Annotated in this window: 104 protein-coding genes and 1 pseudogene (1 of these 105 cut by a window edge); 69 read left to right on the plus strand and 36 right to left on the minus strand. The window is 68.1% G+C overall.

Annotated features, from left to right (window positions below):
* The 4 genes from B0E52_RS03705 to B0E52_RS03725 form a co-directional block, all read left to right on the plus strand.
* Positions 1-1,823: GGDEF domain-containing protein (locus B0E52_RS03705; protein WP_077481915.1), on the plus strand; the 1,823-nt coding region annotated here is incomplete at its 5' end.
* Positions 1,824-2,138: 315 nt separating this feature from the next.
* Positions 2,139-2,396, plus strand: coding sequence for a hypothetical protein (locus B0E52_RS03710; RefSeq protein ID WP_077481917.1), 258 nt, complete (start codon positions 2,139-2,141; stop codon positions 2,394-2,396).
* 47 nt (positions 2,397-2,443) lie between these two features.
* A complete protein-coding gene (locus B0E52_RS03715; RefSeq protein WP_254426694.1) occupies positions 2,444-4,216 on the plus strand; it encodes a diguanylate cyclase in 1,773 nt (590 codons plus the stop codon).
* Between the two features lie 330 nt (positions 4,217-4,546).
* Positions 4,547-6,268, plus strand: a complete 1,722-nt coding sequence (locus B0E52_RS03725; RefSeq protein ID WP_254426695.1) for a GGDEF domain-containing protein — start codon at positions 4,547-4,549, stop codon at positions 6,266-6,268.
* A gap of 15 nt (positions 6,269-6,283) precedes the next feature.
* Here B0E52_RS03725 and B0E52_RS03730 read toward each other — a convergent pair whose 3' ends face one another.
* The 3 genes from B0E52_RS03730 to B0E52_RS03740 all read right to left on the minus strand — a co-directional run bounded on the left by B0E52_RS03730 (position 6,284) and on the right by B0E52_RS03740 (position 9,449).
* Entirely contained in the window at positions 6,284-6,712 is a 429-nt protein-coding gene (locus tag B0E52_RS03730; protein ID WP_077481923.1) for an FKBP-type peptidyl-prolyl cis-trans isomerase, read from the minus strand.
* 86 nt (positions 6,713-6,798) lie between these two features.
* The gene (locus tag B0E52_RS03735; RefSeq protein WP_077481925.1) at positions 6,799-7,491 is read right to left on the minus strand and encodes an SH3 domain-containing protein; all 693 of its coding nucleotides are present in this window, start codon (positions 7,489-7,491) and stop codon (positions 6,799-6,801) included.
* An 89-nt stretch (positions 7,492-7,580) separates the two neighbouring features.
* Positions 7,581-9,449 carry a 3'-5' exonuclease gene (locus B0E52_RS03740; RefSeq protein WP_217316659.1) on the minus strand — a complete coding sequence of 623 codons (1,869 nt, stop codon included), beginning with the start codon at positions 9,447-9,449 and terminating at the stop codon, positions 7,581-7,583.
* A 271-nt stretch (positions 9,450-9,720) separates the two neighbouring features.
* Between B0E52_RS03740 and B0E52_RS03745 the strand changes: the two genes are divergently transcribed.
* From B0E52_RS03745 to B0E52_RS03755, 3 genes are read left to right on the plus strand one after another with little or no spacing between them, the layout of a single operon-like run.
* Positions 9,721-10,800, plus strand: a complete 1,080-nt coding sequence (locus tag B0E52_RS03745; protein WP_077481929.1) for a 3-deoxy-7-phosphoheptulonate synthase — start codon at positions 9,721-9,723, stop codon at positions 10,798-10,800.
* Positions 10,801-10,841: 41 nt separating this feature from the next.
* Positions 10,842-11,117, plus strand: a complete 276-nt coding sequence (locus B0E52_RS03750; protein WP_077482156.1) for a GNAT family N-acetyltransferase — start codon at positions 10,842-10,844, stop codon at positions 11,115-11,117.
* Positions 11,114-11,800 (plus strand): DUF1345 domain-containing protein, encoded by a 687-nt coding sequence (locus B0E52_RS03755; protein ID WP_077481931.1) that lies wholly within the window; start codon positions 11,114-11,116, stop codon positions 11,798-11,800. The genes B0E52_RS03750 and B0E52_RS03755 overlap by 4 nt, the downstream gene beginning before the upstream one ends.
* Positions 11,801-11,976: 176 nt before the next feature.
* Here B0E52_RS03755 and B0E52_RS03760 read toward each other — a convergent pair whose 3' ends face one another.
* Positions 11,977-12,459 carry a YajQ family cyclic di-GMP-binding protein gene (locus tag B0E52_RS03760; protein WP_077481933.1) on the minus strand — a complete coding sequence of 161 codons (483 nt, stop codon included), beginning with the start codon at positions 12,457-12,459 and terminating at the stop codon, positions 11,977-11,979.
* A gap of 134 nt (positions 12,460-12,593) precedes the next feature.
* On the opposite strand from B0E52_RS03760, the gene B0E52_RS03765 reads away from it, so the two are divergent.
* Both B0E52_RS03765 and B0E52_RS03770 read left to right on the plus strand, forming a co-directional pair.
* Positions 12,594-13,772, plus strand: a complete 1,179-nt coding sequence (locus B0E52_RS03765) for an NAD(P)/FAD-dependent oxidoreductase (protein WP_254426696.1) — start codon at positions 12,594-12,596, stop codon at positions 13,770-13,772.
* Positions 13,773-13,829: 57 nt separating this feature from the next.
* Positions 13,830-14,735, plus strand: a complete 906-nt coding sequence (locus tag B0E52_RS03770) for an NAD(P)-dependent oxidoreductase (RefSeq protein ID WP_256363972.1) — start codon at positions 13,830-13,832, stop codon at positions 14,733-14,735.
* On the opposite strand, the gene B0E52_RS03775 is transcribed toward B0E52_RS03770, so the two are convergent.
* Together B0E52_RS03775 and B0E52_RS03780 are read right to left on the minus strand one after the other, a co-directional pair.
* Positions 14,732-15,202, minus strand: a complete 471-nt coding sequence (locus B0E52_RS03775; protein ID WP_077481939.1) for a YaiI/YqxD family protein — start codon at positions 15,200-15,202, stop codon at positions 14,732-14,734. The genes B0E52_RS03770 and B0E52_RS03775 overlap by 4 nt on opposite strands.
* The gene (locus B0E52_RS03780; protein WP_077481941.1) at positions 15,199-16,080 is read right to left on the minus strand and encodes a PhzF family phenazine biosynthesis protein; all 882 of its coding nucleotides are present in this window, start codon (positions 16,078-16,080) and stop codon (positions 15,199-15,201) included. The genes B0E52_RS03775 and B0E52_RS03780 overlap by 4 nt, the downstream gene beginning before the upstream one ends.
* 122 nt (positions 16,081-16,202) lie before the next feature.
* Between B0E52_RS03780 and B0E52_RS03785 the strand changes: the two genes are divergently transcribed.
* The 3 genes from B0E52_RS03785 to B0E52_RS03795 all read left to right on the plus strand — a co-directional run bounded on the left by B0E52_RS03785 (position 16,203) and on the right by B0E52_RS03795 (position 18,368).
* Entirely contained in the window at positions 16,203-16,808 is a 606-nt protein-coding gene (locus B0E52_RS03785) for a rhomboid family intramembrane serine protease (RefSeq protein WP_077481943.1), read from the plus strand.
* Between the two features lie 81 nt (positions 16,809-16,889).
* On the plus strand, positions 16,890-17,258 hold the full coding sequence (locus B0E52_RS03790; protein ID WP_077481945.1) for a hypothetical protein: 369 nt from the start codon (positions 16,890-16,892) through the stop codon (positions 17,256-17,258).
* A gap of 96 nt (positions 17,259-17,354) precedes the next feature.
* The gene (locus B0E52_RS03795; RefSeq protein ID WP_077482158.1) at positions 17,355-18,368 is read left to right on the plus strand and encodes an aminopeptidase; all 1,014 of its coding nucleotides are present in this window, start codon (positions 17,355-17,357) and stop codon (positions 18,366-18,368) included.
* A 62-nt stretch (positions 18,369-18,430) separates the two neighbouring features.
* On the opposite strand, the gene B0E52_RS03800 is transcribed toward B0E52_RS03795, so the two are convergent.
* Positions 18,431-19,252: a cytochrome c gene (locus B0E52_RS03800; protein ID WP_077481947.1), complete on the minus strand. Its 822-nt coding sequence runs from the start codon at positions 19,250-19,252 to the stop codon at positions 18,431-18,433.
* 346 nt (positions 19,253-19,598) lie between these two features.
* On the opposite strand from B0E52_RS03800, the gene pncB reads away from it, so the two are divergent.
* Positions 19,599-20,783, plus strand: a complete 1,185-nt coding sequence (gene pncB / locus B0E52_RS03805; protein WP_077481949.1) for a nicotinate phosphoribosyltransferase — start codon at positions 19,599-19,601, stop codon at positions 20,781-20,783.
* A 1-nt stretch (position 20,784) separates the two neighbouring features.
* Here the strand turns inward: pncB and queG are convergent, their stop codons facing one another.
* A complete protein-coding gene (gene queG, locus B0E52_RS03810; protein WP_077481951.1) occupies positions 20,785-21,849 on the minus strand; it encodes a tRNA epoxyqueuosine(34) reductase QueG in 1,065 nt (354 codons plus the stop codon).
* A 37-nt stretch (positions 21,850-21,886) separates the two neighbouring features.
* Between queG and B0E52_RS03815 the strand changes: the two genes are divergently transcribed.
* From B0E52_RS03815 to B0E52_RS03850, 8 genes are all read left to right on the plus strand, one after another.
* Positions 21,887-22,369: a DUF2946 domain-containing protein gene (locus B0E52_RS03815; protein ID WP_139351573.1), complete on the plus strand. Its 483-nt coding sequence runs from the start codon at positions 21,887-21,889 to the stop codon at positions 22,367-22,369.
* 314 nt (positions 22,370-22,683) lie between these two features.
* Positions 22,684-23,646 (plus strand): transporter, encoded by a 963-nt coding sequence (locus B0E52_RS03820; protein ID WP_254426697.1) that lies wholly within the window; start codon positions 22,684-22,686, stop codon positions 23,644-23,646.
* Positions 23,647-23,653: 7 nt separating this feature from the next.
* Complete coding sequence (locus B0E52_RS03825; protein WP_217316661.1) at positions 23,654-24,184, plus strand: TlpA disulfide reductase family protein; 531 nt, start codon at positions 23,654-23,656, stop codon at positions 24,182-24,184.
* Between the two features lie 72 nt (positions 24,185-24,256).
* On the plus strand, positions 24,257-25,741 hold the full coding sequence (locus B0E52_RS03830; RefSeq protein ID WP_077481955.1) for a bifunctional ADP-dependent NAD(P)H-hydrate dehydratase/NAD(P)H-hydrate epimerase: 1,485 nt from the start codon (positions 24,257-24,259) through the stop codon (positions 25,739-25,741).
* Entirely contained in the window at positions 25,734-26,195 is a 462-nt protein-coding gene (gene tsaE / locus B0E52_RS03835; RefSeq protein WP_077481957.1) for a tRNA (adenosine(37)-N6)-threonylcarbamoyltransferase complex ATPase subunit type 1 TsaE, read from the plus strand. Before B0E52_RS03830 ends, tsaE begins: the two co-directional genes overlap by 8 nt.
* Positions 26,196-26,388: 193 nt before the next feature.
* A complete protein-coding gene (locus tag B0E52_RS03840; protein ID WP_077482163.1) occupies positions 26,389-27,912 on the plus strand; it encodes an N-acetylmuramoyl-L-alanine amidase in 1,524 nt (507 codons plus the stop codon).
* A gap of 47 nt (positions 27,913-27,959) precedes the next feature.
* Positions 27,960-29,795: a DNA mismatch repair endonuclease MutL gene (mutL, locus tag B0E52_RS03845; RefSeq protein ID WP_077481959.1), complete on the plus strand. Its 1,836-nt coding sequence runs from the start codon at positions 27,960-27,962 to the stop codon at positions 29,793-29,795.
* A gap of 248 nt (positions 29,796-30,043) precedes the next feature.
* Positions 30,044-30,961: a DUF1684 domain-containing protein gene (locus B0E52_RS03850; RefSeq protein WP_077481961.1), complete on the plus strand. Its 918-nt coding sequence runs from the start codon at positions 30,044-30,046 to the stop codon at positions 30,959-30,961.
* 162 nt (positions 30,962-31,123) lie between these two features.
* Here B0E52_RS03850 and B0E52_RS03855 read toward each other — a convergent pair whose 3' ends face one another.
* A complete protein-coding gene (locus B0E52_RS03855; RefSeq protein ID WP_077481963.1) occupies positions 31,124-31,906 on the minus strand; it encodes an enoyl-CoA hydratase-related protein in 783 nt (260 codons plus the stop codon).
* A 161-nt stretch (positions 31,907-32,067) separates the two neighbouring features.
* Between B0E52_RS03855 and B0E52_RS03860 the strand changes: the two genes are divergently transcribed.
* From B0E52_RS03860 to B0E52_RS03875, 4 genes and pseudogenes are all read left to right on the plus strand, one after another.
* Positions 32,068-32,808, plus strand: coding sequence for an FKBP-type peptidyl-prolyl cis-trans isomerase (locus tag B0E52_RS03860; RefSeq protein ID WP_077481965.1), 741 nt, complete (start codon positions 32,068-32,070; stop codon positions 32,806-32,808).
* Positions 32,809-32,883: 75 nt separating this feature from the next.
* Positions 32,884-33,674 (plus strand): annotated as a pseudogene (locus B0E52_RS03865) (CoA pyrophosphatase).
* Entirely contained in the window at positions 33,671-34,519 is an 849-nt protein-coding gene (locus B0E52_RS03870; protein WP_077481967.1) for a sulfurtransferase, read from the plus strand. Before B0E52_RS03865 ends, B0E52_RS03870 begins: the two are co-directional and overlap by 4 nt.
* Positions 34,520-34,597: 78 nt before the next feature.
* Entirely contained in the window at positions 34,598-35,086 is a 489-nt protein-coding gene (locus B0E52_RS03875) for a GNAT family N-acetyltransferase (protein WP_077481969.1), read from the plus strand.
* Positions 35,087-35,092: 6 nt separating this feature from the next.
* Here the strand turns inward: B0E52_RS03875 and B0E52_RS03880 are convergent, their stop codons facing one another.
* The 3 genes from B0E52_RS03880 to B0E52_RS03890 all read right to left on the minus strand — a co-directional run bounded on the left by B0E52_RS03880 (position 35,093) and on the right by B0E52_RS03890 (position 38,370).
* Positions 35,093-35,848 (minus strand): enoyl-CoA hydratase/isomerase family protein, encoded by a 756-nt coding sequence (locus tag B0E52_RS03880; protein ID WP_077481971.1) that lies wholly within the window; start codon positions 35,846-35,848, stop codon positions 35,093-35,095.
* Between the two features lie 156 nt (positions 35,849-36,004).
* Positions 36,005-37,477 carry a DUF4139 domain-containing protein gene (locus B0E52_RS03885; RefSeq protein WP_077481973.1) on the minus strand — a complete coding sequence of 491 codons (1,473 nt, stop codon included), beginning with the start codon at positions 37,475-37,477 and terminating at the stop codon, positions 36,005-36,007.
* Positions 37,478-37,593: 116 nt separating this feature from the next.
* Positions 37,594-38,370 (minus strand): IclR family transcriptional regulator, encoded by a 777-nt coding sequence (locus B0E52_RS03890; protein WP_077481975.1) that lies wholly within the window; start codon positions 38,368-38,370, stop codon positions 37,594-37,596.
* A 179-nt stretch (positions 38,371-38,549) separates the two neighbouring features.
* Between B0E52_RS03890 and fucP the strand changes: the two genes are divergently transcribed.
* On the plus strand, positions 38,550-39,854 hold the full coding sequence (gene fucP, locus B0E52_RS03895; protein WP_077481977.1) for an L-fucose:H+ symporter permease: 1,305 nt from the start codon (positions 38,550-38,552) through the stop codon (positions 39,852-39,854).
* Positions 39,854-40,231, plus strand: a complete 378-nt coding sequence (locus B0E52_RS03900) for an L-rhamnose mutarotase (RefSeq protein ID WP_077481979.1) — start codon at positions 39,854-39,856, stop codon at positions 40,229-40,231. The genes fucP and B0E52_RS03900 overlap by 1 nt, the downstream gene beginning before the upstream one ends.
* A 59-nt stretch (positions 40,232-40,290) precedes the next feature.
* Here B0E52_RS03900 and B0E52_RS03905 read toward each other — a convergent pair whose 3' ends face one another.
* Genes B0E52_RS03905 through B0E52_RS03925 form a run of 5 tightly spaced genes read right to left on the minus strand, consistent with a single transcriptional unit; the run spans position 40,291 to position 45,183 of the window.
* Positions 40,291-41,616 carry an L-fuconate dehydratase gene (locus tag B0E52_RS03905; RefSeq protein ID WP_077481981.1) on the minus strand — a complete coding sequence of 442 codons (1,326 nt, stop codon included), beginning with the start codon at positions 41,614-41,616 and terminating at the stop codon, positions 40,291-40,293.
* A complete protein-coding gene (locus B0E52_RS03910) occupies positions 41,613-42,473 on the minus strand; it encodes a fumarylacetoacetate hydrolase family protein (protein WP_077481983.1) in 861 nt (286 codons plus the stop codon). Before B0E52_RS03910 ends, B0E52_RS03905 begins: the two co-directional genes overlap by 4 nt.
* A gap of 25 nt (positions 42,474-42,498) precedes the next feature.
* Positions 42,499-43,245 carry an SDR family oxidoreductase gene (locus B0E52_RS03915; RefSeq protein ID WP_077481985.1) on the minus strand — a complete coding sequence of 249 codons (747 nt, stop codon included), beginning with the start codon at positions 43,243-43,245 and terminating at the stop codon, positions 42,499-42,501.
* A gap of 28 nt (positions 43,246-43,273) precedes the next feature.
* Positions 43,274-44,149: an amidohydrolase family protein gene (locus B0E52_RS03920; protein WP_077481987.1), complete on the minus strand. Its 876-nt coding sequence runs from the start codon at positions 44,147-44,149 to the stop codon at positions 43,274-43,276.
* Positions 44,146-45,183 carry an aldo/keto reductase gene (locus B0E52_RS03925; RefSeq protein WP_077481989.1) on the minus strand — a complete coding sequence of 346 codons (1,038 nt, stop codon included), beginning with the start codon at positions 45,181-45,183 and terminating at the stop codon, positions 44,146-44,148. Before B0E52_RS03925 ends, B0E52_RS03920 begins: the two co-directional genes overlap by 4 nt.
* A gap of 263 nt (positions 45,184-45,446) precedes the next feature.
* Here B0E52_RS03925 and B0E52_RS03930 point away from each other — a divergent pair, with 263 nt between their 5' ends.
* Both B0E52_RS03930 and B0E52_RS03935 read left to right on the plus strand, forming a co-directional pair.
* Positions 45,447-47,702 (plus strand): family 20 glycosylhydrolase, encoded by a 2,256-nt coding sequence (locus B0E52_RS03930; RefSeq protein ID WP_077481992.1) that lies wholly within the window; start codon positions 45,447-45,449, stop codon positions 47,700-47,702.
* A gap of 94 nt (positions 47,703-47,796) precedes the next feature.
* On the plus strand, positions 47,797-48,285 hold the full coding sequence (locus B0E52_RS03935; RefSeq protein WP_077481994.1) for a GNAT family N-acetyltransferase: 489 nt from the start codon (positions 47,797-47,799) through the stop codon (positions 48,283-48,285).
* Positions 48,286-48,288: 3 nt separating this feature from the next.
* On the opposite strand, the gene B0E52_RS03940 is transcribed toward B0E52_RS03935, so the two are convergent.
* Genes B0E52_RS03940 through uvrA form a run of 3 tightly spaced genes read right to left on the minus strand, consistent with a single transcriptional unit; the run spans position 48,289 to position 52,350 of the window.
* Positions 48,289-48,924: an AraC family transcriptional regulator gene (locus B0E52_RS03940; RefSeq protein ID WP_077481996.1), complete on the minus strand. Its 636-nt coding sequence runs from the start codon at positions 48,922-48,924 to the stop codon at positions 48,289-48,291.
* Positions 48,925-48,934: 10 nt separating this feature from the next.
* Positions 48,935-49,429, minus strand: a complete 495-nt coding sequence (locus B0E52_RS03945; protein ID WP_077481998.1) for a thioesterase family protein — start codon at positions 49,427-49,429, stop codon at positions 48,935-48,937.
* A complete protein-coding gene (uvrA, locus tag B0E52_RS03950) occupies positions 49,426-52,350 on the minus strand; it encodes an excinuclease ABC subunit UvrA (protein WP_077482000.1) in 2,925 nt (974 codons plus the stop codon). Before uvrA ends, B0E52_RS03945 begins: the two co-directional genes overlap by 4 nt.
* A gap of 220 nt (positions 52,351-52,570) precedes the next feature.
* On the opposite strand from uvrA, the gene rplU reads away from it, so the two are divergent.
* The 3 genes from rplU (at position 52,571) to cgtA (ending at position 54,444) form a co-directional block, all read left to right on the plus strand.
* Complete coding sequence (gene rplU / locus B0E52_RS03955) at positions 52,571-52,885, plus strand: 50S ribosomal protein L21 (protein ID WP_077482002.1); 315 nt, start codon at positions 52,571-52,573, stop codon at positions 52,883-52,885.
* 19 nt (positions 52,886-52,904) lie between these two features.
* The gene (rpmA, locus tag B0E52_RS03960) at positions 52,905-53,162 is read left to right on the plus strand and encodes a 50S ribosomal protein L27 (protein ID WP_077482004.1); all 258 of its coding nucleotides are present in this window, start codon (positions 52,905-52,907) and stop codon (positions 53,160-53,162) included.
* A gap of 196 nt (positions 53,163-53,358) precedes the next feature.
* A complete protein-coding gene (cgtA, locus tag B0E52_RS03965) occupies positions 53,359-54,444 on the plus strand; it encodes an Obg family GTPase CgtA (protein ID WP_077482006.1) in 1,086 nt (361 codons plus the stop codon).
* Between the two features lie 55 nt (positions 54,445-54,499).
* On the opposite strand, the gene ccsA is transcribed toward cgtA, so the two are convergent.
* Entirely contained in the window at positions 54,500-55,297 is a 798-nt protein-coding gene (gene ccsA, locus B0E52_RS03970; RefSeq protein ID WP_077482008.1) for a cytochrome c biogenesis protein CcsA, read from the minus strand.
* 120 nt (positions 55,298-55,417) lie between these two features.
* Between ccsA and B0E52_RS03975 the strand changes: the two genes are divergently transcribed.
* From B0E52_RS03975 to rplS, 8 genes are all read left to right on the plus strand, one after another.
* Positions 55,418-55,705 carry an autorepressor SdpR family transcription factor gene (locus B0E52_RS03975; RefSeq protein ID WP_077482010.1) on the plus strand — a complete coding sequence of 96 codons (288 nt, stop codon included), beginning with the start codon at positions 55,418-55,420 and terminating at the stop codon, positions 55,703-55,705.
* Positions 55,702-56,346 carry an SdpI family protein gene (locus B0E52_RS03980; protein WP_077482012.1) on the plus strand — a complete coding sequence of 215 codons (645 nt, stop codon included), beginning with the start codon at positions 55,702-55,704 and terminating at the stop codon, positions 56,344-56,346. Before B0E52_RS03975 ends, B0E52_RS03980 begins: the two co-directional genes overlap by 4 nt.
* A gap of 19 nt (positions 56,347-56,365) precedes the next feature.
* Entirely contained in the window at positions 56,366-57,703 is a 1,338-nt protein-coding gene (locus B0E52_RS03985; protein WP_139351577.1) for an alpha/beta fold hydrolase, read from the plus strand.
* A 47-nt stretch (positions 57,704-57,750) separates the two neighbouring features.
* Complete coding sequence (ffh, locus tag B0E52_RS03990; protein WP_077482016.1) at positions 57,751-59,136, plus strand: signal recognition particle protein; 1,386 nt, start codon at positions 57,751-57,753, stop codon at positions 59,134-59,136.
* Positions 59,137-59,400: 264 nt separating this feature from the next.
* Complete coding sequence (gene rpsP, locus B0E52_RS03995) at positions 59,401-59,655, plus strand: 30S ribosomal protein S16 (RefSeq protein WP_077482018.1); 255 nt, start codon at positions 59,401-59,403, stop codon at positions 59,653-59,655.
* A gap of 2 nt (positions 59,656-59,657) precedes the next feature.
* On the plus strand, positions 59,658-60,173 hold the full coding sequence (gene rimM / locus B0E52_RS04000) for a ribosome maturation factor RimM (RefSeq protein WP_077482020.1): 516 nt from the start codon (positions 59,658-59,660) through the stop codon (positions 60,171-60,173).
* Positions 60,174-60,192: 19 nt separating this feature from the next.
* On the plus strand, positions 60,193-60,945 hold the full coding sequence (gene trmD / locus B0E52_RS04005; RefSeq protein ID WP_077482022.1) for a tRNA (guanosine(37)-N1)-methyltransferase TrmD: 753 nt from the start codon (positions 60,193-60,195) through the stop codon (positions 60,943-60,945).
* A gap of 132 nt (positions 60,946-61,077) precedes the next feature.
* On the plus strand, positions 61,078-61,473 hold the full coding sequence (rplS, locus tag B0E52_RS04010; protein WP_077482024.1) for a 50S ribosomal protein L19: 396 nt from the start codon (positions 61,078-61,080) through the stop codon (positions 61,471-61,473).
* A 93-nt stretch (positions 61,474-61,566) separates the two neighbouring features.
* Here the strand turns inward: rplS and B0E52_RS04015 are convergent, their stop codons facing one another.
* Entirely contained in the window at positions 61,567-63,609 is a 2,043-nt protein-coding gene (locus tag B0E52_RS04015; RefSeq protein ID WP_077482026.1) for an EAL domain-containing protein, read from the minus strand.
* A gap of 129 nt (positions 63,610-63,738) precedes the next feature.
* Positions 63,739-64,761, minus strand: a complete 1,023-nt coding sequence (gene epmB, locus B0E52_RS04020) for an EF-P beta-lysylation protein EpmB (protein ID WP_077482028.1) — start codon at positions 64,759-64,761, stop codon at positions 63,739-63,741.
* A gap of 111 nt (positions 64,762-64,872) precedes the next feature.
* Here epmB and efp point away from each other — a divergent pair, with 111 nt between their 5' ends.
* From efp to B0E52_RS04060, 8 genes are all read left to right on the plus strand, one after another.
* On the plus strand, positions 64,873-65,442 hold the full coding sequence (efp, locus tag B0E52_RS04025; protein WP_077482030.1) for an elongation factor P: 570 nt from the start codon (positions 64,873-64,875) through the stop codon (positions 65,440-65,442).
* Between the two features lie 282 nt (positions 65,443-65,724).
* A complete protein-coding gene (locus B0E52_RS04030; RefSeq protein WP_077482032.1) occupies positions 65,725-67,056 on the plus strand; it encodes a TRZ/ATZ family hydrolase in 1,332 nt (443 codons plus the stop codon).
* 139 nt (positions 67,057-67,195) lie between these two features.
* On the plus strand, positions 67,196-67,450 hold the full coding sequence (locus B0E52_RS04035; protein ID WP_077482034.1) for a YciI family protein: 255 nt from the start codon (positions 67,196-67,198) through the stop codon (positions 67,448-67,450).
* 158 nt (positions 67,451-67,608) lie between these two features.
* Positions 67,609-68,313, plus strand: a complete 705-nt coding sequence (ubiG, locus tag B0E52_RS04040) for a bifunctional 2-polyprenyl-6-hydroxyphenol methylase/3-demethylubiquinol 3-O-methyltransferase UbiG (RefSeq protein ID WP_077482164.1) — start codon at positions 67,609-67,611, stop codon at positions 68,311-68,313.
* Complete coding sequence (locus tag B0E52_RS04045; RefSeq protein ID WP_077482036.1) at positions 68,310-68,984, plus strand: HAD-IA family hydrolase; 675 nt, start codon at positions 68,310-68,312, stop codon at positions 68,982-68,984. Before ubiG ends, B0E52_RS04045 begins: the two co-directional genes overlap by 4 nt.
* The gene (locus B0E52_RS04050; RefSeq protein ID WP_077482038.1) at positions 68,981-69,832 is read left to right on the plus strand and encodes a squalene/phytoene synthase family protein; all 852 of its coding nucleotides are present in this window, start codon (positions 68,981-68,983) and stop codon (positions 69,830-69,832) included. Before B0E52_RS04045 ends, B0E52_RS04050 begins: the two co-directional genes overlap by 4 nt.
* 110 nt (positions 69,833-69,942) lie before the next feature.
* Complete coding sequence (gene folE2, locus B0E52_RS04055) at positions 69,943-70,884, plus strand: GTP cyclohydrolase FolE2 (protein WP_077482040.1); 942 nt, start codon at positions 69,943-69,945, stop codon at positions 70,882-70,884.
* Between the two features lie 78 nt (positions 70,885-70,962).
* Positions 70,963-71,568: a DUF1294 domain-containing protein gene (locus tag B0E52_RS04060; RefSeq protein WP_077482042.1), complete on the plus strand. Its 606-nt coding sequence runs from the start codon at positions 70,963-70,965 to the stop codon at positions 71,566-71,568.
* Between the two features lie 39 nt (positions 71,569-71,607).
* On the opposite strand, the gene yidD is transcribed toward B0E52_RS04060, so the two are convergent.
* On the minus strand, positions 71,608-71,871 hold the full coding sequence (gene yidD, locus B0E52_RS04065; protein WP_077482165.1) for a membrane protein insertion efficiency factor YidD: 264 nt from the start codon (positions 71,869-71,871) through the stop codon (positions 71,608-71,610).
* Between the two features lie 124 nt (positions 71,872-71,995).
* Between yidD and dksA the strand changes: the two genes are divergently transcribed.
* Positions 71,996-73,159 carry an RNA polymerase-binding protein DksA gene (gene dksA, locus B0E52_RS04070; RefSeq protein ID WP_174575537.1) on the plus strand — a complete coding sequence of 388 codons (1,164 nt, stop codon included), beginning with the start codon at positions 71,996-71,998 and terminating at the stop codon, positions 73,157-73,159.
* A 171-nt stretch (positions 73,160-73,330) separates the two neighbouring features.
* Here dksA and B0E52_RS04075 read toward each other — a convergent pair whose 3' ends face one another.
* On the minus strand, positions 73,331-73,777 hold the full coding sequence (locus B0E52_RS04075; protein ID WP_077482046.1) for a SufE family protein: 447 nt from the start codon (positions 73,775-73,777) through the stop codon (positions 73,331-73,333).
* 45 nt (positions 73,778-73,822) lie between these two features.
* On the minus strand, positions 73,823-75,196 hold the full coding sequence (cysS, locus tag B0E52_RS04080; RefSeq protein ID WP_077482048.1) for a cysteine--tRNA ligase: 1,374 nt from the start codon (positions 75,194-75,196) through the stop codon (positions 73,823-73,825).
* Positions 75,197-75,373: 177 nt separating this feature from the next.
* Between cysS and B0E52_RS04085 the strand changes: the two genes are divergently transcribed.
* The 13 genes from B0E52_RS04085 to B0E52_RS04145 all read left to right on the plus strand — a co-directional run bounded on the left by B0E52_RS04085 (position 75,374) and on the right by B0E52_RS04145 (position 88,157).
* On the plus strand, positions 75,374-75,925 hold the full coding sequence (locus B0E52_RS04085; protein ID WP_077482050.1) for a glycine zipper 2TM domain-containing protein: 552 nt from the start codon (positions 75,374-75,376) through the stop codon (positions 75,923-75,925).
* Positions 75,926-76,359: 434 nt separating this feature from the next.
* A complete protein-coding gene (locus B0E52_RS04090) occupies positions 76,360-77,367 on the plus strand; it encodes an N-acetylornithine carbamoyltransferase (RefSeq protein WP_077482052.1) in 1,008 nt (335 codons plus the stop codon).
* Positions 77,368-77,374: 7 nt separating this feature from the next.
* Positions 77,375-77,998: an FMN-binding negative transcriptional regulator gene (locus tag B0E52_RS04095; RefSeq protein ID WP_077482054.1), complete on the plus strand. Its 624-nt coding sequence runs from the start codon at positions 77,375-77,377 to the stop codon at positions 77,996-77,998.
* Complete coding sequence (locus tag B0E52_RS04100) at positions 77,995-78,468, plus strand: OsmC family protein (RefSeq protein WP_077482056.1); 474 nt, start codon at positions 77,995-77,997, stop codon at positions 78,466-78,468. Before B0E52_RS04095 ends, B0E52_RS04100 begins: the two co-directional genes overlap by 4 nt.
* Positions 78,469-78,496: 28 nt before the next feature.
* The gene (locus tag B0E52_RS04105; RefSeq protein WP_077482058.1) at positions 78,497-79,687 is read left to right on the plus strand and encodes an argininosuccinate synthase; all 1,191 of its coding nucleotides are present in this window, start codon (positions 78,497-78,499) and stop codon (positions 79,685-79,687) included.
* Position 79,688: 1 nt separating this feature from the next.
* Positions 79,689-80,195 (plus strand): DinB family protein, encoded by a 507-nt coding sequence (locus B0E52_RS04110; protein WP_077482060.1) that lies wholly within the window; start codon positions 79,689-79,691, stop codon positions 80,193-80,195.
* Complete coding sequence (locus tag B0E52_RS04115; RefSeq protein ID WP_077482062.1) at positions 80,192-80,632, plus strand: GNAT family N-acetyltransferase; 441 nt, start codon at positions 80,192-80,194, stop codon at positions 80,630-80,632. Before B0E52_RS04110 ends, B0E52_RS04115 begins: the two co-directional genes overlap by 4 nt.
* Positions 80,629-81,858: an acetylornithine deacetylase gene (locus B0E52_RS04120; protein ID WP_077482064.1), complete on the plus strand. Its 1,230-nt coding sequence runs from the start codon at positions 80,629-80,631 to the stop codon at positions 81,856-81,858. The genes B0E52_RS04115 and B0E52_RS04120 overlap by 4 nt, the downstream gene beginning before the upstream one ends.
* Positions 81,859-81,872: 14 nt before the next feature.
* Positions 81,873-83,198, plus strand: a complete 1,326-nt coding sequence (locus B0E52_RS04125; protein ID WP_139351578.1) for an acetylglutamate kinase — start codon at positions 81,873-81,875, stop codon at positions 83,196-83,198.
* 138 nt (positions 83,199-83,336) lie between these two features.
* A complete protein-coding gene (argC, locus tag B0E52_RS04130; protein WP_077482068.1) occupies positions 83,337-84,293 on the plus strand; it encodes an N-acetyl-gamma-glutamyl-phosphate reductase in 957 nt (318 codons plus the stop codon).
* Between the two features lie 116 nt (positions 84,294-84,409).
* Positions 84,410-85,705, plus strand: a complete 1,296-nt coding sequence (locus B0E52_RS04135) for an argininosuccinate lyase (protein ID WP_077482166.1) — start codon at positions 84,410-84,412, stop codon at positions 85,703-85,705.
* A 14-nt stretch (positions 85,706-85,719) separates the two neighbouring features.
* Positions 85,720-86,892 (plus strand): glutamate 5-kinase, encoded by a 1,173-nt coding sequence (proB, locus tag B0E52_RS04140; protein WP_077482070.1) that lies wholly within the window; start codon positions 85,720-85,722, stop codon positions 86,890-86,892.
* A complete protein-coding gene (locus B0E52_RS04145; RefSeq protein ID WP_077482072.1) occupies positions 86,889-88,157 on the plus strand; it encodes a glutamate-5-semialdehyde dehydrogenase in 1,269 nt (422 codons plus the stop codon). The genes proB and B0E52_RS04145 overlap by 4 nt, the downstream gene beginning before the upstream one ends.
* Before the next feature lie 36 nt (positions 88,158-88,193).
* Here B0E52_RS04145 and ggt read toward each other — a convergent pair whose 3' ends face one another.
* From ggt to B0E52_RS04160, 3 genes are all read right to left on the minus strand, one after another.
* Entirely contained in the window at positions 88,194-90,017 is a 1,824-nt protein-coding gene (gene ggt, locus B0E52_RS04150; RefSeq protein WP_077482074.1) for a gamma-glutamyltransferase, read from the minus strand.
* A 170-nt stretch (positions 90,018-90,187) separates the two neighbouring features.
* Positions 90,188-91,783 carry a tetratricopeptide repeat-containing sulfotransferase family protein gene (locus B0E52_RS04155; RefSeq protein ID WP_077482076.1) on the minus strand — a complete coding sequence of 532 codons (1,596 nt, stop codon included), beginning with the start codon at positions 91,781-91,783 and terminating at the stop codon, positions 90,188-90,190.
* A gap of 136 nt (positions 91,784-91,919) precedes the next feature.
* A complete protein-coding gene (locus tag B0E52_RS04160) occupies positions 91,920-95,030 on the minus strand; it encodes a TonB-dependent receptor (protein ID WP_139351579.1) in 3,111 nt (1,036 codons plus the stop codon).
* Positions 95,031-95,516: 486 nt separating this feature from the next.
* On the opposite strand from B0E52_RS04160, the gene B0E52_RS04165 reads away from it, so the two are divergent.
* Positions 95,517-97,406 carry a M61 family metallopeptidase gene (locus B0E52_RS04165; protein WP_077482080.1) on the plus strand — a complete coding sequence of 630 codons (1,890 nt, stop codon included), beginning with the start codon at positions 95,517-95,519 and terminating at the stop codon, positions 97,404-97,406.
* Between the two features lie 616 nt (positions 97,407-98,022).
* Here B0E52_RS04165 and gltS read toward each other — a convergent pair.
* Both gltS and dgcN read right to left on the minus strand, forming a co-directional pair.
* Complete coding sequence (gene gltS / locus B0E52_RS04170) at positions 98,023-99,225, minus strand: sodium/glutamate symporter (RefSeq protein WP_077482082.1); 1,203 nt, start codon at positions 99,223-99,225, stop codon at positions 98,023-98,025.
* 363 nt (positions 99,226-99,588) lie between these two features.
* A complete protein-coding gene (gene dgcN / locus B0E52_RS04175) occupies positions 99,589-100,629 on the minus strand; it encodes an N-acetyltransferase DgcN (protein WP_077482084.1) in 1,041 nt (346 codons plus the stop codon).
* Between the two features lie 205 nt (positions 100,630-100,834).
* Between dgcN and B0E52_RS04180 the strand changes: the two genes are divergently transcribed.
* Together B0E52_RS04180 and B0E52_RS04185 are read left to right on the plus strand one after the other, a co-directional pair.
* On the plus strand, positions 100,835-101,740 hold the full coding sequence (locus tag B0E52_RS04180; RefSeq protein ID WP_077482086.1) for a LysR substrate-binding domain-containing protein: 906 nt from the start codon (positions 100,835-100,837) through the stop codon (positions 101,738-101,740).
* A 112-nt stretch (positions 101,741-101,852) separates the two neighbouring features.
* Complete coding sequence (locus B0E52_RS04185) at positions 101,853-102,263, plus strand: hemerythrin domain-containing protein (RefSeq protein WP_077482088.1); 411 nt, start codon at positions 101,853-101,855, stop codon at positions 102,261-102,263.
* A gap of 76 nt (positions 102,264-102,339) precedes the next feature.
* On the opposite strand, the gene B0E52_RS04190 is transcribed toward B0E52_RS04185, so the two are convergent.
* Positions 102,340-102,828 (minus strand): VOC family protein, encoded by a 489-nt coding sequence (locus B0E52_RS04190; RefSeq protein ID WP_217316662.1) that lies wholly within the window; start codon positions 102,826-102,828, stop codon positions 102,340-102,342.
* Here B0E52_RS04190 and B0E52_RS04195 point away from each other — a divergent pair.
* Entirely contained in the window at positions 102,827-103,297 is a 471-nt protein-coding gene (locus B0E52_RS04195) for an Lrp/AsnC family transcriptional regulator (protein ID WP_077482092.1), read from the plus strand. The genes B0E52_RS04190 and B0E52_RS04195 overlap by 2 nt on opposite strands.
* Before the next feature lie 202 nt (positions 103,298-103,499).
* Here the strand turns inward: B0E52_RS04195 and kynU are convergent, their stop codons facing one another.
* The 3 genes from kynU to B0E52_RS04210 form a co-directional block, all read right to left on the minus strand.
* Positions 103,500-104,774 (minus strand): kynureninase, encoded by a 1,275-nt coding sequence (gene kynU, locus B0E52_RS04200; RefSeq protein ID WP_077482094.1) that lies wholly within the window; start codon positions 104,772-104,774, stop codon positions 103,500-103,502.
* Between the two features lie 79 nt (positions 104,775-104,853).
* On the minus strand, positions 104,854-105,375 hold the full coding sequence (locus tag B0E52_RS04205; RefSeq protein ID WP_077482096.1) for a hypothetical protein: 522 nt from the start codon (positions 105,373-105,375) through the stop codon (positions 104,854-104,856).
* A gap of 10 nt (positions 105,376-105,385) precedes the next feature.
* Entirely contained in the window at positions 105,386-106,408 is a 1,023-nt protein-coding gene (locus B0E52_RS04210) for an amidohydrolase family protein (RefSeq protein ID WP_077482098.1), read from the minus strand.
* A gap of 191 nt (positions 106,409-106,599) precedes the next feature.
* On the opposite strand from B0E52_RS04210, the gene B0E52_RS04215 reads away from it, so the two are divergent.
* A complete protein-coding gene (locus B0E52_RS04215; protein ID WP_168174120.1) occupies positions 106,600-109,389 on the plus strand; it encodes a serine/threonine-protein kinase in 2,790 nt (929 codons plus the stop codon).
* The gene (locus B0E52_RS04220; RefSeq protein ID WP_077482102.1) at positions 109,386-109,946 is read left to right on the plus strand and encodes an ECF-type sigma factor; all 561 of its coding nucleotides are present in this window, start codon (positions 109,386-109,388) and stop codon (positions 109,944-109,946) included. Before B0E52_RS04215 ends, B0E52_RS04220 begins: the two co-directional genes overlap by 4 nt.
* On the opposite strand, the gene B0E52_RS04225 is transcribed toward B0E52_RS04220, so the two are convergent.
* The gene (locus B0E52_RS04225) at positions 109,947-111,995 is read right to left on the minus strand and encodes an FUSC family protein (protein ID WP_077482104.1); all 2,049 of its coding nucleotides are present in this window, start codon (positions 111,993-111,995) and stop codon (positions 109,947-109,949) included.
* A gap of 105 nt (positions 111,996-112,100) precedes the next feature.
* Here B0E52_RS04225 and B0E52_RS04230 point away from each other — a divergent pair, with 105 nt between their 5' ends.
* Positions 112,101-112,357, plus strand: the 5' end (the start) of a protein-coding gene (locus B0E52_RS04230) for a DinB family protein (RefSeq protein WP_343124492.1). It continues 286 nt past the right edge of the window; the window shows 257 of its 543 coding nt (coding positions 1-257); it begins with the start codon at positions 112,101-112,103; the stop codon falls past the right edge of the window.

Genomic DNA, 112,357 nt, shown 5'->3' on the forward strand with positions numbered 1-112,357 from the left:
CTTTCGCCCCCCCCCGCCAAGCGGAGTCGCTCGCGCCGAAGGTGATGGGAGTAGTCGTGCCTTGCTGGTCATCCCGCTCGAAGCGATATATCGCCTGGGGGGCCATGGCTTGTTGCCTCGGCTGGCATGCCAGCCATGCCGCCATGCCTCATGTCGACTTGGGTGCCATGCTCGAGCAGGCCGAGGCGCTGACAACCTCGGATCATGCGCGATCCCTGCAGTTATTGGCACGACTCAACCTGGAAGCTGCCCGGCTGACGCAGGATCAGCGATGGCACCTGCGTTATTTGGACGCATGGGAGGCCATGTACGAAAGCGATTACCCGAAGTCGGGGGCGATGTTTGAGGACATCATCCGGCATGCCGGCAATCCGGTCTGGGTGGATCGTGCTTCCGCCATGCTGCTGTGGCAGCTGGTACTCACCCGGCATTACCCCGAGGCGTTTGAACTGGCCAATCGTCTTGCAGCGCGCCTGCCGCAGGCCACGGATGCCAAGGCTCGCCGCGCGATACTGTTGAACCTCTCGCAATCGATGGCCGTGGCCGGCCAGATTGACCTGGCAGTGAAGTACGCGCAAATGGCGCTGGCCATGGCTTCTTCGGGCAAGGAATCATGCTATGCCGCGGCCAGTCTGGTCGTGGCGCTTTCCAGCGGGCATCGGCTCATGCTCGACAGTCCGGAGCTGCAACAGGCCATACGGGCCTGTGCGGTGGCCAAGCTGCCGGTATTCAGTACCGACTTGCAGCTCACCGTTGTCCGCTTGCACCTGCAGGCGGGGCAGCAGCGCAAGGCGCTTGCGCTGCTCGACCGCATGGCACCTGCAATCGAGGCCGACGGCTACACGCCCAACAAACTGCAGGCCTTGGTGCTTCGGGCGCAGGCGCTGGCTGCTATCGGAGACGCCGCCGCCGCCCGGAAGGCATCCTTGGCGGTTGTTGCCATGCAGTCAACGGGCGATTGGCCGAGAGATGCCTACGAGGTGCTTTACCACGTCGAGAAAAAGCAGGGTCACGCCGCTGCCGCACTCGACGACTACGAGAAATTCGCTGCGCTGGACAAGGCCCATCTCGATGATGCCAATGTGCGTGCGATGGCCTACGAGACGGTGCAGCAGCATGTGCTGGTGCAGAAGCTGGAGACGGAGAAGCTGGACCAGCAGAACGCGGCGCTGCGCATGCAGCAGAAACTGGACGCCAAGGCAGCCGAGACCAATCGGCTGTACCTTGCCCTGCTGCTGATGGCACTGGTCTTTGCTGGGCTCTGGATGTTCCGGATCAAGCGCTCGCAACTGCGCTTCAAGAAGCTGTCCCACCTCGATGGCCTGACCACGGTGTTCAACCGCCAGCATTTCATGGGCGAGGTGGAGCGCACGCTGCGCCTGCTGGAGAAGCGCGCCGAGATGGCTTGCCTGGTCTTCATCGACCTGGACCACTTCAAGCGCATCAACGACACCCACGGCCACGCCATGGGCGACGAGGTGCTGCGCCAGGTGGTGGTGGCCGGCAAGCAGCAGCTGCGCCCGGCCGACCTGTTCGGCCGGCTGGGCGGTGAGGAGTTCGGCATCCTGCTGGTGGGCTGCTCGCACGAGCAGGGCATGGCCATCGCCGATCGCATCCGCCGCGCGGTCGAGGCGACGACGGTGGAGTGCGAGGGCAACGTCATCACGGTGTCCACCAGCGTGGGCCTGGCCTGCACCGGCGTGTGTGGTTACGATTTGCGGCGCCTGTGCCGGGAGGCCGACGCCGCGCTGTACCGCGCCAAGCGCGGTGGGCGGAATCGCGTGGTGGCCGATACCGGCAGCGGGGATTTCGCCGAAGCTTGAGGCGCGGCGGACATCCGTCACAGGACCTTGCGCGAGCTGGTCGAGGCGTCGGTGACCGCCGAGGAAACCGTGGTGCTGCCGCCAACCGGGCCCCTGAAGCCCAATCCCGTCTTCAAGGGACGGCTGGATGCGCTGGACAAGGCCGGTGTACGGGACAAAAGGCAAACTGATAGCATCGCCCGAGGTGACGGCCGCGAGGGGAGCGTCATGGCGGCGTGTCGATCCGCTTGCAGAGGAAAGCGCCGAGGCTGATCCACACGGCATGCCGCAAGACATGCCATCAAGTTGTTACACAACAACCATATAGGGGGGCACATGTCGGACACGATTGAACTGCTGGATGCCATTGGTCGCGATGCGTCACTTCGTCACGCATCGGCCGAGGAGCTTGCAGGCGTGCTGGAACAGGTACAGGCGAGCACGTCTCTCAAGGCGGCTGTGGCAGCGGGCGACGTCGCCGGGCTGATTCGGGAACTCGGAGGCAAGCCTTCGGATCCGCCTCCCAACCAAATATGCCCGCCTGCGGAAGAAGACGAAGAACAGGAAGAGGAAGGGACGGAGCCGCGAGCTTAGGTGCCCGGTTGTTTTGACGGGTTGCATCAGCCATAGGCATCAGCAACGTGCGCCGATTGTCGAGTCGCATCTGGCCATGGTCAGCATTGCTGATCGTGGCTTTCTGCGTGCTTGTGCAGCCGGCGTTCGCCTCGACCATCGCAGACCCTGGCCGATTCCTCGATCAGGCCGAGAATCTGCGCACGAGCGACCATCCGCGCTTCGTGCAGATGCTCGCGCAAATTCATCGCGAAGGGCCGCAGCTAACACCGGCAGAGCAATGGCACCTGCGCTATCTCGACGCATGGGAAACCATGTACGAGGGGAATTACACCAAGTCGGCGACCCAGCTTCGCGAGGTTATCGACCATTCCGGTGTGCCGGTTCTGGCGACCAAAGCGTCCGCGTTGCTCTTGAGCAATCTGAGCATCAATCGGCATTACAAAGAGGCGTTTGAACTGGCCAACAGGCTGACCAGGGAGCTGCCCGAGGTCAGGGATGCGGAGGCCCGCTTCACGCTGTTGTACTTCCTGTCGATGACGATGACTTCTGCCGGCCAGACGGATCTCGCCATCCAATATGCGCGCATGATGGAGAGTGCCCTTCCGGCGGGCGAGACGCTGTGCAAACCGCTGCATCTGCAGGTCGATGCACTCGAATACGGCAAGCGGTTGAATTCGGCTAGCCACGAATTGCAAGATGCCATCGCCGCTTGTGTAGCTGCCCGGCAGCCAGTCTTGATTAATTCCCTGCAGCTTATTCAAGCTCATGTCTACCTGAGAGATGGGCAGCCAAGGGCAGCACTGGCACTGCTGGGCCGGATTGCGCATGACATCCAGCACAGCGGCTATCAACCCCACATGCTGTGGTGGCAGATGAACAGGGCAATGGCCTACGCCAAGCTGGGCAATGACAGTGAGGCCAAAAAGGCTGCTCTTGCCGTGCTGGCCATGAGCCGCCCCGGCGACAAGAATGGCGCATTGCGGGATACCTACAAGGTCCTCTACCAGATCGAGAAGAATCAGGGCCACGCCGCCGCGGCGCTTGATTACTACGAGAAATACGCCGCGCTGGACAAGGCCAATCTCGACGACGTCAGCGCACGCGCGATGGCTTACGAGACGGTGCAGCAGCATGTGTTGGTGCAGAAGCTGGAGACGGAGCAGCTGAACCAGCAGAATGCGGCGCTGCGCATGCAGCAGAAGTTGGACGCCAAGGCAGCCGAGACCAATCGGCTGTACCTTGCCCTGCTGCTGATGGCACTGGTCTTTGCTGGGCTCTGGATGTTCCGGATCAAGCGCTCGCAGCTGCGTTTCAAGAAGCTGTCCCATCTCGATGGCCTGACCACGGTGTTCAACCGCCAGCATTTCATGGGCGAGGTAGAGCGCACGCTGCACCTGCTGGAGAAGCGCGCCGGCACGGCTTGCCTGGTCTTCATCGACCTGGACCACTTCAAGCGCATCAACGACACCCACGGCCACGCCATGGGCGACGAGGTGCTGCGCCAGGTGGTGGTGGCTGGCAGGCAGCAGCTGCGCCCGGCCGACCTGTTCGGCCGGCTGGGGGGCGAGGAGTTCGGCATCCTGCTGGTGGGCTGCTCGCACGAGCAGGGGATGGCCATCGCCGACCGCATCCGCTGCGCGATCGAGGCGACAACGGTGGAGTGCGAGGGCGCCGCCATCGCGATCTCCACCAGCGTAGGTCTGGCCTGCACCGGCGCACATGGTTACGACCTGCGGCGCCTGTGCCGCGAGGCGGACTCCGCGCTGTACCGCGCCAAGCGCGGTGGGCGCAATCGGGTGGAAGCGGGCGCCGAAGACAGCATGCCCATCGCGATCTGAGCGGCGCGGTCGCGTGGCGGCTGCTGCGTACACGCTTGCCTGCCGCCGGCGTTATGATCGCGAAAACGGGGGGCGTCATGGAAACGATGGAATCGCCGGAAGCAGTCGACACCACTGCGTTGCAGCGCAGCGCTCCGGGCGGCGGTATGGCGGGCGTGCCGATGCCGCCCGACTTGGTGCAGCGACTCGTGGACGGCGACGCCCAGCCGGTCGGCGATCCCCGGAGTCCGGGTCAGGGCGCCCCGGCCCTCCGGCATTAATCCGGACGGCATGTACTCGCGATGGGGCAGCTTGCGGTCATGGCTCGCTTGGGCGGGCTTGGCAGGTTGCGTGTTCTGGCAGGCCGGGCTTGCCGTCGACGCCGTCGCCGATCCCTCCGCTCTGCTCAAGCAGACCTGGCCGTTGCCGGTGACGGATCATCCGCGGTTCGTCCGCCAGCTGGCCCAGCTCAATCGGGTGGTGTCCCGGCTGGCGCCGGACGAACAATGGCAGCTGCGTTATCTGGACGCGTGGGAGACCATGTACGAAGGCGAATACGCCAAGTCGGAGGCGCAGTTTCGCGACATCATCCAGCACTCCGGCGATCCGCGCGTAGCCGATCGTGCCTCTGCCTTGCTGCTGAGCCAGTACGGGATCACCCGGCGCTACACGGAGGCATTCGAGCTGGCCAATCGCCTTGCGGCGCGTTTGCCGCAGATCACGAATGCCAAGGTCCGCTTCATGGTGACGCTGAACCTGTCGCAGTCGCTGGGCCTGGCCGGCCAAACTGATTTGGCCATCCACTATGCGCGTATCGCGATGGATGCCGTCCCGGCCGGAGAGAGTCCGTGTTATCCCGTTGCCAGTCTGGTCGTGGCACTCGAGACCGGCCATCGGCTCAAGTCCGACAGCCCGGAGTTGCGGCAGGCGCTGGCGGCGTGCCCGGCGGCCAAGGAGCCGGTTTACAACGCCGACCTGATGCTCACGCTCGCCGACCGGTACGTGCACGAGGGCCAGCCACACAGGGCACTTGCACTGCTCGATCGGATCGCACCCAGCGTCGAAGCCAACGACTATGCCCCGAACAGGCTGTCGGCCCTGGTGAGCAGGGCGCAGGCGCTGGCCGCTCTGGGCGACGACGATGCTGCCCGGAAGGCAGCCCTCGCCGTGGTCGCCGCGGGAAAATCGGGTGGTATCGACGCCTGGCTCAAAGACACCTACAAGGTGCTTTACCGCATCGAGAGTCGGCAGGGCCACGCCGCCGCCGCGCTCGATGACTACAAGAAGTACGCCGCGCTGGACAAGGCCTACCTCGACGACGTCAGCGCGCGCGCGATGGCCTACCAGACGGTGCAGCAACACCTGCTGGCGCAGAGGCTCGAGACGGAAAAGCTGGGGCGGCAGAACGCGCTGTTGCGCGTGCGGCAGACGCTGGACGCCAAAAAGGCGGAAGCCAACCATTTGTACCTGGCGCTGCTGCTGATGGTGCTGGCTTTCGCCGTGTTGTGGATGTTCCGGCTCAAGCGCTCGCAGCTGCGTTTCAAGATGCTGTCTCACCTCGACGGCCTGACCGCGGTGTTCAACCGCCAGCATTTCATGGGCGAGGTGGAGCGCACGCTGCGCCTGCTGGAGCGGCGCGCGGGCGCGGCCTGCATGGTCTTCATCGACTTGGACCACTTCAAGCACATCAATGATACCTTCGGCCATGCCATGGGCGACGAGGTCTTGCGGCACATCGTCGCCGTCTGCCGGCAGCACTTGCGTGCCGTCGACCTGTTCGGTCGCCTCGGCGGCGAGGAGTTCGGCATCCTGCTGGTCGAGTGCTCGAGCGGGCAGGGCGTGGCGATCGCCGAACGCATCCGGCTCGCCATCGAAATGGCCACGGTGGAAAGCGACGGCGTGGCCGTCGGAGTATCCACCAGCGTGGGCCTGGCCTTTACCGACAGTTCCGGCTACGACCTGCAGTGCCTGTGCAAGCAAGCGGATGCCGCGCTGTACCGTGCCAAGCGAGGCGGGCGCAACTGCGTGGTGGTCGATGATGAGGGCGATGCCGACCGCCTTGCGGCGGTTTGACGTGCGCTCCTACGCTCAGTGCACCCCGACCAGCTCCACGTCGAACACCAGCGCGGCGTTCGGCGGCACGGCGTCGCCGGCGCCGCGGCCGCCGTAGGCCAGCTGCGCAGGGATGATGAGGGTGCGCTTGCCGCCCACATGCATGCCGCGGATGCCCCGGTCCCAGCCCTGGATGACTTCGCCCGCGCCCAGCGTGAAGCGGATCGGCTCGCCGTTCTCCAGCGAGCTGTCGAATTCCTTGCCGTGGTGGTCCGCCGCGTTCGCGTCGTACAGCCAGCCGGTGTAGTTCACCTGCACCACGTCGCCGTCGTTTGCCACCGCGCCGCTGCCGACCACGCGGTCGATCTTCTGCAACTGGGTGACGTCGTCGGCGGCCAATGCCGGCGATGCGACGACGAAAGCGCCGAGCAGGATGGCGGCGAACGCGGCAGTCAGACGGCGCATGCGAGGGATTCCCGGCAACGAGGTGCCGCGCAGTCTAGCGCAGCCCGGAGCGGTCGCGGGGCGAGCGATCCGGGCTGCCGTGCAGCTCAGTGATCCTGGTGGTCGTCCTTGTTCCTGTTGTCCTTGGGGACGGGCTTGCCGTGTGCGGGCGCCGGCTTGCCGGTGCCCGGGCGAGCGGTGGGCGCGCGGGATGGCATGGCCGGCCGCGACGCGGGCGGCGGTGCCATCTGCGGGCGTTGCGGCATGGGCTGCGGCTGTCGGTCCGGCAGCGGGCGTGCCGGCCGTTGCGGCATGTTGCCCTGTGGCGGCGCCGGGCGATTCGGCAGGTTGCCGTGCCGCGGCGGCATCGGACGACGCACCGGCGGCGGTGGCGGCCGGCGCGGCATGGGGCGTGCGTACCAGCGGGTGCGTTCGCGGTAGAACGGGCGGTTGCGGTAGTAGCTGTCCCAGTAGTTGCCGATCACGAAAGTGACGATGGGGATGCCGATCTGCACGCCGTACTGCGGCACCAGCACGTATTGGTTGTTGTAGTCGTACTGGATGAAGTTGCCGGCGACCCAGCCGCGCTCGCCCTGGAAGATCACGTCGCACCATTCCCAGCCGCTGGTGCAGCCCTGGATGCTCAGCGGCGCGCCGGCGGGGAGCGTGTCGATGAGCGGGTAGCCGCTGTCCGGGCCGGCGCGCAGGTTGACGTTGCCGGTGGTGTAGCCGTCCGCGGCCAGTGCGAGTGCGGGCAGGGCGAGCAGCGGGAGCGCGGCGAGCCAGGCGATGCGTTTCATCGAACTTCTCCCGTGGTCGAGGTGTGGCACTTCGTCGCAAGCCTGCGCCCGGCCGGATGAACGCCGCGAGACGGACAGGGCGTGGTGTTTCAGCCCGACGGCGCCAGCTGCGCCTGCACCTCGTTGATCGAGTCGCGGATGCTCTTGGAGAACATCGAGTCGAGGTGGTGGATCAGCACCAGCCGCTCGGTGGCGCGGGTCATCGCCACGTAGAGCAGGCGCGCCTCGTCGACATCGCGCTGGTTTTCGCGCGGCAGCGAGCCGAGGCCGGGGATGATCACGAACGGGAATTCCAGGCCCTTGCAGGAGTGCATGGTGAGCAGCTTCACGCTGTCCTTGACCACGAACAGCGCCTGCTTGCCGTTCTCGTCGGCGAGGCTGGAGGGAATGGCGAGGCGCTCCAGCGCATCGTGCAGCTTCTCGCCCTCCCAGCCGGCGCGGTAGATCACCGCCATCTCGCCCCAGGGGCGGCCGTGGGCGTGCTCGTCGCGCAGCTGGGCAATCAGCGCATCGAGCTGGGCGGCGGCGGTATCGGTGCGGATCAGCTCGGGCAGCGGGCCGCGCCGGCCGGCGCTTTCGGGGGCGATCAGCGGCACGCCGTCATCGTCGTCGCTGCGCGCGGCGAGCAGTTCACCGGCGAAGTTGCGCGCCACCGCGAGGATCTCCAGCGTGTTGCGGTAGTTGAGCTTGAGGATGGTGGTGCGGCCCTGCGCCTGCACGCCCAGGCTCTTCCAGCTGAGCTTGCGACGGCCGGCCTTGCCGTAGATGTTCTGCGCGTCGTCGTACAGCACCAGCAGCGAATTGGTGGCCGGGTCGATCATCTGCACGATCAGCTTGTACCAGTCCGGCTCGAAGTCATGGCCCTCGTCGACCAGCACCGCGCCGTACTGGAAGCGCGGAATCTGCTCCCTGTCCACGCCTTCCATCACCCGCTCCACCATCGCCTCGAAGAAGTGCTCGCCCTTGGGCGGCAGCGCCACGTGGTAGCTGGTGAGCATGCGGTGGCACCAGCGGTGGAAGTTGTAGACCTGCACCTTGTCTGCCAGGCCGCGTTCGCCGATCAGCTGCTCCAGCCGCGCCGCCAGCGTCTTGTTGTAGCAGAGCACCAGGATCGGCCGGCTCAGCGACTGCGCCAGCTGCATCGCGCGGAAGCCCAGGATCATGGTCTTGCCGGAACCGGCCACGCCGTGGATGACGCGGTGCTCGTCGCCCAGCGAGCGCGCCAGCTGCTCCTGCTGGGCGTCCATCACCTTCACCAGGTCGGGGATCTCCAGCGCACGGGCGTCCTGGCCTTCGGCGGCGAACAGGCCGAACTGGCCGCTGCCCGGCTCCACCCGGATCTCGGGGAACAAGTGCCAGCGCACACGGTCGATCTGCGGCAACGTGAGCGCCACCGGAAACACCTGCGGGAACATCGCCCACAGGCGTTCCTGGAAGGCCTCGCTGTCCACCGTCTCGAAAAGTTCGTCGCGGCAGATCGCCAGGTGCGCGGGGATCACTGCGTCCAGCCCGCCTTCCTCGAACTGCTTGCGCGTGATGTTGGCCAGCACCGCACCCCAGGCCCAGGGCATCACCAGCTTGCCGGCGTGGCGATGGCCTTCGGGGTAGCGCAGCGCCGGATCGTGCTCCAACACCACGCCGATTTCCAGCGCATAGGCGCGTGCCTGCAGCAGCGGGTTCGTCTCCTTCGCCAGGCCGCGCTCGGTGACCAGGGTGAATTGGGTCTTGTCGGCGTGGCGGATGGTGTCGGTCTTCCAGTCCTTCACTTCCAGCACCAGCAGGCCGCGGCGCGGGTGGAACACCACGAAGTCGGGGCGGCGCTGCTTGAGGCCGATCGGCACGTCGTACCAGAGCAGGTAGTCGTTTTCGAGCTTCTGTTCCAGCCGTTCGGACACGCGCTTCTCGCCGCCGGTCATCCGTGGCAGGCAGCTGTTGCGGGTGGGTATGAGCGTGGCCAATGGCGTCCCCCGGTTGGTTCGCGGGAAGTTAGCGGAACCGGTGGATATGCGCAAAAGGACTTTGCGCGCGCCGAAAGCCTGTGCTATCACTGGCCTCCCATGACCCACACCGCCCGCCAGTATTTTTGGTTTTATGGCTATCCGAAGCCGCTGGCGGAGGCATGGGTGCGATCGTCCTGAAGTCCTGACACCCCATTCCGAAAGCCGCCAGCAGCACAGGCGGCTTTTTTCATGGCCGCCGCTGGCACCCCACCCGAGGAAAGCCGCCGCCATGTCCCAGTCCGCCACCGACGATCTGCGCATTCGCACGATCACCCCGCTCGCCACGCCCGCCGAGGTGATGGACGAGTGCCCCGCCACGCCCGCCGCGCTTGCCACCGTGGGCAAGGCGCGCGCGGTGCTGCACCGCATCCTCGACGGTGGCGACGACCGCCTCGCGGTGGTGATCGGCCCGTGCTCCATCCACGACCCGCGCGCCGCGCTGGAGTACGCGCAGCGGCTCGCGGCGCAGCGCGAGCGCCTGGGCGGCGAGCTGGAGATCGTGATGCGGGTGTACTTCGAGAAGCCGCGCACCACGGTGGGCTGGAAGGGGCTGATCAACGACCCGGACCTGGACGGCAGCTTCCACATCCGCAAGGGTTTGCGCGTGGCGCGCCAGCTGCTGTGCGACATCAACGCGCTGGGCGTGCCGGCGGGCAGCGAGTTCCTCGACATCATCTCGCCGCAATACCTCGCCGACCTGGTGGCCTGGGGCGCGATCGGTGCGCGCACCACCGAGAGCCAGGTGCATCGCGAGCTGGCCTCGGGGCTGTCCTGTCCGGTGGGTTTCAAGAACGGCACCGACGGCAACGTGAAGCTGGCAGTGGACGCCGTGCAGGCGGCCGCGCATCCGCATCACTTCCTCGCGGTGACCAAGCAGGGCCAAGCGGCGATCGCCGCCACCAGCGGCAATCGCGATTGCCACGTGATCCTGCGCGGCGGCAAGGTGCCGAACTACGACGCGGCCAGCGTCGAGGCCGCCTGCAGCGCGATCGCCAAGGCCGGCCTGCCGGCGCGGGTGATGATCGACGCCAGCCATGCGAACAGCGGCAAGAACCCGGAGAACCAGCCGCGCGTGATCGCCGACATCGCCGCCCAGCTCGAGGCGGGCGAATCGCGCATCGTTGGTGCGATGGTGGAGAGCCATCTGGTCGCCGGTCGCCAGGACCTGGTGGAAGGCCGTCCGCTGACCTACGGCCAGAGCGTCACGGATGGCTGCATCGGCTGGGACGACTCGGTGCGCGTGCTGGAGCGACTGGCTGCCGCGGTGCGTCGGCACCGCGAGCTGGCGGGGGACGAGATGGCGGCCTGACGGCGGCGGTATGCTTGGCGGCATCGTCCGTGGAGATCGCCATGCAGCTCGACATCCAGCACAACCGCGCTGCGCAGCGTTTCGAGGTGGAGGTGGAAGGCGCGCACTGCGTGCTCGACTACACGCTCGCGGAAGGCGGCATGGCGATCACCCATACCGAGGTGCCGCCGCCGGCCGGCGGTCGCGGCGTGGCTGGCGAACTGGTGCGCTCGGCGCTGGATTTCGCGCGCGCGAAAGGCTGGAAGGTGGCGCCGCTCTGCTCGTATGCCGGGGCCTGGATGGCACGGCATCCCGACTACGCGGACCTGCGCGCATGAGCGGCGAGGCATCCGGCACCAACGGCGCGTCGAAGCCGCCGCGCTGGCGGCCGTTCCGCTACGTGACGGCGCGGCCGCGGCTCAGCGCCTCGTTCGTGATCTTCGTGATCGCCGGCGCCGTGCTGATCGCGCTGGGCCTGCGCGTGGCCACCGCGATCCTGCTGGGCTTCGACCTGGCCGCGGTGATCTACCTGCTGGCGCTGGCGCGGCTGTTCAACCGGTCCACGCCTACGCACATGCGCCGGCAGGCGAAGGCGCAGGACACCGGGCGCTGGGGCATCCTGTGGAGCGGGGTGGTGTTGTCCGGCGTGGTGCTGGTGGCACTGGGTACCGAACTGCACGCGGCCAAGGGCGGTGGCCTTCCGGCGCTGGGCGTGGGCGCGCTCAGCGTGGTGCTGAGCTGGCTGTTCCTCAACATCATGTTCGCGCTGCACTACGCGCACGGTTTCTACGGCGATTTCGGCGAGAAGCACGCCGGGCTGGAGTTCCCCGACACGCCCAAGCCCGACTACTGGGACTTCGCCTATTTCGCCATCGTGATCGGCATGACCTTCCAGGTCTCCGACGTGCAGATCAGCAGTCGCTACCTGCGCCGCGTGGCGCTGCTGCACAGCGTGATCGCGTTCTTCTTCAACGTGTTCATCATCGCGATCACGGTGAACATCGTGGCGGGGATGGGGTAGGGCCATGGATGGCCCGTGCGCCAGCCAAGCGCATGCGCTTGGCTGGCGGAGCCGAGTCCGGCTGCGCCGGACTCGGCGAGTCGGGAAAGTGCAGGAAGCACTTTCCCGACCATCAGCAAGGCTTCGGCTTGAATGCTCCGGCCTGCTATCGCAGCGAGGGTGCTGCAGGAACTTCCTCAATCGCGGAAATTGTCGAACTGCAGCGGCAGTTCCACCTCGGCCTTGCGCAGCACCGCCATCGCGGCCTGCAGGTCGTCGCGCTTCTTGCCGGTCACGCGCAGCTTGTCGCCGTTGATCTGCGCCTCGACCTTGAGCTTGGCCTCCTTCAGCGTGGCCACCAGCTTTTTCGCGACCGGCTGCTCGATGCCCTGCTTCACGGTGATCTTCTGGCGCGCGCCGGCGAGGTTGGTCTCCACCTCGCCGATGTCCAGCGCGCGCACGTCGATCTTCCGCGAGATCAGCCTGGCGCGCAGGATGTCCAGCATCTGCTGCAGCTGGAAATCGCTGGGTGCGCTCTGGGTGATCACGAAGTCGTCCAGCGCGTATTTCGCGTCCTGACCCTTGAAGTCGAAGCGGTTCGCCAGCTCGCGGTTGGCCTGGTCCACGGCATTGGTCAGTTCGTGCTTGTCGACTTCGGAGATCACGTCGAAGGAGGGCATGGCGGCGACTCGAGGGTGAATGAGGCGGAAAGTGTAAGCGATGCGGCTGGGCGATAATGCCGCGTTCTCAAGCCCGTCATTCCGGCCTGCGCCGGGATGACGAACGATGTGGCGCCCGGCGGGCAGGTGATGGCGTGAAAACGGATGTGCTGATCATTGGTGCCGGTGCCGCAGGCCTGATGTGCGCGATCGCTGCGGGGAAGCGCGGGCGCCGCGTGCTGGTGGTCGATCATGCCAACAAGGTCGGCAAGAAGATCCTGATGTCCGGCGGCGGGCGCTGCAATTTCACCAATCTCGGCGTCACCCCGGCGAATTACCTCAGCGCGAACCCGCACTTCGCCAAGTCCGCGCTGGCGCGCTACACGCCGGCGGACCTCATCGCGCTGGTCGAAAAGCACGGCATCGCGTACCACGAGAAGGAGCTGGGCCAGCTGTTCTGCGACGACTCCTCGAAGCAGATCGTGCGCCTGCTGCTGGACGAATGCGCCGCGGCGGGCGTGCGCGTCGAGACCAGTTGCGGCGTCGAGCGCGTGCGCAAGACGGACGAGGGTTTCAGCGTGCTCACCGCGCACGGCGAAGTGCACGCCGAATCGCTGGTGGTGGCCAGCGGCGGCCTGTCGATCCCCAGCATGGGCGCCAGTGGTTTCGGCTACGAGTTGGCGCGGCAGTTCGGCCATGCGGTGCTGCCCGTGCGCGCCGCGCTGGTGCCGCTGACCCTGAGCGGCAAGCACCAGGAGCATTACGCCGATCTCGCCGGCGTGGCCTTGCCGCTGGCCGAGGCGCGGGTGGGCAAGCGCGCGTTCCGCGCGGGGCTGCTGTTCACCCATCGCGGCCTGAGCGGGCCGGCGATCCTGCAGATCTCCTCGTACTGGCAGCCGGGCGACGAGCTGCGCCTCGATCTCGCACCGGATGCGGAACTGGGCGACTGGCTGCTGGCGCAACGCGCCGCGCGTCCGGCGGCGGAACTGAAGAACGTGCTGGCCGACGCGCTGCCGAAGCGTCTTGGGCAGCGCCTGTGCGAGCTGTGGTTTGAAAGCCGCCCGATGCGCCAGTACCGCGACGCCGAGCTGCGCGAAATCGGCCGGCAGCTGCACGACTGGCCCATCGTCGCGAGCGGCACCGAGGGCTACCGCACCGCCGAGGTGACCCTGGGCGGCGTGGACACCGACGGGCTGTCGTCCAGCACGATGCAGTCGAAGCTCGTGCCCGGCCTGTACTTCATCGGTGAAGTGGTCGACGTCACCGGCTGGCTGGGCGGCTACAACTTCCAGTGGGCCTGGGCCTCGGGGCACGCGGCGGGCGAGGTGGCGTGATGCCGCGACTTCGCGGGAGCTGAACACCCCGGATGTTCCACTGCGGGGAGTGAATCCATATCGGGAGTACGGCGCATGAAAGTTGGCTTTCTCGGTCTTGGCGCGATGGGCGCTGCAATGGCGACGAACCTGCTCAAGTCAGGCCATGAAGTGACCGTGTGGAACCGCTCTCCGGCGGCGGCACAGCCGCTGGCGGCGCTGGGTGCCACGGTGGCGAAAGATGCCGCGGAGGCGGCGCGTGGCGACGCCGTGCTGAGCATGCTGGCGAACGACACGGCGGTGCGGGCGGTGATCTTCGATGGCGGTGTGCTCGATGCGATGGCGCCGGGCACGGTGCATGCGAACCACGCCACGGTGTCGGTGGCGCTGGCAAGGGAACTGGCACAGGCGCATGCCGCGCATGGCGTGGAGTATGTCGCCGCACCGGTGTTCGGCCGGCCGGATGTGGCTGCCGCCGGCAAGCTCAATATCCTTGTTGCGGGCGGGCCGCAGGCGATCGAGCGCGTGCGCCCGCTGCTGGATGCGATGGGCAGCCGCGTATGGCCGCTGGGCGAGGCGCCGGAACGTGCGAACGTGGCGAAGATCGCAGGCAACTTCATGCTGGCGGCGGCGATCGAAAGCATGGCCGAAGCCTCCGCGCTGACCCGCGCGCATGGCATCAGCGCTGCGGACTTCCTGGAAGTGATGACCAGTACGCTGTTCGCCACTCCGGCCTACCAGGGCTACGCGAAACTGATCGCCGCGCAGCGTTTCAAGCCGGCCGGTTTCGCCTTGCCGCTGGGCTACAAGGACGTGGGATTGGCGCTGGCGGCAGGCGAGGCTGCGCGGGTGCCGCTGCCGTTCGCCGGCGTGCTGCGCGACAGCCTGCTGGAAGCGCTGGCTGCAGGCGACGAGGACGTGGATTGGTCGGTGCTGTCGCAGGTGTCTGCGCGGCGCGCGCGCCTTGACGAGCGCGGCTGTTAGTCGCGCAGCAGGCGCAACTGCGCCAGCCAGCGGTCGAGCTGGTTGGCGAAGGCCTGCTTGTCGCGCGCATGGAACGCGGCGTGGCCGCCGGTGTCGACGCCGGCGCCGCGCAGCTCGTCCATGAAATTGCGCATGCCCAAGCGCTGGGCGATGGTGTCGGAAGTGTGCAGCTCACCGCGCGGGTCCAGCGCCAGGGCGCCCTTCTCGATGACCAGCGCGGCCAGCGGGATGTCCTGGGTCACCACCAGATCACCGGCAGCGACGCGGCGTACGATCTCGCCGTCGGCCACGTCGAAGCCGCCGGGCACCTGCACGGCGCGCACGTAGCGCGAGGGCGGGGTACGCAGGTACTGGTTCGCGACCAGGGTCACCATCACCTGTTCGCGTTCGGCGGCGCGGAACAGGATCTCCTTGATCGCCACCGGACAGGCGTCGGCATCGACGAGGATCTGCGCTTCGGCGCTCACGCCGCGTTCCAGTCCAGCGTGCCGTCGATGATGGTGTGGCTGCGGCCGCCGATCCACACCGTGCCGTCCACGATGTGGGCGACGAGCTGGGCGTCATGGCCGATCTCGCGGCCCTGGCTCACGACGTAGCCGCCGGCCAGCGCGCCATGTGGTTCGGCCTGGGCGATGTACGCGGCAATCAGGCCGTTGGCGGCGCCGGAAGCGGGGTCCTCGATGATGCCCACGCCGGCGGGGAAGGCGCGCACCACCAGCTGGTAATCCGGATGTGCGCTGCGCGCGAACGCGCACAGGCCCATGCTGCCGGTGGCGTGGGCCAGCGCGCCGATCGCGCTGTGGTCGGGTTGCCAGGCGCGCAGCGCGGTTTCGCTTCCCACCTCGGCCAGCCACCAGCGGCGGCCGCCGTCGACCAGGGCGGGCGGCAGCGCGCCTGCGCCGATGCCGGCCAGCGCGGCGTCGAGCAGGGGTTGCGCCTCGCGGCCGGTGCGCAGCACCCGTTCGCCGGGCGATTTCAGCAGCAGGCGGCGTTCCGTGCCCGTGCCTTCTACTCGGATCGGCAATACGCCGGCGCCGCATTCCTGCCACAGCAAGCCATCGACGGGCCGGACCAGGCCGCACTCCAGCGCGGCGTGCGCGCTGCCCACGCTGGGATGGCCGGCGAACGGGATTTCCTTGTGCGGCGTGAAGATGCGCACGCGGTAGCTGGCGCCGCTGGTGGCGGGCGGCAGCAGGAACGTGGTCTCGACGAGGTCGGTCCAGCGCGCGAAGCGCTGCATCGCCGCGCCGCTCCAGTGCTCCGTGCCGATCACCACGCCTAGGTGGTTGCCGCCGCCATGTGTGGCGGCAAAGACGTCCAAATGCAGGTAGCGCAACGCGGGCATGACGGCGGGATTCGTGGGGGAGCGCGCATGATAGCCGCCTTGGCGAATTGCGGCGCGGATTCGACAAGCGGCCGCGCTGCCGCCAAGATGCGCCACTTCGTCACCCTGGTGCGGAAACGTTCATGCCGATCACCCTCATCATCCTCGCGGTCACCTGCATCGTCTCGTTCATCGCGTTCAGCAACAGCCGGCTGATGAACGACCTGATCCTGTGGCCGCCGGCGATCAGCCGCCAGCGCGAGTACCACCGGCTGGTGACCTACGGTCTGGTGCATGCGGATTTCGGCCACCTGCTGTTCAACATGATCACGCTGTTCTTCTTCGGGCGCGTGATGGAGGGCTTCTACGCCGGCCAGTTGGGCACGTTCGGCTTCGCGCTGTTCTACCTCGGCGGCCTGGTGGTCTCGATCCTGCCGACCTATCTCAAGAACCGCAGCAACCCGAACTACCGCAGCCTCGGTGCCTCGGGCGCGGTGTCGGCGGTGCTGTTCAGTTACATCCTCCTGGCGCCGTGGCAGCGCATCATCGTGTTCGTGATACCGATGCCGGCGATCGTCTACGCGGTGCTGTACACCGGCTACTCGATCTACATGGATCGGCGCGGGCAGGACAACATCAACCACAGCGCGCACCTGTGGGGCGCGGCCTACGGTGTGCTGTTCACCGTGCTGGTGAACCCGCGGGTGTTGCCGCATTTCCTCGACGCACTGCTGCAGCCGCGATTCTGAGGTCGGGCCGGCGCGAGCATCAGCGCCGGTTCAAGCGGGCAGGCGCAAGCTGGCGCCATCGTCTCCCATGGAGGCCGTGTCATGAAACGCCTGCTCTGCGGTTTCGTTCTCGTCCCACTCGCCGTGCTGCTGTCGGGCTGCTACTACGACCCGGGGTACAGCTACGTGCGGGCAAGCCCGTATGCCGGTCCGGCCTATTACGGCAACGGCGTGGTCTACGGCGACGGCTACTACGCGGCGCCGGGGTGGTACGGGTACGGGTATGACGGCTGGTACGGCTGCTGCTACGCGCCGGGCGTGACGATCGGCGGCGTTTGGTACAGCCGCGGCGGGTATCGCCACTATCGCGGCGGCAACTGGCATGGCAACGGCGGTGGGCACTGGCACGGTAGCAGCAGCGGCCATGGCCGCTGGAGCGGCCATGGCGGTGGCGGCGACCATCGTCACTGAGTCCCATCCCGCCGGCCGCTGCGGCATCATGGCGGCATGACCCGACTGTCGGCGACGCTCCATCGCGATCTGCCCAGGCTCATCGCGTTCGCGGCGATGAGCTGGGTTCTGTGCGCCTGCGGCAGCATTCGCTACTACGCGCAGGCGGCGCACGGGCAGGGCGAGCTGGTGTTCAAGCGGCAGCCCGTGCGCAAGCTGCTCAAGGACCCGGCTACCGACCCGAAACTCGCCGCGCGGCTGTCGCTGGCGCTGGCCGCGCGCGAGTTCGCCAGTCGCGAGCTCGATCTGCCGGACAACCGCAGCTACACCAGCTACGTGGATCTGCACCGGCCCTACGTGGTGTGGAACGTGTTCGCCACGCCGCGCTATTCGGTGGAAGCGGTCCGGCACTGTTTTCCCGTCGCCGGCTGCGTGGCCTACCGCGGCTGGTTCAGCGAGGCCGCCGCCGAGGCCGATGCGGCGCGCATGCAGCGCAAGGGCGACGATGTGTGGGTAGGCGGCGTGCCGGCGTATTCCACGCTGGGCTGGTTCGCCGATCCCATCCTCTCCAGCATGCTGCGCTGGGACGACGACGAGCTGGCCGGCACGATCTTCCACGAACTGGCGCACCAGCTGATCTACGCCAAGGGTGACACCGCGTTCAACGAATCCTTCGCGACGTTCGTGCAGACCGAGGGCCTGCGCGAATGGCGCGCCGCGCGCGCGCTTCCGCCGGACGATGGCCATGCGCAGGCGATGGCCGATGGGTTCACGAAGCTGGTGCTGGAGCTGCGCGAGCGCCTGAAGAAGTTCTACGCCAGCGGCGTGGATGCCGAGGCGATGGAGGCGGGCAAGCAGCGCGAAATCGCCGCGTTCCGTGCGCGTTATGCCGCGTGGCGCGATGCGTACTGGCCAGACGATCACCGCTACGACGCCTGGGTGGCCAAGCCCATCAACAACGCACGCCTGCTGCCGTTCGGCCTGTACGACCAGTGGACGCCTGCGTTCGCCGTGATCTTCCGCGAAAGCGGCGCGCAATGGCCGGCTTTCTACGCACGGGTGCGGGCGCTGGCGCGCGAGTCGAAGGCGAAGCGCGATGCCGCGTTGCAGGTTTTGCTGGGGACGCGGTAGGAGCGCACCCTGTGCACGATGAAGCCTTTCGCGAAGAGCTGCATCGCGCACAGGGTGCGCTCCTACGGTGTGATCGGAACCTTCGCCTTGTGCTTCGCCATGTAGCGCAGGTAGGCCAGCACCGCGTCGAGGTCGGCGTCGGACATTTCCTTCGTCGTGGGGAAGCCCTGCATCTTCGCCTCGGGCCAGCGGTGCAGCGTCTGCGGGTTGCGGATGAAGCCGCGCAGCAGGTCGGCGCGCAGGTATTCGGTGGGGTTCCAGGGGAGGTTGAGGTCCGGCCCCAGCCGGGCGTCGCCCGCGCCATTCATGGTGTGGCAGGCGAAGCAGGTGCGCTTGAACACCGCGTAGCCACGCAGCACCTGCGCATCGGCGCGGGCCTCCGGCACGATGGTCGGGAAGCGCGCGTCGACGTCCGGGATCGCGCGGATCGTGGCCAGTTGGTAGGGCCATTCCTCCGTGGTGACGTGCGCGGCCTGCGGGTCGGTCCACACCAGGTAGAACGGGCCGGCATGCTTGCCGTTGTCGGCGGACGCGGGCCAGGGATGCGTGGAATCTTCCACCGCCAGCCAGGCCTCGGCGCCTTGGCGGTTGAGGATCACCGTGGCTGGAATCTCGGCGGCGAAGCCGTCGGTGGCCACGAACTGCAGATGCTGGTCCGTACGCAGGCCGGGCAGCAGCGCGCGCAGCGGCACGGCGCGGTAGCGCATGGAGCGGCGAAACGCCACGTCGTCCGGGATCGTCACCGTGGTGGCGTCGGTGCGGGCGAGCAGCTGCGCGGTGGTCCAGACTCTCGCGCCGTGGCCGAGGTCGATGCGCAATTCGGCTGCATGGGCGAGCAGGGGCAGGCACAGGCAGAGCAAGCAACAGCGCAGCAGGATCTTCATGACGGTCCCCCAGTGACGCGGCATTGTAATCGCGCACTGCCGTCCCCATATATTGTAAATCCGTGGCGCGTGGCTGGCTGGAAACTGAATCATTTCGTGCGGTTTCCTTGAACTTTCGCCGCAGCGGCTACACTAAGCATCACGTATCGCCGTGAGGCGACAGGAGACGGGGCAGCACATCGCACCGTCGGGGGGTCGGCCCCTCTCTCCCCTCTTGACGCGCCGACCTGACGAATCCCGGTAGCTACTCCCCTGGCTACCGGGATTTTTTATGCCCGCGATTCGCCGGCGGCATGGATAATCGTCGACTTGGCGCCGCGTGCGCCGCTGCCGTGCCGGACGACGGATGATCATCGAATCGCTGCTGGACACCGACCTTTACAAGTTCTCGATGATGCAGGTGGTGCTGCATCACTACCCGGCCGCGCAGGTGGAGTACCGCTTCAAGTGCCGCAATCCCGGCATCGACCTGGCGCCGCACATCGAGGAGATCCGGGCCGAGCTGGAGGCGTTGTGCACGTTGCGCTTCACCGAGGACGAGCTGGACTACGTCCGCCGGATGCGCTTCATCAAGAGCGACTTCGTGGACTTCCTCGGGCTGTTCCAGCTCAACGCGAAGTACGTGACGATCGCGCCGGCGGAGGCGGGCAACGGCGAGATCGAGATCCGCATCCAGGGGCCGTGGCTGCACACCATCCTGTTCGAGGTGCCGCTGCTCGCGATCGTCAACGAGGTGTATTTCCGCAACACGCGGCCCGATCACGACCTCGCCGAAGGGCGGCGTCGGCTGCAGGCGAAGATCGCGCTGCTGCGCGACACGCCGGACTACGAGCAGTGCCGCATCGCCGATTACGGCACGCGCCGGCGTTTCTCGCGCACCTGGCACGAAGAGGTGCTGGTCGCCCTGCGCGACGGGCTTGGCAAGCAGCTCGCCGGCACCAGCAACGTCTGGTACGCGTGGAAGCTGGGCCTTACCCCGCTGGGCACGCTGGCGCACGAGTACCTGCAGGCGCACCAAGCGCTGGGCCCGCGCCTGCGCGATTCGCAGGTGGCGGCGCTGGAGGCTTGGGCGAAGGAGTACCGCGGCGATCTCGGCATCGCGCTGTCCGACGTCTATGGCCTCGACGCCTTCCTGCGCGACTTCGACATGTATTTCTGCAAGCTGTTCGACGGCGCGCGCCACGATTCCGGCGACCCGTTCAATTGGGGCGAACGCATGCTGGCGCACTACCGCGCCCATCGCGTCGACCCGCGCAGCAAGGTGTTGGTGTTCAGCGACGGCCTGGACATCCCCAAGGTGATGCAGCTGTACGAACACTTCCGTGGCCGCTGCCTGCTGGCCTTCGGCGTGGGCACCAACCTCAGCAACGACACCGGCCCCGAACCGCTCAACATCGTGATCAAGATGATCCGCTGCAACGGCCAGCCGGTGGCCAAGCTCAGCGATTCGCCGGGCAAGAACATGTGCGAGGACGCAGCCTACGTGACCTACCTGCGCCAAGTGTTCGGTATACCCGCCACGCAGGGTTGAATCACCCGGCCTGCCGCGCCAGCGCCCAGGCCACGTGCTCGCGCACCACGGGCGAGGGGTGCTCGGCGCGGGCATTCAGCGCCTCGCACGCCGCGGCGGACTTAGGCGCATTGCCCAAGGCCACCGCGATGTTGCGCAGCCAGCCCTCGTAGCCGGTGCGGCGTATCGCCATGCCTTCGGTGCGCTTCAGGAATTCCTCCTCGCTCCACGCGAACAGTTCCACCAGCTTCGCGCCGTCGAGGCGGTGGCGTGGCGCGAAGTCCGGCTCGGCAGCTTCCTGCGCGAACTTGTTCCAGGGGCAGACCAGCTGGCAGTCGTCGCAGCCGAAGATGCGGTTGCCGATCGGCGCGCGCAGTTCCTCGGGAATCGATCCCCTCAGTTCGATGGTGAGGTAGGAGATGCAGCGGCGCGCATCGAGCTTGTATGGCGCGAGGATCGCCTGGGTGGGGCAGATGTCGATGCAGCGGCGGCAGGAGCCGCAGTGCGCGCTGGCGGCTTCGTCCACCGGCAGCGGCAGGTCGGTGTACAGCTCGCCGAGGAAGAAGTACGAGCCGGCGCGGCGGTTGATCAGCACGGTGTGCTTGCCGATCCAGCCCAGCCCCGCGTTGCGCGCCAGCGCCTTTTCCAGCACCGGCGCGGAATCCACGTAGGCGCGGTAGCCGAAGTCGCCCACCACGCCGTGGATGCGCTCGGCCAGCTTCTGCAGGCGGTTGCGCATCAGCTTGTGGTAGTCGCGGCCCAGCGCGTAGCGCGACACGTAGCCGGCCTCGCCGTCGCGGATCACCTCCCAGGCGTTGCGCGTTCCGGGCGGCACGTAGTCCATGCGCACCGAGATCACTCGCTGCGTGCCCGGCTCCAACTCGGCGGGGCGCGCGCGCTTGGCGCCGTGGCGCGCCATGTAGTCCATCTCGCCGTGGTGGCCAGCCGCGAGGTAGGCCTCCAGGTGCCTTTCGTCCTCGCCCAGCGCCACCCCGCTGATGCCGGCGTCGGCGAAGCCCAGTTCGCGCGCCCAACGCTTGATGTCGCGGGCGAGGGCAGCGTAGTCGATGGTGATGCTGGCGGACATGCGGGCATTGTAGGCGGCGCGCGCCCGCGTCGCGGACGTGCGCCGCGCGGCATCGCGCCGCCGGGATGCGACGATATTGACCGTCGAGGGGTGCGTGGTGCGTGCTACATTGCCGTATCGCGCCTTTCCCACGGTCGATTGCGTGTTGCGACACAAGACCAGGCGGCAACCCATCGCGTGGCTGGCATGGCTGGCCATGGCGCTTCTGGTCGTGGCGCCGCTGGTATCGCGTGTCCTGCCCACACCGGCCCCGATGACGCACGCCATGGCGGGCGGGGATTGTGCGCATGGGGCGGTGCACGCCGGCCATCCCTGCAAGCACGCCGGCACGCAGGATCCGACGGATTGCTGCGGCTACTGCGTGCTGCTCGGACAGCAGTCGCTGCTGGCCGCATGCCCGCTTCTTCATTTGCTGCCCGCGGCGCCGCGCGAAGCGGTGGCGGTCGCCTACCGGCCTCCATCGCCCGAACACCGGGGCCACCTCGGGGCCCGCCCGCGCGGGCCTCCGCACCGGGCCTGAGCCCGGCAAACGCCTGCGCCGACCGGCGTCGGGTGGATGCTTTCATTCCCATCCGCGAGTCGCGCACCGGCCCTCGCATGCCACCGCATGCGGCTGCGGCGTCGGCACACGCGATCGCATTCTTGCCAGGTGAACCACGTTGGCGTTCGCCGCCCTTGCCAGATCACGCAGCCATGAACCCCACAGCATCGTCATCTTCCATGCCGGCACCCCGCCGGTCGCCGCCGCGCATCGCGGCTCGTGGCGGAGCCCTCCTGCTGGCAGCGGCCTTCATGCCGCAGCTTGCCCACGCCTGCGCCACGTGCGGATGCACGTTGAGCACGGACGCCGCCACCGGCTATTCGACCGCGAGCGGCTGGCGGATCAATCTCGACTACACCTATATCGACCAGAACCAGCTGCGCCACGGCGGCGGCAAGGCGTCGCCCGGGCAAGTGGTCAACCAGCCGTCCGATCCGTCGCTGGGTGGAGGGGAGATCGAGAAGGGAACCACCAACCGCTACATCAACCTTGGCGCGACCTACCGCTTCAACGCCGATTGGGGCGTGTCGTTCGTGGTGCCGTACGTCATCCGCGACCATGAGACCTACGGCACGCAGCTGGCGCCGTACACGCCGGGGGAGACGTCGCCCGACCAGGTCAGCGGCGCCCACGTGGCCGGTCTCGGCGACGTCAAGCTGATCGGCAGTTACCAGGGCTTCCTGCCCACGCACAATTTCGGCGTCCAGTTCGGCATCAAGCTGCCGACGGGGAACTACGGCGGCCAGACCGACGACGGCACGCTCATCAGTCGGCCCTCCACCTTCCATTCGGGGCCGGGCCTTGGCCAGTCGCTGGACAGCAGCCTGCAGGCGGGTACCGGCAGTACCGACCTCATCGTCGGCGCCTATTACTTCCAGCCCGTGAGCCAGGATTTCGACATGTTCGTGAATGGGCAATTCCAGGCGGCGGTGCGCGAGCGGCTGGACCGGCCCGGCGCCGACTTCCGCCCGGGCAACCTGGCTTCCGCCAGCTTCGGCCTGCGCTATGAAGCCCATGCGGACTGGGTGCCGCAGCTGCAGGTCAACGTGTTCCACCGCAGCGCCGACCAGGGGGCCTTCGCCGATACGCCCGATACGGCCGGCACGGTGGCTTATCTCAGCCCCGGCATCAGCGCCAGCCTGGGCAGGAACCTGCAGTTCTACGCCTTCGTGCAACTGCCCGTGTACAGCCATCTGCAGGGATACCAGCTGTTTCCGCGCTGGACCGGCACGGTCGGCCTGAGCATGCAGCTGTAGCCGTCCCATGTTCTCCCTGCCATTCCTGCGCCGCCTCGCCCTCGCATGCCTGCTGTGCGCCGGCGGCATGTCGCCGGCCGCTTTCGCAAACGGGCTCCGCGTGGGCCAGTCCGCGCCGGACATCACGCTGGACACGCTGGACGGCCAGCACGTCTCCCTGCACGCCCTCCGCGGCAAGACGGTCATCCTCACGTTCTGGGCGACCTGGTGCGGCCCTTGTCGCGAAGAGCTGCCGATGTTGTCGCGATACGCGCGGGAGCATGCGCGCGACGGCCTCGTCGTGCTCGGGTTCAGTCTCGATACGCCGGACACGCTGGCGCAGGTGCGCCAGGTCGCGGCCACGCTGGATTTTCCGACAGGGCTGCTTGGCGATCCCCATGTCGACGGCTATGGGCGCATCTGGCGCCTGCCCGTGAGTTTCGTGGTGGATCGCCACGGACTGCTCGTGCACGATGGCTGGAAAGACCGGCAGCCGGCCTTGACGCGCGAGCGGCTTGATCAGGTCGTCACGCCGTTGCTGGATGCCCCGCGGCATTGAGCGGGGCGTGGCGGCAAGGTGACCATGCCTTCGCGGCCATCGAGGGTCGACGCAGCTGCCTATAATCGCCGCATGCCGCCATCCTCCCACCGCCACGAGCTCTACACCGTTGCCCAGGTGCGTGCGATGGATCGTCGCGCGATCGAGGTGCTGGGCGTGCCAGGGTTCGAGTTGATGCGCCGTGCGGCCTGGGCGGCGTTGTCCAGCCTGCGCCGGCACTGGCCACAGGCGCGGCGCATCGCGGTGCATTGCGGACCGGGCAACAACGGCGGTGACGGTTTCCTGCTGGCGGCGCTGGCGCGCGAAGCCGGCTTGCACGTGGACGTGCTGGCGCTTGGTGAGGCGTCTTCGGGCGATGCCGCGCTTGCCCGGCAGGCATGGACGAATGCCGGCGGCGGCGTGCAACTGTGGCAAGCGGGCGATACGTTGCCCGAAGCAGACGTGCATGTCGACGCGCTGTACGGCACCGGCCTGCGCCGTGCGCCGGAGCCGCCGGTCGCGGTGCTGATCGAGGCGATCAACGCCAGCGGCGTGCCGACGCTGGCGCTGGATGTGCCTTCGGGGCTGGATGCCGACACCGGCCACGTGCCGGGTGCAGCGATCCGTGCTGCGGTCACGACGAGTTTCATCGCCGCCAAGCGCGGGCTGCACACTGGTCGCGCGGCAGCATTCGTCGGCGTGCCGGAACTGGACGCGCTGGGCCTGCCCGAGTCGTTATGGCAGGGCGAGCCGCCGGACGCGCAACTGCTGATCGCCACGAAGTTGCCGCCGCGTGCGCGCGACGCGCACAAGGGCGCCAACGGCCATGTGCTGGCGATCGGCGGCGAGCACGGCATGGGCGGCGCGATCCGCCTGTGCGGCGAGGCCGCGTTGCGCGCGGGTGCCGGTCTGGTCAGCGTGGCCACGCGCAGCGAACACATCTTCGCCCTGAACGCGGCGCGGCCGGAATTGATGGCGCACGGGGTGGACGGCCCGCAGGCGCTGGAGCCGCTGCTGGCGCGCGCCAGCGTGCTCGCACTCGGCCCCGGCCTCGGGCAAAGCGCGTGGAGCCACGCGCTATGGCTCACCGCGCTGGACGGCGGCAAGCCGCTGGTGCTCGACGCCGACGGACTCAACCTGCTGGCGCGCGAGCCGCGCCGCTTCGCGCAGCCGACCGTGCTCACGCCGCATCCCGGCGAGGCGGCGCGCCTGCTCGGCGGCACCGTGGCCGACGTCGAGGCCGATCGCTACGCCGCGGCGCGCCTGCTGGCGGGACGCTACGACGCGGTGGTGGTGCTGAAAGGGAGCGGCAGCCTGATCGCCGATCCGGATGGACGTCTGGACGTCTGTCCGTGGGGCAACCCGGGCATGGCCACGGGCGGCATGGGCGACCTGCTCACCGGTGTCATCGCGGCGCTGCTGGCGCAGGGCTGCGACGCGCCACAGGCGGCCCGCCTCGGCACGGGCTTGCACGCACGCGCCGGCGATCGCGCCGCGCGGCAGGGCGAGCGCGGCCTGCTCGCCGGCGATCTGCTGGCATCGCTGCGCGCACTGGGCAACGGACTCGACGATGACTGAACACGTTTGGCGACTGGCCGACGAGGCCGCCACCCTCGCGTTGGGGCGCCGCTTTGCCATGGCGCTGGACGGCGGCGGCATGGTGATCTACCTGCACGGCGAGCTGGGCGCGGGCAAGACCACCTTCGCCCGCGCGCTGCTGGGCGCGCTCGAGGTGGGCGAGCGCATCAAGAGCCCCACCTACAGCCTGATCGAGGGCTACGAGGCGCAGGGGCGGCCGGCTTGGCACCTGGACCTGTACCGCATCGCCGATCCGGGCGAGCTGGAGTGGCTGGGCCTGGATGCGTTGTCCGATCCGGCTGCGCTGGTGCTCGTGGAATGGCCCGAGCGCGGTCGCGGCGCCTTGCCCGCACCTGATCTCACCCTGCATCTGGCGTATGTCGATGGTGGCCGGCAGGCGCGGTTGCAGGCGCAGACCGGGCGTGGGCGTGACCTGCAGCAGCGCCTGCGCTGAGCCTTCACGGCAAGTCACTGTTTTTACCCGAAAAATGCTCGTGGCCTGGTGAGGGCCCGATGCTCTCGTGTGTACGCAGCAAACGCCACTTGCGATCCATAGCTAGATGCAGGCTGACGAATGATCTGCAGGTTATGGATATTCAAGGGAAAACTTCTTGCAATCCGCGGATGCCTGCGATTCAATGCGCCTCATGCGGGGATACCTGAACAGCTTGGGTGGGGTGCTTGTCGTCGCGCTGGCGTCTGCGCTGGCGCCAAGCGGCGTGCACGCGGCCGACGTGACGGCGGCGCGCGTCTGGGCCGACGCCAGCCATACCCGGCTGGTGTTCGACCTCGATGGCAAGCCGGATTACCGCATCGATCGTCGGAACGACCAGGTGGTGGTGGACTTCGCGCGCGGCAAGCTCGCGGCGGGCTACACCGATCCCGCCGCGCAAGGCCTGTACCGCGGCATGAGCCAGGGCCGGCAGGGCGAGCGCCTGCAGCTCACCGCGAAGATGAGCGCCGGCAGCCAGGTGCGCAGCTTCGTGCTCCCGCCGAGCCAAGGCGACCACTACCGGCTGGTGCTGGACCTGCTGCCGGGCAGCGGGGCGGACAAGAGCGCCGCAACGCCGGTCGTCGCCGCGAAGCCGGCCACGGCGCCGGTCGCTGCGCCGCCGCTCACCGTCGCTACGGTGGGCGGGCGCCATGGCGGCAAGACCGTGGGCATGAGCCGCCAGATCACCCAGCAGGCTGCTGCGCTGCTGGACGGTCAGCGCAAGGTGGTCGTGTGCATCGATGCCGGCCATGGCGGCAAGGATCCGGGTTCGCACGGTCCGGACGGCACGCTGGAGAAGAACGTCACCCTCGCGGTGGCGCGCGACCTCGCGGCGCAGATCAACAAGCAGCCTGGCATGCAGGCCATCCTCACCCGCGACGGTGATTACTTCATTCCGCTGGCACGCCGCTACCAGATCGCGCGCGAGCACGACGCCGACCTGTTCGTCTCCATCCACGCCGACGCCTTCACCAGCGGCGACGCGCGCGGTTCCTCGGTGTGGGTGTTGTCCTCGCGCGGCAAGAGTTCGGTGGCGGCGCGCATGCTGGCCGACCGCGAAAACAGTTCCGACCTGATCGGCGGCGTGTCGCTGGACGACAAGAGCGACGGCCTCGCCAAGGTGTTGCTGGACATGCAGCAGGGCTGGGCCGTGCAGGCCAGCGACACGGTGGCCGGCAACGTGCTGAAGGCGCTGGGCGAGCTCGGTCCCACCCACCGCGGCTACGTGGAGCGCGCGAACTTCGTGGTGCTGCGTTCGCCCGACGTGCCCTCGATCCTGGTCGAGACCGCCTTCATCAGCAATCCGACCGAGGAGCGCAAGCTGCGCGATCCCGGCCACCAGAAGGCGCTGGCCGAAGCGGTGATGAGCGGCGTCAAGAGCTACTTCGAATCCACGCCGCCGCCGGGCACCTGGTTCGCGGCGCAGGCCGCGCGCCGCAACGGCACCGAGCTGGCCTCGGCCCGGACGGGCCAGCCGGCGCCCACGACCGCGCTGGCCGACGACACGCCGGCCAGCGCCGACGCCAACGTGCGCGACCTGCATCGCGTGGGCGAGGGCGAGAGCCTGCGCAGCATCGCGCGCCAGTACGGCATCAGCATCGGCGCACTGAAGAGTGCGAACCACATCGACAGCAACGTGGTGCGCACCGGCACCGTGCTGGCGATACCCGCCGGCTGATCGCCGCCGCGCGGCGAGGCGACCGGCGCAACTGCTAAAGTTCGCGGATGCCCGTCATCCGTCCGCTACCCCCCGAACTCATCAACCAGATCGCCGCCGGCGAGGTGATCGAACGCCCCTCGTCCGTGGTCAAGGAACTGGTGGAGAACAGCCTCGACGCCGGCGCCGCGCGCATCGAGGTGGACATCGAGCAGGGCGGCGCGCGGTTGATCCGCGTGCGCGACGACGGCGGCGGCATCGCGCCCGACGAGCTGCCGCTGGCGGTGGCCTCGCACGCCACCAGCAAGATCGGCAGCTTCGACGACCTCGAACACGTGGCCAGCATGGGCTTCCGCGGCGAGGCGCTGGCGTCGGTGTCCTCGGTGGCGCGCTTCGCGCTCACCTCGCGCCAGCGCGATGCCGAGGCCGCGTTCCGCATCGAGGTGGACGGCGGCAAGCTGCAGGCCGCGCGCCCCGCGCAGCATCCGCCGGGCACCAGCGTGGAAGTGCGTGACCTGTTCTACAACGTGCCCGCGCGCAAGAAGTTCATGCGCGCCGAGCGCACCGAGTTCGCGCACATCGATGACCTTTTGAAGTCGCTGGCGCTGGCGCGCGGCTCGGTGGAGTTCCGGCTCAGCCACAACGGCAAGCCGGTGCGCATCTGGAAGGCCGCACGCGACGCGCAGGCGCAACTGGCGCGCGTGGCCGAGGTGCTGGGCGAGGATTTCCCCGCGCAGAGCCTGCGTGTAGACCACGCCGCCGCGGGCATGCGCCTGTCCGGTTGGGTGGGCCTGCCGACTGCCTCGCGCAGCCAGGCCGACCAGCAGTATTTCTACGTCAACGGTCGGCTGGTGCGCGACCGCGTGGTGGCGCATGCGGTGCGCCAGGCTTATGCCGACGTGCTGTTCCACGGTCGCCATCCCGTCTTCGCGCTGTACCTCGAACTCGACCCGGCCGGCGTGGACGTCAACGTGCACCCGGCCAAGCACGAAGTGCGCTTCCGCGAGCAGCGGCTGGTGCATGATTTCCTGTTCCGCACCTTGCATGAGGCGCTGGCGCAGACGCGCGCGGGGCAGGTGGAGTCGCATGCGCAGGCCGACGATGGCCGATTGCACATGAGCACCGCGGGCGCCGTGCATGCATCCGCGCCGGGCCTGCCGGCGGTCGCAGGCACTGCCGCGTGGCCCGTTCGTGCCGACCAGAGCCGGCTCGCGCTGGGCGTGCGCGACGAGCCGCTGGCGGACTACGCCGCGCTGCTGGGCGAGCCGCCGCGCATGGCCGCCGTCGCCGCGCCGATGCCGGCCGCCGAAGAAGGCGAGGCGCCGCCGCTGGGTTATGCGATCGCCCAGCTCAAGAGCATCTACATCCTCGCCGAGAATGCGCAGGGCTTGGTGCTGGTGGACATGCACGCCGCGCACGAGCGCATCACCTACGAGAAGCTGAAATCCGGACGCACCTTGAGCAACCTGCGTTCGCAGCTGCTGTTGGTGCCGCTGAACCTCGCGGTGAGCGCGAAGGAGGCGGCCGCCGCCGAGGAACACGCCGAGGCGCTGGCCGACTGGGGCCTGGAGCTGTCGCGCAGCGGCCCGTCCGGCGTGGTGGTACGGCGCATCCCGGCCCTGCTCGAAGGCGCCGATGTGGCCCAGCTCACCCGCGACGTGCTGGCGGAACTCGCCCAGCACGGCAGCTCGCGCCGGTTGCAGGAGTTGGAGAACGAGCTGCTCTCGACGATGGCCTGCCATGGTTCGGTGCGTGCGGGACGGCGCCTCACGATTCCCGAGATGAACGCGTTGCTGCGCGAGATGGAAGCCACCGAGCGCTCCGGCCAGTGCAACCACGGGCGGCCCACGTGGACGCAGTTGAGCCTGTCGGAACTGGACAGACTGTTCATGCGGGGGCGTTAGGATACTGCTCGTCATCCCAGCGAAGGCTGGACAAGCGCTTCGCGCGCAGAACACCCGAAGGGCGGCCCCGGAGGGCGGCCCCGAAGGGGCGAGCGAAGCGAGTCATCCAGCGCCTTTGCTGTGGTGTTGCAAGCAAAGGCGCTGGATTCCGGATATCGCTTCGCGATTTCGGTATGACGAGCAAGGCGCTTGTTCATTCGATATTTGGCCGTCCATACTCGGCCCTTCCATTGCCGCGGATCGTCCCCATGTCGCGAGTCGCCGCTTTCCTGTTCGCCCTGATTTCCGGAGTCGCCGCCGTGTCTGCCGCCGAAACCCCGACCTACACCCACGAGATCGAGCAGTGGCGCGCCACCCGCGTGGCGAAGCTCACCGCGCCGGACGGTTGGCTCAGCCTGATCGGTCTGGAATGGCTGCACGAAGGCGCGAACCGCGTGGGCAGCGCGGCCGACAACGACATCGTGCTGAAGGCTGGCCCGGCACACCTGGGCACGGTGACGCTGGCGGCGGATGGTACGTTGCGCATCGCGCTGGACAAGGACAGCGGCGCCACCGTCGACGGCAAGCTCGTCGCCGAAGCCGTGCTGGTGGACGACATGCATGTCGTCGACGGTGCCGCGCCCACCGCGGTGCACTTCGGCAACGCGAGCTTCTACGTGATCGATCGCGACAACCGCAGGGCGCTGCGCGTGAAGGACGGCGATGCGGAAGCGCGCCGCGATTTCGTCGGCATCGACTACTTCCCGATCGACCCGTCCTGGCGCATCGAGGCCGACTGGGTGCCGTTCGTGCCCGCGCATGACCTGGAAATAGGCACCGCCATCGGCACCATCGACAAGGTAAGCGTGCCCGGCAAGGCGGTGTTCCAGCGCGACGGCCACACGTTCGAGCTGCTGCCCTACCAGGAGGAGCCGGGCGGCGAACTGTTCTTCGTGCTGGCCGACCAGACCTCGGGCAAGCAGACCTACGGCGCTGCGCGTTTCCTCTATGCGGCGCTGCCTGCCGGTGGCCTGGCCAAGCCGGGCAAGCTGGTGCTGGATTTCAACAAGGCCTACAACCCGCCGTGCGCGTTCACGCCGTTCGCCACCTGTCCGTTGGCGCCGCCGGAGAATCGGCTCGATATCGCGGTGACGGCGGGCGAGAAAAAGTACGCCAGCGGGCACTGATCGCTGCGTCTCGCAGCGGCCAGGATCAAGCACGAGGATCGCTGCGTCTCGCAGCGATCAAAATCAAGCACGAGTCCGTGGGTCGGGATTCATCCCGACTGCCTTGGATATGTCGGGCTGAAGCCCGACCTACGTCTGGCAATCGCGCGACACAGGGAGCGGTCAGGCACCCTTGAACGCCGCCTTGCGCTTCTCCAGGAACGCGCCGGTGCCTTCGCGCATGTCTTCGGTGGAGAACATCAGCGCAAAGCCTTGCGTCTCGAATTCCAGGCCTTGGTCCAGCGAAGCCTCGCCGCCTTGCAGTACCGCGTCGAGGATGCCGGCAGCGGCCAGCGGCGCCGCGGCGGCGAGCTGGTCGGCCAGTGCGGCCACCGTCTCGTCCAGCGCCTCGGGCGCCACCACGCGGTTGACGATGCCGAGTTCATGCGCGCGCTGCGCGTTGATGGTCGCGCCGGTGAGGCACAGTTCCAGCGCTGCGCTGCGGCCGGCGAGGCGCAGCAGGCGCTGGGTGCCGCCGAAGCCGGGGATCAGGCCGAGGTTGATCTCGGGCTGACCGAACTTCGCCTTCTCGCTGGCCACGCGCAGGTGGCAGGCCATCGCCAGTTCCATGCCGCCGCCCAGCGCGAAGCCCGGGATGCGCGCGATCACCGGCTTGCCGAGGCGTTCGATGCTCGTCATCAGGCGCTGGCCGGCGCGCGAGAAACCCTGCGCCTGCACCGGCGTGTAGCCGTTCATCTCGGCGATGTCGGCACCGGCCACGAAGGCCTTCTCGCCCGCGCCGGTCAGCACCACCGTGCGCACGGCATCGTCCTGTGAGGCCTGGGCGAAGGCGATCGTCAGCTCGTTGAGCGTGTCGCGGTTCAGCGCGTTGAGCTTGTCGGGGCGGTTCACCGTGATGGTGCGCACCGCGCCGCGGTTGGCGATCTCGAGGTTGCGATAGGCCATGCTGGAAACTCCGACTATCTCGAAACGCGCATGGTAACAGCGGGAACCTTTGCCGCCCCCGGGTTTCTCATGCCACGGACGCTGCACGCGGTACACGAAACGCTTACGATGGGGCGTCCCGGAGCGGCCGCGGCGTGCGGCGAGGCGAGATGGAGAACGGCATGACACGACTGCGTTGGCTGCTGCCCTGCCTGTTGCTGGTCGGCGCGGCCCATGCGCAGACCCGTCCGCCGCCGGCTCCGGTGAAGTTGGACAAGGGCAAGCTCTCCTACGCGATCGGCTACCAGATCGGCAGCCAGTTCGTCGATGGCCGCAACCAGGCCGGCATCCCGGAGATCGACATCGCCACCCTGCAGAAGGCGATCCAGGACGCCTACAACAAGCGCCCGCCCACGGTGTCAATGCAGGCGATGCACCAGCAGCTGAACGCGTTCAACCAGCAACTGCGCACCGACGCGCAAGCCGAGTTCGCGCAGCTCGCGGAAGCGAACGCGCGCAAGAGCGCCGCATTCATGGCGCGCAACGCCAAGCAGCCCGGCGTGACCCAGTTGCCTTCCGGCATCCAGTATTCGGTGATGAAGAAGGGCGATGGCACGGTCCATCCCACGGTCACCAGCACGGTGGTGGTGAACTACCGCGGCATGCTGGTGGACGGTACCGAGTTCGATAGCACCTGGGCGCACGGCGCGCCGGTGAGCTTCACCGTGGACCGGGTGATCCCGGGCTGGCGCGACGTGATCCCGCGCATGCGCGTGGGCGATCGCTGGAAGGTGGTGATCCCGCCACAGCTGGCTTACGGCAAGGAAGGCGCGCTGCCGCGCATCGGCCCCAACGAGGCGCTGGTGTTCGAGATCGAGCTGCTGGCGATCAAGCCGCCGGCGCCGGAGCAGGACTCGCGCTGAGCACGCGCGACCCTGCTGCAATGAGTCTGTTCGATATCCCCGCAGGCCATGCGGGGATGTCGAACAGACTCTAGAATGGCAGGGATGTCGAACGAACCTCCCTCCGCACCGTCATCCCCGGCCACGCCTTGCATCGGCACCTGCCGGCTGGACTCCAAGGGCTACTGCATCGGTTGCCGCCGCACGATCGAGGAGATCGGTCGCTGGCGTGGCATGAGCGAGGCGGAGCGCTTGCGCGTGATGCGCGAGGTGTTGCCCACGCGCGTTCCATCATGATCGACGAGCTGCTGCAGGCCTTGCGGCCGCTGTCCGCGCCGCCCATTACGCCGGGCTGGAACCACGCCGACATCACCGAGCTGCTGGGCAGCACGCAGCGCCGCCCGGCGGCAGTGCTGCTGGGGCTGCGTGAGGGCGTGCAGCCGCGGCTGGTGTTCACCGTGCGCACCGACCACCTGCAATCGCATGCGGGGCAGGTGGCGTTTCCCGGCGGCGGCATGGACCCCGGCGACATCGACGCGCTGGCCACCGCGCTGCGCGAGAGCGAGGAAGAGATCGGCCTCGACCGCACGCTGGTGACGCCGCTGGGCTACCTCGACAACTTCGAGACGATCAGCGGCTACCGCGTCACCCCGGTGGTGGCGCGCATCGCCGCGAACGCGCAATTGCGCGCCGCGCCGGCGGAAGTGGCCGAGGTGTTCGAGGTGCCGCTGGCGTTCTTCCTTGAACCCGCCAACTTGCGCCGTTATGTCATGGAATACCGCGGCCACCAGCGCGACATGGTCGAATTCGTGCACGGCGGGCACCGCATCTGGGGCGCCACCGCGGCGATCCTGCTGAACCTGCTGAAGAGGATGGGACGCGCATGAAGAGCACGCTGATCTCCGCAACCGAGCTGGCGCCGCTGTCGCCGCAGGACGTGCTGATCGTCGACTGCCGCAAGGACCTGGCCGATCCGGCGAAGGGGCGGCGCGATTACCTCGCCGGCCATATTCCGGGCGCGGTCTACGCGGAGCTGGATACCGACCTCTCCGACCTGTCGCGCCAAGCCGAGGGGCTGGGCCGGCATCCGCTGCCGTCCGCGGCCGCATTCTCGGCCGTGCTGGGCCGCTGGGGTTGGCGACCCGGTTTGCAGGTGGTGTGCCACGACGCCGGCAACGGTGCGCTGGCTGCCGCACGACTGTGGTGGTTGCTGCGTTTCGCCGGCCAGCCTGCCGTGGCGGTGCTCGACGGCGGTTACGCCGCGTGGCAGGCGGCGGGCCTGCCGTCGGAAACCATCGCGCCGCAGCGCGTACCCACGTCGGTTGCGGTGCAGTTCGACTCAGCCCAGGTCGTGCTCGACCATGCCGCGCTGCACGCCGTGCCCGCGCCGTTGCTCATCGACGCCCGCGCGGCCCCGCGCTATCGCGGCGACACCGAGCCGCTCGACCCCGTCGCCGGCCATGTGCCGGGCGCGCGGAACCGCCCGTTCGCCGACAACCTTGCCGCCGACGGCCGCTTCAAGAGCGCGCTGGAGCTGAAGCGCGACTTCCTTGCCGTGCTCGGCGCGCGCGCGCCATCCGCGGTGGTGCACATGTGCGGCTCCGGCGTCACCGCCTGCCACAACCTGCTGGCGATGGAACACGCCGGCCTCGCCGGCTCGCGCCTGTACGCGCCGTCGTGGAGCGGCTGGGTCAGCGATCGCGCGCGGCCGGTGGCGACGGGCGAAGAATGAACGCCGCGTTTCCCGGCATGGGCCGCGAGCGCGGCAGTATCGGCTGATCGCGGGAACGCCAGCCCACGGAATACGCGGATGACCACACCTACCCGATCGAGCGGCATCCGCATCGTCGGCTTCGAGCCGCGTTGGCGCGGGGCGTTTGCCACGCTCAACATCGAATGGCTGGAGCACTGGTTCGTGGTCGAGGCCTACGACCGCGTAGTGCTTGGCGATCCCGAGAAATACATCCTTGCGAATGGTGGCCGCATCCTGTTCGCCATCGACGAGGCGGAACGCGCACTCGGCACCGTCGCGTTGAAGCACGAAGGCGATGGCGTGTACGAACTCACCAAGATGGCGGTGTCGCCCGAAGCGCGCGGTCGCGGCATCGGTCGCCTGCTGATGGCCGCGGCACTGGACCTGTATCGCACGCTGGATGCGCGCGAGCTGTTCCTTGAGTCCAGCAGCCTGCTCGCGCCCGCGCTGGCGCTGTATGAAAGCGTCGGCTTCCGGCACCATCCCGCGCCGCGCGCGGGATCGCACTACGCACGGGCGGATGTGCACATGGTCTGGGAGCCTTGATCGCGCTCAGCCCTTGCTCTTGAGCCGCGCCACCAGCGCCTGCAAGGTGGCCTGCGTCTGCGGGTGGAAATAGCCGTCGAGGAAGTCGTCCAGTGGCAGCGCCTCCACGTCGGCGAAGGTGGCGACGAGATCGGCGCGGGCGAGGCGGCGGGTGGCGAGCATGGCATGCGAGGGCAGCGCGAGCAGGTCGCCCATCCAGCGCAGCGCGCGCGTCGTCACCTGGTCGATGCCGGTGGTCTCGTCGACGAAGCCGCAGGCCAGCGCTTCCTGCGCGTCGGTCATCGCGCCGGCGACCAGCAGGCGTTCGGCACGGTAGGCGCCCACCACGCGGCGCAGCGCGAGCTGGATGCAGTCGGGCACGCTGAGGCCCACCTGCACCTCGTTGAGGCCGATCTTGTACGGCCCCTGCGCCATCACGCGGTAGTCGCACATCAGCGCCAGCACGGCGCCGCCGGCGGGGCTGTGACCGGTGATCGCGGCGGCCAGCGGCACCGGCGAGCAGGCCAGTGCGGCGGCGGTGGCGAAGAACTCGCGCCAGTAGGCACGCGCGCCGGCGCGATCCATCTGCAGTACCGCAGGCACGTCGACGCCGGCGGAGAACATGCCGGGCACGCCGGACAGCACGATGCCGCGCGCGCCGCCGGCGAACGCGCCGTCCAGCGCGCTGCGCAGCATGCGCAGCAGTTCCAGGTTCAGCGCGTTGACCGGTGGCCGCGCCAACTGGATCTCGGCGATGGCGTCGTGCTGGATGACTTCGAGCATGGGGTGGCTCCTGACGGTGATGCAGTCTGACACTGCTTGTCTGCTCGTCATTCCTGCGCCGGCAGGAATCCAGTGTCTTGGCGCGTTCTGTGCGGAATCACTGGACCCCGGCCTTCGCCGGGGTGACGAGGTTTCGAGTTTCGCTTCGCGTGTGGATCACGGCTGCGGATGCTGGTCCGCGGTCCAGCTGTAGTGCACGGCGTAGTCCAGCACGGCCTTGCCGCGAGCGGGCACGCTCACGCGGAACTCCAGCGTGTCGGTGGTCTGCCGGCTGGGCTTCTGGCTGGACGAGGCCAGCTTCCATTCGCGCCAGCGGTTGGGGTGTTCGCGCACGGTGACGGTGCGCGCGCCGTCGCCGGCATTGGTGAGCGTGATGCGGAAGGCTTCGTCCAGCGTGCGGCCGGCCTGGTCGACGTGGAAGTCGGTGCGCTCGCGCCGGGCACGCAGGTCGAAGGCCTGGCCCAGCGCGATGGTGGCGTCGCCGCCCTTGGGCGTGTCCTCGATGCGGCCCTCGCCGATGAATTGCGGCGTGCCGTGGCTGTCCTGCGCGAGCACGCGCAGGTAGCCGGCAGGCAGGCTGTCGAACGCGGTGAGTTTCAACGTGCTGACGATGTTGCCGTTGCTGCCGCCGCCGTTGAAGTCGCGGCCCAGCATCGGCTGCGGCGGCTGCCAGCTGCCGCCGTTCTCGGCCAGGTTGGTGCGCTCGCAGGCCAGCGTGCGCGTGGCATACAGCGGTACCTGGCTGACGCTGCCGTCGGGCAGGTTCACCGCTGCGGGCAGGGTGTAGCTGCGGTAGTTGTCCATCTGCGCCTGCTCGGGCATGGGCGCGGCGGCTGCAAAGGCCTTGGCCTGCAGCATCATCGGGCGTGGCGCCGAGGCCTTGGCGAAGTTCGGTTCGCCCGCGATCAGGGTGAGTTTCGCGTCGCGCCAGTCGCGGCCGCTGCGGTTGGCGATGCTGGCGCGCGATTCGAACTGCATGCGGCAGGCGTCGCCGGGTTGCAGCGTGGCCACGTAGGCGGCGCGCCAGCCGAGGCCGCTGGTGGGGTAGCTGAGCACGGCTGCGGTGTTGCCGCCGCGCGCGGCATCGACGCGCAGGCGCAGGCTGGAACCGGTGGGGAAGTCGCCGCTGTCGACGCGCACGCCGGCGTACTGGCGAATCCAGCTGGTGCCGGCGCCGCCGACTATCATCAGACCGTCGTTGCCGGCGCGCAGCAGCGTACCGCTGGCGATGGCCTGGCCGCTGTCGCCCAACACGGTGACTTCGCGGCCGAGCAGGCCGGTCAGTGCGGCGCTGCCGCCCTGGCCCAGCAGCAGGCGCTGCGAGACCACCTTGGCGCCGCCATCGGGAAAGCCCAGCGCCAGCGCCTCGGCATCGAGGTGGTCGGGCAGGTCGCCCAAGGTGATGTCCTGCAAGCCGGGCTTGAGCGCGAGCGCACGCTGTTCGCGCACCACCGCGTAGCCGTCGTCGACGTTGCCGTCGCCGCTGCTGGCGTACAGCGCGGCGCTGTCGCTGCGGTACAGCGTGATGTCGGCGCCGTTCGCCGTGGGCGTCGCCGCGTGGACCGGCGCGGCGAAAGCCAGGCCGCCGACGCAGGCGAGCGCAAGGGCGGAGAGGACGGGCTGGTTCATGGCAGGGATCCTTGCATGGCTGGAATTTTCCGTAGGAGCGCGCCCTGTGCGCGAATGTTTTTGCTCCGATCAGCAGCAAAGCCATCGCGCACAGGGTGCGCTCCCATGTGCTTCGTTCAACGCCGTTGCGTGGCGGCGCCGTAGTGCAGGGTGTCGGAGATCTCTGCGGTGGCCTTGCACAGCGCCTCGACGGTGCGCTGGCGCGTCTGCGCCGAGGCGCGCTGCTCGATGAACGGCACGGTGAGCGCGCACACGGCATGGCTGTGGTGGAGCACCGGGGCGGAGAGGTCGGTGACCGCATCCACCACGTGGCTGCGCGCGCAGGCATAGCCCTGGCTGCGCACCTGCGCCAGCTGGCGGACCAGCTTCTTGCGGTCGAGGTCGGGCTCCTGGGCGGCGATCAGGTCCAACCAGTGCTCGCGCACCTGTTCGTCCTGGAAGGCCAGCAGCACGTGGCCCGAGGTGGCCTGGGACATCGGCCGGCGATGGCCGATGCGCACCACCAGGGCGATCTCGCCCGGCGGATCGGCGCGGGCGATCACCACGATCTGGTCGCGCGAAGGCACCACCAGGTGGCAGGCCTGCTCGGTGGTCTCGGCGAGCCGGTGCATCACCGGCAGGGCGGCCTCGATCGCGCTCTTCACCGGCGGCTGCTCCATCGCCAGGCGGAACAGCCGCGGCGTGATGCAGTAGCCGCCGTCGCCTTCGGCGCGGGCGAGGTAGTCGCGCTCCTCCAGCACCTGCAGCATGCGGAAGATCTCGCCGCGCGAGCGGCCGACGCCTTCGGAAATCTCCACGATGCTGAGCGGCTGGTGCGCGCTGGCCAGCAGTTCGAGGATGTCCAGGCCCTTGTCGAGCGCGGGCGCGCGGTATTTGGGTGCGGGTTTCGTCATGGTTCCCTAGCTTGCCGCATGCCGCGGATGTCGTCATGTGGAACACGGCATGTTGCGGCGCGTCTTGTTATGCTGGTGAATAACTGTTTCATATTTGCACGTCGGCGCGAAGCCCGTGCGGGCACGCATCGCCGGACGCCAGCGCCATGCAACGGGAGAGAGGGGTGGATGTGCAAGTGATGACGGAGTCCCCGGCAACACCTATTGCCACCGCGCCGCAAGGCGTCCGCCGCTGGCTGCCGCTGTTCCTGATCGTCGGCCTGTTCTTCCTGTGGGGCGGCGCGAACAACCTCAATGACGTGCTGATCGCGCAGTTCAAGCTGGCTTTCGTGCTGGACGATTTCCAGGCGGGCCTGGTGCAGAGCGCGTTCTACCTCGGCTATTTCCTGGTGGCGATGCCGGCGGCGATGTTCATGCGCCGCTACGGCTACAAGGAGGCGGTGGTGGTGGGACTGGTGCTGTACGGCGCGGGCGCGCTGCTGTTCTGGCCGGCGGCGCAGCTGCGCACTTACGGGCTGTTTCTGTTCGCGCTGTTCGTGATCGCCACCGGGCTGGCCTTTCTGGAAACCTCGGCGAATCCGCTGATGACCGTGCTGGGGCCGCGCGAAGGCGCGGCGCGCCGGCTCAACTTCGCGCAGGCATTCAACCCGCTGGGCTCGATCGCCGGCGTGCTGATCGGCAAGCATTTCATCCTCGCGGGCGCGGAACACACGCCGCAGCAACTGACCGCGATGACGGCCGCCGAGCGCGACGCGTACTTCACCACGGCGACGCATGCGGTGCAGTGGCCGTACCTGTGCATCGGCCTGGTGGTGCTGGCCTGGGCCGTGCTGGTGCTCGTGATGCGCTTCCCCGCAGTGGCCGCGCCGCACAAGCTGACCACGCGCGCCATCGGGCACGACGGCGCGCTGGTCCGGCTGCTGCGCGACCGCGGCTTCACCGGCGCGATGGCGGCGCAATTCTTCTACGTGGGGGCGCAAGTCGGGGTATGGAGCTACACCATACGCTACGTGCAATCGAGCATGCCCGGCACCTCGGCGCACGCGGCGGCGAACTTCATCCTCGCCGCGCTGGTGTGTTTCATGGCGGGTCGCTTCGTGGGCACGGCGCTGATGAAATACCTGGCGCCGGTGCGCCTGCTGCTGGCATTCGCCGCGATCAACGTGGTGCTCACGCTGTACGCGCTGCTCTGGCCCGGCCTGAGCGGCGCCTGCGCGCTGGTGGCCTGCAGCTTCTTCATGTCGGTGATGTACCCGACGATCTTCGCGCTTGGCGTGGAAGGCATGGACGACGACGAGCGCAAGCTCGGCTCGGCCCTGCTGGTGATGACCATCATCGGCGGCGCGGTGCTCACCGCGGCGATGGGCGCGGTGTCCGACTTCGCCGGCATCGCGCGCGCGCTCGGCGTGCCGGCGCTGAGCTTCGCGGTGGTGGCGTGGTTCGCGTGGCGACAACTGAAGCATGCGCGCGTGGAGGAACGTTGATGCCGCGGCTCTACTACGCGCTCGATCTGCACGACGACACGGTGGCGATCGCCGAGTACGAGAACTGGCACCGGCCAGACGTGATTTGGCCGGAAATCATCGCCTCGATCCGCGCCGCCGGCATCGAGGACATGGAGATCTTCCGCAGCGGCAACCGGCTGGTGATGATGATGCAGGTGTCCGACGACTACGACGCCGCCGGCAAGCAGGTTGCGGACGCGGCCAACCCGCGCGTGCAAGAGTGGGAGCAGCTGATGGATCGCTACCAGCAGCGTCTGCCGTGGGCGAAGCCGGGCGAGAAATGGGTGGCGATGCGCGGAATTTTTTCGCTGCGCGACGCGCTGGCGGCGGGTGTAGTCAACCCGCCGAGGGGGTGAAGGCTGCGGGTTCCCCGAACCCTCTCCCCAACCCCTCTCCCGGAGGGAGAGGGCTTGAATCAGCGCCAGGCTGCGCCGAGCGGGTACGCGTATTCCTGCAGCGAGGCGTCCTTCATCTGCGCGGAGAAGCCCGGCGCGAGCGGGGCGAGGTAGCGCCCATCGCGCACTACCACCGGATCGACGAAGTGCTCGTGCAGGTGGTCGACGAATTCGATCGCGCGATCCTCCTTCTGGCCGCTGATCGCCACGAAGTCGGCCATCGCCAGGTGCTGCACCAGTTCGCACAGGCCCACGCCGCCGGCGTGCGGGAACACGCGCACGTCGAACTTGGCGGCCAGCAGCAGGATCGCCAGGTTTTCGTTGACGCCGCCTACGCGGGCCGCGTCGATCTGCACCAGGTCCACCGCGCCGGCCTGGAACAGCTGCTTGAACATCACGCGGTTGTGGGTGTGCTCGCCCGTGGAGACCGGCATCGGCGCCACCGCGCGACGGATCGCCGCGTGGCCGAGGATGTCGTCGGGGCTGGTGGGCTCCTCGATCCAGGCGATGTCGAATGCGATGAGCTGCTTCAGCCACGCGATGGCGTCGGGCACGTCCCAGCGCTGGTTCGCGTCGATCGCTATGGCGATGTCGGGGCCGACAGTTTCGCGCGCGAGGCGGCAGCGCCGCACGTCGTCCGCCACGTCCAGGCCCACCTTGAGCTTGATCGTGCGGAAGCCGTCGGCGACCGCCTCGCGCGCGAGCCGCTGCATCTTCTCGTCGCCGTAGCCCAGCCAGCCGGGCGAGGTGGTGTAGGCAGGGTAGCCCTCGGCCAGCAGTTGCTCGATGCGCTGCTGTCGGTGCGGCACGGCGTCGCGCAGCAGGGTCAGCGCTTCTTCCGGCGTGAGCGCGTCGCTCAGATAACGGAAATCGATGGCAGCGACGATCTCCTCCGGCGACAGCTCCGCGATGTAACGCCACAGCGGTTTGCCTTTGATGCGTGCGGCGAGATCCCAGGCGGCGTTGACCACCGCGCCGATCGCCATGTGCATCACGCCCTTCTCGGGGCCGAGCCAGCGCAGCTGCGAATCGCCGGTGAGGCGGCGGGCGAACCCGCCGAGGTCGTTGACGATGGACTCGACGGAGAGGCCGACGACATGCTCGGCCAGTGCATCCAGCGCGGCTTTCTGCACGTCGTTGCCGCGGCCGATGGTGAACACGAAGCCGTGGCCCGCCAGCCCGGGCTGGTCGCTGCGGAGGGTGACACAGGCGGCCGAGTAGTCCGGGTCGGGGTTCATCGCGTCCGAGCCGTCCAGCTCGCGCGAAGTGGGGAAGCGCACGTCGAGCGTGTCCAGCGCCACGATGCGCGCGGCGCGGGCGTCGGGGGCGGAGGCCGCGTGGTTCATGCCGACACCGCGGCGGCGTAGGCGACGGTGCGCTGGCGCTGCCGGCCCAGGCCATCGATGCCCAGCTCCACCACGTCGCCGGGGCGCAGGTACACCGGTGGCTTCTGGCCCAGGCCCACGCCTGCCGGCGTGCCGGTGCTGATGATGTCGCCGGGCTGCAGGGTCATGTAGCGGCTGATGTAGCTCACCAGCTCGGCCACGCCGAAGATCATGTTGCGGGTGTTGCCGTTCTGGTAGCGGTGGCCGTTGACCTCCAGCCACAGCGCCAGATTCTGCGGGTCGGGCAGTTCGTCGGCGGTGAGCAGCCACGGGCCGATCGGGCCGAAGGTGTCGCAGCTCTTGCCCTTCACCCACTGGCCGCCGTGTTCGAGCTGGAAGGCGCGCTCGGACAGATCGTTCACCACCAGGTAGCCCGCGACATGCGTGAGCGCGTCTTCGACGCGCACGTGGCGTGCGGTGTCGCCGATCACCACGCCAAGCTCCACTTCCCAGTCGGTCTTGACCGAATCCTTCGGGATGATGACGTCATCGTTCGCGCCCATGATGGTGTTGGTGGCCTTCATGAACAGGATGGGCTGCTCGGGCGGCTGCGCGCCGGTCTCGGCGGCGTGGTCGGTGTAGTTGAGGCCCACGCAGATCATCTTGCCGGTGTGCGCCACCGGCGCGCCGTAGCGCGGCGTGCCGGCGATTTCCGGCAGGGTGGCGGGATCGAGCGCCGCGAGTCGCTTGTGGCCATCGCGCACGAGCGCGCCGGCGTCGATGTCGCCAACGTGGGCGGAGAGGTCGCGCAGCTTGCCCTGCGCGTCGATCAGGCCGGGCCGCTCCTGGCCGGGGGCGCCGTAACGGACGAGTTTCATGGTGGTGTGCTCGGTTGAACGTGTTTCAGTTGGACCAGCCGCCGTCCACGACGTGGACGGTGCCGGTGGTGAAGGAGGATTCGTCGGCGGCGAGATACAGCGCCAGCGCGGCGATCTCTTCCGGCGTGCCGAGGCGACCCATCGGCTGGCGGTCGGTGAAGCTCTTCCACACGGCTTCCTCGTCGCCGCCCAGCGCGCGCACGCGCTGGCCCAGCGAGGGCGTCTTCACCGTGCCGGGACAGATCGCGTTGCAGCGCACGCCGCGCGCCACGAAGTCGGCGGCGATGGAGCGGGTGAGGCCGATCACCGCGGCCTTGGTCGTGCCGTAGGCGAAGCGGTTCGGCACGCCCTTGATGCTCGACGCCACCGAGGACATGTTGATGATGCTGCCGCGGCCGCGCTCCAGCATCGCCGGCAGCACCGCGCGGCACAGCCAGTACATGCCGTCCACGTTGATGCGGAACGAGCGTTGCCAGGCGTCGTCGTCGGTGTCGAGGATGGTGCCGGCGTGCACGTAGCCCGCGCAGTTGAACAGCACGTCGAATGGCGCGTTGCCGTCGACCAGTGCGCGGATGTCCTCGGCGCGGGTGACGTCCAGCCGCTGCGTGCTGATCGAGGCGTGTTCCTGCGCGAGGCTGGCCAGCGCCGCTGCGTCGATGTCGGTAGCCAGCACCGTGGCGCCTTCGCGGGCGAAGGCGAGCGCGGTGGCGCGGCCGATGCCGGCGCCGGCGGCGGTGACGAGGGCATGCTTGCCCGGCAGTCGGCCATTCATGCGCGTGGCCTCTGGGCGGTGGAGTGGTTCATGGGATGGCTCCGGCGGAAGCGGGGAAGTCGGGTGCGCGGCGCGGGCGGTAGAACGCCAGCGCGTTGCGGCTGAAGATGCGGTCCAGCGCGTGGGGGGCGTGCCGTTGCGCGAGCGCGCGGGCGAGCTCCAGCCAGTGCGCGTAGCTGTCGCGCAGCGTGAGTACCGGCCAGTCGCTGCCCCAGATCAGCCGCGCGGGACCGAAGCAGGCGAACAGGTGGTCGACGTATGGATCGAGCGTGCTGGGCGGCGTGCCGGGCGCGAGCTCGGTGAGCAGGCCGGAGAACTTGCAGCAGACCTTGGGCAACGCGGCCAGCTCGCTGATCGGCGCGGCCCAGTCGTCGTAGCGACCGTGCGCGATGTCCGGCTTGCCGGCGTGATCGAGCACCACGCGCAGCTCGCGTTCGCGCCGCAGCCGCTGTCGCAGCGCCGGCAGTTGCGGCGGCCGCACCAGCGCGTCGAAGGCGAGGTCCAGTTCCTGCAGGCACGCGAACGCCGGGTCGAGCGCGGGGCGCGCCAGCCAGCCGGGATCGGGATGATCCTGCGCCATCGGCCGCATGCCCAGCAGCAGGCCGTCGCCGTCGCGCGCCAGCGCGCGGATGCGCGCGGCCGCGTCGGGCGCCTCGAAATCCACCCAGCCCACCACGCCGAGGATGCCGCGGTCGGCCTGGGCCAGTTCGAACAGGTAGCGCGTTTCCGCCTCGCTCGCCGCCGCCTGCACCAGCACGCTGCCGGCCACGCCGGCGACACTGCGCTGCGGCTGCAGGTCGGCGGGCAGGAAGTCGCGCTGCAGCGCGGCGTCGGCCTCGCGCAGCCACGCGTAGTCGCCGCGATCCACGCGCCAGTAGTGCTGGTGGGCGTCGATCAGGTTCATGGCGTAGGCGTGTTGGCGTCGAGCAGGCCAGCGTTGCGCAGTTCGTTCCACAGTGTTGGCGGCAAGGGCGTGTGCATGCGCTGCACGGCGCTGTCGACTTCCGCCGACGAACGCAGGCCGCACACCACGGTGGCGACGGCGGGATGCGCCAGCGGAAACTGCAGCGCGGCGGTCCCGACCGTGACGCCGAACCGCTCGCAAAGGTCGTAGTAGCGTTGCGCCCGCGCGCGGGTCGCGGCATCGGCCGGGGCATAGTTGTAGGTAGCGCCGGGCGCGTCGTCGGCCCCCAGCAGGCCGGAGTTGTAGGGGCCGGCCGCCATCACGGCGACGTTCCGCTGCACGGCCTGTGTCATCAGCTGCGCGCTGTCGCGCTGCTCGAACAAGGTGTAGCGGCCGGCCAGCATGATGACGTCGAGTGGAAACTCCGGCATCACCTGCAGGCACACGTCCTGCTCGTTGACGCCCAGGCCGATCGCGCCGCACACGCCTTCGCTGCGCAGCTCGGCCATGGCGGGCAGGGTCTCGTCCAGCACCTGGCGCAGGATGGCCGGGTGGCGCGCGCCGTGGGTCAACGCGCCGATGTCGTGCAGCAGCAGGATCTCGACATGGTCGGTGGCCAGCCGGCGCAGGCTGGATTCCACCGAGCGCAGGATGCCTTCACGGCTGTAGTCGAACACGGCGCGGTGGCCACTCACCGCGAAGCCGTCGTCCGCGGCCGGCTGGCTGGCGTCGGCGTCCAGCAACAGCCTGCCCACCTTGGTCGACAGGCTGTAGTCGCTGCGCGGGATGCCTGCCAGCGCCGCGCCGAGACGGGATTCGCTGAGGCCATAGCCGTAGTAGGGCGCGGTGTCGAAGTGGCGGATGCCCGATCGCCACGCGTGCTGCACGGCAGCGAGGGCATCGTCTTCCGCCACGCCGGCATAGAGGTTGCCGATCGGCGCGCCGCCGAAGGACAGCGGCGGCAGCCGGCGGCTCACCAGCGCCGGTGTCCCCGCGGGACGGGGCGGCTCGGCTTCTGCGCTGGCATGCGTCATGTCTTCACCCTGCGCTGCGTGGTGCCGTCGTCTGCCTGGCCGGACGCCGGGATCGGGTTGCGTATTCGTGCGCGGTGTCGCGCATCGAACCTTGCGTGCTAGTGTGCACGTATGAAACGATGATTTACAAGTGAGCAAATTGCCGCCGCCCTGGAGGCCAGGCGGGGGCAAGCCATCGGGATAATCCCGATTCTCGATCGCCGCCATGCGCCGGATTGTGTCCATGGCCGCGGGTTTCGTCCGAACGACGTGGGGAAGCATTGATGTCGAAGATCCTTGTGCGGTGCCTGTTGGGCCTGTCCATCCTGCTGCCGGCCCTGGGCATGGCGGCCGGCATTTCCATCATTCCCCAACCGCGACAGCTGCAGCTGGAGCAGGGCAGTTACCGGCTCGATGCGCACACCCGCGTGGCGGCGCCGAAGGACGCCCGAGGCCGCGAGATCGCCGCCTTCCTGCGCGAGGCGATCCGTGCGCAGACCGGCATCGCGGTGCGAGAAGGGGATGCCGCGCACGGCATCGAGCTGAAGCTCGATCCGGCGGTGCAGGGCGCCGAAGCCTATCGGCTCGCGGTGACGCCGAAGCGCATCACGGTCAGCGCCGCGACCGACAAGGGCCTGTTCTGGGGTGTGCAGACGCTGCGCCAGCTGCTGCCGCTGGAACACGCCGCGCAGGTGACGGTGCCCGCGGTGACCATCGAGGACGCGCCGGCCTACGCCTGGCGTGGCGTGATGCTCGATGTCGCCCGGCACTTCTACCCGGTGAGCTTCATCGAGAAACAGCTCGACCTCTTGAGCTACTACAAGATCAACACCTTCCACTGGCACCTCACCGACGACCAGGGGTGGCGCATCGAGATCAAGCGTTACCCGAAACTCACCAGTGTCGGCGCGTGGCGCACCGAGGCGGACGGCACGCGCTACGGCGGTTTCTACACCCAGGCGCAGATCCGCGAAGTGGTGAACTACGCGCGCGAGCGCAACATCACCGTGATCCCCGAGATCGAGATGCCGGGACACAGCGTGGCCGCGATCGCGGCCTATCCCGAGCTTTCGTGCAGCAAGCAACCGGCGACCGTGCCCACCACCTGGGGCGTGTTCAAGAACATCGACTGCGTGGGCGACGAAGGCACCTTCACCTTCCTGCAGAACGTGCTGGACGAGGTGCTGCCGCTGTTCCCGTCGAAGTACGTGCACATCGGCGGCGACGAGGTGCCGAAGGACGACTGGCACGACTGCGCCTCCTGCCAGGCGCTGATGCACAAGCTGGGGCTGAAGGACGAGGAAGGCCTGCAGAGCTACTTCATCCAGCACATCCAGAAGTACCTGGAGGGCAAGGGCAAGACCATGATCGGCTGGGACGAGATCCTCGAAGGCGGCGCCAGCAAGAACGCCGTCGTCGAGGTCTGGCGCGGCGACGACGAGGCGCGCAAGGCGCTCGAGAACGGCAATCGCGTGATCGTGGCCGGGCCGTTCTACCTCGACTCGCCGCTGCTCAAGCTCACCGTGCAGAACGTGTTCCGCACCGACATCACCGGCGCCGCGCCGACGCCGTACACCGAGGCCAAGCCGGAGAATGCCGCCATCATCGCGGCGCACCGCGCACAGATCCTGGGCGCCGAGGCGCCATTGTGGAGTGAGCGCGCGAACCCGTACAACGCCGAGTCCAAGCTGTACCCGCGCGCGCTCGCCTTCGCCGAGAACCTGTGGCGCGGCAATGCGCACGACGACGCAGCCTGGGCGGACTTCCACCAGCGTCTTGAGGCGCAGTACCCGCGGCTGGATGCATGGCACGTGGCCTACGGTCCGGAGGATCGCGCGGTGGTGCAGTACGCGATCACGGTGGATGCCAAGGGCGGCTGGCAGCTGCACGCGCAGCGCGGCTTTGACGACCTGGTGAACCATTACACGCTGGACGGCAGCACGCCGAGCGCGAAGTCGCCGTCGTTCACCGACTCGGTGGTGGTGCCGCATGCCGGCACGCTGCAGGTGGTGCCGTTCCGCAAGGGGCTGCGCTACGACAATCCGACCAGCTTCACCTTGGTGGACAACCTCGCCACCGGCAAGCCGCTCAGCCTCGCCCAGCCGCCTTCGCCGAAGTACGCGCCCGCCAGCGCGCTGACCGACGGCGTGCTGGGCAGCGGCGATTTCCGCGACGGGCAGTGGGTCGGCTGGAACGACCACGACATCGACGCCAGCATCGACCTGCAGAAGTCCACGACTATCCACTCGATCGCCGTGAATTTCCTGCAGGACACCGGCTCGCGCATCCTGGCGCCGCGGCAGGTGAGCTTCCAGGTCTCCGGCGACGGGCAGCACTGGACCGCGCTGCAGACCGAGCAGCCGCAGGCCGACGTGATGAGCGCGCGGCCGGCGGAGTTCCATCTCGTGTTCAAGGCGAGCAAGCCGTTGAGCGCACGCTATGTCCGTGTCACCGCGAGCCGTTACGCAAACGTACCGGCCGGCTTCCCGGACGGTGCCGCCAACACCTGGTTGTTCGCGGACGAGATCCTGGTGAAGTAACGCCGCGCGACGCGCGATGGATCAGATTGATCCAAGCGCGCGGCGATCGCCTCCGGCAGACTGGTGCGAAACCGGCTGACGGAGGCGAGCGGGTATGTCGACAGCATCAGGCATCAGCATCGCGCCGGCCCGCTTCCCCGCGGACGGCGCGGTGGTGCGCGAGCTGTTCGCGGAATACGCGGAAAGCCTCGGCATCGATCTCTCCTTCCAGGGGTTCGCGTCAGAGCTGGCGCAACTGCCCGGCAAGTACGCACCGCCGCTGGGCGACATCCTGCTCGCCCGCGACGCCGCGGGCTCGGTCCTGGGTTGCGTGGCATTGCGGCCCACGATGCTGCCGGGCACGGCCGAGATGAAACGCCTGTACCTGCGCCCCGCCGCGCGCGGTCAGGCGCTGGGGCGCCGGTTGGCGGAAGCGATCCTCGTGCGCGCTCGCGAGGCGGGCCATGCGCGCGTGGTGCTGGACACGCTGGCCACGATGCATGCCGCACGGCGGCTGTATGTGGAGCTGGGTTTCCAGCCCATGCCGGCGTACTACGACAACCCGTTACCCGGCACGCTGTACATGGCGCTGGAGCTGGCTTGAAGCTTACGCCGCTGCCGACCAGCCACTGCGGAAGACCGCTGGCGTCATCCCGCAGGTGCGGACGAATTCGCGATTGAGATGCGCCTGGTCATAGAAGCCCGCAGCCAGCGCAGCTTCCACCACGGGGACCTGGCGGCGCAGCAGCGTCTTGGCCTGCTGCATGGCGAGCAGCACGTGGAAGTTGTGCAGGCTGCTGCCGGTTTCGCGGCGGAAGGTGCGCGACAGGTGACCCTCGGACACGGCGCAGCCTCGCGCGACCGCGGTGACATCGGTGCGCAACGAGGGGCGTTGCGCCAGCAACGTGGCGGCTCGTGCGGCCAGCATGGCGGTTTCGCGAGCAGCTGTGCGAGACGCGGGCACGAAGCGCGAGACGAAGGCCCAGCCCTGCCGATCCAGCGGTTCGAAACGATGGACTACGCCAGCCGGCACGATCAGCGTGTCGCCGGCGGCGACATCACGGAAGCCGTGGGGCAGACGCAGGCGCGCACGGCCGGCAAGCACCTGGACGAGTTCATCGCCGGCGTGGAAATGAGGACGGAAACGCCAGGCGTGGCGTTTGCCCGCGATGGTCTCGACCGGCTCCCCCGTGTCGTGGTCGACCGCAAATGCGGTGCGGACAAGGGCGGAGCGGTCGCGCATGGCCGATGGCCTAGCCGACCGCGTCGCGGATCGCTGCCGGCAGCACCACCGGTTTGCCGGTGGCCGGATCCATCCACACCATCACCACGTGGCCGTCGCAGTACAGGGTGTCGGCGTCGGCGGCATCCACCAGGCGGTGGGCGATGGTCATCGAGCTGTTGCCGATGCGTTCGCAGTAGAGCTGCACGTGCAGTTGTGCCGGCCATTCGATGGGGCGGCGGTAGTTGAGCTGCACGGCGGCCATCACCGGCATGCTGTGTTCGTCGAACCACGGGCCGGGCACGTGGCTCAGCCACTGCAACCGCGCCTCCTCCAGGTAGGTGAGGTAGTTCGAGTTGTTGACGTGGTTGAAGGCGTCGAGGTCGCGCCAGCGTGCGGCGATATCCGCCGTGAACAGCGGCTTCGGCGCGGTCGGCGCTGCATCGGCGGCGACTGGCGCGGCGGCGGATTCGGCTTTCTTGCCGCGGCGGGCGGGTTTGGGCGATTCGCTGGCGGTCTTGCTCATGAGGATTTCTTCTTTCCGCGCATCGGCTTGTGCTTGTCGGCCGAGGCGATGTGCTTGAGGGTGTTCTTTGTCCGCTTCGCGGCGATGGACTTGGCGGGCTTGAGGTGCGGCGCGAGGAAGTGGCCGGTATGCGAGCCGGGCGTGGCGGCCACGGTTTCCGGCGTGCCGGCAACCAGGATGCGGCCGCCGCCGGCGCCGCCCTCGGGGCCGAGGTCGACGATCCAGTCGGCGGTCTTGATCACGTCGAGGTTGTGCTCGATCACCACCACGGTGTTGCCCTGGTCGACCAGCTGGTGCAGCACATCGAGCAGTTGCTCGATGTCGTGGAAATGCAGGCCGGTGGTGGGCTCGTCGAGGATGTACAGCGTGTGGCCGGTGTCGCGCTTGCTGAGTTCCTTGGACAACTTCACGCGTTGCGCCTCGCCGCCGGACAGCGTGGTCGCGCTCTGGCCGAGCTTGATGTAGTCCAGGCCCACCGCGCGCAGGGTATCCAACTTGCGCGCGATGGTGGGCACGTTCTCGAACAGCTTGAGCGCATCCTCCACCGTCATGTCGAGCACGTTGGCGATGGTGTGGCCCTTGTAGTGGATCTCCAGCGTCTCGCGGTTGTAGCGCTTGCCATGGCAGGAATCACAGGGCACGTAGACGTCGGGCAGGAAGTGCATCTCCACCTTGATCATGCCGTCGCCTTCGCAGGCCTCGCAGCGGCCACCGCGCACGTTGAAGCTGAAGCGGCCCGGCTCGTAGCCGCGCGCGCGCGCCTCGGGTACCTGGGCGAACAGCTCGCGCAGCGGGGTGAACAGGCCAGTGTAGGTGGCCGGGTTGGAGCGCGGCGTGCGGCCGATCGGCGACTGGTCGATGTCCACCACCTTGTCGAACAGCTGCAGGCCTTCCACCGACTTGAACGGCGCGGGCTGCGTGCCGGCGCCGTTGAGCTCGGCGGCGGCGAGGCGGAACAAGGTGTCGTTGACCAGCGTCGACTTGCCCGAGCCGGACACGCCGGTGACGCAGGTGAACAGGCCGGCGGGAACCGCCAGGTCCACGCTCTTCAGGTTGTTGCCGTTGGCGCCGCGCAGGTGCAGCCAGTACGCGTCATCGTTGGGCTGGCGACGCTGCTTCGGCACCTCGATGGCGCGCTCGCCGGAAAGGAACTGGCCCGTGACGGAGCGCTTGGAGGCGAGGATGTCCTTCACCGTGCCCTGCGCGACGACTTCGCCGCCGTGCACGCCGGCACCGGGGCCGATGTCGAGCACGTGGTCGGCCATGCGGATGGCGTCCTCGTCGTGCTCGACCACGATCACCGTGTTGCCGAGGTCGCGCAGGCGGGTGAGCGTGCCGAGCAGACGCTCGTTGTCGCGTTGGTGCAGGCCGATCGAGGGTTCGTCCAGCACGTACATCACGCCGACCAGGCCGGCGCCGATCTGCGAGGCGAGGCGGATGCGCTGTGCCTCGCCGCCGGAGAGTGAATCGGCCTGGCGGTCCAGCGTGAGGTAGTTGAGGCCAACGTCGTTGAGGAAGGTCAGCCGCTCGCGGATCTCCTTGACGATCTTCGCCGCGATCTCGCCGCGCCAGCCGGTGAGCGTCAGGTCCGCGAAGAACGCCAGCGCGTCGTCGATGGAGCGGTTGGTGAGCGCGGGCAGCGCGTGGTCGGCCACGAACACGTTGCGCGCCGAGCGGTTCAGGCGCTGGCCCTCGCACTCGGGGCAGGGATGGTCGCTGATGTACTTCGCCAGTTCCTCGCGCACCGCACCGGATTCGGTTTCCTTGTAGCGCCGTTCGAGGTTCGGCAGGATGCCTTCGAACGCGTGCTCGCGGGTGACCCGGCCGCCGCGCTCGGTGAGGTAGCGGAACGCGATCTTCTGCTTGCCGCTGCCATGCAGGATCGCCTGCTGGGTGGCCTTGGGCAGATCCTGCCAGTGGGTGTCCACGTCGAAGCCGTAGTGCGCGGCCAGCGACTGCAGCATCTGGAAGTAGTGCGGGTTGCGCCGGTCCCAGCCGCGGATCGCACCGCCGGACAGCGGCAGTTCCGGATGGCCGACCACGCGCGCGGGATCGAACACCTGGGTCACGCCCAGGCCGTCGCAGCTGGGGCAGGCGCCGACCGGCGAGTTGAACGAGAACAGCCGCGGCTCCAGCTCGGGCAGCGAGTAGTCGCACACCGGGCAGGAGTAGCGCGAGGAGTACAGCTGCTCTTTCGCGGACGGATCGTCCATGTCGGCGAGGATCACCAGCCCGTCGCCCAGCCGCAGCGCGGTCTCGAAGGATTCGGCGAGGCGCTGCTTGATGTCCTCGCGCGGGCGGAAGCGGTCGATCACCGCCTCGATCGTGTGCTTGATGCGCAAGCCCAGTGGTGGCACGGCGTCGAGGTCGAACACGGTGCCGTCCACGCGGGCGCGCACGAAGCCTTGCGCACGCAGCTGGTCGAACACCTGGACGTGCTCGCCCTTGCGCTCGCGGATCACCGGGGCGAGCAGCATGTAGCGCTTCTCGGGGTCGAGCGCGAGGGTGGCGTCCACCATCTGGCTCACCGTCTGCGCTTCCAGCGGGATGCCGTGGTCGGGGCAGCGCGGAGTGCCCACGCGGGCGTACAACAGGCGCAGGTAGTCGTACACCTCGGTGATCGTGCCCACGGTGGAGCGCGGATTGTGCGAGGTGGACTTCTGCTCGATCGAGATCGCCGGCGACAGGCCTTCGATGTGGTCGACGTCGGGCTTCTCCATCATCGACAGGAACTGCCGCGCGTAGGCCGACAGCGACTCCACGTAACGCCGCTGCCCTTCGGCGTAGATGGTGTCGAAGGCCAGCGAGGACTTGCCCGAGCCGGACAGGCCGGTGATCACGATCAGCCGGTCGCGCGGCAGGTCGAGATCGATGTTCTTGAGGTTGTGCGTGCGTGCACCGCGGATGCGGATGGTGTCCATGGCGCTCGGATATGGGGGGAGCCCATTACTATACCAAGCCGTTCAGTACGTCTGCTTACTTGCCAGGAGGTGACCCGGAGACGTTGAGGCGCGCCGGGATTCCGGCTTGGCATGGTCAGTAATTGACCAGCGCTTCGGGAGGTCGTTATAATCCGCGGTTCGTCAGTCCCTGTCCGGGACATGGCGATACCCAAGAGAATAACGACAGAAGGGCATTCCCATGAGTTACGCAGTCATCAAGACCGGTGGCAAGCAGTACCGTGTGCAGCAGGGCGACGTGCTGCGCGTGGAGCTGTTGACCGCCGATGAAGGCGCCACCGTGAGCTTCGACCAGGTGTTGCTGGTCGGTTCCGGCGAGTCGGTCACCGTCGGTGCGCCGATCGTGGACGGCGCCACCGTCAGCGCCATCGTGCGCAAGCACGGCCGCGCCGACAAGATCCGCATCATCAAATTCCGCCGCCGCAAGCATTACAAGCGTCAGCAGGGTCATCGTCAGCATTTCACCGAAATCGAGATCACGGGCATCAACGCCTGAGCAACTGGAGCATTGAGTCATGGCACATAAAAAAGGCGTAGGTTCCAGCCGCAACGGTCGCGATTCGAACCCGAAGTATCTCGGCGTGAAGATCTACGGTGGCCAGGCGATCGAGGCCGGCAACATCATCGTGCGCCAGCGCGGCACCCAGTTCCACCCGGGCGCCGGCGTGGGTCTCGGCCGCGACCACACCTTGTTTGCCCTGGTGGACGGCAAGGTGGAGTTCAAGGTTCGTGGCGAGAACAACCGCCGCTTCGTCAGCGTCGTGAAGGCCTGACCTTCAGCGTAGCTGCAGCGAAAGCCCCGCTTCGGCGGGGCTTTTGTTTTCTGGAGGGAACAGCGCAGGGAATGGGGAATCGCAAGAGCGGTTCCCGGCGATTCGCTGCCGTGCGTCGGCATGTGCCACTAGACTGACCGCCGCGCCCGCTTTGTCTGTTTCCCATTCCCTATTCTCGATTCCCGGCTCCACACCCATGAAATTCGTCGACGAAGCAATCATCAAGGTCCAGGCCGGCGACGGCGGCAACGGCTGCGCGAGCTTCCGCCGCGAGAAGTTCATCCCGTTCGGCGGGCCGAACGGAGGTGACGGCGGCAGCGGCGGCTCGGTGTGGCTGGTGGCCGACGAGGGCATCAACACCTTGGTCGATTTCCGCCACCAGCGCAGCTACAAGGCGGAGCGCGGCGAGAACGGCAGGGGCAGCGACATGTATGGCAAGGGTGGCGAGGACACCACGATCCGCGTGCCGGTGGGCACCATGATCACCAACGTCGATACCGACGAGACGATCGGCGACCTCACCGCGCACGGCCAGCGCCTGCTGGTGGCACAGGGCGGCAAGGGCGGTCTTGGCAACATCCATTTCAAGAGCTCGGTGAACCGCGCGCCGCGCCAGTTCACCAACGGCACGCCGGGCGAATCGCGCGAGCTGAAGCTGGAGCTGCGCCTGCTCGCCGACGTGGGCCTGCTCGGCTTCCCGAATGCGGGCAAGTCCACCTTCATCCGCGCGGTGTCCGCGGCCACGCCGCGCGTGGCGGATTACCCGTTCACCACCTTGCATCCGAACCTCGGCGTGGTCAGCCTGGGCACCGACCAGAGCTTCGTGATCGCCGACATCCCCGGGCTGATCGAGGGCGCCGCCGACGGCGCCGGGCTGGGCATCCAGTTCCTGCGCCACGTGTCGCGCACCAGCCTGCTGCTGCACCTGGTCGACATCGCGCCGGTCGACGACACCGACCCTGTGGAGCAGGTGCGCACGATCGAGCACGAATTGGCGAAGTTCAACCCCGAGTTGCTGGAGCGGCCGCGCTGGCTGGTGCTGAACAAGTCCGATGCGCTGCCCGAGGATGAGCGCCAGCGCGTGGCGGCAGACATCGTGCGGCGCCTCGACTGGAAGGCACCTTGGTTCCTCGTCTCCGCCTTGGCCCGGGACAACACCATGGCGGTTTGCCAGCAGGTGCAACGTTTCTTCGAGGCGCAGCGTGCGGAGCGCGCCGAACAGCGTGCCGACCTCGCGCCCGGCGACGTGCGTTTGCGCGGCGAGCCGCAGGAGCGGTCGTAGGAGCGGCTTCAGCCGCGATTCCCTGTCATCGCCTCGGTCGCGGCTGAAGCCGCTCCTACACGCTTCTGTGCAGGATCAGCTCCAGCACCGCCTTGCTGCCGAAGAAGGCCAGCAGCAGCACGGCCATGCCGGTCAGGCACAGGTTCACCGCGCTGCGTCCGCGCCAGCCGTGCTTCCAGCGGCCCCACAGCAGGGTGCCGAAGATCAGCCAGGCGATCACGCTGAGCACCGTGGTGTGGATCAGGTGCTGGGCGCGGATGTTCTGGATGAACAGCGCGCCGCTCAGCAGGGTCAGCGTGAGCAGGGCGAAGCCGGCGCCGATCAGGCGGAACAGCAGCGACTCGGTCTGCACCAGTGGCGGCAGCGCTTTCATCACGCGCGCCGGCCGGTGCGCGCGCAACGCGCGCTCCTGCACCGCCAGCAGCACCGCTACCACGGCGGCGATCGACAGCAGGCTGTAGCCGAGCAGGGCGATCGCCACATGCAGGCTGATCTGCCAATCCAGCGGATTCGGCGTGGTGGGCGGGGCCAGGAAGATGTCCAGTCCCAGCAGCAGCGCCGCCAGCGGGAACACGATCACGCCCAGCCCGGCCACCGGCCGCGCCAGGTTCACCAGCAGAGTCAGCGCCGCCACCACGCAGGCCACCAGCGACAGCGCGGCGAAGAAGTGCAGGTCCAGCCGTCCGCCATGCGCCCCCATGAGCACTGCGATGTGCAGCAGCATGCCCAGCGTGGCGGCGAGCAGGCCCAACCGCTGCGGCGAGCGCGGGCAGCCGGTCAGGGGGGCCGCCAGCAGGCTGGCACCGCCGAGGTAGCACATGATGGCGAGGATGGAAGGCAGGGCAAGCGACATGGCGAACGAGTTTGGCACAGGGCTGCGGTTTGCGTGAACGCAGGGCATGACTTTCGTCACTGGTTATATTTAGAGATTTGTCTAAATATCTATGCGTGTACCGTGTGTGTGGCGAGGCCGATGAAGCAGCAGGAAGTGTTCAAGGCGCTGGCCGATCCCACGCGGCGCGCGATCCTGAAGCGCCTGCAGGGCGGCGCCTTGACCGCCGGCGAGATCGGCGAGGCGTTCGACATCACGCCGGCCTCGCTGTCGCACCACTTCGCCGTGCTCAAGCATGCCGACCTGGTACGCACCGAGCGGCAAGGTCAGTTCATCGTCTACTCGCTCAACAGCACCGTGATGGAGGATCTCACCCGCATGGTGCTGGATCTGTTTCCGTCGAAAGGGAGTCAGGGAGGCAAACGATGAAATTGCATCGCAATCTGCTGGTGTCCGCGGTCTTTGTCGTAGTGGCGGTGATCGCTGGTGTGTGGTTGTACCCGCGACTGCCGGCCGAGGTGCCCACGCACCTGGACATGCACAACCACGTCAACGGTGTCACGCCGCGCTTCTGGGCGGCCGCATTTCCGGCGTTGGGCGTGCTCATCGTGGCGGCGCTGTCCGTGGTGCTGCCGGCGGTTTCGCCGCGCCAGTTCGCGATCAGGCGGTTCGAGGGCGTGTGGGGCGTGCTGATGCTGATCATGCAGGGCTTCGTGCTGGTCGCCAGCCTGGGCATCCTGCTTGCCGGAGCCGGCTATGCCGTGTCGATGCCGACCATCGTCATGCTCGCCGCCGGTGTGTTGTACCTGCTGCTCGGCAACTACATGGGCAAGCTGCGCCGCAATTTCTTCATCGGCATCCGCACGCCGTGGACGCTGGCCAGCGATGCGGTGTGGGAACGCACGCACCGTTTCGGCGGCCGGCTGTTCATGCTGGGCGGCCTGGCGGTGGTGCTCATCGCCATGGTCGATCCCGCGCCATGGCTGCTGCTGATCGTGCTGGCGGCGGTGTGGCTGATCGCGGCGGGGTACTCGTACTACATCCACTTGCAGCTGGAAGGCAGTCGCTGACCAGCGAGGAGATACGCGCATGTTCAAGCGAGCAACGGGTTTGACGGTGGCCATGCTGGGCATGGTGTTGACGGCGCCGGCCGTGGCGCAGCCCGCGGCGGCCTGCCAGGCACACGGACAGGCCGCACTGGAGGCATGGACGCAAGGGCGCTTCGACCAGGTCGGCAAGGATTTTGCCCCCGTGGTGGCTGGCAAGCTCACGCCGGAGATGCTGCGCCAGGTCTGGGGGCAACTGCAGTCGCAGGCGGGCAGCTTCAGGTCGCTGGGCGCTTTGGCGCCACGCTCATTGGGCGGGCAGGACGTACTGGTCGCGATGCTGACGTTTTCCGATGCGCCGTTGGCGGCGATCATCCATTGCGACGCGCAGGCCCGCATCGACGGTTTCCGGGTGGTGCCGGCGGCGTCGGTGCAACCGGTCGCCGCGGCGCCGGAGCCGGCCATAGCCGGTGCGGTATCGCGGGCCATGCCGGTGCCTTCGCCGCTGGGGCTGCTGCCCGGCACCCTGACGCTGCCCGAAGGCAAGGGGCCGTTCCCGGCGGTACTGCTGGTGGCCGGATCCGGGCCGCACGACCAGGACGAGACGATCGGCCCGAACAAGCCGTTCCGCGACCTCGCCGCGGCGCTGGCCAAGGCGGGCGTGGCGACGTTGCGCTACGACAAGCGCACATATGCTCACGCCGCGCAAATCGACGCGAAGGCTTTCACCGTGGACGATGAGGTGACCAACGATGCGCTGGCCGCCGCCCGCCTGCTGGCGCAGCAGCCAAGCATCGATCCGCGCCGCGTGTTCGTGCTGGGGCACAGCCTGGGCGCGATGCTGGCGCCGCGCATCGGTCAGCGCGATCCGCGGCTGGCGGGGCTGATCCTGTTGGCGGCGCCGGCGCGGCCCTTGCTGGAAATTTCCGCCCAACAGGTGCGCGAGCAGGGGCAGCGCAGTCACGAGACGGCAGCACAGATCGCGGCCAGCGAGCAGGCCATCCTGGCCGAACAGAAACTGCTGGCCGCGGCCGATCCACGGCATCCTCCCGTGGGTTCGTTCGGTGGCATGCCGCAACGCTACTGGCTGAGCCTGCACGAGGTCCATCAAGTGGAGGTGGCGAAAAAGTCGTCGATGCCGATGCTGATCCTGCAGGGCGGCGGCGATTTCCAGGTGTCGCCCACGCTGGATTTCTCGCGCTGGCAGCAGGCGCTGGCGGGGCGGCCGCAGACGGACTTCCACCTGTATCCCGGCCTCAGCCACCTGTTCATGCCGGCGGGCAAGACGGAGACGGTGGCCGATTACCAGACGCCGGCCCACGTGGATGCGAAGGTGATCGCCGACATTGCGGCTTGGGTGAAGGCGCAGCCGGCGCGCTGAGCGGGCTCGGTTATAATCACCCGTTCGCTCATACCGATGCCGCCCTCATGTTCGAATCGCTCAGCCAACGCCTGTCCAGCACCGTCAACCGCCTGCGCGGCCGCGGCCGGCTGACCGAGGAAAACATCCGAGAGGCCTTGCGCGAGGTGCGCATCGCATTGCTGGAAGCCGACGTGGCGTTGCCGGTAGTGCAGGCGCTGATCCAGCGCGTGAAGGTGCGCGCGGTGGGCCAGGACGTGATGAAGAGCCTGTCGCCCGGCCAGGCGCTGGTGAAGGTGGTCAGCGACGAGCTGACCGCAGTGATGGGCACGGCCAACAGCGAACTGAACCTCGCCGCCACGCCGCCGGCGGTGGTGCTGATGGCCGGTCTGCAGGGCGCGGGCAAGACCACCACGGTGGCCAAGCTGGCGCGCCTGCTCACCGAGCGCAAGAAGAAGAAGGTGATGGTGGTGAGCTGCGACGTCTACCGTCCGGCCGCCATCGAGCAGCTGCGCACGCTGGCCGAGCAGGTGGGAGTGAAGTTCTTCCCGTCCGCCGCGGGGCAGGATCCGGTGCAGATCGCCAAGGACGCGATCGCCGCGGCCCGCCGCGAAGTGGTCGACGTGCTGCTGGTCGATACCGCCGGTCGCCTGCACGTGGACGAGGCGATGATGGCCGAGATCAAGGCGCTGCACGCCGCGATCACGCCGGTCGAGACGCTGTTCGTGGTCGACTCGATGACCGGCCAGGACGCTGCCGTCACGGCCAAGGCCTTTGCCGACGCGCTGCCGCTCACCGGCGTGGTGCTCACCAAGACCGACGGCGACGCCCGCGGCGGTGCGGCGCTCTCGGTGCGCTACATCACCGGCCGGCCGATCAAGTTCCTCGGCGCCGGCGAGAAGACCGATGCGCTGGAGCCGTTCCACCCGGATCGCCTGGCGCAGCGCATCCTCGGCATGGGCGACGTGCTGTCGCTGGTCGAGGAAGTCGAGCGCAAGGTCGACCATGAGAAGGCGCAGAAGCTGGCCCAGAAGGTGATGAAGGGCAAGCGCTTCGACCTCAGCGACATGCGCGACCAGTTGGAGCAGATGAACAACATGGGCGGCCTCGCCGGCCTGATGGACAAGCTGCCGGGCGTCTCCGGCCTGCCGGACAGCGTGAAGTCCAAGGTCAACGACGGCGAGATCAAGCGCATGGTGGCGATCATCGGCTCGATGACGCCCAAGGAGCGCCGCCACCCCGACACCCTGAACGGCTCTCGGCGCGCCCGCGTGGCGAAGGGTTCGGGCACCCAGCCCGCCGACGTCAACCGCCTGCTGAAGCAGTACATGCAGATGGAAAAGATGATGTCCAAGCTCTCCCGCGGCGGCGGCAAGGGCCTGCTGCGCCAGATGAGCGGTGCGCTGAAGGGCATGGGCGGGATGGGTGGCATGGGCGGACTTCCGCCGCGCTGACGCGAGTACCAGCGCGGGCCATGGATGGCCCGCTCGTTTCCATCGCCGCGGCGATGGAAACGGAGCCAAGGCCGGCGAGCCGGCCTTGGCGAGCCCGGGAAGGGCAGGAAAGCCCTTCCCGGGCAGTCGGGCAACGCTTCGTCTTTTCAGGTGGACCGGCGCCACCTCTTCCTTTTTTAACCACAATTCCCTAAAATGCCGCGTTTACCGCGCACGCCACACGTGCGTGCGGCCGGCGATTCCGGCATCTCTGGAGCTTTCATCATGGTCAAGATTCGTCTTTCGCGCGGTGGCGCCAAGGGCCGCCCGTTCTACCACGTCGTGGTCACCGATCAGCGCAACAAGCGCGACGGCCGCAACATCGAGAACGTGGGCTATTACAACCCGGTCGCTGCGGGCAAGGACAAGCGCCTCGAGCTGAACGTCGCGCGCGTGCAGGAGTGGGTGGGCAAGGGCGCCCAGCTGAGCGACAAGGTCGCCGCGCTCGTGAAGGAAGCCGGCAAGCAGCAGGCGGCCTGAACGTGACGACAGCCGGTCGGCGCGTCCCGGTCGGACGCATCGTCGGGCTGCATGGCGTGCAGGGCTGGATCAAGCTCGAATCCTGGACCGAGCCCCGCACGAAGATCTTCGATTACCACCCCTGGCTGCTGGCAACGGTACCGGATGCGGTGATGGAGATCACGGGAGCGAAGGGGCGCCCGCAGGGCAAGGGCTTGGTGGCCCAACTGCCCGGCGTGGACGACCGCGACGCGGCAGCAGCCCTCGTCGGCAGCGACATCTACGTCGCCCGCGAGCAGCTGCCGCCTCTCGGCAAGGACGAGTATTACTGGGTCGACCTCGAAGGCTTGGAGGTCGTCACCACCGAAGGCGCGGCGCTCGGGCGGGTCAGCCACCTGTTCGGCACCGGCGCCAACGACGTGGTGGTGGTGCGGGACGGCACGCGCGAGCGGCTGGTCCCCTTCATCCAGGGCAGTTATGTGCGTTCGGTGGACTTGTCCGGCGGGCGCATGGTGGTGGACTGGGATCCCGAATTCTGAAAGCTGGAGTTTGAGGTCCATGCGCATCGACGTCGTCACGCTGTTCCCCGACTTCATGCGCCAGTGCGCCGCGGTCGGTGTGGTGGGACGCGCGCAGCAGCGCGAGCTGCTGCAGGTGGAAACCTGGAATCCGCGCGACTACGCCACCGACAACTACCGTACCGTGGACGGCCGCACCTGCGGCGGCGGCCCCGGGATGGTGATGCTGATCCAGCCTCTGCGTGACGCCCTCAAGGCGATGCGCGAGGCCGCACCGGAACCGGTGCACGTGATTTACCTGAGTCCGCAGGGAGCGCGGCTCACGCAGGGCAGGGTGGAGGCGCTGGCGAAGCTGCCGCGCATCGCCTTGCTCTGCGGGCGTTACGAGGGCGTGGACGAACGCCTGCTGGCGCACGAAGTCGACGAGGAGCTTTCCATCGGCGACTATGTGCTGTCCGGCGGCGAGCTGGGAGCTGCCGTGGTGATCGACGCGGTGGGCAGGTTGCAGGAAGGTGCGTTGAACGACGCGCAGTCCGCCGAGCAGGACTCGTTCTCGAACGGCTTGCTGGACTGCCCGCACTACGCGAAACCGGTGAGCGACGTCTACGGCGAGGTGCCGGCGGTGCTGCTCTCCGGCGACCACGCGGCGATCCGCCGCTGGCGCCTGAAGCAGGCGCTGGGGCGTACCTGGCTCAGGCGCCCGGAACTGTTGGCGAAACGCGCGCTGGATGCGGAATCCCGCGCGTTGCTGGAAGAATTCCGTCGCGAATACCGCGCGACGGGTGGAAATTGAAGGGTGCGGTCATGGATGACCGCTGTTTGATTCTCGCGATCAGGGACGATCGCAAAAACTAACCATCGCGGTGAAGGATGGCCGCTGACAGAACCACCGCGGCACGGAACGTCGCAAACCACTGAGGTCGCCATGAACAAGATCATCCAGCAGTTCGAAGCCGAGCAGATCACCCGTCCCTTGCCGGAGTTCGGCGCCGGCGACACCGTGGTGGTCAACGTCAAGGTGAAGGAAGGCAATCGCGAGCGCGTGCAGGCTTTCGAGGGCATCGTCATCGCCAAGCGCAACCGTGGCCTGCATTCGGCCTTCACCGTGCGCAAGATTTCGCACGGCACCGGCGTGGAGCGCGTGTTCCAGGCGCACAGCCCGGCGATCGACTCGGTCGAGGTGAAGCGCAAGGGCAAGGTGCGCGGCGCCAAGCTGTACTACCTGCGTGGCCTGGAAGGCAAGGCTGCCCGCATCAAGGAAGACATCGCCGCCGCCGCCGCGATCAAGGCCGCGAACAAGGCTGCCGCCAGCGCCGAGTAAGCGCGAGCGTTTGTTCCGGAGCAAACAGAAAACCCGCGGAGCGATCCGCGGGTTTTTCGTTGTGTCGGTGCAGGGGCCGGCAGCGGGCGGCGTTCAATCCAGCCGCTGCGGCACCTGCAGGAAGTTGCCCTGCACGAAGTCCACGCCCGCGGCGAACAGCAGCGAGGTGCTGGTGGCGTCCTCGACCCATTCGGCGATGGTCTGCTTCTTCAGCGAGCGCGCCTGCTGGCAGAGTTCGGCCACCTTCTTCTGGTTTTCGGGATGCTGCGGCAGGTCGGCCATGTAGCTGCGGTCGATCTTCAGATAATCCGCGTCGATGTGGTTGAGCAACTGGAACGAGTTGAGGCCCGAGCCGAACTGTTCCAGCGCGAAACGGCCGCCGAGCTTCTTCCACGCCGTGACGAACTCCTGCGCGGGGCGCAGCAGGGTCATCACCTTGCTCTCGGTCATCTCCAGCACCAGCCGGCCACGCTTGAGTCCGGCCTGGCCGAGGCGTTCGCCCAGCCACTTCAGCAGGCTGGCATCCTCCAGCGAAGCGGCGGTGAGCTTGACGAAGAACGTGGTCGGTTGGCCCAGGCTCTCGCGCTGCTGCAGCGCCTTGATGGTCTGGTCGAGCACCCAGCGGTCGACCGCGCCGGTGAGGCCGTGCTTCTCGGCGATCGGCATGAAGAAGCCCGGCAGCACCTCGCCCTGTGGGCCGTTCATGCGCAGCAGGATTTCCGAGTAGTCGCCCTCGGCGTCCTGCAGGCTGATCGTCTGCTGGTGGTAGAGCATCAGGCCCTCGCCCTCCAGCGCCTTGCCCAGCAGGTCCAGCCAGTAGCGTTCGCGCTCCTCGTCGGCCTTCTCGCGCGCGGCGGGGTCGTGCAGCTCGACCTGGCTGCTGCCCAGGCTCTGCGCCGTGCGCAGCGCCTGGCTGGCCTGGTTGAGCAGCAGCTCGGTATTGGCGTTCTTCTCGCCGAGCAGGCTGCCGCCGGCGCTGGCGGTGACGGTGATCGAGCGCGCGCCGGCGTCGAAGATCTCGCTGCCGATACCGTGCTGCAGCTTGGCGATCCATTCGCGGATCGCCTCGTCCGCGCGGGGGGCGAGGATCACGCCCAGGGTGTGTTCGGCCAGCATGCCGGCGACGTCGTCGGCGCCCAGCAGCATGCGGACGCGGTCGGAGAAACCGGCCAGCAACTCGTCGGCCTTGGCCAGGCCGATGCTGTTCACCAGCACGGTCCAGTTGTCCGGCTCGATCAACAGCAGCGACTGGCCCTTCTTGCCCTTGGCGGCGTCGATCACCGCATGGTCGATGCATTCGAGCATGTGCGTGCGGTTGTACAGGCCGGTGACCGGGTCGCGCTGCAGCTGCTCCAGCGCCGCCGGGTCGACCAGCTGGCGGCGGAACACGATCTGCAGGCAGGGCTCGCCCTCGAACGTGGCCGGGGCGAATTCCACGGTGGCGTCGAACGGGCTGCCGTCGGCACGGCGGGCGCGCAGGCTTACCTGGTTCGGCAGCTTCTCTTGGCGGGTGTGGCCGCGCAGCAGGTTCTTGAATTCGTCCACGTCGGCGGCGTCGATCATGTCCAGGATCGGCATGCCGAGCAGGTCGTCGAAGCTTTCGTGGCCGAAGGTCTCCAGGTAGGCCAGGTTCGCACGCACGTGCACACCCTCGTGCACATAGGTGATGGCGTCGCGGGAGGAGTCCAGCAGGGCGTCGCAGCGGCGCTCCAGCTCGCGCTGCGTGGCTTCCAGCCGGCGCAGCTGGCGCCGGGTCTGCAAGGCCTCGAATTCGCGCCGCAGCACCGCCAGCAACTGCCCCGGCATGCCGCGCGCGGCAACGCCGTGCACGCCCTGCTCGAACAGCTCGGCCACTTCGCGGTTGTCCAGCGAGCCGACCAGGCCGAGCAGGGAGTAGTCGCTGCCGTGGGCGTCGAGCATGCGCACCACCTCGGGCAGGGCGACCGCGCCATTGGCGGGATCGAACATCACCAGGTCCGGTTCCAGCTCGGCCAGCGCCGCCTGCACCTGGTCCGCGGCGGTGGCGCGTGCCGGGCGCACCGCGATGCCGGTGTTCCGCAGCAGGCTGATGATCTGCTCCGCCTCCTCGACCGAGTGCTCGATGAAGAGAATCCTGATGACGAAATCTTTTTTCATGGGCTGCCGTGTTGCGGGAAGCAATGAAGGCCGCTCGCCTTCCGGGCGAGACGATGTACAGGCTTGGTTGTAACGGATTGGCGGCGGAACTGCCAGCGGACGGCCAAACGGGCGTGACCGGCCACCGGTTTACAACGGACGCTTGGACGGGTCGCCGCCCACCTCGCGCACCAGCTTCGGCACCAGGTAGCCGGGCAGACGGGCGCGCAGCGCACCCAGCAATGCCAGCGCGCGGGCGTCATCCACCTCGAAGTGTGCGGCGCCCTGCACCCGATCGAGCTGGTGCAGGTAGTAGGGCAGCACGCCGGCGGCGAACATCCGCTCGGACAGCGCGGCCAGCGTCTCGACGTCATCGTTCACGCCGCGCAGCAGCACCGATTGGTTCAGTAAGGTGGCCCCGGCCGCGCGCAGGCGCGCGCAGGCGGCATCCACGCCGGCGTCGAACTCGTTCGCGTGATTCGCGTGCAGCACCACTACCTTCTGCAGCGGCAGCGCGGTCAGCCAGATCGTGAAGGCCTCGTCGATGCGCTCGGGCAGCACCACCGGCAGCCGGCTGTGGATGCGCAGGCGGGCGACGTGCGGGAGGTCGGTCAGGCCGCGCGACAGCTCTTCCAGCTTGGGCGTGGACAGCGCCAGAGGATCGCCGCCGGAGAGGATCAGCTCGCTGATCGACGGGTCGTTGCGCAGGTGCTCCAGTGCCCGCCGCCACTGGCCGGCGGCGGCCATTTCCTCGCCGTAGGGGAAATGCCGACGGAAGCAGTAGCGGCAGTTGATCGCGCAGCTGCCGCTGGCGATCAGCAGGGCGCGGCCGTGGTACTTGTGCAGCACGCCCTGCGCCCCGCGGGCCGCCAGGTCGCCCACCGCGTCGGTCGCGAAACCGGGCGCCTCGTCCAGCTCGGCCAGCTGCGGCAATACCTGCAGCAGCAGCGGGTCGCGTGGGTCGCCGCGGCGCATCCGCGCCACGAAGCCGCGCGGCACGCGCAGGGCGAAGCCCGCGTCCGCCGGCGGCAGCTGCGCGGCGAGCGGCGACAGGCCCAGCAGGGCGAGCAGTTCGGACGCCTCGGTGACGGCCTCGCGCCACGGTTGCCGCCAGTCACCGAGCGACGCGCCGGGGGCGGGTGTAATGCGTGCGCCGGGGGTTGCGGTTATCATGTGTGGCCTTGTCCGGGCCGTACCGGACCCTCGAGCCGTCCATTCTAGCCGCGTGTCGCGGCACGGGGGCGTCGTTCGGGCCCCGACCATTCACCTCCTGGAGTTCACTGCATGGCCACCGCTGGTCTCAACGACGTCAAGAAGGGCATGAAGATCCTTCACAACAACGATCCGTGGATCATCACCGAAGCCGAGTTCATCAAGCCCGGCAAGGGCCAGGCGTTCACCCGCATCTTCATCCGCAACCTGAAGACCGGTCGCACCTCCGAGCAGACGATGAAGTCCAGCGACTCCTACGAGGTCGCCGACGTCACCGACACCGACATGCAGTACCTGTACTCCGACGGCGAGTTCTGGCACTTCATGCAGCAGGAGACCTTCGAGCAGCACCAGGCCGGCAAGGCCGGCATGGGCGACGCGGCGAAGTGGCTGAAGGGCGAGGAAGAGTGTGTGGTCACCCTGTTCAACGGCGAGATCATCGCGGTGCAGGCGCCGAACTTCGTCGAGCTGAAGATCACCGAGACCGATCCCGGCGTGCGCGGCGACACTTCCGGCGGCGGCGGCAAGCCGGCCACGCTGGAAACCGGCGCCGTGGTGCGCGTGCCGCTGTTCGTGGGTTCGGACGAGACGATCAAGGTCGACACCCGCACCGGCGAATACGTCAGCCGCGTCGGCAAGTGACGCATTGGCCCGCGCGCTTGCGCGCGGCTTGCCAATGCGTCATCCCTGCGCAGGCCGGACTGCGGAGGCAGGATGCCGAAGCGAACGCCGAAGGCGGCCCGAAGGGCGGATGGCAGGAGCCATCCGTCATCCAGTGAAGTACTCGTGCGAAGCACGCAACGCCCGCTTCGCACGATCACACGAAAGTCGCTGGATTCCGGCCTTCGCCGGAATGACGAGCTTGGAGGGCGGCGCCGCAAGGTAAGCCGCCCTTTGCATATCCGAATCACGGAACCGATTGTCATGAGCGATACCCAGCCCCAACCCATCGACCTCCTGATCGAAGCCCGCTGGATCGTCCCGGTGGAACCGCACGCCGTGGTGCTGGAAGACCACGCGGTGGCGGTGACCGGCGACCGCATCGTCGCGGTGCTGCCGATCGCCGCGGCGCGTGCAACCTACGCGCCGCGCGAAACCGTGCGCCTGCCCGAGCACGCGCTGATCCCCGGCCTGGTCAACGCCCACACGCACAACCCGATGACCCTGTTGCGCGGCTTGGCCGACGACCTGCCGTTGATGGTGTGGCTGCAGCAGCACATCTGGCCCGCCGAGGCCAAGGTGATCGGCCCGGAGTTCGTGCGCGACGGCGTGGAGCTGGCGGTGGCCGAGATGCTGCGCGGCGGCACCACCTGCGCCAATGAGAACTACTTCTTCCCCGACGCGATCGGCGCCACCTACCGGAAGCTCGGCTTCCGCGCCGTGGTGGGCCTGCCGGTGATCGAGTTCCCCACCGCCTGGGCGAAGTCGCAGGACGAATACTTCGAGCGCGCCAGCGAAGTGCATGACAGCTTCCGCGGCGACGCGCTGGTGTCCACCGCGTTCGCGCCACACGCGCCATACACCGTTTCGGACGAGAGCTTCGCGCGCATCCGCGTGCTGGCCGACCAGCTCGACATCCCGGTACACCTGCACCTGCACGAGACCGCGCACGAGGTCGAGGAAGAAAAGGCCAAGAGCGGCCTGCGTCCGTTCCAGCGCCTGCAGAAGCTGGGTCTGGTCAACGACCGGCTGATCGCCGTGCACATGACTCAGCTCACCGACGGCGAGGTCGCCGCCTGCGCCGAGGCCGGCGTATCGGTGGTGCATTGCCCCGAGTCCAACCTCAAGCTCGCCTCCGGCTTCTGTCCGGCGGAGAAGTTGCGCAAGGCGGGCGTGAATCTCGCCATCGGCACCGACGGCTGCGCGTCCAACAACGACCTCGACATGTTCGGCGAACTGCGCACTGCGGCGCTGCTGGCCAAGGCGGTGGCGAACGATGCCGCCGCCTTCGATGCCGCCAGCGCGCTGCGCGCGGCCACGCTGGGCAGCGCGAAGGCGATGGGCCTGGACGCGAAGATCGGCTCCATCGAGGCCGGCAAGCAGGCCGATCTCGCCGCCGTGCGCTTGTCGGATCTGGAAACCCAGCCGCTGTACCACGTGGCTTCGCAGCTGGCCTATGCCGCTGGTCGCCACCAGGTCAGCGACGTGTGGATCGCCGGCCGTCGGAAGCTCGCCGCGCGCGAGCTGGTGGACATGGACGTGGCCGGCATCCTTGCCCGCGCGCACGCCTGGCGCGAGCGCATCGCGGAGCGTTGATGGGCGCGCTCATCCGTGAGTGCGAAGTTCAAGAAGCGGCCGTCCTTGGACGCACTTTTCCGTGGTATTTGCACTCGTCCATGAGTGCGAAGTTCAAGAAGCGGCCGTCCTTGGACGCACTTTTCAATGGGTTCTCGCCATGCACCGCTACCTCGTTCTTCTCAGGCGTCGCCCGCAGCTCGATCCCGAGGTCGTGCCGCTGCACCGGCAGTTCCTTGATGAACTGCGCGCGCAGGGGCGCAACGAAATGAACGGCCCGTTCGGCGACAAGTCCGGCGGCGCCTACCTGCTGCGCGCCACATCGATCGACGAGGCTATGGCCATCGTCCAGCGCGACCCCGCGCACACCAGCGGCGGCTGGGACATCACGGTGCACGAATGGCTGGTGGATTAGCTTTTGCGCTCATCCGTGAACGCGAAGACCAGGAAGCAGCCGTCCTCGGCCGCACTTTCAGTTGGATTTTTGCGTTCCTCCATGAACGCGAAGATCAAGAAGCGGCCATCCATGGCCGCACTATTCAATAAACTCACGTATTCCCCGTGGACACGAACATGACCACCGCCAACGTCAGCCCCGCCGAGATCGCCCGCTTCGACCAGCTGGCCGCGCGCTGGTGGGATCCGGACGGCGAATCGCGCCCACTGCACGACCTCAATCCCGTGCGCGCCGCCTACGTCGCCGCGCGAGTGGATCTGCGCGGCGCGAAGGTGGCCGACGTGGGCTGCGGCGGCGGCCTGCTCAGCGAGGCGCTGGCGCGCGCAGGTGCCCTAGTCACCGGCATCGACCTGGGCCTCAAGGTGATCGAGATCGCGCGCCTGCACCTGCACGAATCCGGCCTCAAGGTGGACTACCGCAAGCAGTCTTCGGCCGAGCTGGCGCAGGCCGAGCCGGCGGCGTTCGATGCGGTGTGCTGCATGGAGCTGATCGAGCACGTGCCCGACCCCGCCGCGCTGGTGCACGATCTTGCCGCCATGCTGAAACCCGGCGGCCGGTTGTTCCTGTCTACGCTCAACCGCACGCCGGCCGCGTTCGGCGCGGCCATCCTCGGCGCGGAATACCTGATGCGCCTGCTGCCGCGCGGCACCCATCACTATGCGCAATTCCTCAAGCCTTCCGAGCTGGCGCGCCTGCTGCGCCACGCGGGGCTGGAGCTGGAGGACGTCGGCGGCCTCGGCTACAACCCGCTCAGCCGCAAGGCATGGCTGAGCCGCATCACCGCGGTGAACTACATCCTCTGCGCCAGGAAGCCCGCATGAAGCCGATGCCCGGCGACGTGCAAGCGGTGCTGTTCGACCTCGACGGCACCCTGCTCGACAGCGCCGTCGATCTCTACGCGGCCCTGCAGATGTACTGCGACGAGGTGGGTGCCGCGGTGCCACCGTATGCGGTGGTGCGCGAGGTGGTGTCGCGCGGCGGCCGCGCGATCCTGCGCTGCGCCTTCGCCGAGGACGACACGGCGCTGCAGCTGCGCATGCCGCGTTACCTGGACATCTATGCGGACATCATGGCGCGGCACACGCGCCCGTTCGACGGCATCGAGCCGTTGCTGGCGGCGCTGGAAGCCGCCGAGCTGTGTTGGGGCATCGTCACCAACAAGCCCGGCTTCCTCACCGAGGAACTGATCAAGCGCATCGACTGGGACCTGCGCGCCAGCGCCGTGGTCTGCGGCGATACGCTGCCGGTGAAGAAACCCGATCCCGCCCCGGTGCTGCTGGCTTGCGAACACGCCGGCGTCGAGCCCGCGCGTTGCGTGTTCGTGGGCGACGATGCGCGCGACGTCGAGGCCGGCCGCGCCGCCGGCCTGTACACGGTGGCGGTGCGCTGGGGTTATCTCGACGGCGGCGACCCGGCCAGCTGGGGTGCCGACGCGGTGATCGACCACCCGCGCCAGCTGGCCGAACTGCTGAAGCTGCCGGTGACGGCGTGAGCGAGCTTGCGCTCTCCCACGGCGCGCTGCAGAGCTACGTCGACAAGTGGCTGGCGGTGCAGCCGGCGCAGCGCGTGGCGCTGGCGTTCGTCGATCCGGCGAAATACCCCGGCCACATCGCGCTGGCCGCGCTGGAGCAGGAACTGCTGTCCGCCGCCTACGGCATCCGCGAGCCGCAGGTGGCGCTGGGCAAGCTCAACTGGTGGGCCGAGGAGCTGTCCGGCGCCGCCGCCAGCGGTGGCCGGCACCCGCTGAGCCAGGTGCTGTTCGACGACGAGCGCGCCCACGCCGTGCCTGCCGAACGCTGGCTGGCGCCGGTGCTGGCCGCGATGGCGCAGCTGGAGGAGGGCACGGCCGCGGATTTCCCCGCTCAGCTCGCCGCCGCCGGTTCCTTGCACGGCGCACTGGCCACGCTGGAAACCGCTTGGTGGTACGGCGGCGAGGCGGCGCCGGAGCGCGCCACGCGCGTGGCCGTGCTCGGCCATCTGTTGTACACGCTGCGCCGGTTGGAGGACGACGCCGAGCGCGATCGCCTGCCATTGCCGATGGCGCGGCTGGCCCGCTACGGACTCGCCCGCACCGGCCTGCGCCAGCGCAGCGCGGCGCGCGACGAGGCGGTCAAGGCGCAGTTGACCGACCTGCAATCGGCCTGGCGTGAATCGGCGCGCCTGCCCGGGCCGCTCAGCGTGTTCCGCGCGGTGGAATCGCGCGAGGCCGAACGCCTGTTGAGCCGCGCCCGCGGCGCGGACGACCCGCTGGCCGTGCTGCAGCAGGGCGGGCAGGGCGGTTTCGGCACGACCTTCACGGCCTGGCGCGCGGCACGGCGTTGGCACGTCGCGACGGATTGAGCACGGCGGAACGCAGCGTTTCACCGCCGTCGACTGTTGCAATGCGGCAGGCTGGCCCAAAATAGGCAGCTTCGACGGCGGCCACGCCGCGCCGTTTCACGAGTACACCCATGCACAGCCATGAAAACACCACCCGCCTGATGCCCGATGTCGCCAGCCAGGCGCAGCCGCATCTGCGCGGCGCGCTGGACTGGGTGGGCATGGACGGCATCGAGGTGCCGGTGCGTTTCGATGCCGGCGACGGCGAGGTACAACGCGCCAATGCCCAGGTCGGCGCTTTCGTCAACCTGGTGCATCCGGACAAACGCGGCATCCACATGTCGCGGCTGTACCTGCTGGTCGACCACCATCTCGGCACGCAGCCGTTGAGCGCGGCGATGCTGGAAAACCTGCTGCGCGCCTTCCTCGAATCGCACGCCGGCCTGTCCGACCACGCCCGTCTCAGCATTCGCTTCGACGCGCTGGTGCGCCGCAACGCCCTGCGCAGCGGCCACAGCGGCTGGCGCAGCTACCCGGTGTCGGTCGAGGCCAGCCTCGGTCCCGACGGCTTCCGGCTGGAGCTGGGCACCGAGGTGGTCTATTCCTCCACCTGTCCCGCGTCCGCCGCGCTGTCGCGCCAGCTGATCCAGGAGCAGTTCGCGCAGGACTTCGACGCGGCGAACCCTGTCGACCATGCCGCCGTGCTGGCCTGGCTGGGCAGCGAGAAGGGCATCGTCGCCACCCCGCACGCGCAACGCAGCGTGGCGCGGCTGCTGGTGCTCCTGAAGGATGGCGTGCCGTTCGACCTGATCGACACGCTCGACCGCGTGGAGCAGGCGCTGGGCACGCCGGTGCAGACCGCGGTGAAGCGCGAGGACGAACAGGCCTTCGCGCTCGCCAACGGCGGCAACCTGATGTTCTGCGAAGACGCTGCACGCCGCATCCAGCGCGCGCTCGACGCCGACGAGCGCCTCGCCGATTTCCACGTGCGCGTGGAACACCAGGAAAGCCTGCACCCGCACGATGCGGTGGCCTACGCCAGCAAGGGCGTGCCGGGTGGCTTCGGCGCCTGATGGCCCATCAGGCGAGAGGTTGTTTGACCCTACAGTACTCTATGTTGCCGCTTCAAACGGGTTCCGGAGGAAGGGCTCATGCGTTTTCAGGGACGGGTGATCGAGTGGAACGATGAGCGTGGCTACGGCCAAATCGTCACCCACGGTGACCAGCAACGCATCTTTCTGCACATCAAGTATTTCGCTGCCGGCCGTACGCGTCGGCCGAAGGTCGACGACATCCTTACATATGCCGTGGTTGCGGGGGAGCGCGGGCGTCCGCGTGCCGATGCTGTCGCCTTTGCTGCGACCAAGCCGGGCCGCGGAGCGGGTGCCCAGTTGTCGAAAGGATCGGTGCTTCCGGTGTGGGGAGTGACTTTGTTCGTTGCCGTCCTGTTTGCGATGGCATGGCAAGAGCGCGTGCCTTGGCTTGTTCTGGCAGCTTATGGCGCGATGAGCACAGTGACATTTCTTGTGTATTGGCGGGATAAGCGTGCGGCGCAAGAGGGTCGTTGGCGAACACCGGAAAGCACGTTGCAGGGCTTGGCTTTGCTTTGCGGCTGGCCGGGAGCCTGGTTGGCCCAGGGGCGACTGCGGCACAAGAGCAGCAAGCGCCCGTTCCTGGCGATGTTCTGGGCGATGGTCGCGTGCAACATCGCGGGCTTGCTTTGGCTTGCTCCGCGCTTGGCCGGAATGTTTTCCTGAAGCGGGGCCAAGAGGATACTTGTGGCGTGGCCTGAGGCCTCAACGGGTGTGGCGCGAGTCCTCACGACAGCGGCAGCGTGCGAAGCGGAAGCGTTCGGGCACCGGGTCTGCCCCCCCTTCGCACAACGGCTGGCAGCGCAGCAGGCGCCAGCCGGTGAGCAGGCAGCCACGCCATGGACCGAAGCGCGTGACCGCGACCCGTGCATAATCGGAGCAACTGGGGTAGAAACGACAACGCTGCCCCAAGAGAGGGCTGAGCCAGCGTTTGTAGAGGCGCAGCAGAAACAGCAGGAATCGGGTCAGGGCATTCACGTTGCCGGAACAGTTGGTCGCCGGTAGTGTTGCCAGTATCCCAGAAGCCGGCTTGCCGGTGTAGGACACATGGGCTATAACACCCGGCCGCCACGGCCAAAAATGGTGAAGGAATATGGCGAAAACCACGCGCAGTTCGACCACCGCCAAGGCTGGCAAGGGGAAGGCGTCCGCACGATCGGGTAACGCCGCCGCCAAGGCGAAAGCCGCTAGTGCGCGGACCGCGAAGGCCGGCGTGAAGGCTCCCGTGAAGAAAGCCGCCGCGGGGAAGCCTGTCGCGAAGAAGGCAGCCAAGCCCGCCGCGAAGAAGCCCGTGGTGAAGAAGGCGCCGGCCAGGAAGGCGGCGCCGGCGAGCAAGCCAGCTGCGAAGAAGCCCGCCAAGCCGGTCGCGAAGAAGCCGGCAAGCGCGAAGGCGGCCAAACCCGCGGCGAAGAAGCCGGCGGCCAAGCCGGTCGTCGCGCACAAGGCGGCCAAGCCCGCGCCGAAGCCGGTGGCGAAGAAGGTCGCCAAGCCGGTAGCCAAGCCACCGGTAGCCAAGCCCACTGCGAAGCCGGTAGCCAAACCGGCGGCGAAGCCGGTGGCAGTCGCCAAGCCGGCCAAGGGCAAGCCCGTCGCTTCGCAGCCGGCCGTCGCGCCGGCCAAGGCGGCGCCTGTCGAGAAGAAACCCTCCCCGCCCGCCGCCTCGCCGTTCAAGGGCAAGGTGGCGAGCGCCACGGCCATGGTGTTGCCGCGCAATGCGAACGCCACGGCTCATGCATCCCACAAGCCATCGAAGAACACGTCGTCCTCAATGAACAAACAGGCTGCAAAAATCCTAGACAACGGCGTCACCCGCGAAGACGGGCGTTACGCCTTGCCCGCCACCACCCAGATCGCGTTGCCCAAGGGCTACCGTCCCTCCAGCAAGGAGGAGTACATGAACCCGATGCATCTGGCCTACTTCCGCAACAAGCTGCGCGACTGGCGCGACCAGCTGGTCGAGGAGTCGCGCCAGACCATGGACAACCTGCGCGACGAGGTGCGCGACGTGGGCGACGAGGCCGAGCGCGCCACCCGCGAGACCGAGAACTCGCTGGAGCTTCGTACCCGCGACCGCTACCGCAAGCTGATCTCCAAGATCGACAAGGCGCTGCGTCGCATCGAGGAAGGCAGCTACGGCTACTGCGAGGAAACCGACGAGGAGATCGGCGTGGATCGCCTCGACGCCCGTCCCATCGCAACCCTGTCGCTGGATGCGCAGGAGCGTCGCGAGCATCTGCAGAAGCAGATGGGGGATTAAGCGCGGTTCTTTTGCGCTCCTCCGTGAGCGCAAAGATCAAGCCGGCATCCGTGCCGGACTGTTCAACAAAAAGCCCCGCTTCAAGCGGGGCTTTTTGTGAGGGAATGAGGAGTGGGGGAGGGCGGGGTCGCAGCACGCCGCTGCTCTTCCTGACTGCTCGCTCCTCTCCACTCACTTCTCGGCTTGAGCTGCCGCGGCGGCGTAACCCTTCAGCTTCGCCAGCATCGCCGCCAGTCCGTTCGAACGGGTGGGCGAAAGGTGCTTGGCCAAGCCAATGGCCTGGATGAAATCCGGTTCGGTGGCCACGATTTCGGTGGCGGGGCGGTCGGAGTACACGCGCAGCACCAAGGCAATCAGGCCCGAGACGATGGCCGAGTCGCTGGCTGCCGCGAAGTGCATGCGGGCGACATCACCGCTGGGCACCAGCCACACCATCGACTGGCAGCCGTGCACGCGCCAGGCCTCGGTCTTGCATTCCTCCGGGAACGGCGGCAACTGCCTGCCGAGGTCGATCAGGTACTGGTAGCGTTCGCTCCACTCGCTGAAGTAGGCGAACTCCTCGGCGATCTCGCGTTGCGCCTCGTCGGCGCTGGTGGTGCTCGTGACGGTGTCGTTCATGCGTGCATTATCGCGCGCCTGCCGGCACGGCGCGAAATGGCGCGTTCATGCCTTGGCCACGCTCCAGCGCGTGCCTTGCGCGCCGTCCTCGATCGCCACGCCCATCGCGGCGAGCTCGGCGCGGATCGCATCGGCGCGAGCGAAGTCGCGGGCGGCGCGGGCAGCGCGGCGCTCCTCCAGCAGGGCTTCCACCCGCGCGGCATCGACCGCGGCACCGCCGGCCTGCTTGAACCAGGCCTCCGGGTCCTGCTGCAGCAGGCCCAGCAAGGCACCGCCGCCGAGCAGGGCGGCCTTGGCGACCGGCGTGCCGGACTGGCGCGCCGCATCGGCCAGCACGGACAGTTCGGCCAGCGCCTGCGGGGTGTTGAGGTCGTCGCACAGCGCAGCTTCGACCTTTTCGGGCACTGGCAGGGGGGCCGTATCCACCGCAACGTCGGCCAGTTCGCGCAGCACGCGATACCAGCCGTCCAGCGTGCTCACCGACTGCGCGATCGCGGCGTCGGACCAGTCCAGCGGCTGGCGGTAGTGCCCGCTCATCAGGCGCAGGCGCAGCGCCTCGGCGGGATGGTGCTTGAGCAACTCGTGCAACTGCAGCACGTTGCCCAGCGACTTCGACATCTTGCGGCCGTCGAAGGTGAGCATGCCGTTGTGCAGCCACCAGCGCGCGAAGAGCTTGCCGCCGTGGGCACAGGTGGACTGGGCGACCTCGTTCTCGTGATGGGGAAACAGCAGGTCGTTGCCGCCGGCGTGGATGTCGATGGTCTCGCCCAGGTGCTTCTCGGCCATCGCCGAGCACTCGATGTGCCAGCCGGGGCGGCCGCGGCCCCAGGGGCTGTCCCAGCCGGGCAGTTCCGGCGTGGAGGGCTTCCACAGCACGAAGTCGGCGGGGTTCTTCTTGTACGGGGCCACTTCCACGCGGGCGCCGGCGATCATCTCCTCGGTGTCGCGACCTGAGAGCTTGCCGTAGTCGGGGTAACTGGCCACGTTGAACAGCACGTGGCATTCCGCCGCATAGGCGTGGCCGTCGACGATCAAACGCTCGATCATCGCGACGATCGGGTCGATGTGCGCGGTGGCGCAGGGCTCCGCGTCGGGCGGTGCGATGCCCAGCCTGGCCATGTCCTCGCGGTAGGCGGCGGTGAACTTGCCGGTGATCGCCTCGATGCCCACGCCCTGTTCCAGCGCGGCGGTATTGATCTTGTCGTCCACGTCGGTGATGTTGCGGGCGTAGACCACGTTCGGGTAATGCCGGCGCAGCAGCTTGGCCAGCACGTCGAACACCACCGGGCCGCGCGCGTTGCCAATGTGCACGTAGTTGTAGACCGTAGGCCCGCACACGTACATCGTCACCCGGTTCGGGTCGAGCGGTTCGAACGGCTCGGCGCGGCGGGTGCGGCTGTTGTAGAGCGAAATCGGCATCGTCGGGGTCCGGGCGGTGACGGCGGAAGCGGGCCAGCCGTGCATATTAACAAGGTGTAAGCGGCGCGGCGGCAAGGCGTCGCACCCGAGGAATTCTAAGCCGCGATTCAGTGTCCATTTGCTGCAATCGGTCATGCGCCGAAGTTGCGCCTGAAACACCCTACGGGAGTTCGCGAAATGCCCAAGTTTCTCCTTGTCACGCTGGCCTTGGCGCTGGCCGTCGCCACTGGCGCCCAGGCGCAGGACGCGCGTTATCCAGGGCCGCCACCGGGGGCGCCTCCGCAGGACGACAACGCCCACTACGGCTGGGCCGACGTGTTGCGGGTCGACCCGGTTTACGGCGTCACCCAGACGACCGTGCCGCGCCAGCAGTGCTACGACCAGCAGGTGGTGCAGCGGGATCCGGGCAACAGCACGGCCGGCACCATCCTTGGCGCGGTGGTGGGCGGTGTGCTGGGCAGTACCATTGGCAAGGGCGACGGCCGCAAGGCGGCCACCGTAGTCGGTGCGGTGGCCGGCGGTGCGGTGGGCAACCGGGTGTCCGACCATGGCGGCAGCTACGAAACCACCCAGACCCGTTGCCGCGAGGTCAGCACGGTCAGCGAGCAGCGCCAGATCATGGGCTACGACGTGGAATACCGCTATCGCGGCGAGGTCTACGAGTCGCGCCTGAACTACGACCCCGGCGAGCGCCTGCGCGTGCGGGTGAGCGTGACCCCCGCCGATTGATCGTGCGACTGCCTCGAAGATGCGACGCCGCCTCCGGGCGGCGTCTTCGTTTTGGTGTCGTGCAACGGCATGTTGCATGGCAGCGAAAATCCCGTCATGATGGCGCCTCGCCCGACTGGAACCCCCATGTCCACAGCCGTCTATACCGCCAATGTCCTGACCAGCGCCCGCATGGCTGCTGGCATGACGTCGCGTGCGCGCCGACCGCTGGACGAACATCCGGTCGGGTAGACTGTCGCGCGCGTTTCTATAGTGTATCGACGACAAAACCCGGCCATCGTGCCGGGTTTTTTGTTTTGGGTTTGGTTCCACGCGGGTCCATCCGCAAAACCCCGGCCATCCATGGCCGGACTTTTCACAAAAGCGCGGTTCCATCCACGAGAAGCGAAACCGGCCATCCGCGGCCGGACTTTCAACCAAGAGCGATCTCACCCATGACCATTCGCCACTTCCTCACCACCCAGGACTGGAGCCGCGCCGAGATCGACGCGCTGCTGGAACAGGCCGCCGCGTTCAAGCGTTCGCCCGCCGGCACGCAGCTGGCCGGCAAGTCGGTGGCGCTGTTGTTCTTCAACCCCTCGATGCGCACCCGCACCAGCTTCGAGCTCGGCGCGTTCCAACTGGGCGGTCACGCGGTGGTGCTGGCGCCGGGCAAGGACGCGTGGCCGATCGAGTTCGAGGTGGGCGCGGTGATGGACGGCGATACCGAGGAGCATGTGGCCGAAGTGGCGCGCGTGCTCAGCCGCTACGTGGACCTGATCTGCGTGCGTGCGTTTCCGAAGTTCCAGGACTGGACGGTGGATCGCCAGGACAAGGTCATCAAGGCGTTCGCGCAGTACGCCACGGTGCCTGTCATCAACATGGAGACGATCACCCATCCCTGCCAGGAATTGGCGCATGCGCTGGCCATGCAGGATCGCCTTGGCGATCTGCATAAAAAGAAATACGTACTGACATGGACGTATCACCCGAAGCCCTTGAACACCGCGGTGGCCAATTCCGCGCTGCTGATCGCAACGAAGATGGGCATGGACGTGACCCTGCTGTGCCCCACGCCCGACTACGTGCTGGACGATCGCTACATGGCCTTCGGCCGCGCGAATGCCGAAGCCAACGGCGGCTCGCTCACGGTCAGCCATGACATCGAGGAAGCCTACAGCGGCGCCGACGTGGTCTATGCCAAGAGCTGGGGCGCGTTGCCGTACTTCGGCCAGTGGGAGCAGGAAAAGCCCATCCGTGATGCGCACAAGCACTTCATCGTGGACGAGCCGAAGATGGCGCTGACCAACAAAGGGCTCTTCAGCCACTGCTTGCCGTTGCGCCGCAACGTCAAGGCCACCGACGCGGTGATGGATGCGCCGTACTGCTTCGCCATCGACGAGGCCGAGAACCGCCTGCACGTGCAGAAGGCGGTGATGGCAGCGCTGGCGGGACAGGGCTGAGCCTTCCATGTATACGCCCAAGCACTTCGCCGAAATGCGCGTGGAAGTCCTGCGCGGGCTGATCCGCGACTGTCCGTTCGCCACCGTGGTGTCGAACGGTGCGGACGGCCTCGCCGCCAACCACCTGCCGTTCGAGCTGGTGGGCAACGCGTTGCATGGCCACGTGGCGCGGGGCAACGAGCTGGCGCGACTCGACGGCGCCGAGGTACTGGTGGTCTTCCGCGGCCCGGATGGTTACATCAGCCCGAACTGGTATCCGACCAAGCAGGAGACGCATCGCGAAGTGCCCACCTGGAACTACGCGGTGGCGCACGTGCACGGGAGACTGAAGGTGCTCGAGGATGCGGCGTGGCTGCGCGCCCTGCTGGAGCGCCTCACCGACCGCCATGAAGCCACCGAGCCGCAGCCCTGGCGCATCGACGATGCGCCCGTGGATCACGTCGAAAAAATGCTGCACGCGATCGTCGGCATCGAGATCGCCATCGAGCGCATCGAAGGCAAGTTCAAGCTCAGCCAGAACCACCCGGAGCGCAACCGCCTCGGCGTGATCGCCGGCCTGCGCCGCCGCGATGGCGATGGCGACGCGGAACTCGCCAGCCTGATGGCCCTGCAGGAGGAATCGAAGGCATGAACCACTCGCATCGCTACCGCGTCGACGTGGTCTGGACCGGCAACCGCGGCAGCGGCACCGACGGCTACCGCAACTACAGCCGCAACCATGTGATCCGCATACCCGGCAAGCCGGACCTTGCCGGTTCGTCCGACCCCACCTTCCGCGGCGACGCCACGAAGCACAACCCGGAAGACATGCTGGTGGCGGCGCTCTCCGCGTGCCACATGCTGTCCTACCTGCACATGGCCACCGTGGCGGGCGTGGTGGTCGTGGCCTACGACGACGCGGCCGAAGGCACGATGGTCACCGAAGGCGATGGCGGCCGCTTCACCGAGGTCGTGTTGCGTCCGGTCGTCACCATTCACGCCGACAGCGATCCCGGCAAGGCGCTGGCCGCGCACGAGACGGCGCACCACGCCTGCTTCATCGCCAATTCCGTGAATTTTCCGGTGCGCTGCGAGCCGCGCATCGTCGTTTCCTCCGACTGACATCTGCCCCGACCAGGATTCGCAAGCCATGAGCAAAGACATCGTCCTCGCCTTCTCCGGCGGCCTCGACACCAGTTTCTGCGTGCCCTACCTCAAGGAACGCGGCTGGGCCGTGCACACCGTGTTCGCCGACACCGGCGGGGTGGATGCCGAAGAACGCGCCTTCATCGAAGCGCGCGCCAAGGAGCTGGGCGTGGCCAGCCACGTCACCGTCGACGGCGGTCCGGCGATCTGGGCGGGTTTCGTGAAGCCCTTCGTGTGGGCGGGCGAGGGCTACCAGGGCCAGTACCCGCTGCTGGTGTCCGACCGCTACCTGATCGTGGAGGCTGCGCTCAAGCGCGCCGCCGAACTCGGCACGCGCGCCATCGCGCACGGCTGTACCGGCATGGGCAACGACCAGGTGCGCTTCGACCTCACGGTGAAGTCGCTGGGTGACTACGAGATCGTGGCGCCGATCCGCGAGATCCAGAAGGAGCACACCCAGACGCGCGCCTACGAGCAGAAGTTCCTGGAGGAGCGCGGCTTCGGCGTGCGCGCCAAGCAGCAGGCCTACACCATCAACGAGAACCTGCTCGGCGTCACCATGTCCGGCGGCGAGATCGACAAGTGGGAAGCCCCGGGCGAGGGTGCGCGCGGCTGGTGCAAGCCGCGCGCCGAGTGGCCGACGGCGCCGCTGCGCGTGCAGCTCGGCTTCGAGAACGGCGAGGCCGTGTCGCTGGACGGCGAGAAGCTCGCCGGCCACCAGCTGCTGGCGAAGCTCAATGCGCTGTTCGCGCCGTACGGCGTGGGCCGCGGCCTCTACACCGGCGACACCACCATCGGCCTCAAGGGCCGCATCATCTTCGAGGCGCCGGGCCTGATTTCGCTGCTCGCCGCGCACCGCGCGCTGGAAGAGGCCGTGCTCAGCAAGCAGCAGAACCGCTTCAAGCCCGAGGTGGCGCGCAAGTGGGTGGAGGTGGTATACGAGGGCTTCTTCCACGACCCGTTGAAGACCGACCTGGAAGCCTTCCTCGCCTCCAGCCAGTCCACCGTCAATGGCGTGGTCACGCTGGAGACGAACGGCGGCACGGTCGACGCGGTGGCCGTCGAGTCGAAGCACATCCTCAATGCCAAGGGCGCCACCTACGCACAGTCGGCCGATTGGGGCGTGGCCGAGGCCGAGGGCTTCATCAAGCTGTTCGGCATGAGCAGCACACTGTGGGCCGAGGTCAACCGCTGACATGTTCGCGCCCCTGTTCGCGTACAAGGCGTGGGCAAACGCCAGCATGCTGGAGGCCATCCTCGCCATCGACGGCGAGCGCTTCCCCGAGCAACGGCTCAAGGCCATCCGCGTGATGAACCACACCTACGTGGTGGATCGGATCTTCGCGGCGCATCTGCTGGGTGAAACGAATCCGTACGCCGCCACCAATACCGAGGAAACGCCGGAGCTTGCGGCTTTGGCGGAAAGCATCCGCACAAGCGATGCCTGGCTGGCCGGCTATGCGCGCGAGCTGCCGGCGGAACGCCTGGGCGAACGCCTCCGCTTCCGTTTCACCGATGGCAACGCGGGCGAGATGTCGCGTGCCGAAATGCTGCAGCACTTGATCGTGCATGGCGCGTACCACCGGGGCGCGGTCGGGCAGATCCTCGATGCCTTGTCGCTGCCGCGTCCCGCCGACACGATCAACGTCTATCTGCACGAGGCGGAGCCGTCGCGCCGCGAACACGGAGGTGCCGCCCGATGAGCGCCTTGCAGGTCAGCACGGACAAGGATCGGCTCGACGTCGAACAGATCCACCGTTTCCTCGCCACCGAAGCCTACTGGAGCCGCGGCATCCCGCGCGAGACGGTGGAACGGGCCATCGCCGGTTCGCTGTGCTTCGGCGGCTATGTCGATGGACGACAGGTGGCGTTCGCGCGCGTGGTCACCGATGGCGCCACGTTTGCCTACCTGGCGGACGTGTTCGTGCTGCCGGAGCATCGCGGGCAAGGCCATTCCAAGGCGCTGATGGCGGTGGTGATGGCACACCCGCAACTGCAGGGGTTGCGCCGTTTCAGCCTGGCCACCGGCGACGCGCACGGCCTGTATGCCGGCTTTGGTTTCACCGCGCCCGCGCGGCCGCAGTACCTGATGGAAAAGCTCGATCAGGACATTTACACGAGAGCATCAGGCCAGCCATGAACCCGTTGCTGCAATCCACCCTGGAACACCTCAAGGCGCTGGTGTCGTTCGATACCCGCAACCCGCCACGCGCGATCACCACGGGCGGCATCTTCGACTACATCCGCGCGCAGTTGCCCGGCTTCGACATCGCGATGACCGACCATGGTGCCGGTGCGATAAGCCTGCACGCGGTACGCGGCGCGCCGAAGCTGCTGTTCAACGTGCATCTGGACACGGTGCCCGATTCGCCGGCGTGGACGGCCAACCCGCACGAGCTGCGTGTGACGGTGGACCGCGCGATCGGCCTCGGCGCCTGCGACATCAAGGGTGCGGCCGCGGCGCTGCTCGCGGTGGCGAACGCCAGTGAAGGCGACATGGCGTTGCTGTTCACCACCGACGAGGAAGCGAACGATCCGCGTTGCATCGCCGGGTTCTTGCGCGATTTCCCCCCGCTTCCTCCGGGAGAGGGTCGAGGTACGGGCGAAGCCGTGCCCCTCGCTTCGGCCGTACCCTCTCCCCCAACCCCTCTCCCGAAGGGAGAGGGGAGTTATCAGGCGGTGATCGTCGCGGAGCCGACCAAGGGCGAAGCCGTGCTGGCCCATCGCGGCATCCAGTCGGTGCTGATGCGTTTCGCCGGCCATGCCGGCCATGCCTCGGGCGAACAGCAGCCCGGCGACAGCGCGCTGCACCAGGCGGTGCGCTGGGGCGATGCGGCGCTGGATTTCGTGGCGGCTCAGGCGCACGAGCGCTTCGGTGGGCTCACCGGGCTGCGCTTCAACATCGGCCGCATCGAAGGCGGCATCAAGGCCAACATGATCGCGCCCAGCGCCGAAGTGCGCTTCGGCATGCGGCCCTTGCCGACGATGCATCCCGACGGCCTGCTGGAACGTTTCCGCACGCTGATCGAACCCGCGCCGGCGCATTTCGAGGAAACCTTTCGCGGCCCCTCGCTGCCGGCGGGCGACACCGCCACCGCCGAAGTGCGTCGACTCGCCGCGCGCGACCTTGCCGACGAGCTGGAGATTCCCGTGGGCAACGCGGTGGACTTCTGGACCGAGGCCTCGCTGTTCTCCGCCGCCGGCTACACCGCCTTCGTCTACGGCCCCGGCGACATCGCCCAGGCGCACACCGCCGACGAGTGGGTGGCGCTCGCCCAGCTGCAGCATTACGTAGAAGTGATTTTTCGCCTCATTGAAAAGTGCGGCCAGGGACGGGCGCCTTTCGACTCTCGCGCTCACGGATGAACGCACAGGAAAACATGACTGTGGAAACGCACAAGCACACCCGCAAGACCATCGTGCGCCTGCTCTCGGCGATGGGCAGCGCGAAGGAAATCCAGCAGTACCTCAAGCGCTTTTCCGAGGTGGACGCCAAGCGCTTCGCCGTGGTGAAGGTCGGCGGCGCGGTGTTGCGCGACGAGTTGCAGGATCTCGCTTCCTCGCTCACCTTCCTGCAGCAGGTGGGCCTCACGCCCATCGTGCTGCACGGTGCGGGTCCGCAGCTGGACGAGGAGCTGTCCGCCGCCGGCATCGAGAAGCGGACGGTGAACGGCCTGCGCGTCACCTCGCCGAAGGCGCTGGGCATCGTGCGCCGCGTGTTCCAGCAGCAGAACCTCAAGCTGGTCGAGGCGCTGCAGGCGATGGACACGCGCGCCACCTCGGTGGCGTCCGGCGTCTTCATGGGCAGCTATCTCGACCGCGACGGGCTGGGCATGGTCGGCAAGGTCGAGAGCATCAACCTCGCGCCGATCGAGGCCGGCCTGCGCGCGAACTCGATCCCGGTGATCGCCAGCCTGGGTGAGACCGACGAGGGCCAGATCCTCAACATCAACGCCGACGTCGCCGCCAACGAGCTGGTGCGCGTGCTGCAGCCGTACAAGATCGTGTTCCTCACCGGCACCGGCGGCCTGCTCGACGGCGAAGGCAAGGTGATCGATTCGATCAACCTCAGCACCGAATACGAGCACCTGATGGCGCAGCCGTGGATCAACGGCGGCATGCGACTGAAGATCGAGCAGATCGCGGACCTGCTGGCCGGCCTGCCGCTTGCTTCTTCGGTGTCGATCACGCGGCCGTCGGAACTGGCCAAGGAGCTGTTCACCCACAAGGGATCGGGCACCCTGGTGCGGCGCGGCGAGAAGGTGCTGCGCTTCGGGTCGTGGGAAGGCGTGGAGCAGGCACGCATGCGTACTCTGATCGAATCCAGCTTTGGCCGCACCCTGGTGCCGGACTACTTCGAGCGCACCAAGCCGTATCGCATCTATGTGAGCGAGAACTACCGCGCCGCGATGATCCTCACCATGGAGGAGGGCCTCCCCTACCTCGACAAGTTCGCCGTGCTCGACGACGCGCAGGGCGAAGGCCTGGGCCGCGCCGTGTGGCAGGTGATGCGCGAGGAGAACCCGCGGTTGTTCTGGCGTTCGCGCCACCACAACCAGGTCAACATCTTCTATTACGCCGAATCGGATGGCTGCCTCAAGCAGCCGAAGTGGAAAGTGTTCTGGTACGGCCTGGACGGCAACTTCGACACCATCGCCCGTTGCGTGGCGCATTGCGCAGGGCGGCAGCCGACGTTGCTGGATTGAGCAGGAAAACTCCCTCCCCTGCGAAGCAGGGGAGGGTTGGGGAGGGGTGCTTTGAGGCCGAAACCAAGAGCCCTACCCCCTCCCGACCTCCCCCTGCTTCGCAGGGGGAGGGGCAAAAGTGCACGCAGGAGTGAATCGGTGACAAACGACAAGAAAACCATCGGCATCGTCGGCGCCCGCGGCCACACCGGCGCGGAACTGATCCGCCTGATCGCGGCGCATCCCGCGCTGGAGCTGGCCTTCGTCTCCTCGCGCGAGCTGGACGGCCAGCGCGTGAGCGAGCACAGCGACGCCTACACGGGCGAACTGCGCTACGAGAACCTCGCCCCCGCCGCCGTAGCTGCCAAGCGTGCCGATGTGGTGATCCTGGCGCTGCCCAACGGCAAAGCCGCAGCCTATGTGGAGGCGATCGATGCAGCGTCACCGGGCACGTTGGTCGTCGACCTCTCCGCCGACTACCGCTTCGACAAGGCCTGGTACTACGGCCTGCCCGAGCTGACGCGCAACAAGTGGCGTGGCGAGAAGCGCATCAGCAACCCCGGCTGTTACGCCACTGCGATGGAGCTGTCCATCGCGCCGTTGAAGGACCTGCTCGGCGCGCCGCCAGTGTGCTTCGGCGTCTCCGGCTATTCCGGCGCTGGCACCACGCCCTCGGACAAGAACGATCCCGAGAAGCTGCGCGACAACCTGATGCCGTATGCGCTCACCGGCCACACGCACGAAAAGGAGGCCAGCTTCCAGCTCGGCCTGCCGGTGGAGTTCATGCCGCATGTGGCGCCGCATTTCCGCGGCCTCACCGTCACCACCAACCTGTACCTTGCCAAGCCGCTGAAGCGCGAGGACGTGCTGGCGCGCTTCCACCACGTCTACGACGGCGAGAAGCTGGTGGCGGTGCTGGACGAGGCGCCGTGGGTCAGTCGCATCGCACACCGGCATCACGCCGAGGTCGGTGGTTTCGCGCTGTCGGCCGACGGCAAGCGCGTGGTGGTGGTGGCCACGCTGGACAACCTGCTCAAGGGCGCCGCCACGCAGGCGATGCAGAACATCAACCGCGCGATAGGCGTGGACGAATACACCGCGATTCCGCTGACTTGATCGTCATTCCGGCGCAAGCCGGAATCCAGTGCCTCGCGGGCAAGACGCTGGATTCCGGCTTGCGCTGGGATGACGAGCCTGGCGATCGAATCACCTTACGCAAGCAGGACGATTCCATGACCCAACCCCTCTGGCAAAAATCCGGCATCCAGATCGACGCGAAGATCATGCGTTTCCTTGCCGGCGACGACGTGATCCTCGATCGCGAGTTCTTCCTGCACGACATCGCCGCCAGCAAGGCGCACGTGGAAGGTCTGGCGAACATCGGCGTGGTGAGCGCCGACGAGGCCGCCGCGCTGAAGCGCGAACTGGGTGCGCTGGCGGAAGACTTCAAAAGCGGGGCCTTCGTACTGGACGAGCGTTTCGAGGACGGCCACTCCGCCATCGAGGCGCGCCTTACCGAGCGGCTGGGCGATGCGGGCCGACGCGTGCATACCGGGCGCAGCCGCAACGACCAGATCCTGGTCGCCACGCGGCTTTGGCTGAAGGAAAAGCTCGAAGCACTGGAGACGCACTGCCGAGCCATCGCCAGGGTCTGCCTCGACCGCGCCGCACAGCCGGCGATCCCGCTGCCGGGCTATACCCATCTGCAGCGCGCGGTGGTGTCGTCCACCGGTATGTGGTTTGCCGGTTTCGCCGAAGGCTTCATCGACAACGCCTTCCGCGCCCGCGGCACGCGCGAGTTGATCGACGCGAATCCGCTGGGCACCGCCGCCGGCTACGGCGTGAACCTGCCGCTTGACCGGGCGCATACGACGGCTGCGCTGGGCTTCGCCCGCATGCAGGTGTCGCCGATCTATGCCCAACTCTCGCGCGGCAAGTACGAGATGGCGGTGCTGGAGGCCATCGCCAGCGCGCTTCTCGATACGCGCCGCATGGCCTGGGACCTGTCGCTGTTCACCACGGCGGAATTCGATTTCGTGAAGTTGCCGGCCGAGTACACCACCGGCAGCTCGATCATGCCGAACAAGCGCAACCCGGACGTGGTGGAGCTGCTGCGCGCCAGCTATGCCAGCGTGGCGGCGGCGCGTACCGAGATCGAACAGCTGCTGTCGCTGCCTTCGGGCTACCAGCGCGACCTGCAGTTCTCCAAGGGCTCGATCTTCCACGGCGTGCGCCACGGCCTGATGGCGCTGGAGCTGGTGCCCGACCTGCTGGCCCGCCTTGAGTGGAACGAGCCGGCGACGTGTGCCGCGATCGAGCCGGCGATGTACGCCACCGACGTGGCGATCGAGCAGGCCGCAGCGGGCGTGCCGTTCCGCGATGCCTACCGCGCCGCCGCCGAGACGGCCGCCTCGGCCGGACGGGGGCGCACGCCCGAGGGCAGCTTGGCGCAGCGCACTTCACCGGGTGCAGGCCACGATCTGCGCCTGGACGAATTGCATGCTAGGCTTGGACGTCTAGACGGCTGAATGAGGTTCATCTAATGGCGGCTGTGGGAAGTGCGAGGCACTTGCGCGAACAGCCGCTGCCGCATTGGCGGCGCGCTGTACTGAAGGTCGGCAGCAACCTGCTGGCGGCCGATGGCGGCGGCCTCACCGCGCGCCATGCGGCGGCTCTGGCCGGTTTCGTGGCCGCCAGCCATGCCGCGGGGCGGCAAGTGGTGCTGGTTTCCTCGGGCGCGGTGGCCGCGGGTCGCGCGCTGCTGCGCGAGCACGCGCCAGCATCCGGCGACCTCGCGGCGCGGCAGGCGCTGGCGGCGCTGGGCCAGGCGCCGATGATCGCGCTGTGGCAGTCGCTCTCGCCGCGGCCGGTGGCGCAGGTGCTGCTCACCCATGACGACCTGCGCAATCGCCGCCGCTATCTCAATGCGCGAACCACCTTGCGCGGCCTGCTGGCGCTGGACGTGCTGCCGGTGGTGAACGAGAACGACACCGTGGCGGTGGACGAACTGAAGCTGGGCGACAACGACAATCTCGCCGCCATCGTCGCCGCGCTGGTCGACGCCGACCTGCTGCTGATCGCCTCGGACGTAGCCGCGCTGTACAGCGCCGATCCGCGGCGCGATCCCGCCACCGTGCCGCTGGCGCACGTCGCCGCGCTCACGCCGGAGATCCTCGCCATGGCCGGTGGCAGTGGCAGCGCGGTCGGCACCGGCGGCATGCGCACCAAGCTGGAGGCCGCGGCGAAGGCCGCGGCAGCGGGCATTCCCACCGCGCTGTTCGGCGGCCGCGACGAGGCGACCGTGCATGCACTGGCAGTAGGCCGCCTGCATGGCACCCTGATCGACGCCGCGGGCACCCGCATGCAGGCACGCAAGTACTGGCTGCGCCATGCACCGGCCGCGCCGGGGTGCATCCGCGTGGATGCCGGTGCGGCGCGTGCGCTGGCCGGTGGTCGCGCCTCGCTGCTGCCGGGCGGCATCGCCGGCGCGCTAGGCGAATTCCAGCGCGGCGACCTGGTGGAGATCACGGATGCCGACGGCAAGGCGGTGGCGCGCGGCCTCAGCCAGTACGCCGCCGCCGAGGTGCGTCGGCTGGCCGGCCGGCACAGCCGCGACATCGAGGCCGTGCTGGGCTATACCCATGGCCACGAGATCGTGCATCGCGACGACCTGGTCACGGTAGCGACCGAAACCACGGGAGGCATCGAGGCATGAGCGAGATCCGAACCCTGGCGCTGGCCTGCCGCGAGGCGGTGCCGACGATCGCCGCGCTGGACAGCGCCGACAAGGCGGCACTGTTGCGCGACATGGCGGCGGCGCTGGAAGCGCGCCGCACCGACGTGCTCGCCGCCAATGTACGCGACATGGCCGCGGCGGCCAGCAAGGGCGTGCAGGGCGCGATGCTGGATCGCCTGCGCCTGGACGAAGCGCGCGTGGCGGGCATCGCCGCCGCGCTGCGCGAGGTGGCCGAACTGCCCGACCCGGTCGGCCAGGTGACGCGCCGCGAGACGCGGCCCAACGGCCTCACGGTGGAGCGCGTGCGCATCCCGCTGGGCGTGATCGCGATGATCTACGAGGCGCGCCCCAACGTCACCGCCGATGCCGCCGCGCTGTGCCTCAAGGCCGGCAATGCGGTGATCCTGCGCGGTGGCTCCGAGGCGATCCATTCCAACACGGCCATCGCTGCGGCCTTGCATGACGCCTTGCGCGCACATGAACTGCCGGAAGCGGCGGTGACCCTGGTGACGGATCTGGCGCGCGAGACGATGGTCGAGCTGCTGCAGCTCACCGACATCGTCGACCTCGCGATCCCGCGCGGCGGCGAGGGGCTGATCCGCTTCGTCGCCGAGCACGCGCGCGTGCCGGTGATCAAGCACTACAAGGGCGTGTGCCACCTCTACGTGGACCGCGCCGCCGATCTCGACCTTGCGCTCAACCTGCTGATCGACGGCAAGGCCTCGCGTCCCGGCGTGTGCAACGCGCTGGAAACCCTGCTGGTGCATCGCGACGTGGCCGCCACCTTCCTGCCGCGCGCCGCGCAGGCGTTGCGCGAGCGCGGCGTGGAATGGCGCGGCGACGAGCGCAGCCGCGCGCTGGTGCCCGACATGCATGCGGCCAGCGACGACGACTACGCCGCCGAGTTCCTCGATCTGATCCTCGCCGTGCGCGTGGTAGACGATCTCGACGAAGCCATCGCGCATATCCGCCGCTACGGTTCCGACCATACCGAAGTCATCGCCACCCGCGACGGAGCCACGGCGCAACGCTTCGTGCAGGCGATCCGTTCGGCAGTGGTGATGGTCAACGCTTCCTCGCGGTTCTCCGATGGCGGCGAACTTGGCCTCGGCGCCGAGATCGGCATCTCCACCACACGGCTGCATGCCTACGGCCCCATGGGCGCCGAATCGCTCACCATCGAGCGTTTCGTGGTGCGTGGCGAGGGGCAGGTCAGGCACGCGGCAAGCCGCATGCGGCAGTAGCACGGGGCGGGGCGTGCCTCGATACCGGGAGAGTCGTCAGTAGCCCGCGGCGAGCCCGGCGGGACGCCTGGGATCGTTGGCGCCTTCCAGCAGGCCGGTTTCGGGATCGACCATGATCGCCTCGTCGGCGCCGATCGAGTGGCGCAGCTTGAACGTGTAGCCCATCGATTCCAGCGTCTTCCGGGTCTGCGGCGTGACCAGGCCGGGCTCGACGTACACCACGTCGGGATACCACTGGTGGTGCATGCGCGGCGCGTCGATCGCCTGCTGCACGTTCATGCCGTAGTCGATCACGTTGACGATGCTCTCCATCGTGGTCGAGATGATGGTGGCGCTGCCGGGGCTGCCGGTGATCAGGAACGGCTTGCCGTCGCGCAGCACGATGGTGGGCGTCATCGAGCTGAGCGGGCGCTTGCCCGGCTCGACCTGGTTGATCACGCCCTGCACCAGCCCGGCGCCGTTCGCCTCGCCGGGCTTGCCGGTGAGGTCGTCCATCTCGTCGTTGAGGAAGAAGCCGGTATCGCCGGCGATCTGCCGGATGCCGAACAGATAGTTGATGGTGTAGGTCACCGCGACGGCGGTGCCATCCTTGTCCATCACCGAGTAGTGCGTGGTGTGGTTGCCCTCGGGCTGGCCCAGGCTGCCCCGAATCTCGGACGAGGGCGTGGCCTTGTCGGTCTGGATGGTGGCGCGCACCTTGTCCAGGTGCTCGGCCGAGAGCAGCCGGTCGATCGGGTTGTGCACGAAGGCCGGGTCGCCGAGGTAGGTGTTGCGGTCGGCGAAGGCGCGGCGCTCCGCCTCGACCAGGTAGTGCAGGCTCTCGGGCGAGCCGTAGCCCCATTGGCCGAGCGCGTAGGGCTCGACCAGCTTGAGGATCATGCACACGGTGACGCCGCCGGAACTGGGCGGCGGCGCGGACACGACGGTGTAGCCGCGGTAATCGCACTGCACCGGCTTGTCCCACTGCACGGTGTAGTCGGCGAAGTCCTGCATCGAGAGGATGCCGTGGTTGGCCCGGCTCGCCGCGACCAGCTTGCGTGCGATCGGGCCCTTGTAGAACGCGTCGGCTCCGCCCTCGGCGATCTGTTCCAGCGTGTGCGCCAGTTGCGTCTGCACCAGGCGCTGGCCGGCCACGTACGGTTTGCCGTGGTCGAGGAAGATCGCCGCCACGTTGGGGTACTTGGCGAAGTCCTTCACGCTGTCGTCGAGGATGTTCACGTCGCCCTGTTCGAGCACGTAGCCTTGCTTCGCCAGCTTGATCGCCGGCGCGATGACCTGCTGCAGCGGCATCGTGCCGTATTTCTTCAGCGCGGCGTCCAGCCCCATCACCGTGCCGGGCACGCCCACGCCGAGCCAGGTGTCGGTGCTGAGCCCCGGGACCAGGTTGCCCTTGGCGTCCTGGAACATCGCCGGTGTGGCCTTCAGCGGGGCCTTCTCGCGGAAGTCGAGGAAGACGTTGCGGCCGTCCTTGAAATGGATGGTCATGAAGCCGCCACCGCCGATGTTGCCGCAGCAGGGATGCACTACGGCTTCGGCATAGCCGACCGCCACCGCGGCGTCGATGGCGTTGCCGCCCTGCTTGAGGATGTCCAGCCCGACCAGGGTGGCCAGATGCTGCGCGCTGACCACCATGCCGTGTCTTGCGGTGACCGGTCTGGCCTTGGCCAGCGCCGCCTGGGTGGCGGCGGGCGCGTTGGCGATCGCGGGAGCCTTCGGGGCGGCATCGCGGGCGTGCAGCGGCAGGCAGCATGCGGCGATGGCCGCGGCCAGCAGGTGGCATTGCCATCCCGGAAGGGAGCGATGCCTGCGCGTAGCGCGATTCGATCCCGTCTGGGCTTGTGCCGTGTCGCGGTCGGACATTCGCTAGCTCTCCACGCCATGTCCAGGCAGCATAGTCACAGGCACGGTGGCCGCTCCAATGAAAAGAGGGGTATGCGGCATAACCGGCGGTTGTGGGCGCGCCGCTGCCATGGGCCGGTAGGAGCGCACCCCCGGATCAAGTCCGGGGGTGCGCTCCTGCAGGGGGCGGCTTATTCCACCGGAATACCCGCATCGCGCAGGCGCTGGCGCAGGCGATCCAGCTTGTCGCCGTAGCGCGCGCTGCGCGCGGTGTCGCGGCGCAGGGGCTGGCGCACCTGCGCCGCGCTGGGCGTGCTCAACACGGTGCGCGAGGTCTTGTGGAATTCCAGGCACGCCGGCTCGAACGGCAGACCGCAGAAATCCAGCAGACGGCGAATGGTCGGCTCCGGTTCGGCGACCAGGGTTTCGTATTCGAGATCGAACACCTGGCTCGGATAGCGTTCCAGCCAGAAGCGCGTCAGGCGGATAAAGTCGATGCAGTAGTCGGCCATCTCGTCGAGGTCGCAGGTGAAGCCGCTCTGCTCGGTGAAGAGCTGGCGGAAGCAGGCCAGGCAGGTTTCCACCGGGTCGCGCCGCACCACCACCACCCGCGCCGCCGGCAGCATCGCCAGCGCGGCGCCCACCAGGTACCAGGTCACCAGGCTCTTGTCGGTGAAACGCGGCTTGGCCTTGCGCCACGACGCGGTGCGCGCGAGGTATTCCTTGCCCAGGCGCTGCCAATCCGCCGCGCTGGCATGCGGCGTCCACAGCGGGAACGCGGAGTGGCGGCGTCGCGTTTCCGCGTCGATCACCTGGGACATGTCCTTGATCTCGTTCGCGCCCTCCACCTCGGGATGCGAGGCCAGGATCTGCTCGACCAGGGTGGAGCCGGAGCGCGGGACGCTGACGATGAAGATGGCTTCGCGGCCCAGCGCGGGGTCCGGCGGAGCAGGCATGTCGTGCGCGAAGATGCGCTGGATCGCTTCCACGCGTCGCCGTTCGCCCGTGGCGTTCCAGTGTACGCGCTGGCGCCGCGAGGCATTGGCTTGCCGGAACGTCTCGAAAGCCTGCGCGTAATCGCCCTGGTCCTCCAGCGCCTTGGCCAGCGAGAAGCCGAGCAGTTCGCGATCGCGGGGCGACTGTGCGCCTCTCGTCATGGCCTGGCGCAGGCTGGCCGCATCCGCGGCGTCGAAGCGCACCGTGTTGAGGTTGGACAGGCCGAACCAGCCTTCGGCGTTGCCGGGGTCGAGGCGCAGCACCGCGCGGAAACCGGCCACGGCATCGTCGATACGGCCCAGGCTGGCTTGCGCCTTGGCCAGCGACAGCCGGGCCTGCAAGTGCGCGGGCGCGAGTTCCAACGCGCGCTGCAGCGCGGCGATGGCGTCTTCCGTGCGCGCCTGCCGCCAGCAGGCTTCGCCGAAGTTGAACCAGGCCGACGCGGAGGCAGGCGCCAGCTCGCAGGCGCGCTGCAGCTGCGACATGGCTTCATCGATCTCGCCGCGTTCGTGCAGCGCGATGCCCAAGCCCACGCGCAGCTCGGCGTCTTCCGGCCAGACCGGCAGCACACGCCGGAAACAGTCGGCCGCGGTGGCTTGGTCGCCGCGGTGCTGGGCCATCACGCCGAGCATGCGCAACGCATCGGCGTGGTCCGGTGCCAGCGCCAGCACCTGCCGGATCGAGCGTTCGGCGGCGTCGAACTGCCGTTGCTGCCACTCCGCGCGTGCCCTTGCCAGCCACTGGGCGGCTGCGGTCGGCAGGGGCGTGGACTGCACGGTTTCGCTGCTCATGCCGTCACGCTATCAAAAAATCGCCGGGAGCGATTTTTGACATCGCGTAGCGATGGCCCGAAGAGCGGCTGCCATGGATGGCGGCTGCAAAAAAAACGCCGGGCAGGAGCCCGGCGCAGGGGGAGGTCGGCATCGATCAGAAATCGTAGGCGATGGAGAAGCGGACGCTGCGTGGCGAACGGGTGTCCTGCACGCGGCCGTAGTCCGGGTTGGGGCTGCTGGTGGTGCCGAAGAAGTCGTTGTAGAAGATCGTGGTCTGGTCGTTCAGCACGTTGAACACGGCGAGGTTGAAGTCGAGCTTGTGCTGCGCCCACGCCGGCTTGTAGTCCAGGCTGAGATCGACGTTGTGCACCCACGGCGTGTTGCCGAGCGAACCGGGCGGCACGGGCACGCCGGCGCACCAGTAATAGGTGTGCGAACCGTGCAGGGCCAACTGGGTGGGGCCGTAGCCGCCGCGGCACATCACCGGCGTGCCCGAGGTAATGTACAGGTCGGCGCCGACCGTCCATTCCGGGGTGAGCGCGTAGGCGCCGAAGATCTTGAACTGGTGCTTGCGGCTGTTCGGCAGCACGCCGCCCGACCACTCCATGCGCTCCGGGAAGTCCCATGCGGTGGTGAGCGATTCGTAAGAGCCGCCCTGCTGCGAATACGTGCTCACCGGACCTTCGGTGTTGCCCCAGGTGCGCGCGAACACGTAGTCGAACTTGGCGAACCACTTGCCGTCCCACGCGTGCTCCAGCGACAGGTCCAGCGAGAGGTAGCGGCGTTCCGGCCCCTTCGGGAAGCCCTGGTCGGTGCCACTGAGCGTCACTGGCACGAGACCGCCGTTCGGATCCTTCATCCAGAGGTAGTTGGTCGCGCCCGGATTGATCAGCACCAGGCTCTGCGCGTAGTTGGAGCAGTCCGCCGGCGTCATCCACGCATAGCCCTGCGCACGGCCCGCCGCGCACTCGATCTGCTCGTCGTCGAAGTCGTCGATGATGCGATTCATCTTCTGGTAGGTGCCAGTGGCGCCGAACACCCAGTTCGTGCCCAGCATGTGGAACTGCTGCTGCATGCCCAGCACGTAGTTGTCGGAGAACTCGGCCTTGGCGTTGCGCGCGGCGGAGACGCGCGGGTCCTTCGCCTGGCCGTACTCGTTGTCGATCGACACGCCGGTCGACGGGCTTTGCGGCAGCGGCGTGAAGCCGGTGGGCACGCCGGTCACCGGATCGATGCCGGTGTAGGTGCCATAGATGCCGGCGTTCGTCACCGGGGCGGCGATGGACAAGGCCACGTTGGTCGGCAACGAGAGGAAGTAGCGGCCGGCGTTGCCGAACACCTTCAGAGTGGAATCGCCATGCACGTCCCAGCTGAAGCCCAGGCGCGGCGCCCATTGCGGCTTGGTCTCGCGGATGTAGGGCACGCCGGAGGCGTCGTAGTTCACGAACTGGTCGTTGCGCAGGCCCAGGTTCAACAGCAGGTTCGGGGTGACCTGCCAGTTGTCCATGATGTACTGGGCGCGCTGCGTCACGCGCACGCTGGCGACGCTGAGGTCGGTGTGCTGCTGCACGTAGTAGCAGGTGCCCTGGTAGCACTGGGTGGATGGCGCGACGTAGGGCGGAATGTTCGGGTCGGCGCCGAACACCGGCACGCCGGGGCCGGTAGCGCCGTACATCCACTGGTAGCCCGGGCCGGTGTCCTGCGAACCATCGTTGATGTCGTACGAGTTGATGTTGTCGATGCCGGCCTGGAAATCGTGGCTGCCAAGTTTCCAGTCGAGGCTGAGGCGATAGTTGGTGATCGACTCGCGATGGTCGGGATCGGAAAGGGTGGAATTGGACTGCGCATTGATGATGCCGCCCGGCGGGGCGAACCGCGGATCCTGCAGGGACGCGCTGGCGATGTGCGGCAGCTCCGGGTCGTAGCCCGGGTAAGCGGGCTGCGTCGAGTAGTACTGGCCGTGCATCTTGCCGTAGGTCGCGTTCAGCGTGATGTCGTCGGTGATGTAGGAGGTGTAGTTCAGCACCCCCATCTTGAACACGGTCTTGTTGTACTGGCCGAGGTAGGCGAAGGCGCCTTTCTGCAGCGTGTCGTAGTCGAAGTCGTAGTAGCTGCCCTGCGTCTGGTGCGCGTTCTGCAGGTAGCTCAGCGTCAGCACGTTGCTGTCGTTGATGTTCCAGTTCAGTTTGCCGAACAATTTCGGGTCATGCACGCTGAACAGACTGGTGACGCCGTTGCCGAATTCCGGGGTGTTGCGGTACCGGCTGTCGTCCTTCTCCGCGCTCAGGAAGAAGAACAGCTTGTCCTTGATCAGCGGTCCGCTGACGTAGGCGTCGTAGATCGTTTCCTGGGCGCGGTCGGCGTTGCGATACACGGCCAGATCGCCGGGCGAATAGGCCGGGTCGCCTGCCAGCAGCGGATTGGCGTAGCGGAGATTGTCCGGCCTGGCACGCAGGCTGGCCGGCTGCCACAGCACGCGCGCGCCGAAGTGCCAGTCGTTGGTGCCGCTCTTGCCGATCTGGTTGATCACGCCGCCGATGGAGCGGCCGTAGCGCGCGTCGTAGCCGCTGATGTAGGTCTGCTGTTGCTCGATCGCGCCGTAGGGCAGGGTGACGCCGCCCGAGTTGTTGAGTGCCTCGGTGACGTTCATGCCGTCGACGTAGTACGCGTTCTCCGCTGTCGAAGCGCCGCCGAACACGTTCATCGGCGTGCCGAGCGGGCCGGTGCCCAGTTCGGGCGAGCCCATGTTGACGCCCGGCGCCAGCAACGCAATGTCTTCGGCGGTGCGCGCCAGCGGCAGCTGCTGCAACTGCTTGGAGGTGATCGTGGTGACCTGGTTGGTGGTGGTCACGTCGATCGGTGGGGTGACGTTGGCGGTGACCTTGATCGCGTTGAGGTTCACCGCGTTCGCGGCGCCGGCCGCGAAATCGACGGCCACTGCGCCCGCCGCCACCGGCGAGACGTCGGTGCGGCTCTGCACGACCTTGCCGTCCTGCAGCAGCGACACCGTGTAGGTGCCGACCGGCAGCGTGATCGAATACCTTCCCGACGCGCTCACCAGGATGCTGCGGTTGAAGCCGCCGGCGCCGGTGATCTGGATGGTCTCGCCCGGCGCCACCGGCGCCGAACCGTAGATGGTGCCGTTGGTCGCCTGTGCCCAGGCCGTGCCTGCGGCGCCGCAGGCGAGCAAGCCGATGGCAAGGGGCAGCGCCTTGCGCCTGAAAACGTCGTTGCGATACGGCGAGCGCCGGGATTTGCCCTTCATGTATGCACTCCACTGTGGTGAAACGCCAGGTGCGGCGGCTTGGGGCCCGTCAAGGCCCGTTGTTTCATCGCATCGCGTGCGGAGCGAGGGCTTGCGTAACCCTGTTGGTCGCAGCCGTCGCCATGCCCTTGTCAGCCAATCGATGACCCCTCGCCATGGATGGTTTGCGTGCCGGCTCCGGCAGCAGCGGGGCGGGCGGGTCGAACGTGGACCTGGCGTGCCGGAACACGGCGGCGTCGCGGCATGGATGCGGCGCGCCGACGTCTCGTGGACGAAGCCCGTGCCTTGCTGCGACGCACATCGAGCGGACATCCTCCATGCCCACAGTGCGTCACCGAGCGTAGTCCGCGGCAAGCGAAAGCCGCCAATGAATAATCTTGCTCGCGCCATAACTGAGGGTTATGCGTGCCATTCGGCGCTTGAAATTTTTCTCGCGAGGCGTTCCATTCGGCATTCACGCACTGCATTCGCGCACCGGGGAAACGCATGAAACGATGGCCATTGCTGCTGGGCATGCTTGCCCTCGCCGCGTCCGCATCCTGCATCGCGCATGCGGATGCGGGCGTTCCCGCCAAACCCGTCGAACTGACGGTGCGTCTGCCCGACCCGGCGCAGAAAGTGCTCTACGTGCACGAGACGATGCCGGTCGCGCCCGGCAAGCTCACGTTGTATTACCCGAAGTACATTCCGGGCGACCATGCGCCGGACGGCCCGATCGGCACGATGATGGGGCTGGAGATCAGCGCCGGCGGCAAGCGCATCGCGTGGCAGCGCGATGCCGTGGACATGTTCACCTTCCACCTCGATGTGCCGGCCGGCGTGGACAGTCTCGACATCCGCTTCCAGTTCCCGGACACGGACCGGATCACGCCGAACCTGCTGGATCTCACCTGGGACCACGTGGCGCTGTACCGCGCGGGCGAACCGACCAAGGCGCAGATGTTCGAGCCCACCTTGGTGATGCCCGCGGACTGGAACTACGGCACCGCGCTGGAAACCGCCGCGCGCGACGGCGGGCGCGTCCGCTTCAAGCCCGTGCCGTTCAACACGCTGGTCGATTCGCCGGTGATCGCCGGCAAGCACTTCCGGCAGATCGATGTCACCCCGGCGGGCTCCGGCGTGCATCGCTGGCTCGACATGGTGGGCGACAGCGAGGCTGCGCTGCAGATCAAGCCCGAACAGCTCGCGGGTTACCGCAACCTGGTCGTGCAGGCGCAGGCGCTGTTCAAGTCACACCACTACACGAACTACCACTTCCTGCTGACGCTGAGCGACCACACCTCGGTCGGCGGCCTGGAACACCACCAGTCCAGCGACGACCGCGCACGCGGCGGTTCGCGCATGTTCGCCGACCCGGAGCATTTCATGCTCGACGGTTCGCTGCTGCCGCACGAGTACACGCATTCGTGGAACGGGAAATTCATGCGTCCGGAAGGCCTGTGGCAGCCGGACTTCGAGCAGCCCGAGATCGCCGACGGGCTGTGGGTGTACGAGGGCCTCACGGTCTACCTGGGCGACGCGCTGACCGCGCGCAGCGGCCTGTGGTCGGCGCAGGAATGGCGCGATGCGCTGGCGTACCGCGCGGCGACGTTCGCGCATCGCCCTGGCCGTGAATGGCGGCCGCTGTCGGACACCTCCCGCGCCGCGCAGCTGCTGTACGGCGGGGACATGGGCTGGGTGAACTGGCGCCGCGCCACCGACTTCTACCGCGAAGGCCAGTTGCTGTGGCTGGCGGTGGACACGAAGATCCGCGCGCTCAGCCACGACCAGCGCACGCTGGACGATTTCGCGAAAGACTTCTTCGGCAAGAACGACGGCAGCTACGTCACCCGCACCTACAGCTTCGACGACGTCGTCGCCGGCCTGAACGCGGTGCAGCCCTGGGACTGGGCGAAGTTCCTGCACGGCTGGATGGACGGCGTGGGCGACGAAGTGCCGCTGCTTTCCGGCATCGAGCAGAGCGGCTGGAAGCTGGTCTACACCGACACGCCCTCGCGCTACCAGAATGCCGTCGAGAACGTGGGCAAGAGCGAGTTCAGCGCGTCCGGCGTCGACGAGACGTTCTCGGTGGGCCTGTTCATCAATCACGAAGGCAGCATCATGGACGTGTTGTGGCAAGGCCCGGCCTTCAAGGCGGGGCTCGCACCGGGCATGAAGCTGCAGGCGATCGACGGGCACGCCTACACCCCGCGCATCCTGCGCGACGCGATCGTGCGTGCGCAGAAGGATCGGCAGCCGATCCAGGTCCAGGCGCAGATCGACGGCGTCAGCCGCACGTATGCGGTGCACTACGACGGCGGGTTGAAGTATCCGCATCTGGTGCGCATACCCGGCACGACGGATTACCTGGGCGAGATCCTTGCGCCGAAGCGGTGAGCCATTGCCTTGCGCCCCTCTCCCACTTGCGGGAGAGGGGTATGGGGAGAGGGGGCTCTTGCAAGCTTCAAAGCGGTTTCGGACGCCTGTCGGCGCCCGAGCTACTTCTCTTTTGCTTGTCCAAGAGAGAAGTAGCCAAGAGAAAACGACACCCCGATGCGGCGCTCTCCGGGCATCCTGCCCTCCGAGTACGAGAGGCGTGGCCGGGCTTTTCGGCCGGACTCCTGTCCGGTCGAAAAGGCGAGTCCATCCATGGCCTCGCCCGCTGCGCGGCCTGATCGTCCCCGCCTCACCGCCGCACAGGGGCCCCGGAAAAGCAGCGCGCTCCTGCGCGCAGAAGCAACGGCCAGAGCAAGGCAAAACAAAGCGAAGCGCGGCAGGACTTCTTTCCTCAGCCATCGAGCACGGCGCGGTATGGCCGCACTGTGTATCGCGTAGGCGGGAGCGGCTTCAAAAACCTCGAAACGTCCTGCTTGTAATTCCGGCGGGTTGAATCAGGCCATTTCTCTTGGTTACTTCTCTTTGGGCCAGCAAAGAGAAGTGACTCGGGCGCCGAAGGCGTCCGAAACCGCTCTGTTGTTTGACGATCGATCACACTTCCTCAAGCCACAAGCCGTCAATGCCAGACATTGACGAAGCCCGTGATGATGATCGCGTTCGTGAAATCGATCAGGAACGCGCCCACCACCGGCGCCACCAGGAACGCGCGCGGCGCGGGGCCGTAGCGTTCGGTCAGCGAACTCATGCAGGCCACGGCGTTCGCGGTGGTGCCCAGCATGAAGCCGGTGAAGCCGCTGGCCATCACGGCGGCGTCGTAGTCGCGCCCCATCAACTGCAGCAGCGGCCAGCAGCAGAACGCCAGCACCAGGATCGACTGCACCGCCAGGTTCGCCAGCAGCGGGAGCGCCAGGCCGGCCAGGTCCCACAGATGCAGGTTCATCAGCGCCACGACGAGGAACAGCGAGAGCGCGGTGTTGCCGATCAGTTCCATCGCGCGCGTCGACAGCCCGAACCAGCCCAGGCGGTCGTCGATGTTGCGGATGATCGCGCCGATCAGCATCGCGCCGATGTAGCTCGGCAGGGTCACGCCAAGCCGGCCCAGACCGTCGCCGATCCACGCGCCGATGCCCATCGCCAGCAACATGTACACCAGGCTCTTGAGCCCGCCGTAAGTCGGATCGACGGCGCGCTGCTCGGGCGCCGTCGCCGCCATCGGTGCAGCGGTGTCCGCGCTTGCGGTTGCGGCAGCCGGGCGCAGGCCATGGCGTTCGATCAGCATCGCCGCGATCGGCGAGCCGAAAATGGAGCCAAGGACGATGCCGGCCATCGCGTTGGCCAGCGCCACGCTCTGCGCGCCATGCACACCGACCTTCTCGAACAGCGGCGCGAAGGCCATCCCGGTGGCGGGGCCGCCGGTGAGCGTGACCGAGCCGGTGACCACACCGAACAGTGGCGGCAGGCCGAAGGCCTTGGCCATGGCTATGCCCAGCAGGTTCTGCACGATCGCCAGCACGCTGGCCAGGGCGAGAAACAGCAGTATCTGGCGGCCGCCGACCTTGAGCAGGCTGGCGCTGGCATTGAAGCCGATGCTGGTGAAGAACGCGATCATCAGCGGCTGCTGCCACGCGGTGTCGAAGCGTATCGGCGTGACGTCCCAGTGCCGGCAAGCGAGCATGAACAGCGCCACCAGCAGGCCGCCGATCACCGGCGCGGGAATGCTGAAGCGCATCAGCAGCGGAACGTGCCGACGGATCGCGTAGCCGACCAACAGGAACAGCCCGCCGCAGGCCAGCGTCTGGATCGAGTCGAGTATCAGCACGCGCAGTGGTCCGCGGCGACGGTGAGCATCTCGGCACTATGCCGTAAGAGCCTGTTCAATGTCTCCGCGTGGCCCGCGACGGGAGCTGTTTGCACGCAGACCAAGGAAGAAGGAGGGCGCGCGGGGAAAGTCCGAGGATGGACTCGGCTCTGAGGAGCGAGGAGTGGACGTCCTTCCAAGACCGAGTGATGACGCAGGGATGTGGGCAAACAGATCCGGCCTGAGGGGGTGCCCTCGAATGGCCGCCATGCGGCGGCGCGCGGCTTGGCCTGCCAGCCAGGCAGGCGCTGCACCAAGCGCGACCACCTGATGGTCATTCGAGGGCAACGCGAGCTACGCGGAGACATTGAACAGGCTCTTGGTTCACCCCGGGAAGCATGCAAGGAGGTTGTCCGCGATCGACTCGACGCCCATGGTGACCGGATCCTGGCAAGGCAATCCGAACAGCGCGCCGACCCGTGCGCAGGCCGCCTGCGCTTCGCCTGCCGGCATCTTCGAGGTGTTCAGCGCGATGCCGACGGGCCGCACCGCGGGGTTGGTCAGGCGGGCGGCGGCAAGGTTCGCCTCCATGCAGGCCACCAACTCCGGGATCGGGTAATGCGGCAAGCCGCGCATGTGCTGCCGCGTCGGCTCGTGGCAGAGCACCAGCGCATCGGGTTGCGAGCCGTGCAGCAGACCCAGCGACACGCCGGCGTAGGATGGATGGAACAGCGAGCCCTGGCCTTCGATCAGGTCCCAGCCGTCGTCGTCGCGCGTGGGCGAGATCGCCTCGGCGGCGCCGGAGATGAAATCCGCGACCACCGAATCCACCGGGATGCCCGCGCCGGCGATCAGGATGCCGGTCTGCCCGGTGGCGCGAAAATCCGCCGCGCAGCCGCGCGCGCGCAGCGAACGCTCCAGCGCCAGCGTGGTGTACATCTTGCCGACCGAGCAGTCGGTGCCCACCGTGAGCAGGCGCCGACCGGCGCGCGGCTTGCCGTTGCCGACCGGGATGCCCGGCCCCGCCGCGCGCGCGTCGAACAGTGCGCGGCCGTTGCGACGCGCGGCGGCCACGATGTCGGCGTTGTCGCGCAGCTTGTGGTGCAGGCCGGAAACCACGTTGAGCCCGGCGTCCAGCGCGGCGACGGCATCGGCGACGATCACCGGGCCCATCACGCCGCCGGCGTTCGCCGCGCCGATCACCATGGTGTCGGCGCCCATGCCCTTGGCCTGGGCAAAGCCGAGATCGGGCAGATCCAGCGTCACCCTGCAATCGAGGCGGCGGTGTTGGCCGAGGCAATGCTCCGGCCGCCAGAACGCCAGCCCGCGCGCGGTCTTGATCGACAGGTCGTCGGTCGCGCTGCCCAGGTACAGCAGGTAGGGCGGTCCCCAGCGGACTGCGGTTTCTGCGCCTTGGTTCGACATGCGGGCCGTGACTCCGTGAGGTTGCGTACCGCATCGCGCGGCGCGACGAGGATAGTCAGCGGCCGCCGCGCGCCGCCAATGAAAAGACGGCAAGTAGGCATAACCGACGGTTGTGGATGCGCCATGCATTGCAGGTACGAGTTTGCCTGCAAAAACAATATGTGCTGCACTCGAACGGTCACGCCGCGAACCGGACGGGAAGGCTATGCGCCTGCGCTACATCGAGTTGTTCCATGCCGTGCTGAGCACCGGCAGCCTGACCGGGGCGGCGAGCCTGCTGAACATCTCGCAGCCGGCCGCGAGCAAAGCCTTGCAGCAGGCCGAGAACCATCTGGGCTTCGCGCTGTTCAGCCGTGTGCGCGGCCGCTTGCAACCGACCCAGCAGGCGTTGCTGATGCGCCACCACATCGACCGCATCATGCGGGAGATGTACGACTTGCAGCGCCTCTCGGCGAACATCACCCGGCCCGAGAGCCACCCGTTGCGGGTGACCTGCACGCCCACGCTGGCGCAGGTGGTGGTGCCCGACGCGATCGCCCGGCTGGGCAAGGTCTATCCCGGCACCATCGTCGAGCTGTACACCCAGCACTCGGCGGTGATGTGCGAGTCGCTGATGCTGCGCGAAACCGACATCGGGCTCACCCTGCAGGACCTGAGCCACCACGGCCTGCTCCAGCAGGCGCTGTGCCACGGCAACATCATGGTGGTCGCGCCGCCGGGCTGGTGGTCGGCCCGCGAACTCGCGCGGCCGCTGCCGATCAGCGAGCTGGCCGGCCAGCCGATGATCGGCATCACGGTGCAGGATGCACTGGGCAACATGCTGCAGGGCCACCTGGCCAAGATCGCCCCCGCACCGCGCACGAACGTCTGGGTGCAGACCTACCAGCTGGCCTGCGCGCTGGTCGCGCGCGGCGGCGGACTGGCGCTGGTGGACCCCTTCACCGCGCGCTGCAGCAAGGAACCGCTGCAGATGCGCCCGTTGAAACTGCAGCTCGACGTCACCCTGCATGCCGCCTTCCGCTCGGACAACCCGTTGAACGCGGTGCAGCGGCGCTTCCTCGACTACGTGCGCGACTTCGCGCAGGGCCTGCTGGCGGCCGGGGCGGCGTAGTCCCGAGCCTCTCCCGTTGGCCGGGGCGAACCTTCGGACAGGCCCTCAAGCGTCGCCACGACTTCGCCGATACAGCGACGAGGGCCATGCCGGCCGTGAGGGGAAACGCAACGTGGACATCGAGCGGTTCAAGAAGGAGCACGCGGATCTGATGGCGGCGGTGACGTCCCTGCGCGAGCTGGTACAGCATGGGGTCGGCGAGCGGGCCGATGCCATCCACCGGCAGCTGTCGGCGATGAATTCCGCGATCAAGCTGCATCTCGCCGCGGAGGACCGGATGCTCTATCCGGCCCTGATGAAGGCGGCCGATCCAGCCGTCGCGCAAACCGGGCGGCAGTTCCAGGAAGAGATGGGCGGGCTGGCCGCCGCCTACATGGCGTTCGCCGCGCGCTGGAATCTGGCCGGCAAGATTGCCGCGGACCCGCGGGGATTCCGCGACGACGCCAACGACGTGTTCAAGGCGCTGCACCTGCGCGTGCAGCGCGAGAACCGGGAACTGTATCCGCTGGCGGAACGCCTGTAGCGCACCGGGCAGGCGGATCGACGGCAGGGCAGGCGGCGCCCCGGACCATGGATGAGATGGCTGCGGGGCGGGTGACTCATTCGGGTCGGTGGCACACGAATTCGACCAGCCGCCCGTCCGGGTCGCGCAGGTAGCCGGCGTAGTAGTTCGGGTGGATGTGCGGGGCGAGCGTGGGGGCGCGGTCGAGCCGATGCCCCGCAGCCTCCGCCGTCGCGTAGATCCGGTCGACCAGCGCCCGGTTGGCGACGCCGAACGCGAAGTGGACATGTGCCGACGGTTCGCCCGCCACGATGAAGAAATCCAGATCGCGATCATTGCCAAAACCCTTGGCGGCGCCATCGACCTTCCGTTCGTACCCGAGCGGGGCAAGCACGTCGCCGTAGAAGCGCAGGTTGGCGTCGAGGTCGCGGGTTTGCAGTTCGAGATGGTCGATCATGTCAGTGCCTGCCAGTGGTTGGGCCGTTTCCGGAGTGCAGGCATGATCGTGGTTCGTGCTGCGGTTCGGCCGCACAATCCGGCCGTTCACGGTTGCCGCGCCGCGATGGGTGCCGTTAAGGTGCGGCATGGCTGAAGAACCCCTGCTCGACGATTTCGATCGCGCGATCTTGCGGCGCGTGCAACGCGACGCCCGCGCCACCGGCGAGGATATCGGAGCCGCCATCGGCCTCTCCGCAGCAGCCGTGCAGCGGCGGCTCAAACGTCTGCGCCAGCTTGGCGTGATTGCCGCGGAGGTCGCGGTCGTCGACCCGGCGGCGGTGGGTCAGGCGATGGGTTTCATCGTCGGCGTGGAGATGGAGCGCGAGCGTGCGGATGTGCTCGACGCGTTCCGTCGCCAGGCGCGCACCGACCCCAACGTGCAGCAGTGCTACTACGTCACCGGTGGGACGGACTTCGTGCTGGTCGTGGTGGCGCGCGACATGGCCGACTTCGAGGCGTTCACCCGGCGCCTGCTGCTCGAAAACGAGAACATCCGCCGCTACACCACGAACGTGGTGATGGCGCGCGACAAGGTGGGGCTGGCGGTGCCGGTGTAGCGGTCCAGCCGCGATCCCGCGCTCGGCAAATGCCGGGCAATCGGCGAGATGGTCAACGCCCCCTCGCGTTTCAGAAACCCGGGTCAGAAACCCGGGTCAGAGTGCACTTCAGAAACCCGGGTCAAGAAACCCGGGTCAGAGTGCACTTCCGAGCGACCGCTAGGGTCGAAAGCGGGCATTTACGATCAACGTGTCTGGTGTGTCAGCCGCGGCTCCACGCTTGCACCGCCCCCGCGAACGCCAGGCAATCCGCGTGGCGGTTGTACAGCGGCGCGGGCGAGATGCGGATCACGTCGGGTTCGCGCCAGTCGCCGATCACGCCGTGCTCCATCAGGTGCTCGAACAGTGCGCGGCCACGTGCGCGGCCGCCGAGCACACGGATCGACAGCTGGGCACCGCGGCGCATGGGATCGGCCGGCGTCACCACCTCCAGTACGTCGGCGAGTTGCGTGTTCACCAGCCACTCCAGATAGCCGGTGAGCTGCAGCGACTTCTCGCGCAGCGTGCCCATGCCGGCGCGATGGAAGATGTCCAGCGACACGCGCAACGGCGCAAGCGCGAGGATCGGCGGGTTGGACAGTTGCCAGCCGTCGGCACCGGGCGTGGGCACGAACTCGGGGCCCATCAGGAAGCGCGACGACTTGTCGTGGCCCCACCAGCCGGCGAAGCGCGGCAGTGTGGCGCGCGCATGACGTTCGTGCACGAAGGCGCCGCCCACCGCGCCGGGGCCGGCGTTGAGGTACTTGTAGCTGCACCAGATCGCGAAGTCGGCGCCGCTGTCGTGCAATTGCAACGGCAGGTTGCCCACGGCGTGCGCGAGGTCGAAGCCCACCGTGCAGCCGTGCCGGTGGCCGAGTTCCGTGATCGCCTTGAGATCGAAAGCCTGGCCACTGCGGTATTGCACGCCGGGCAACAGCACCAGCGCGATGCGCGAGCCGTGTTCGGCCAGCGCGCGCTCGATCGCGGCCATCGACAGCGTGCCGTTCGGTTCGTCGGCCTCGAGTTCGATCAAGGCATCGGCGGGATCGTAGCCGTGGAAGCGCACCTGCGATTCCAGCGCGTAGCGGTCGGTGGGAAAGGCGCCGGCCTCCATCAGGATCGCAGGGCGTTCGGCGGTGGGCCGGTAGAAACTCACCATCATCAGGTGCAGGTTCACGCCCAAGGTGTTCATCGCCACCACTTCGGACGGCTGCGCGCCCACCACTTCGGCGAGGTGGTCGCGCACGAACTCGTGGTAGTCCATCCACGGCAGGCGGCCCTTGAAGTGGCCTTCCACGCCGAGCTGCGCCCAGTCGTCCAGTTCGGCGGCCAGCGCGGCGCGCACCGCGCGTGGCTGCAGACCCAGCGAGTTGCCGCAGAAATAGGCACTGTCGCGGCCCGCGTGCGGCGGGATCAGGAACTCGTCGCGAAACGCGCGCAGCGGGTCGGCCGCATCGGCGGCCTGGGCCCAGGCGGCGGTGGCTTGGTAGTCGGACATCGGGGTTCCTGCGTGGGGTGCCAGCCGTAGGAGCGGCTTCAGCCGCGACCCCGGCGTTGTATCGTGGCTGAAGCCGCTCCTACTGCAGTCGTGCGGCGACCGCATCGCAGCCGCGGTCGAACGCGGCGATCCAGGCGGCGCCGGCCTGGCTCTGCTGGGGACGCACGCAGCGCAACTGGATCGCGTGGCCGTCCTTGAACCAGTAGCGCTCGCGGTAGCTGGACGCCACGCCGGCTTCGCGCGCGGTGTAGCTGTAACTGTTCGGCTCGGGCGCCTTCGCCACGGTCTGGTAGCCGGGCAACGCCATCGCCGCGGCGGTGGCCTGGTCCATCCAGGCAAGGAAGCCGTTGATGTCGGGCACCTGCTTCACCGTCACGGTCACGCGGGCCAGCAGGACGTGGCCGGTGGGCGAGGGATCGGGCACCTGGAACGCGCGCACTTCCGGGTCGCCGTCGGTCTGCATGATGTCCAGCCAGCCGTCCGGCGTGCTGAAGTTCACGCTTCCGTTGGCCATGCTGACATCGGCGGCGGGGGCAGGTGTGGCGGCCAGCAGGCCGACGGCAAGCGCGATGGCGGAAACGGTCGAGCGCAGATAACCCATGCAGATTCCCTCAGACGTTGGTGTCGGGTGCGAAGCGGTGCCTGGGCAGGCCCAGCCATTCCAGCGCGGTGCCGTGGAACAGGCGGGCGCGGGAGGCATCGTCCAGCCCGAGGGCCTCGATGCCGCTGCCGGGCTCCTGTTCGCCCAGCGGGAAAGGATAGTCGGTGCCCAGCATCACCTGCTCGACGCCCGTCACATCCAGCAACCAGCGCAGCGCCTGGTCGTCGTGCACGCAGGAGTCGAAATAGAAGCGCTTGAGGTATTCGCGCGGGTTGCGCGGGTTGTCCGTGGCCACCAGGTCGGGGCGCATCTTGAAGCCGTGCTCGATGCGGCCGATCGTCCACGGGAAGCTGCCGCCGCCGTGGGCCAGCATCACGCGCAGCTTCGGCAGCCGTTCCAGCACGCCGCCGAAGGCGAGGCAGCAGGCCGCGCGCGATTGCTCGGCGGGCATGCCCACCAGCCACGGCATCCAGTACTTCGGCATGCTGGCCATGCCCATCATGTCCCACGGGTGCACCAGCACCGCGGCGCCGAGATCGGCGGCGGCCTCGAAGAACGGGAACAGCTCCGGCGCGTCGAGATTCCAGTCGTTGCAGTGCGAACCGATCTGCACGCCTTGCAGGCCCAGTTCGTCGATGCAGCGCTCCAGTTCGCGGATAGCGAGGTTCGGCGCCTGCAGCGGCACCGTGGCTATGCCGGCGTAGTGGCGCGGGAAGTCGCGGCACATGCCGGCCATGTGGTCGTTGAGGTGCCGGTGCAACTCCAGCGCCTGGTGGCCCGGCGCCCAATAGGAGAACAGCACCGGCACGGTGGAGATCACCTGCACATCGACGCCGAAGCGGGCGTAATCGTCGATGCGGGTCTGCGGATCGAAGGCGGAATCCCACACCTCGCGAAAGAACTTGCCGTCCTTGTAGATGCGGTGGCGGCCGTCGGTATGGGTCATCACCGGGAAGCGCTCGTCGCCGTACTTGGCGGCGAGGTTCGGCCAGTCGCGGGGCAGGATGTGCGCGTGGGTGTCGATCTTGAGCATCCAGGCAGTTTAGAGCCTCGGGACACGAGCAGTCGTGCCGCGTACGCACAATGCGGGGCCGGCGCGGCGCCGATCCGTTGGCGGGAGGCGGGTGCCGCTGCGGGTCCGGCACATGCGCACCGGGCTTGCAGAAGCCTATACTTCCCGGCCTGAAAGCGTGTCAGGGAGCGACGCGCACAGGGGGAAAAGCCGTGAACGAGGAGCGTCGATTACGTTACCTCCGCGCGAAACCGATCGCACTGGCGGCGCTGGATCTGGCCGAGGCGGAGCGTGAGCCCTATGTGGTCGCGTGTTGCCGCGGCGATGAGGACATGCGGGACGAAGTGCGCTGGATGCTGGAAGCCGCCGAGGCGACCGTGGGCTGCGCAAGCCTGCCGCGCCTGGCGGCGGCGACGGATGTCGTCGGCAGCCTGATCAGCGCGGCGGGCAGCAGCGGATACCACATCCTGCGCCGGCTGGGCGAAGGCGGCGGCGGCGTGGTCTATCTGGCCGAGCGAACGCTGGGCGAGGGCACGCCGGACGAGTTGCGCCAGCGGGTGGCGATCAAGTTCCTCCACACCGGCGGCATCTCCGGATGCGAACCGCTGCGGCGCTTCACGGAAGAGCGGCGCATCCTCGCCACGCTCAACCATCCCAACATCGCGCACCTGATCGACGGCGGCACCACCAGCGACGGCCGCTCGTTCCTGGCGCTGGAGTACGTGCAGGGCGAACGCATCGACCGCTGGTGCGAACGCCACGAGTTGCCGCTGCGCGAGCGGATGGCGCTGTTCCTCAAGGTGTGTGCGGCGGTGCATTACGCACACCAGCACCTGGTGATCCACCGCGACCTCAAGCCGGGCAACATCCTGGTGACCGACGAGGGCGAGCCGAAGCTGCTGGACTTCGGCATCGCCCGGCTGCTCGACCATGTCGGCGGCGTGGCGGCCACGCAGACGCAGACCGACATGCGCAGCCTGACCCTGGCCTACGCCAGCCCCGAGCAGTTGCACGGCCGGCCGCTGGGCACCGGCGCCGACGTGTGGTCGCTGGGCGTGGTGCTGTACCAACTGGTCTGCGGGCTGCGTCCGTTCGGCGACCGCGACGAGGCTTCGCCAATGAGCCTGTCGCAGGCCATCGACACCGGCAAGCTGCTGCCGCCGAGCAAGCGCTTGCGCAAGTCCGGCGCGCCATCGTTGTGGCGCGAGGTGCCGGCGGACATCGACGCGATCGTGATGAAGGCGCTGCGCCGCGATCCCTGCGAGCGCTACGTCGGCGTGGATGCGCTGGCCGCCGACCTGCAGCGCTACCTCGGCGCACGGCCGGTGCGTGCCAGGCAAGGCGCGGCCTGGTATCACCTGCGGCTGTTCGTGCGCCGGCATGCCGTGGGCGCCAGCGCGGCGGCGCTGGTGCTGGCGCTGCTGGTGTCCTTCGCGGTGCAGCGGATGCAGCAGATGCGGCGACTGGAGCTGGAGCGCGACAAGACCGCGGCGATCGCCGGCTTCCTGCAGAACCTGTTCGAGAACGCCGATCCCACCCACGCGCACGGCAGCCAGGTCACGGTGCGCGAGGTACTGGACCGCGGCGCGGCCACGCTGATGTCGCAACGGGACATCCCGGCGCCGGTGCGGGTCAGCCTGCTGCTGTCGATGGGGCGTTCGTACAACCAGCTCGGCCTGGGCGGCCAGGCGATTCCGCCGTTGCAGGAGGCACGCAAGCTGCAGGCATCCTACGACGCCGGCGCGCTGGAGCGCGGGCAGGTGCTGGCGGCGCTGGGGCGTGCCTATTCCACGGTGATCAACTTGTCCGCGGCGATCCCGCTGGACCAGGAGGCGATGAAGTTGCTGGCGCAGGCGCCCGGCGACCATGCCGATGAAATCCTGCGGGTGCGCATCAACCTGCTCTACAACGAACTGGGCGGCTCGAACGAGAAGGCCGAATCGATCGTCAGCGAGACGCGCCAGGTACTTGCCCAGCTCGATGCGCGCAGGCAGCCGGACCGCGAACTGCATCTGCAGGCCGAGGCCGTGCTGGCGATGGCGCAGGGGGCGATGGACGACGACGCAGGCGCGATCGCCAGCGCGCGGCAGGCGTTGCATGAAGCGCAGCGACTGTATGTGCAGGACGACCCCGCGCTGGTCTACTACCGCTTCGTGCTGGCGCTGGTGTCGATGCGGCGGGACCCCGCCGGTTCGGTGCAGCTGTTCCGGCGCGCCATCGCCGACTACGACCGGCAAGTGGGCGCGGTCGGCCCCGGCATGTCCGGGCTGCTGACCTATTTCGGCGTGGCGCTGCACCAACTCGGCAGCCTGCCGGATGCACGCGACGCGCTGGAACGCTCTGCGAAGCTGGTGCAGTCCTTCGCGCACGAGTCGCCTGATTTCCAGCTCTACACGCTGACCGGGCTGGCCAGGGTGTACATGGACATGGGACGCAGCGCCGACGCCGCGGCACTGCTGCAACCGCAGCTGGCGCAACTGGAGCGGCGCGCACACGACGGTTCGCCGTGGGCGCAGGAAAATCGCGCGAATGCCTTGGTCGTGCTGGGCGAGGCGGCGCTGGCGCAGGGCGATGCGGCCTCGGCCACGCGCAACTTCAGCGCGGCGCTGGCGCAGATGGGCACGTCGGGGCCGCGGGAACTGCCCGATGCCTGGGGCCGCACGCTGGCCGGCCTGGGCGAGGCGGCCCTGCTCGACGGGCATCGCGGGCAGGCGGCGCAGTGGCTGGCGCAGCTGACGGACTTCAACCGCGCGAGCAAGGCCGCACCCGCGTCCCGCGGCGTGGCCGATGCGGCGCGGCTGGATGCCAGGCTGCGCCAGGCGCGCAGTGGCACGGGCCGGGCGGCCACGGTGGCCGGGCAGGCGTCCGCTGCGTCGTCGCGGGAATCGTGTAGTGGCCCGGCTCCGGCCGCTGCGGCAGTCGATTCGTCATCGACGCCGTGTCACGATGCGCCGCTGATGGTCGCCGAGCAGGCGATCGCAGGAACAGGAGCGAAGCATTGAACGACACGGTCGAGGTGACCCGGCTGTTGCGCGACGCCCAGGCTGGCGACCCGGTGGCCTTGAACGAGGCCTTGCGCCAGATGTACGACGCGCTGCACGGCATCGCCCGCGCCCAGCTCGGCAACGAGCAGATGGAGCGCACGCTGAGCGCCACCGCGCTGGTCAACGAGGCCTACCTCAAGGTCTTCGGCGGCACGCAGGCGCCGGATTGGGCGAACCGCCGGCACCTGCTGGGCGTGGCGGCGCGCGCGATGCGCGAGGTGTTGGTGGATTCGGCGCGCCGCCGCAACGCCGCCAAGCGGCCGCGCGAAGCCGACCGCCTGCAGATCACCGAAATCTCGATGGAGCTGTCCGACGGCGTCGACTACAGCGCCTTGGTCGAATGCCTGGACATGCTGGCCACGCTGGACCGCCGCCAGGCGGACATCGTGGCGATGCGCTTTTTCATGGGCATGAGCGCGGAGCAGATCGCGATGGCGCTGGAGATCTCCACCAGCACCGTGCAGCGCGAATGGCGGCTGGCGCGGGCCTGGTTGCAGCGCGAGCTGGCCGGTTGATCACGCGGCAGCAGGACGCGCGCGTCGCAGCACGTGGGCCAGGGTGTCGATGTTGTCGGTCAGGCGGTCGCTGAGTCGGACCAGCGATTCGGCCTCGGCGCGCCCTTCGGCTTGCAGCGTGGCCTGGAGTGCCTGCTGCAGGGCGCGCAGCGCGGGCAGGGTGTCGGGAGTGCGCTGCTCGCGCAGGGCGGTGGCGACGACTTGCACGGCATCCGCGCAAGTGGCGACGAAGGCGTTCACGGCGGCGGGCCGCGCGGGCGACGCATCGCCCAGCGCCTCCAGCGCCATCGCGGTGCGTGCGAGCCGGTTGCCGTTGGCAAACAGCGCGCGCGCCAGCTCCAGCAGCGACGGCGGCGTGCCCGGTTCCGCCCGCATGCGTTCCAGCGAAGCCAGCGCGTTGCTGCGCGCGGTGCGTGCCAGGCTGCGCGTCTCGCGCTGCGCCTCGCGCTGTTCCGGCTGGGCCAGTGCGCGCAGATAGCCGGCGTAGGCGTCCAGCATCTCGGCCAATGCACCGTGCGCGCGGCCGCGCTCCCAGGTGGGCCAGGCGAGATAGGCCAGCATCGCCATGCCGCAGCCCAGCGCGGTGTTGATCACGCGGTCGGTGACCGCCACGCCGGAGTCGACGCCCTCGAATGCGAGCAGGATCACCACGGTGCCGGTGAGCGCGGCTACCGCGATGCCGTAGTGCGCGTTGGCCAGCCAGCGAAATGCCATGCACAGCAGCGCCATCAGCGCGAGGTGCGCCCACGGCGAGTCCGGCGTGAGGTGCAGCAGGGCGGTGGTCAACACCAGGCCCAGCACCGTGCCCACCACGCGCAGCAGGCCGAAGTTGAAGGTGGCCGAGAAGTCCGCGCGCAACACGATGGCCGCAGTCATCGGCAGCCAGTAGCCGTGCGGCAGCTTGAACAGCCGCGAAACCAGCAGCGCCACGCTGAGGCACACCGCCATGCGCACGGCATGGCGGAACGCCACCGAGCGCGGCGTGAGGTTCGCGCGCAGCATCGCGCGCACCGAGCTGCTCTGCAGCGTGCGCGGCAGTTGCGTCTCCGCCGCCGCCGCCCGCAGTTCGCCGCGGCTTCCCGCCCAGTTCGCGTTGCGCACCGCGGCGGCGAGCTGGCCGTCCAGCGTACGCAGATGGGCGGCCAGGGCGTCGGGCACGGCGCGGGTGTCGTTGCGCAAGGCCGCCAGTGCGCGTTCCGCGCGTTGCGGCGGCTCGGCGTTTTCCAGCGCGCGGGCGGCGGCATCCAGCACGCGTGCGGCGCGCAGGCGATGGCGGGCATGCACCGCCGGGGCGGCATGCAGCTCGGACATCGCCACCAGTTCCAGCCGGATGCGCTCGGCCAGTTCCAGCAGCACGGCGAACGCTTCCATCGCACGGCCGTGTGCACGGTAGCGGCCGAGCAAGGTGTGCTGCAGCGCGGTCATCGCGTCGGTGAGCGCGGGGTTCGCATCGGTGTCCTGGCCGGGCTGCCGCGCCAGCGCGGCGAGTCCCGCGTATACCTCGGCCAGCGCGTGGCGCTCCGGGCGGTAGCGTTGCAGCGGCCAGGCGGCCACCGCGAGCAGGGCGAGCAGCAGGCCGCCGCAGGCGATCAGGGCGGACGCAAGCAGGGCGTTCGTGGACGAGATCGGCGTGGCGGCGGCGATCACCAGCAGGATCATGCTGGTCATGCCCACGCGCGCGGCATCGGCGCCGAACACCACCAGCATGCCGCCGCAGAAACCGAACGCGGCGGTGGCCAGCAGCATCGGCAACAACTGGCCGCCGATGGTGAAGCCGAGCAGCGCGGCGAGCCCGGCCACCAGCGCCGCCAGCAGCAGCCGGCGCATGCGCTGGCGGTAGGGGCCGGGCTGGTCGGAGAACATCGTGTCCAGCGCGCCGGCGCCCACGCCCAGGCCGACTTCGGGGTAGCCCGTGGCCAGGCCCACGCCCAGCGGCAGCACCACCGCGAGGGTATTGCGCAGCACCACCCACAACGGCACGTCCGGCCGCTTGACGTGGATCAGGCTCTCGACGAGCTGGGTGCGCAGGGAGTAGCCGCTGGCGGGCATGGAATGCGGAAGCTGCAGGGGATGGCGCGATTCTGCCCTACGCGGGCCGGACTGTCGCGATGGCACGCCGCCTCGTTACCATCCGGCGCACCTTCCGATCACGTGATGACCATGTCGCTCAAGAACCACTTCGAACTGATGGCCGGATACAACCGGTGGATGAACGACAAGGTCTACGCCGCCGCGTCAGGATTGGACGCCGCGGCCCTGCACGAGGACAAGGGCGCGTTCTTCGGTTCGGTGTTCGGCACGCTCAACCACCTGCTGGTGGCCGACACCATCTGGCTGAAGCGGTTTGCCGATCATCCGGCGGCATTCCGTTCGCTAGCCTCCGTGCGCGGCTTGCCGCACCCCTACACGCT

It is taken from the genome of Rhodanobacter sp. C06, from assembly GCF_002001105.1.
In the GTDB taxonomy this organism is placed as follows: domain Bacteria; phylum Pseudomonadota; class Gammaproteobacteria; order Xanthomonadales; family Rhodanobacteraceae; genus Rhodanobacter_A.

Excerpts from the sequence above, each read along its gene's own strand:
- B0E52_RS03710 (WP_077481917.1), top strand. The coding sequence starts at position 2,139 with ATGTCGGACACGATTGAACTGCTGGATGCCATTGGTCGCGATGCGTCA.
- B0E52_RS03730 (WP_077481923.1), bottom strand. The coding sequence starts at position 6,712 with ATGCGCCGTCTGACTGCCGCGTTCGCCGCCATCCTGCTCGGCGCTTTC.
- B0E52_RS03735 (WP_077481925.1), bottom strand. The coding sequence starts at position 7,491 with ATGAAACGCATCGCCTGGCTCGCCGCGCTCCCGCTGCTCGCCCTGCCC.
- B0E52_RS03745 (WP_077481929.1), top strand. The coding sequence starts at position 9,721 with ATGTCCCAGTCCGCCACCGACGATCTGCGCATTCGCACGATCACCCCG.
- B0E52_RS03750 (WP_077482156.1), top strand. The coding sequence starts at position 10,842 with ATGCAGCTCGACATCCAGCACAACCGCGCTGCGCAGCGTTTCGAGGTG.
- B0E52_RS03755 (WP_077481931.1), top strand. The coding sequence starts at position 11,114 with ATGAGCGGCGAGGCATCCGGCACCAACGGCGCGTCGAAGCCGCCGCGC.
- B0E52_RS03760 (WP_077481933.1), bottom strand. The coding sequence starts at position 12,459 with ATGCCCTCCTTCGACGTGATCTCCGAAGTCGACAAGCACGAACTGACC.
- B0E52_RS03780 (WP_077481941.1), bottom strand. The coding sequence starts at position 16,080 with ATGCCCGCGTTGCGCTACCTGCATTTGGACGTCTTTGCCGCCACACAT.
- B0E52_RS03785 (WP_077481943.1), top strand. The coding sequence starts at position 16,203 with ATGCCGATCACCCTCATCATCCTCGCGGTCACCTGCATCGTCTCGTTC.
- B0E52_RS03790 (WP_077481945.1), top strand. The coding sequence starts at position 16,890 with ATGAAACGCCTGCTCTGCGGTTTCGTTCTCGTCCCACTCGCCGTGCTG.
- B0E52_RS03795 (WP_077482158.1), top strand. The coding sequence starts at position 17,355 with ATGAGCTGGGTTCTGTGCGCCTGCGGCAGCATTCGCTACTACGCGCAG.
- B0E52_RS03800 (WP_077481947.1), bottom strand. The coding sequence starts at position 19,252 with ATGAAGATCCTGCTGCGCTGTTGCTTGCTCTGCCTGTGCCTGCCCCTG.
- pncB (WP_077481949.1), top strand. The coding sequence starts at position 19,599 with ATGATCATCGAATCGCTGCTGGACACCGACCTTTACAAGTTCTCGATG.
- queG (WP_077481951.1), bottom strand. The coding sequence starts at position 21,849 with ATGTCCGCCAGCATCACCATCGACTACGCTGCCCTCGCCCGCGACATC.
- B0E52_RS03825 (WP_217316661.1), top strand. The coding sequence starts at position 23,654 with ATGTTCTCCCTGCCATTCCTGCGCCGCCTCGCCCTCGCATGCCTGCTG.
- B0E52_RS03830 (WP_077481955.1), top strand. The coding sequence starts at position 24,257 with ATGCCGCCATCCTCCCACCGCCACGAGCTCTACACCGTTGCCCAGGTG.
- tsaE (WP_077481957.1), top strand. The coding sequence starts at position 25,734 with ATGACTGAACACGTTTGGCGACTGGCCGACGAGGCCGCCACCCTCGCG.
- B0E52_RS03840 (WP_077482163.1), top strand. The coding sequence starts at position 26,389 with ATGCGGGGATACCTGAACAGCTTGGGTGGGGTGCTTGTCGTCGCGCTG.
- mutL (WP_077481959.1), top strand. The coding sequence starts at position 27,960 with ATGCCCGTCATCCGTCCGCTACCCCCCGAACTCATCAACCAGATCGCC.
- B0E52_RS03850 (WP_077481961.1), top strand. The coding sequence starts at position 30,044 with ATGTCGCGAGTCGCCGCTTTCCTGTTCGCCCTGATTTCCGGAGTCGCC.
- B0E52_RS03855 (WP_077481963.1), bottom strand. The coding sequence starts at position 31,906 with ATGGCCTATCGCAACCTCGAGATCGCCAACCGCGGCGCGGTGCGCACC.
- B0E52_RS03860 (WP_077481965.1), top strand. The coding sequence starts at position 32,068 with ATGACACGACTGCGTTGGCTGCTGCCCTGCCTGTTGCTGGTCGGCGCG.
- B0E52_RS03870 (WP_077481967.1), top strand. The coding sequence starts at position 33,671 with ATGAAGAGCACGCTGATCTCCGCAACCGAGCTGGCGCCGCTGTCGCCG.
- B0E52_RS03875 (WP_077481969.1), top strand. The coding sequence starts at position 34,598 with ATGACCACACCTACCCGATCGAGCGGCATCCGCATCGTCGGCTTCGAG.
- B0E52_RS03880 (WP_077481971.1), bottom strand. The coding sequence starts at position 35,848 with ATGCTCGAAGTCATCCAGCACGACGCCATCGCCGAGATCCAGTTGGCG.
- B0E52_RS03885 (WP_077481973.1), bottom strand. The coding sequence starts at position 37,477 with ATGAACCAGCCCGTCCTCTCCGCCCTTGCGCTCGCCTGCGTCGGCGGC.
- B0E52_RS03890 (WP_077481975.1), bottom strand. The coding sequence starts at position 38,370 with ATGACGAAACCCGCACCCAAATACCGCGCGCCCGCGCTCGACAAGGGC.
- fucP (WP_077481977.1), top strand. The coding sequence starts at position 38,550 with ATGACGGAGTCCCCGGCAACACCTATTGCCACCGCGCCGCAAGGCGTC.
- B0E52_RS03900 (WP_077481979.1), top strand. The coding sequence starts at position 39,854 with ATGCCGCGGCTCTACTACGCGCTCGATCTGCACGACGACACGGTGGCG.
- B0E52_RS03905 (WP_077481981.1), bottom strand. The coding sequence starts at position 41,616 with ATGAACCACGCGGCCTCCGCCCCCGACGCCCGCGCCGCGCGCATCGTG.
- B0E52_RS03910 (WP_077481983.1), bottom strand. The coding sequence starts at position 42,473 with ATGAAACTCGTCCGTTACGGCGCCCCCGGCCAGGAGCGGCCCGGCCTG.
- B0E52_RS03915 (WP_077481985.1), bottom strand. The coding sequence starts at position 43,245 with ATGAATGGCCGACTGCCGGGCAAGCATGCCCTCGTCACCGCCGCCGGC.
- B0E52_RS03920 (WP_077481987.1), bottom strand. The coding sequence starts at position 44,149 with ATGAACCTGATCGACGCCCACCAGCACTACTGGCGCGTGGATCGCGGC.
- B0E52_RS03925 (WP_077481989.1), bottom strand. The coding sequence starts at position 45,183 with ATGACGCATGCCAGCGCAGAAGCCGAGCCGCCCCGTCCCGCGGGGACA.
- B0E52_RS03930 (WP_077481992.1), top strand. The coding sequence starts at position 45,447 with ATGTCGAAGATCCTTGTGCGGTGCCTGTTGGGCCTGTCCATCCTGCTG.
- B0E52_RS03935 (WP_077481994.1), top strand. The coding sequence starts at position 47,797 with ATGTCGACAGCATCAGGCATCAGCATCGCGCCGGCCCGCTTCCCCGCG.
- B0E52_RS03940 (WP_077481996.1), bottom strand. The coding sequence starts at position 48,924 with ATGCGCGACCGCTCCGCCCTTGTCCGCACCGCATTTGCGGTCGACCAC.
- B0E52_RS03945 (WP_077481998.1), bottom strand. The coding sequence starts at position 49,429 with ATGAGCAAGACCGCCAGCGAATCGCCCAAACCCGCCCGCCGCGGCAAG.
- uvrA (WP_077482000.1), bottom strand. The coding sequence starts at position 52,350 with ATGGACACCATCCGCATCCGCGGTGCACGCACGCACAACCTCAAGAAC.
- rplU (WP_077482002.1), top strand. The coding sequence starts at position 52,571 with ATGAGTTACGCAGTCATCAAGACCGGTGGCAAGCAGTACCGTGTGCAG.
- rpmA (WP_077482004.1), top strand. The coding sequence starts at position 52,905 with ATGGCACATAAAAAAGGCGTAGGTTCCAGCCGCAACGGTCGCGATTCG.
- cgtA (WP_077482006.1), top strand. The coding sequence starts at position 53,359 with ATGAAATTCGTCGACGAAGCAATCATCAAGGTCCAGGCCGGCGACGGC.
- ccsA (WP_077482008.1), bottom strand. The coding sequence starts at position 55,297 with ATGTCGCTTGCCCTGCCTTCCATCCTCGCCATCATGTGCTACCTCGGC.
- B0E52_RS03975 (WP_077482010.1), top strand. The coding sequence starts at position 55,418 with ATGAAGCAGCAGGAAGTGTTCAAGGCGCTGGCCGATCCCACGCGGCGC.
- B0E52_RS03980 (WP_077482012.1), top strand. The coding sequence starts at position 55,702 with ATGAAATTGCATCGCAATCTGCTGGTGTCCGCGGTCTTTGTCGTAGTG.
- B0E52_RS03985 (WP_139351577.1), top strand. The coding sequence starts at position 56,366 with ATGTTCAAGCGAGCAACGGGTTTGACGGTGGCCATGCTGGGCATGGTG.
- ffh (WP_077482016.1), top strand. The coding sequence starts at position 57,751 with ATGTTCGAATCGCTCAGCCAACGCCTGTCCAGCACCGTCAACCGCCTG.
- rpsP (WP_077482018.1), top strand. The coding sequence starts at position 59,401 with ATGGTCAAGATTCGTCTTTCGCGCGGTGGCGCCAAGGGCCGCCCGTTC.
- trmD (WP_077482022.1), top strand. The coding sequence starts at position 60,193 with ATGCGCATCGACGTCGTCACGCTGTTCCCCGACTTCATGCGCCAGTGC.
- rplS (WP_077482024.1), top strand. The coding sequence starts at position 61,078 with ATGAACAAGATCATCCAGCAGTTCGAAGCCGAGCAGATCACCCGTCCC.
- B0E52_RS04015 (WP_077482026.1), bottom strand. The coding sequence starts at position 63,609 with ATGAAAAAAGATTTCGTCATCAGGATTCTCTTCATCGAGCACTCGGTC.
- epmB (WP_077482028.1), bottom strand. The coding sequence starts at position 64,761 with ATGATAACCGCAACCCCCGGCGCACGCATTACACCCGCCCCCGGCGCG.
- efp (WP_077482030.1), top strand. The coding sequence starts at position 64,873 with ATGGCCACCGCTGGTCTCAACGACGTCAAGAAGGGCATGAAGATCCTT.
- B0E52_RS04030 (WP_077482032.1), top strand. The coding sequence starts at position 65,725 with ATGAGCGATACCCAGCCCCAACCCATCGACCTCCTGATCGAAGCCCGC.
- B0E52_RS04035 (WP_077482034.1), top strand. The coding sequence starts at position 67,196 with ATGCACCGCTACCTCGTTCTTCTCAGGCGTCGCCCGCAGCTCGATCCC.
- ubiG (WP_077482164.1), top strand. The coding sequence starts at position 67,609 with ATGACCACCGCCAACGTCAGCCCCGCCGAGATCGCCCGCTTCGACCAG.
- B0E52_RS04045 (WP_077482036.1), top strand. The coding sequence starts at position 68,310 with ATGAAGCCGATGCCCGGCGACGTGCAAGCGGTGCTGTTCGACCTCGAC.
- folE2 (WP_077482040.1), top strand. The coding sequence starts at position 69,943 with ATGCACAGCCATGAAAACACCACCCGCCTGATGCCCGATGTCGCCAGC.
- B0E52_RS04060 (WP_077482042.1), top strand. The coding sequence starts at position 70,963 with ATGCGTTTTCAGGGACGGGTGATCGAGTGGAACGATGAGCGTGGCTAC.
- dksA (WP_174575537.1), top strand. The coding sequence starts at position 71,996 with ATGGCGAAAACCACGCGCAGTTCGACCACCGCCAAGGCTGGCAAGGGG.
- B0E52_RS04075 (WP_077482046.1), bottom strand. The coding sequence starts at position 73,777 with ATGAACGACACCGTCACGAGCACCACCAGCGCCGACGAGGCGCAACGC.
- cysS (WP_077482048.1), bottom strand. The coding sequence starts at position 75,196 with ATGCCGATTTCGCTCTACAACAGCCGCACCCGCCGCGCCGAGCCGTTC.
- B0E52_RS04085 (WP_077482050.1), top strand. The coding sequence starts at position 75,374 with ATGCCCAAGTTTCTCCTTGTCACGCTGGCCTTGGCGCTGGCCGTCGCC.
- B0E52_RS04090 (WP_077482052.1), top strand. The coding sequence starts at position 76,360 with ATGACCATTCGCCACTTCCTCACCACCCAGGACTGGAGCCGCGCCGAG.
- B0E52_RS04095 (WP_077482054.1), top strand. The coding sequence starts at position 77,375 with ATGTATACGCCCAAGCACTTCGCCGAAATGCGCGTGGAAGTCCTGCGC.
- B0E52_RS04100 (WP_077482056.1), top strand. The coding sequence starts at position 77,995 with ATGAACCACTCGCATCGCTACCGCGTCGACGTGGTCTGGACCGGCAAC.
- B0E52_RS04105 (WP_077482058.1), top strand. The coding sequence starts at position 78,497 with ATGAGCAAAGACATCGTCCTCGCCTTCTCCGGCGGCCTCGACACCAGT.
- B0E52_RS04110 (WP_077482060.1), top strand. The coding sequence starts at position 79,689 with ATGTTCGCGCCCCTGTTCGCGTACAAGGCGTGGGCAAACGCCAGCATG.
- B0E52_RS04115 (WP_077482062.1), top strand. The coding sequence starts at position 80,192 with ATGAGCGCCTTGCAGGTCAGCACGGACAAGGATCGGCTCGACGTCGAA.
- B0E52_RS04120 (WP_077482064.1), top strand. The coding sequence starts at position 80,629 with ATGAACCCGTTGCTGCAATCCACCCTGGAACACCTCAAGGCGCTGGTG.
- B0E52_RS04125 (WP_139351578.1), top strand. The coding sequence starts at position 81,873 with ATGACTGTGGAAACGCACAAGCACACCCGCAAGACCATCGTGCGCCTG.
- B0E52_RS04135 (WP_077482166.1), top strand. The coding sequence starts at position 84,410 with ATGACCCAACCCCTCTGGCAAAAATCCGGCATCCAGATCGACGCGAAG.
- proB (WP_077482070.1), top strand. The coding sequence starts at position 85,720 with ATGGCGGCTGTGGGAAGTGCGAGGCACTTGCGCGAACAGCCGCTGCCG.
- B0E52_RS04145 (WP_077482072.1), top strand. The coding sequence starts at position 86,889 with ATGAGCGAGATCCGAACCCTGGCGCTGGCCTGCCGCGAGGCGGTGCCG.
- ggt (WP_077482074.1), bottom strand. The coding sequence starts at position 90,017 with ATGTCCGACCGCGACACGGCACAAGCCCAGACGGGATCGAATCGCGCT.
- B0E52_RS04155 (WP_077482076.1), bottom strand. The coding sequence starts at position 91,783 with ATGAGCAGCGAAACCGTGCAGTCCACGCCCCTGCCGACCGCAGCCGCC.
- B0E52_RS04160 (WP_139351579.1), bottom strand. The coding sequence starts at position 95,030 with ATGAAGGGCAAATCCCGGCGCTCGCCGTATCGCAACGACGTTTTCAGG.
- B0E52_RS04165 (WP_077482080.1), top strand. The coding sequence starts at position 95,517 with ATGAAACGATGGCCATTGCTGCTGGGCATGCTTGCCCTCGCCGCGTCC.
- dgcN (WP_077482084.1), bottom strand. The coding sequence starts at position 100,629 with ATGTCGAACCAAGGCGCAGAAACCGCAGTCCGCTGGGGACCGCCCTAC.
- B0E52_RS04180 (WP_077482086.1), top strand. The coding sequence starts at position 100,835 with ATGCGCCTGCGCTACATCGAGTTGTTCCATGCCGTGCTGAGCACCGGC.
- B0E52_RS04195 (WP_077482092.1), top strand. The coding sequence starts at position 102,827 with ATGGCTGAAGAACCCCTGCTCGACGATTTCGATCGCGCGATCTTGCGG.
- B0E52_RS04190 (WP_217316662.1), bottom strand. The coding sequence starts at position 102,828 with ATGCCGCACCTTAACGGCACCCATCGCGGCGCGGCAACCGTGAACGGC.
- kynU (WP_077482094.1), bottom strand. The coding sequence starts at position 104,774 with ATGTCCGACTACCAAGCCACCGCCGCCTGGGCCCAGGCCGCCGATGCG.
- B0E52_RS04205 (WP_077482096.1), bottom strand. The coding sequence starts at position 105,375 with ATGGGTTATCTGCGCTCGACCGTTTCCGCCATCGCGCTTGCCGTCGGC.
- B0E52_RS04210 (WP_077482098.1), bottom strand. The coding sequence starts at position 106,408 with ATGCTCAAGATCGACACCCACGCGCACATCCTGCCCCGCGACTGGCCG.
- B0E52_RS04225 (WP_077482104.1), bottom strand. The coding sequence starts at position 111,995 with ATGCCCGCCAGCGGCTACTCCCTGCGCACCCAGCTCGTCGAGAGCCTG.